The organism is Paenibacillus sp. GD4, from assembly GCF_030846225.1.
Classification (GTDB): domain Bacteria; phylum Bacillota; class Bacilli; order Paenibacillales; family NBRC-103111; genus Paenibacillus_G; species Paenibacillus_G silviterrae.
The window spans coordinates 3,817,233-3,932,575 of the sequence record NZ_JAVCYK010000001.1 but is presented as its reverse complement, the minus strand read 5'-3'; the positions used below and the strand labels follow the sequence as shown (position 1 = coordinate 3,932,575).

Below are 115,343 nucleotides of genomic sequence, written 5' to 3'. Positions count from 1 at the left end.
AACCGCATCTCCCGGACAACGAAAGTCGTACGGCACTCCCGTCGAATGGCACGGATGGTGCAGCTAACTTCCCCGGCAGGCATCTTTCTTCGGAACACCCTTCTTCGTCTTACGCCTTCAAGCATTACTGCACAACGATTACACTGGCTGCTCGGGTACGAGTCTTGAGACTTGGCCCGAGTCCTACCCTTCTATCCCTAGGAAGCACTTTGTAGAATCTTCTCCTCTAAATTCTCACGAATCATTTGTATACGCTGCCTTACGTAAAAGTCATATACCGCCCCTTGCAGCTCCTTGAGAGGTACACGCAGCTCGGTGTGGTTATCAACGATGGTCAGAGTACCGTTGCCATAGAACGTAAACGTCACATCCATAAAGCGGCTTGGCATTTGATCGAGCAACGCGTCCGCCTGGTCCTCAGTCATGCTCTCATTGCTCGTTAGCAGCAGCTTCCTGCGGTAATCCCGCTCAATAAATCGCACAATTTTAACTTTCATCGTCAACACCCCTCTCAAGTTATCGAACATTTGTTCTTGTTCTCATTATACAGAACGTGCGTTCCTTTTTCAAGCCGTTTATAGGAAATTTTTTGAAGCAGGCTAATGTACGAAATAAAAAAGACCCGTCACCGACAGAAACTGATCCTCTGCCGAACAACAGGTCTCCTTATTATATTATCGGCGTCTCCAGATGAAGCTCCAGCAGCTTACCGTCCGAACGAATAAACCCGTTCTGCAGCTGCACCTCCTGCGCCTGATCCTTCCCTACGAATGCCTCCAGCCGCTGCTCCAGCAAATTTTCCGGAGAGAAAGCATTGGCAAGCCTAAGCATCGTCTTCACAGTATCCGCATCGTTCGATTGGGAAGCGATATTCAGCACAAGCCGATTCCCCTCCACCGCCAGCAATCCGCTGAGCCCTCCGTCATTCTTAAAGGAAACGCCGTTCTCCTGATAGCCGATCTCCAGATTCAGCTCCTTCAGAAGGCCGATGACACCCGCGCCGCCCTTCACCAGCACCTCATTCACCTGTTCTATGGAGGATACGCTTTTCCCCGCCGCTTCCTTTAGCTCAACTACCGCCGTGCTGACCTGCTCCTTTACTTGATTCAACCGCTCGAGCCCTTCCGAACAGCCTGTCGCCGCAACCAGCAGCCAAACCGCCGCCGTACCGTACAGCAGCTTCCTCAAATTCTTCGCCGTCATCACACATCTCCTTTCCTTTTCCCCAAGATTCTCGTATCATACTATACGCACAGAAACGCGAACGGTTGTAAACCGCGCGATCTTCATAATTTTGTAAGGATTTTAAGCGTTAATTCGTCAGGACTATCCTTTACTATTAAACACGAGGTGAAAACGACTTGCATACATACAATGTTCTCGTTGTTGATGACGAGGCGGAAATTCAAGAGGCTATCGAAATTTATTTGAAAAATGAAAGCATGAACGTATTCCGCGCAAACCACGGGCTGGAAGCACTCGAGGTGCTTGAGCGGGAGGACATTCACCTGATCATTCTGGACATCATGATGCCCAGGCTGGACGGAATTAAGACCACGTTCAAAATCAGAGAAAGCCGCAATATTCCAATTCTCATGCTCTCCGCCAAAACGGAGGATGCCGACAAAGTACTCGGGTTGAACGTCGGAGCCGACGATTACCTGGCCAAGCCCTTCAACCCGCTTGAGCTCGTAGCCAGGGTAAAATCTCAGCTTCGCAGGTATACCCATTTCGGCAATTACAAGCAGGAGACGGACGAAATCCACGTCCGCGGCCTGACGTTGAACAAGCAAACGAAGACGGTGTTTATTCACGATGAAGAGATTCGGCTAACGGCAACGGAGTACAAAATTTTGGAGCTTCTGATGGAGAACCGGGGACGGGTGTTTTCCATTGACGAGATTTACGAGAAGGTTTGGAAGGAGCCGTATATCAATGCGGAGAATACCGTTGCCGTTCACGTGCGGCGCATACGGGAGAAGATTGAGATCAACCCGAAGGATCCGCAATATTTAAAGGTGGTGTGGGGCATTGGCTACAAAATCGAAAAATAACCGCTTCTCTTACGCAGCGTGGCTGTTGCTTACGAGCTGTTCTCTGCTTGCCGTCCTGACGGCATGGGATATTTTTCAGCATAGAGCTTTGTTTCATAAGGACTTTTATTTTCATAGTCAAGCTTTTCAGAATCAGCTTTCAACCCATTACAACTTGATCAAGTATATTCATGTTACGCACAAAAATTATTCGGAGTGGACCGCCGCGGACAAGATCGGGCAGGACCGCCTGACCCGGATGGAGCAGCATTACAGCAGTCTCCGAAAGCAGAAAGAGAATGAGCTTGCCGGCGAGTATCGTGAGAAGCGTACCGAAGCCCGCAGCAAAGGTGCCGCCGAGGAGCTAGCCCGCCTTGAGCAAGAGGAAACGCAGAAAGCGGTTGAGGCTCTCCGCCTCATTGATCAGCAGCTCGAGAAGGAGAAGCAGCGGATCGTTGACTACCAGGACGGTGAGTATCGGGATATCCGAAGAAGTCTGGAGCAGCGCAGCCAGAGCTTGCACTATTATTTGAAGGACCGTTTATCCGGCGAGGTCTACACCAATCTGCCTTCGGCGCCGAATGGAGCCCAATTGAAGGCTTCCTTGTACGCCATGTCCTTTCCGGGCAGCTATCCGCAGCAGCCGTTCCTCCAGGCAATCGGTAACGAACTGAAGCAGCGGCAATTGGAAGGCTGGCTGATCATTCCGAGTACGGATACAGGCTACAACCAGTTTCGGGTAGATATTGCTTACTACGATTCCGTTCGCGAGAGACTGATGAAGGAATTGATACTGCTGGCGGCAGCGGTCCTCATCGCCGTCTCGACCTACCTATATATGCGTAAAACTGGTTTAGGTCAGCAAAACGAAACGGAGCGGCTATCGCAGCGTCTCGAGCAGATCCCGATCGATTTGCGTTATGCCATTCCACTCGTTATGGCGGCACTAACCTTCGGACTTGCTTCCCCTTCGGCGATTTTCAGGCTTCCTGTATCGGGGATGCAGCTTGTATCTTTCTTGCTTCCGCTGTTGATGATCCTTTGCTTATTGCTGTACACGCGACATACCCGAGACCTCCTTCGCAACCGGGAAGAGCTTAACCGACAGTGCAAAGCTAGCTTGACCGGAAGAGCCTTTGAGCTGGTCCGCTCGAGCTTAGCCTACAAGAAAATTATGTATAAAGCGGCGCTCCTTTTCATTCTGACCGCCTTGCTCGGCTTCATCGCCGTTCTGCTTATCATTGCTTTGGATGACGGAGCCGGGGGACTGGCAGCGATTTGTTCCCTGTACTTCGGCTTTTATCTTCTTATCGTCGTGCCCTATGTGATGAAACGGATCGCGGCCCTGCATGCGATTTTTACAGGGGCGGAAGCTGTAGCGGCGGGTGATTTGCATCACACTGTAAAGTTCTCCGGCAGCGGCAACCTGCAGCAGCTTGCCCATCATTTGAACAGCATGCAGCACGGCTTCAGGAAAGCGCTGGACAGTCAGATGAGAAGCGAACGACTGAAGGCCGAGCTCATTACCAATGTCTCGCATGATCTTAAGACACCGTTAACCTCCATCATTAATTATATAAATTTGCTGAAAAACGAAGAGCTTACCCAAGAGCAGACCGTGCGCTATATCGAGGTGCTGGATCGGAAAACGGACCGGCTGAAGGTGCTCATTGAGGATTTGTTCGAAGCATCCAAAATGGCCAGCGGCGCCGTTGAGCTGCAGCTGGAAAAGGTCAACGTCAGCTCGCTGCTCAGCCAAGCTTTAGCCGAATTCAGCGACCGGATCGCCGCCTCAAACTTGACCTTCAAAGTACAGGTGCCCGATCACAAGATGTACGCTACTCTGGACGGCAAGAAGACATGGCGTGTATTCGAGAATTTGATCGGAAACGCTCTAAAGTATGCAATGCCGAATACCAGGGTGCACCTGACGTTAGAGGAAACCGATACCTCCGTACTGTTCACGATCAAAAATGTATCGGCTTATCCTATCGACTTCGAGGCGGAGGAGCTGTTCGAGCGCTTTAAACGCGGCGATCAATCAAGACATACGGAAGGCTCAGGGCTGGGACTGGCTATCGCCAAAAGCATCGTCGACTTGCAAGGCGGCCGGCTGACGATCGAATTGGATGGAGACTATTTTAAGGCGATTGTCCAATTTTTGAAATAATGTGACCTTGCTCGGGCACGGCGCACGAAAGTTTCCGACTCGAGCTTTTTTATGGAATGGAGGTTGGAGGTACATCCCTTTCAGCGTTCGGGTTCTGCTACGGTCACATTTCTGCAAATAAGCAACATTTTCCCACATTTGGCAACATAACAAAAGGATTTCTGCGTAATACAGCTTTCCTAGACCATTAGCTTCGATTCCAGCCGTTGCGCTCTCTCAAAGATGCTTATCCTCACAAATCCCCTTCCGAACTGTAATTGGAATCATGGATTTCTGCACTTTTGCAGCTTTGCCTCCCTTGTTGGAACGTTTATGCCAAGTACAAACGAAAGGACTCTTCCTTGTAACTCGGAAGAGTCCTTTTTCTCGCATTATTTACCCAGCTGATGAATCGGATGGCCCAAAGCGCCTTCCGCCGCATCCATCACCATCTCGCCAAGCGTCGGGTGCGCGTGGATGGTAAGCGCGATATCCTCAAGCGTAGCGCCCATTTCGATCCCGAGCGCGAGCTCGGCGATCAGGTTCGAGGCTTCCGCACCGACCACTTGCGCGCCTACCAGAATGCCGCTGTCCTTCTCCGCTACTAGCTTGACGAAGCCGTCGGTAGCGTTCATGGATTGCGCCCGGCCGTTAGCTCCGTAAGGGAATTTGCCGGTAACCACGTTCATACCCTTCGCCTTGGCTTCCGTCTCACTGTAGCCCACCCCGGCAATTTCCGGATCGGAGAAGACGACGGCAGGAATCGCTTTGTAATCCACTACGCTAGGCATGCCCGCAATGGATTCGGCCGCTACCTTCGCCTCATAGGAGGCCTTATGCGCAAGCGCAGGTCCCGCCACGATATCGCCGATCGCGTAAATATGCGGCACGCTGGTTTGGCACTTCTCGTTCACTTCGATCAGGCCGCGCTCGCCCACCTTCACTCCGGCGAGCTCCAGCGACAGATCTCCATCCGTGTTCGGACGGCGTCCGACGGTAACCAGCACGTACTGTGCCGTCACCTTCTTCTCTTCGCCCTTCACCGTGAACGTTACCGTAACGTCCTTATCCGTCTGCTCACAGCCTTGAGCCAGAGCTTCGGTAAACACCTCTACGTTCGTCTTCTTCAGGTTGCGCGCTACCAGCTGCGTAAGCTCCTTCTCGAAGCCAGGAAGGATCGAATCCGAGCCTTCCAGCACAGTTACCTTCGTACCGAACTTGGAGAACGTCTGCCCAAGCTCGATGCCGATATAACCGCCGCCGATCACGACCATGCTCTCAGGAAGCTCCTGAAGTTCCAACGCCTCGGTCGAGGAGAGAACGCGTCCGCCGTAAGGGAACGTCTTCAGCTCGATAGGACGGGAGCCCGTAGCAATGATGCAGTGATTGAAGCGGTAGCGGGCCGTTTCATTATCATTGAACACACGGGCTTCATGGTCATTGATGAACAGAGCTTCACCTTGGAACACTTGAATCTTGTTGCCCTTCATCAGTCCGCCGACGCCGCCGGTTTGCTTCTTGATAATACCGCTTTTCCATTCCTGCACCTTGCCGAAATCCACTTTCACGTTCTCTGCACTGATACCGATGGAGCCTGCATGGCTCATCATTTCGTATTGATGAGCGGCAGAGATCAGCGCCTTGGACGGGATACAGCCGCGGTTCAAGCATACGCCGCCGAGCTCCGCCTTATCTACGATCAATACGCTCTTCCCGAGCTGGGAGGCCCGGATGGCCGCTACATAGCCGCCCGGACCCGCACCGATAACCAGCACGTCAATTTCTACAGAAGCGTCTCCTACTACCATGGCCGGATTACACCTCCATAATGAGCAGCTCTGGATCTGCAAGCAGCTGCTTAATGTAATTCATAAAGTTTTGCGCCGTAGCACCGTCGATAATCCGGTGATCGAAGCTTAACGACAGGGCCATAACCGGTGCGATTACGATTTCTCCGTTTTTCACTACCGGCTTCTCGGTAATGCGTCCGGTTCCGAGGATGGCTACCTCAGGGAAGTTGATCACCGGAGTGAAGAACATGCCGCCTGCGGAGCCGATATTGGTAATTGTCAGCGTAGAGCCCTTCAGCTCTGCCGGACCGAGCTTGCCGTCACGGCCGCGGGTAGCGAGATCCTTGATCGCCGTAGCGATCGTCCAAATATTTTTGCGGTCGGCATCCTGGATCACCGGTACGATCAAACCGTTATCCGTATCGGTTGCAATCCCGATGTTGTAGTACTTCTTGTAGACGATCTCCTGCTTCTCTTCGTCGATCATAGCGTTCATTACCGGGAACTCCCGTGCCGCAGCTACGAGCGCCTTCACGATAAACGGCAGGTAAGTCAGCTTGATGCCCTTCTTCTCGGCCGTAGCTTTCGCGCGGCCGCGGAGTGCGACGAGCTGCGTGACGTCGACCTCGTCCATGAGCGTCACGTGCGGAGCCGTGTACACGCTCTTGACCATCGCATTCGCAATCGCCTTGCGAATGCCCTTCAACGGCACGCGCTCCTCAGCGCGCTCGCCGATCGCCACGGCAGCCGCCGATGCCGCTGCCGGAGCTGCTGCTGCCGGCGCTTCGCCCGCCGCAGCTGCCGCCGCCGGCGCTGCTGCTCCGCCGCCGGCCGCAAAGGCCAGAACATCTTCGCGCGTTACGCGACCGTTACGACCGGTCGCAGGCACGCTGGCGATGTTCACGCCCTTCTCGCGTGCGAGTCTGCGCACGCTCGGGGTCGCCAGCACCTGGCCGCCCGCCGGTGCTGGAGCTGCCGCCGGAGCCGCACCGGTGTTCGCCGCCGGATTGCCTCCGGAGTTCGGCACAGGCGCTTCGCTTGCCGCCGGAGCCGGGGTGGTCGCCGGAGCTGCTGCTGCTGCCGCCGGAGCCTCATGGCCGTGCGCCTGCTGAGGCACCTCGCCTTCGACCTCAAGCACAGCAATCACATCGCCGATCGTACAAACCGTTCCCTCGCCAACCTTCAGCTCAACGATTTTACCGGCAACCGGAGAAGGAACCTCCACCGTCGACTTATCATTTTGCACGTCCATCAGGATCGTTTCGTCGTTTACCGTATCGCCCGGCTTTACATGCCATTTGACGATCTCGCCTTCATGAATCCCTTCGCCAAGCTCCGGGAACCGATATTCAAACTTCGCCATACCCGCAAACCTCCTAGTCTCCGTCAGCTTAGAAATCCAATACTTTATTCAATCCCGCGATAATACGGGCAGGGTTCGGTAGCCATTGATCCTCAATCTGTGCGAAAGGATACACCGTATCCGGAGGTGCGACGCGCAGCACCGGCGCTTCCAGATGAAGAATAGCCTGCTCGTTGATTTGAGCGATCACTTCAGCCGCAATACCGGCTGTTTTTTGCGCTTCCTGCACGACGATCGCGCGGTTGGTCTTCTTGATCGATTCCACGATCGTTTCAATATCAAGCGGCATCAAGGTGCGCAGATCGATGACCTCTACCTTCGCGCCGCGGGTTTTCTCGATTTCTTCCGCTGCCTTCAAGGAAGTGTGAACCATAGCGCCGTAAGTAATGATTGTTGCATCCGTACCTTCGCGCACTACATTTGCCTTACCGATAGGCACGGTGTACTCGCCCTCAGGTACCTCGGCACGGAACGAACGGTACAGGTTCAAGTGCTCCATGAACACAACCGGATCGTTGTCACGGATAGCGGAGATGAGCAGCCCCTTCGCATCGTAAGGGTTGGACGGGACAACCACCTTCAGACCCGGTGTTTGAACGAACAAGCCTTCCAGCGGATCCGTGTGCAGCTCAGCTGCCTTTACCCCGCCGCCGAACGGCATACGAATGGTAATCGGCGCTTGATAGCGGCCGCCGGAACGGAAACGCATGCGGGCAGCCTGTACGGCGATCTGGTCGAACGCTTCGAACAGGAAGCCGACAAACTGAATTTCCATAATCGGACGGAAGCCCTGAATCGCCATACCTACAGCCATACCGCCGATCGCCGATTCGGCCAGCGGCGTGTCGTATACTCGCTCTTCGCCGAATTCGCCTTGAAGTCCCTCGGTAGCGCGGAATACCCCGCCGACCTTACCGACGTCTTCCCCGAAAATCACTACGTTCGGATCGCGCTGCAGCTCGACGCGCATTGCATCCTTTATCGCTTGAATCATTGTCATTTGAGCCATGATTGCTATTCCTCCCTCTCCTGTGCCCTTACGCTAGGTAGTCCGCTTTTTGTTGTTCCAGATGCTTAGGTGTCGTCTCGAACATGCTGTCGATAAGGCCCGGAACGGTCATCTTCTCGGTTTCTTCGGCCTTTTTGATCTGCTCGGCTACGGTGTTCTTAGCATCTTCAACAACAGCCGCTTCTTCTTCGTCCGTCCACAAGCCTTTGCTTTGCAGATACAAGCGGAAGCGATGCAGCGGATCCTTCTGCTCCCACTCAGCCGTTTCTTCCTTCGTACGATACTTGGAAGGGTCATCACCGGACATGGAATGCGGCAGGAACCGGTAGGTCAATGCTTCGATCAGTGTCGCGCCTTCGCCGTTGCGTCCGCGCTCTGCAGCGTCCTGAACGGCTTTGACTACAGCCAGAACGTCCATTCCGTCCACCTGCACACCGGCGATACCGGCAGCCAGCGCCTTATGCGCTACGGACTGGGCACCCGTTTGCTTCGCGAACGGCGTGGTGATGGCATAGCCGTTGTTTTGCACGACGAAAATGGCAGGCAGCTTGTAGGCGCCCGCGAAGTTCAAGCCTTCGTAGAAATCGCCCTCGGAGGAACCGCCGTCACCGGTATATGTGATGGCCACACGCTTCTCGCCGCGCTTCTTGAACGCCATCGCTACGCCCATGGCATGAAGGATCTGAGCGCCGATGATGATCTGCGGCATCAGAACGTGCACGCCCTCAGGAATTTGTCCGCCATGCTGGTGTCCGCGGGAATACAGGAACGCCTGGTACATCGGCAGCCCGTGCCATACGATCTGAGGCATATCGCGGTACCCCGGACAGACGAAATCATCTTGATTCAGGGCAAACTCACTGCCGATCATCGTTCCTTCCTGGCCGGATACCGGAGCATAGAAGCCGAGACGGCCTTGACGTGTCAGGTTCACCGCGCGCTGGTCCCAAGTTCGGGTAAACACCATGCGGCGCATCAGTTCTTTTAATTGATCATCCGAAAGGTTCGGCATCGCCTCTTGATTTACAACGGAGCCGTCCTCCCCCAGTATCTGCAGCGGGGTTACGTCCGGCGAAGTCACTACATATGGCTTGCTCATCGTATATTCACCTCTAGTTAGAATAGGTAACGAAAAACTTCTTTTTCTGTTATAGTAATATTATAAACCTGTTTTCGTGAATAACACAAGATAATACTTGTTTCATCCGCATTTATAACATAAATATGTATATAACAGTTTCCTAAAATATATAATACAGTTTGGACAACTTACTTAGACAGGAGCAAAGCTGGGAGCATCAGAATCCTTGAGCATCACTCAAAATATGTCGATTCTGCTGTTATAATACACAGGAGGTTTCTCTGATGGACGACAGCTTGTACTATAAAAGAACCATTGTCAAAGAACGGCTCGCCTCCGCCTTTTTGGGCGAGGAACGTTCGCTTCGCGTCTTCTTGCCGCCGGGTTATAACGAGCTTGTCTCGTATCCTGTCATCTATTGTCAGGATGGAGAAGACTTTTTTAATTTCGGCAGAATCGTCACCACAATGAACCGGCTTATCTACGACGAAGGCGTGGAACCGGCCATCATCGTCGGAGTGGACGTCGACAAAGCTGTGAGAACCTCCGAATACGCTCCGGAAGGCAGCCGCTTTTCGGCCTACTGCCGCTTTTTTGCCGAGGAGCTGATCCCTTTTCTGGAGAACAAATATCCCATCCGCCGGGAGCCTGCGAACCGTCTTCTTGCAGGTGATTCGCTGGGCGGTACCGTTTCCTTGCATCTTGCTCTAGATTATCCTAGCCTATTTCGGAAAGTAATATCCTTATCCGGCGCATTTTTACAAACAACGCAGGACCGGATTGCCATAGAAACCGATTTGTCAGACCTGCAGGTGGACATGGTTATCGGACTGGAGGAAATGGAGGTTCGCACCGAGCGAGGGAGCTTTGACTTCCTTGAGGCGAACCGAACGGCAAAAAAGCTCCTCGTATCGAGAAGCTGTCAGGTTCATTATGAAGAAAAGCCGGGGAAGCACCTATGGGGCTTCTGGCAAATTGAATTACCGGCGATGCTGATACGCATGCTTCGCTGATAGCCGGCTGCAACTACAGCCCACCATCCGCTTAAGTTACTCCATACCTTGCCCGGAGCATGTCCGCCATCTCGAGGACCTGCTCCCGGGTAGGCAGCAGCACGGTCTTGTGATCCGGAGGCTCCTCCTTCTGCCGCTCACGCACCACACGCTTTACCGCTTCGACGAACCGTTCTGCCGTCATGGTGCCGGCCGATTCCGTCAGCTCAGCCAAGCTTGCCATGCTGTTCTCCGTAACGCGTGGATAATCCAGCGCTTCCGAGCCCCCGGAGGCTCTTCGATAAAATTCCCGCACCCGTGAGGCCATCTCTTGCCCTTTCCCTTCCACAACGACGAAGGCTTGAATGACATAGGCCTTGGCCTGACGCCGCTGGGCGATGCCGCAAAACTTACGGCCTCCGATGCTTAAATCGTAATCTCCCGGGCAATACGCTCCCACAATCTCGCCCTTAGCCACGTCGGACTCCGATAAGGCCCTGGCAATTAGCCGATACATCCGCTCGAAATCATCGTGGAAATCAAGCTCGCCTTGCCGTTTGGGCAGCACAAGGGACACATTCACAACGCCCGGGTCCAGCGGCACTGCCGCCCCCCCGGAATTTCGGACAGCGGCCGAATAGCCCTCAGACTCCAGCCAGCGCATCGCTTCCGCCGCATAAGGCAGCCTGCTGTCCCTGAGTCCCACGACAAACGCCTTCGGATGCCTCCATAAATGCACCAAAGGAACTCCGCCCTCACCCACATGCCTGCATAGAAGCTCCTCCAGCGCGAACGGATACAGCACATCCGGCTCCTCCAGATGTGCTGTACGATCCCATAGTAACATGCTGCCCGGCAGCTGTAGCGCTGCCTCATCTTCCGCTTTCCTTGACGTATTCCCCTCGAGCTCCCTGCTCATGCGTAACTGCCGCCCCCTGTCCTCTTGTCTATTCCTTATTGTAAGGGGCAGGCCAGCGGCAAGCAAACACCCGATGTCTTACGATTGGAGACATCGCTTCACTTTCGCTCTTCGATGCCTTCGATCTTCGCTTGCCCCCAAGGAGCCACCTTCAGCTTCACGGTCAAGCGATCCGCCTTATCCTCAAGCACCTTGCCCGTATTCTCAGGCACGTAATAACGCTCGATGCCGTAATCGACACGGATCTCTTCGTCCCAGCTGTAATCGACGCGGCCCTTAATGACGACTTCGCCTTCAGCAACCGCCGGCTCCGACCGGTAAGCCCCAACAACCTCTGCCCATTCCATCGGCCCTTGTCTAACAACTACATAGATCGGCGTGCCCGGCTGCGGAAGCTCTCCCCCTTCCTTCCATAGCGAAGGAGAAAGCCTGCTGATATCATAGCTAAGCGTTACATAATCACCGTATAAAATATCTCGCGGATCCACAGGCACCGTCTTCAATCTTACATCTTGCCCGAACCAGCCGACCGCATAGTACGATATCGCAATGCCCGCGAGCACGAGCAGCTGCAGCATCGTCGAAACCGTCATCCACATCGGACGCCGCCTTACCGTCACGCTCTCCCTAGTCATGCTCTTTGTCCTCCTTTATCTGTTCGAAGAACTGTTTTTTCCTCCGGTTTAGGAACCAGCTAAGCAGCAGCAGAAGCAGCCCTCCCAGAATAAAAAACAGTGATTTGTCCATAAAATCCCAAGTAAGCTTCCCGTAGGCCACCATGGTGCTAATAATGAACAAGAAGGTGCCTATATTGATTTTGAAACGCCATTCCTCCAAATACCCCTGCCATAATACGTAGAGGGAGAAAAAGAACATCGCCAGTAAATACAGCACGCTCATTCCTTCCGGCAAATAAAAGAAAGGAGCAAGGAGAATCCATTCAAACGCACCTGCCGCCTGCTTTAGCCGAAGCTTGCCGAAGAAGGAGACGGCGAATAGGACGACCAGAAGCACCACATACCACGGCGAAATGAGTATTGTGTTACGCTCCATGCCATAACTGCCGCCGGTATACGCCTCCGGGAACAGCACCATCACCAGGGCGAAGCCAAAGGCCAGAGCCAAGGGTGCCGTTTGCAGGGCAAATGCCGGCCTGCGTTCCTTCCACCAGTCCCCAAGCACATACAGTGCCATCACAGGCAGGAAGGCCCACACGAACCTGAAATCCTCCGCGCCTACCCACATGATGGATTGAAGCACGAAGCTGATGCTGAAAGCCGACATCAGCAGCGAATCGGGCCTTTTCCACAGATAGCCGCCTAAGCTAAGCGCCATCAGTACGATCGAAGTATAGCTGAAGCCGTGAAGCTCGGTTGATGCATACCACTGAGCTATGGTAAAGAGCAACAGAGCAATCAAGTATAAATACCTGCTGCGATAAATCCACGCGAGACCGGCACCCGCACAAGCCCATAGGATGAACGTCCCCGCGTTATACGCGATCAGATGGAACATCTGGCCGATCAAGACCATGGAGGCTCCGAAGCTGACGAGACCTAAGCTTACCAACGCCAGGCCGAGCCGGTCCTGTCCATTCCGGATCAGCTTCTCCCCCGCTCCGTAGAAGCCGGCCATAACCGCCATCATCAAGGCAAGACGGAGCAGCTGCGGAATCTCCTGCCAATTCGCCGCGACAAAGCTTAAAATGCCTAACCCTACCAGCAGGCTTCCGAGAATCGGAAGCAGCCCGACAGCATGCTTTTTATCTTCATACAAACGTGTAATTTGCTCGACCTGTTCACGGGTGACGATTCCCTTTTCCACCCAACGCGGGCCTTCTTTCTCCACCCATTTTCTGCTCATCCTGCTCACCCCTTGTTCAACTTGCCTGTAGAGGCAACCTGTTATATCTTCAGTATACAGCTGTAGACATGGAAAAAAAGTACTATCTTTTTCTAGTACCTGTCAATTTGCCGCGTATTCGCGCAGAAGCTGAAAAACCGGCCTCATCCCTTCACGGATGGACCGGTCTTCTTCAGCCTTCTTCTCACACACGCTCGATTACTTTATCGATCAACCCATAAGCTACCGACTCCGCTGCGGTCATATAGTAATCCCGATCCGTATCACGTTCGATCTTCTCCAGCGGCTGTCCGGAACGTTCGGATAAGATCCGATTTAGGATCAGACGGGTTTTAAGAATGTGCTGTGCCCGAATGTGGATATCGGCCGCCTGCCCTTGCGCTCCTCCCCAGGGCTGATGAATCATCACCTCGGCATTGGGAAGCGCCAATCGCTTCCCCGGAGCCCCTGCGGCAAGAAGGACAGCTCCCATGGAAGCGGCACTGCCGACACATATGGTCGATACGTCCGGTTTTATGAACTGCATCGTATCGTATATGGCGAGCCCCGCCGAGGTCGATCCTCCGGGAGAGTTAATGTACAGGTGAATATCCTTCTCAGGATCCTCTGCCGCCAGGAACAGCAGCTGCGCAATGATCGCATTGGCCGAATGGTCATTTACCTCCGTACCCAGGAACACGATCCGATCCTTCAGCAATCTGGAATAAATATCATAGGAGCGCTCTCCGCGTCCCGTTTGCTCCACAACCATAGGCACAAATGTCATTTTTGGCACCTCCGTCACGATTCATTCAACTCCCTATGCTGCCATACTGCAGATATTGACGTTCTTTCCTCTGTTGCTTCCTCCGGTGCGCCCGAAGCCTGACGTGACGATCAGCAGCCGAACTGGCTCTCGGTCATCGTCTCCAGGGTGAAGCAGCCTGCTGGATATCAAATCTTCTTCTGACGGCATCGGCATCCCTCCGTCCCTCTTCCCTTTCTTCACGGCGGACCTTTTCAGCAATACATGATCTTTGTCGCTCATGTTCGATCTCCTCCTTCACCCGGCTTAGGATAGGCCGCCAGCAGCACCCGATAGGCCGCGGCTCCTTGCTTCCTTGCATGATACTTATTCACCAGCTGCTCCACCATAGCTGCATATTCCTCGATAAAGGCTTGCCGCTCCTCCCCATCCTTGAGATGCACTTGAAACTGGAGCGTGGCGCTTGGTGTTTCCGCAGCTGTCTCCGCCTCCTCCATCAGCATCACGGCATCCTTCTTCATCTGCTCCGCCGTTGTTACGAGCTGCAGCAGCGATCCATGCTCCTTCAACCGTTCCAAGGTCTCCGCCGGCAGGCTGAGCGACTCCGCAAGGATGAAGGTTTTGGCTACGGCTTGGTACAGCACCTCGACCAAATTACGCACCTGCCGAGTCCCGACTTTCCGGATCAAGCCCACCTTCTCCAATGCCTTAAGATGATAATTCATCCGCTGCGGGGCCTCGCCGAGCGCTCTTGCGATCTCTGCGGCGGAGGCAGGCTCCGCAAGTCTGGAAACGATATCCGCTCGAAGCGGATGCAGCAAAGCGATTGCCTGCTCCGGGGATTCGACCATTCGGCTCTCTTGAATCTCAAAGGTCACCACGACCAACCACCTAACACTTTTTCTGTACGTAAAAATATTTTATTACGTTATGCTTCGTTTGTCAAACAGTTCCAAGCGGACCCCGGAGGACAAACCGGTAATTCTCTCCCGTCCGAACGCATACATATGGGGAGTGTCCTGAAGAACGGAGGTGCAGATCCTTGCTCAAAAAAATGCTTGCCGTACTCCTCAGCTCCTTCTTGATCTCCACTGCGGTCCATCAGTTCCTTGTGCCCTTTCAAATTTTGGACGGCGGCATGATCGGTATCGGCCTCATCCTCAATTATGTTCTCGGCTGGAATATCGGAGCCGTTATCCTTGCTTGCAGTTTCCCGGTGTATGTGCTCGCCTGGTTCTACAATCGCTCCTTTTTTTATACCAATGTGATCGGTCTGCTGATCTCTGCCGTATTTCTTACGTTCTTCCAACCGGTTTCGTTCACCTTGCAGACCTCGCCGCTGTTCAGCGCAATTCTCGGTGGGATACTGATCGGTACCGGGATCGGCGTGATGCTTCTGAACGATATCACTTCGGAAGGATTGGACCTGTTTGCCCAGCTTCTGTCCAGAATATTCAAGATGAACGCAGGTATGCTGATCTACCTGTTCGACCTGGTCATCCTCACCACCGGGATGCTTGTTCTTCATCAGAAGGAAGTGGTATTATCACTTATAACTGTGACGGCAGCCGGACTGTTCTCCACCCTGATTACCTTTAAAAAATATGCAGCTCCTCCCGTCTCCTAATTCACTCAGCCAACGAGGGGTAGTACAGATGATCCGTGTATTAGCTGTGAATCAACGTCAAGAATTGCTCTCCGGGATCACCTTGGAGCAGATAGGGCAACGGGACGATATCGCCTGGTACTGGGTAGACTTATCGGATCCCACACCCGAGGAGACCTCGGTTTTGGAGCATCATTTTCATTTTCATCCGCTGGCGATTGAGGATTGCCTTCATCTGCTGCAGCGTCCGAAGCTGGAGCATTACGAGGAGGTCCATTTCTTCGTCCTGCATGCGCTGGAAACCCCTAGCCTAAAGGCCTCCGAGGTAAATTTGTTTCTGGGGCCTGCATATTTGGTTTCGTTCCACTACGACATATCTCTCGAAGTGGAGGAAGCCTGGAAGCGGATGAGCGAGCAATCCACTCTCCGTGCCAGAGGCCACATTCACGCGGCTTACCTGATTATGGACAAGATTGTGGATCACTACTTTCCTTGTGTCTATGAGGTGGAAGACCAGCTGAACGAGATCGAAACGAAGCAAGCCTCCATACATCTGCTGATGAAGGAGGTTTTCGAGGTTCGCTCCAGGCTGCTGAAGCTCCGGCGAACGATCGTTCCGATGAGGGAGCTGCTGTATCGGATCACGAATTCCGACCGGATCTCCGGCTTAAAGGACCAGCTGTTCTATTTCACGGATATCTATGATCACTTGCTGAAGCTGGGAGAAATCATCGAAACGAATCGCGAGGTTAGCTCGGACATGCGGGACAACTATATATCTCTCAATTCCAACCGGGCCAACACCATAATGAAAACCTTAACCGTCATTACGACGATTTTCATGCCGCTGACCTTTATTGCCGGCATTTATGGGATGAATTTTCAGTACATGCCGGAGCTGACATGGAAATGGGGATATTTTGTTGCGCTGAGCTTCATGTTCGGTATCGGCCTCGGAATGTTTTCGTGGTTTCGAAGAAAGGGCTGGTTTGATTAATTCTCATGTTTTCCCTTCTTGTCGTGCATGCTATAGCTAATACTGAACCTATACAGGTTGAGGAGGTTATAGCAGATGCTGAAGCTCTTTGCAATGATCATGACGGGTCTTCTCTGGTGCACGCCGGTTTGGGCGCAGCATCAGCAGCAACCGGCTGTGCCCGGCACTTATGCCGGTGCCGGACTGCCCTGGTCTACCGCGGCTCCCCCCCAGGTAATCCACGGACCGGGAATCAAGATCGAGGCGGACGGACGCCAGGTGGATATGCTCGGCATTTCCGGCGGGCGCTGGGGCGCTACCGGCACGGCCGACGAGATGTACCGGATGCACGCCGCCGGAACGGAAGATTCGACCGGCAGCAGGATTTCGATCGGATGGCTTGGTTTGCTCGGCCTTTTAGGAATGCTCGGGGCTCGGCTTCGACGCCGGGGGCGCTAAATTTAAAGCAATAAACGAGCCTGCACTGCGGGTACTCGTTTATTGCTTTTTCATTTTCATTTTTCCCCCCTTGATTTATAATCAAGGTAAAGATTGTAAGGGGTTGTCGAATGGTATGGTATCAAGACGCAGCTTTATCAAAAAAATGCTTGGACTCTTGGCCGTTGTTTCCGGAGGCGGAGCAGCTTTATGGGCAGCCGCCCGCAGAACGTCCGTAGAGGCGGCGGAGCCAGGCCCGTCACCTGTCAAGAGAGCAGGTGCCGTTGACGGAACGCCGAAAACTCCGCTGCTGTCCTTCTTTTTACTCAGCGATCTGCATATCTCGGTAAGCGAAGGCTCCATGACGGAGAGGCTTCATTATGCGCTCAAGGATATTTCGAGCTTCGAATCCGGCGTGGACACCCTTGTGCTCGGAGGGGATCTGACGGACTTTGCGCGCGATTCCGATTATCGCCTGCTGAAGAGCATTATGAGCCAATATACGCTTCCCCCTGTGTATGCGAATATGGGAAATCACGATTATTACGATATTTGGCTTACCCGTACCGGGGAGTTTTCAACGGAGACGGCCCCGAACGGCAAAACCGACGCGATGAGCCGCAAGCGGTTTATGGACTTCATCGGCTATCCCGATAAGCCGTATACTGACGTTTGGTTGAATGGCGTGCATTTGATTATGCTCTCTCAAGAGGCCTATTTCGAGGAAAAGCCGGAGGTCGGCGAAGGCGCATGGTACTCGGATGCCCAAATGGCGTGGTTTAAGGAAAAAATGCAGGAGCACGACAATAACCGGAAGCCGGCGATCGTCTTCATTCACCAGCCCCTGCCGGATCCCGGGACGGACGGAGGAACGCACCGGCTGGTTCGGGCGAAGGAATTCCGCGCGATCCTTGAGCCTTATAAGAACGTATTTGTGCTATCGGGGCATTCCCACCGTACCTTTTACGGGGAAGAGCATTACAACTGGCAAAATTCCTTCCATTGGTTCAATAACGCCTCCGTCGGCCGTACTCGAGCTGCATCGGGAACGACGGCGCAGGGCATGTACGTGCAGGTGTACCCTCACAAGGTGGTTATTCGCGGACGCGAATTTGTCGACCGCAGCTGGATCCAGGGAGCCCGCTGGGATATTCCGCTGCTATAGGCGGCTAATGCGCCTTGCTTCCGTAGCCTCCCGGCGCGTCCAAGTGAACAAAGCGCAGCTTTCTTGCCGACTTGCCGTTTCTTACATCCGAGGAGGAGGACACGGAGAAAACCTTCAGTCCCCTCCCTTGCTCTTGAAGCACCATCTCTACCCTGCTGCGGGTCCAGGCATCCTGCTCCCAGTCTGCCCTCCAGTCTTCCCACAATATCCCCTCAATGTAAGGCGCGGCGAGCTCCAGGCTGTTAAAGCCCCGGTTTTGAATCATCGGAATCGGCCCGAATCGCCCGGTGATCTGCTGCAATAACGTTCGGTAAGCTTCGCGCATCTCTTGCCTTACCCCCGCATGCTTCACATACTCGTCGATGTCACCGACCGTGTCCAAGAAAATCCCATCCAGCCCATGATCAATGACAGAGCGCTGTATTTCTTCAAGCAAAACATCACGGTATATCGGATCACGTAAATCCATCAAATAAGAATCCCACTCGGTAAAATGGACCTTTTGACCGTTCGGCTGATAATAATGCGCGGAGGCTAGCCGCTGCATTCGTCCGGTATTCCATACCGGCGACTCCATTACGCTGATATAACCGATCAGCATTGTACCGGCGGCTTGAAGCTCTTGTATTTGTTCCTTGGTGTATGCCGTCGGCTCAAGGATAGCCATATCCAGCTTCTTCATTCTATTCATTGCTTCGACGGTTGGAGAGCCGTAGTAGATCGTATAGCTGTCTACGGATGACAAGGGACCCTTGGCTGCGCCAAGCTGCGGCCGCACACCTAAGAACGAAAACCCGACCCATATGGTCATCGTCATTGCCAAAGCGAGCTTTCTTCGATTCATAATCGGCCCTTCCTAATTTTTTCATTGTTTATGTAGGAATTTTAAAGATATTGTCGAATAAGAAAAGCATGCAGTCGAACTACTTGACCTTAGGTGATACGTGTTGTGAATTTATGGAATCAATTATTTATTAATATGTGCCTTCTCATCACCCCATTGCTGCTTTATCAAGTGTTTTGGGTGGATCGTGCACCGAACCATACGCAAAGAACCAATCAGACGGCGTTGGCTGCCACCTGCGGGATCATGATGCTCCTTTGCATGTCATTCCCCTTCGAGCTGTCGTCGGGGTTCAAGTACGACTTGAGATTTATTCCCATCGCCACTTGCTTCCTATATGCGGGAATGCGCCATGCGCTTGCGCTCTCGGTCCTGCTGCTGCTGTACCGTGTAATGATCGGGGGAGCAGGGATGTATATGATGCCGATCACTATAGCGCTGGACCTCGTCATGCTCTCGTACTATAAACGGCATATCTCCACTCAGGCAACAAGACTGCAGCAAACCTTGGCCGGAGCAGTCCTGGGAATTCTAATCGCCCTTATATCCGCGGTCACCTCAGTCGGGTTGCGCATGTGGCAAGGGCCGGAGCTGGTTGCCGATGACCTGAAATACTTCAGCCTCTTCATAGTGCTGCACGGATTCACCATGGGCCTTGTGACGTATATCATGGAGCAGATAAAGCACAATTGGATGCAGCGCAGTCTCACGCAGCAAAGCGAAAAGATGAATGTGCTAAGCGAACTGGCCGCTTCCTTCGCCCACGAGATTCGCAATCCGATGACGGTAGCGCGCGGCTTTGTTCAAATGATGAACCAGCAGGAGCTTCAGGAGGAGAAGCGGCAGATTTATATGCAATTGGTGCTCGAAGAGCTGGAAAAGACCCAATCCATTGTTAACGATTATTTATCGTTCGCCAAGCCTCAACTGGAAGCCATCACCTTGGTGGATGCCGGGAAGGTGATCCTTCAGGCCGCGGAGTCGCTTCATGCTTTTGCGGAGCTCCGCAATGTTGAAGTCGAACTGCATCTGAGCGATAAGCTGATGATCAGCGCGAATCCCGAAAAATTCTTACAGTGTATCGTGAACCTGTGCAAGAACGGCATTGAAGCCATGCCCTCAGGAGGCAAGCTGCAAATTAACGGAGCACTGCAAAGCCAAACCGTATGCATTGATATTATCGATCAAGGCGTCGGCATGACGACAGAGGAGATCAGCCGCCTTGGGAATCCTTTCTATTCCACACGCGGCAAAGGAACCGGCCTTGGAATGATGGTTACCTACCGAGTCATTCAAAATATACAAGGCAGAATCGATGTCACCAGCGAGGTCGGACGCGGCACGTGCTTCTCCCTGCTGATTCCCTCTCTAAGCCATACCTCATATCACTGAACGGCTAACAAATCCATTACCTCTTTAAACAGGGTAGTGGATTTGTTGCTTACTCCCTCCGGCCGATTCTGAATCAGCACGGCAACGGCATACCTCGGCTTCTCGGCCGGACCGTACCCGATGAACCAGTGATTTTCCCCGGGCTTGCCGTTCGGAAGCACAATCTGGGCCGTACCGGATTTGCCGGCAACCTCCCATGACGCACTTTTCAGCGCACTGCCCGTACCGTATTCCACTACCTCCTCCATCCACTTCAGCAATTGCTTGGCCGTCGAGGCTTTAATCCGTTTCATCCCCGTATCCAGTGTTTGCTTCGCAAACGCTTCATAGAGCCTGTCATTTTGAAAACGGATTTCACTCACGATTCTTGGAGATTGTACGCGCCCCTCATGCTGCAATGTAACAACCAGATTGGCTGCCTGAAGCGGAGTCATTCTTACATCCCTCTGACCGATAGAGGTTTGCACGATCACGCCATGGTCCTGTTGATCGGTTGCTGCCGCGAACACTTGACCCTGATCCTCTGCGTCCCACTGACGGAAGGAGCCGACGCCCGCTGCGTCTCCTCTCCATCCCACAGGCTCCGTCACGCCAAGCCGCTTGGCATATTCCTCCAGCTTCGCTCCGCCCAATCGTTCGGCTACTTTGGCGAAGACGATGTTACAGGAATGGGCATACGCCTCCTCCAGTGTTAACGTACCATGACCTTCCTTCTTCCAGCACGTGAATCCATAACGGCCGAGCTCACCGTCGCAATGAAACGTTTCGTGTGCTCCCACTACCTTCTCCTCTATCGCCGCCGCTGCGGTAACCGTCTTGAAGATGGATCCGGGCACGGCGGATTTGGTCGCCCGGTTGCTCCATCCGCCTTGCGAGAGATCAATCCGCTCGGGGTTATAGACCGGCTTGCTGGCCATGGCCACCACGTCCGCCGTCGCCATGTCCAGAACGACAACAGCTCCTTCCTCGATCTTAAGCCGTTCCATTGCCTGCTCCACTTTTTGTTGGATCGGCAAATTCAGCGTGGTGACGACCTTCAGGGGGTAGTACCGGTTCTCCGGCTGATGGATACGCACATTTAATCCGGCCACCGGCCTCTTGGCGCTATCCGTAAATAGCGAAACGGAGGTCACCCCAATGCCGCGCAGCCAGGGCTCGAAGGTTTTCTCCAGACCGGCATTGCCGATCTTGCTGCTCAGCTGCAGCTCGCCGCTGTGCACCTGATTCGTGAACAGCCGGTTCATTCTCTCCGGATTTTGACTGATGAAGCCGATCACTTGAGACGCTGCCTGCGGAGTGTGGTAACGGACACGGTAGGGCATGACGCGAATGTGAGGAAGCCCAAGCGCAGTTAGCTGATCCGCCTGCTTTGGACTAAGCGCCGCAGGCTTTCCCGCTTCGGACCATATTTGCGGCGAGGCGACCTGCTCTAAGTAATGGGTCCAGCGTTCTGCCGGCACGCCAAGAATGGCGCCTGCCTTCTTGATCTTTGCCACAGTGGCCGGATCGGATCGTTCCTCCCGGTGTATGGGAAAGATCGTCAGCACCGAAAGCGTTTCGCCTGTTAACGAGCGGCCGTCCCGGTCATAGAAATCTCCTCTTCCGGTATCCAGTACAATGCCCTCTTCCCGTTGAATGACGGAATTTTCCACCAAATCGATATTGCGGTCGCTAAAGCTTCGGGAGGCGGCAATCTGAATCCAGAAGAGCCGGGCATTCCATGCGAGCAGGATGGATATGACGATGAGCAGCACGATAAACAACCGGTTTTTGGGTATCGTTTCATTGTCCACGCTTGTCTCGCCTCCTCCTGCTATCAGTTCCTTCATATTTCCAGTATGAGCAGAATCGTCTTCCTGCAAACCATGGCACAACAAAGAGAGGCTGCCTCCCTAAGCTGACCCTTTCAGCTTAGAGAAACAACCTCTTGTAACCATCATCGTTTCATTAGACTTGGAACTTGGATAACGAATCCTGAAGTGAGTTCGACAGCTCCTCCAGCTTGTCCGACAGCTTCACCAGTCCATTGCTGATGCTCATCTGCTCGGAGCTTAAGGAAGCTACCTCCTCCGATGTCGCAGACGATTGCTGCGCTACGGCACTGACATTGGCCATTGCATCGGAAAGCACGTTCTGCGATGCATCCAGCTGGCTGATCGATTCCGTCACTTCGGACAGCTGCTGAATGAAACCGCCCATATGCGTCTGTACCTCTTTGAAGATCGTATCCGCTTCTTTTACCGAAAGGATCTGCTCTTGGAAAATCGGATATGCCTGCGACAGCACATTGACCGTTTCATCAATTTCCCGCTGGATCGTTTCAATGATCTGCCCTACGATGGCAATCGATTGACGCGATTGATCCGCCAGCTTGCGGATCTCATCGGCAACTACCATAAAGCCTTTGCCTGCAGCTCCAGCCCTAGCTGCTTCAATCGTAGCATTCAGCGAGAGAATGTTCGTCTGCTTCGTAATATTACCGAGCACATCAAGAATTTTCACGATGGAGCGTGTGCTTTCCTTCAGGTTATCTACTTTCTCAACCATTGATCGGGTCATTGCTTCCGTTGCATTCGTCTTGTTGATCAGCTCGGACATATACTCGATCCCTTGCTCGGAAGACTTCTGCACCGTAGAAGCGGAGGTCCCCATCTCTACGTTGGACTGTACCACGTTTTTCATCTGAATCCCGATATGATGCGTCAGCTCATTGCCCCGCTCGGATTCCACAGCCAAGCTCGAAGCCCCGCTTGCAATCTCCTCGGTTGCTACGGCGATCTCTCTTGCGGAGGTCGCGGTCTTCTTGGAGGCATCGGAGAGCTCCCCGGCCGTTTCAAGCACTTCTCTGGCGGAACGGTTCGTTTGCTGGACCAGCTGCGTAATTTTCTCCATCATCTGGTTGAAGCTGTGACCCAGCTGTCCAATCTCGTCACGGGATTGCACGATCATGCGAACCCGCAGATTGCCCTGCTCGCCCTCTTTCATCAGGTCGCGAAGCGTGACGACCGGACGGCCGATCATGCGGGCAACAAAAAATCCGATCAACACAGCGATCACTGCGGCAATCCCCGCCATTACCCAAGTCATATTCGAGATGGCCTTTGCATCTTTGACGAGCTCTTTGACATGCATAGCCCCAAGCAGGTACCAGCCGGTTTTAGAGGACTTGTAATAAACCACTTGCGTATCCTTGGTTTTATCCAAGAACGCAGACGAATCATCGGCCAGCTGCTCCTTCTGGATTGCAAGCGAGGATTCCTTCGCAATTTCATCCTGCTTGTTGCTCCATACGTTGAACAGCTGGGGGGTTACCACAGCGGTAATTCCATCCTCGCCCATATCGATATCGATTTCCTTGGTAAGCGTATCAAGATTAATCTCCATCAAGAGGATGGCCTGCGTATTGTTCGTATTCGTGTTCTTGAGAACGCGACCGATGGCGAAGGTCGGAGCCCCGCTTCCTGCTGCCGAGTCGACAAAGCCCTTCGGTCGGGTTTCGAGCCAAACGGCACGGCCGTTGTTTTCCATAATCAGCTTAAACCAATCCGCCCCCGCCACAAGATCCTGGCTAACCGTGCCGCCTGCCGAGCTGACTGCCTCTCCGTTGGAACGGAACAGGTGCAGCGCCTTAAGGGTCTTATTCGAGTAGGAGTACACGTTCAGCTTCTCGCCGACCTTCTGGCGCAGCTGCAAATAATCGTAGCTCCCCTTGTTCACATTGTCCATTTCCGCGAGCTGCTTCTTCAATTCATCGTCCAGCAAAATTTGCATGGAAAGATCTTCATATTGACCATACATCAGATCGAGCTTCTGACCTGCCTGCTTAATCGTTTGGAGCGAGGCCTCCGAAACTTTCTTCTGAATGACCCCTTCCGAAATATTGTAGGACGTTAAGCCCACGGTCAGCACGAAAAACAAGATGCTGATAAAGAAGATAATGAAAAGCTTCATGCCCACCGACTGCGCAGGGTTTTTCAATAAGCTGTCCGCTCCTAGCGCCTGTCCCGACGCCTTTGTCCCCGCAGCTGCTGCTCCGTCTCTTTTTTGTCCGACTGCTGCGCTTACCGATGCTGCTGCTTTCTTAGTTCTCTGAAGCCACTCGCCCGTCACGGAACGCCAGTTCTTCACAGGAACCACCACCCTGATCTGTTAATTGATGTGTTTGCTCGATATGGAGGATTCAGCCTTTGCCACTTTACTATTCGACACATTCAGCTAAATCCCTTCAATAAATCGTTTTCATTTCAAAAATTTTACTGCTGACACCACCTATACAGGAAAATAGTCCTTGATATGTATACTTATTGATTTCGACATAATTCTTCTTTTTCCTTTATTTTCACGGCATCATTTTTTGAAAGCCTCACGGTAAATGCTTCCATAACTGTCATATAAGCGTCCTCGGCTTGAATGATTGCCGTCTTCCCGTCATACATATGGAACAGATTACGCTTTGTCTAAAAGGAGCGGAGCCGCCGTGAATGATATGCTGTGGGACCCAAACGAATGGAACGGATTCGAGCACCGGCTGATCGAGCGCCAGTCGCCCGACGGAGCCTGGCGCTTCTGCTTTGAATCAGGAACCTTAACGGAGGCCTTCCTGATTATTACCGTGCGCTGCCTGGGATTGAATAACCAAGACGGGAATATCGCCCGATGGTGCAGGAGGCTGCTCAGCTGTCAGCAAAGCAGCGGAGCGTGGAAGCTGTATGCCGACGAAGAGGAGGGAAACCTTGCCGCCTCGGTGGAATGCTATTATGCGCTGCTCTTTTCGGGGCTCTATAAGCCGACAGACGAACCCCTAACCCGTGCTCATGCCTATATATTATCCCGAGGCGGCTTGGCCTCCGTGAATAGTCTGCTGACCAAGGTGCTGCTTGCGGTAACCGGTTCGTATCCTTGGCCCCGTCTTCAGATACCGGTCGAGCTGCTGCTGATTCCCGACGAAGCGCCTGTCAGCTTTTACGATTTCGTCGGCTTCTCGCGTGTTCATATGGCTCCCGTCCTCGTCCTTGCCGATCGTCGCTTCGTGCTTTCCACTCCATGGACACCGGATATAAGCTCGCTTCATCCGAATCGGGAAGGGACGGTTTCCCCGCCCGAAGCACCCCAAATGCGTTCAGGCTCCTTCCTGCAGCAGGTTCAGGAGCAGCTGGCGAAGCTTGCTTCGTTCCCGGAGCAGCTGCATCGCAAGGCATTACACGAGGCCGAACGATTCATGCTCTCCCGGATCGAAAGCGACGGGACGCTGTACAGCTATGCCAGCGCTACCTTCCTTATGATCTATGCGCTTCGGGCATTGGATTACGCCCCCGATCATCCCGTGATCCTTCGAGCGGTTGAAGGACTCCTGTCGTTAGCCTGTCCTTGCGAGGACGATCCCCATATCCAGAACTCGACCTCCACGGTTTGGGACACCGCTCTCCTTAGCGGCGCACTGCAGGAAGCGGGAGTGTCTCCCGAGCACCCTTCTCTCGCCCGCGCTTCGGACTATCTATTGTCGCGGCAGCAGCATAAGCTGGGGGACTGGTATCTCCGTAATGCCAACGATTACTCCGGCGGATGGGGCTTTTCCGATATCAACACGATCAATCCCGATATCGACGATACGAGCGCCGCTCTGCGCGCTCTATCCCGGCTGAGGCATAAGGAGCCCTACCGGGAAGCTTGGAACCGCGGACTTCATTGGCTCATCTCCATGCAAAATGACGACGGAGGCTGGCCGGCCTTCGAGAAAAACACCGACCTCAGCCTGCTTACCTGGCTGCCGCTTCCCAACGCCGCAGACGCTACGATCGACCCTTCATCAGCCGATTTGACCGGAAGGACGCTGGAGTTTCTCGGCTCCTATGCAGATCTTACCATCAAGCTGCCATTCATTAGCAAAGCCGTAGACTGGCTCCTCAGTCACCAAGAGGGAAACGGCTCGTGGTACGGCCGCTGGGGCGTCTGTTATTTGTACGGTACTTGGGCGGCCGTAACCGGCATGTGCGCCGTCGGGGTACCGTCAGAGCAGAGAGCCGTCGGCAAAGCGGTATCCTGGCTCTTGGAGCAGCAGCTTCCCGACGGCAGCTGGGGCGAATCGTGCCGAAGCGATGCCGTGCGCAAGTACGTTCCTCTCGGCTTCGGCACGCCGAGCCAAACGGCTTGGGCGCTGGATGCCCTCGTCGCCGCCCATGAGAGGCCTACGCCGGAGCTGGTGAAGGGACTGAAGGCGCTGCTGCGGTTTATTAAAGAGGGGAAGGAAGCAAGCCCTGAGGCTTGGGCCTACCCTACCGGAGCAGGCTTGCCAGGCTTGTTCTATACGCGTTACCATAGCTACAATTACATTTGGCCGCTGCTTGCGGCTGCGCATTACCGCAGAAAGTTCGGGTAGTGCCGGAATGCCTAACCCGGCGCACACGAAAAAGCCGCTGAACACGGTGACCAAGTCCCCGGTGTCAGCGGCTTACTTTAGCTTATTTTTTGCCCATCCTCTTGCGCATGATGTCGTGCGGCTTTACCGGCTGCTCCACCTTCATGCGAATCAGCTGCAGCGGGTGGCGTGCCGCATCAAGCGAAGCACCCGCTTCGTCCGTAATGGCCGGCACCGACTGCTTGAAGAAGGTGCCCTTCGGTCCGAAAAACTCGACCTCCTGCCCCGGCTTGAAGTGGTTACGCTGCTGGATCAGCGCCATTCCCGTCTCGGCGTCGTAATCCATAACAACGCCGACGAAATCATAAGGCGCTGCCTTCTCCTCCGGTTCGAAGATGTGGTCCTCATGGCCCGGATCCTCGAAGAAAAAGCCCGTATTCAGCGGACGGTTGGCCGCCTTCTGAATTTCGTACAGCCATTCCGGCTTCAATTCATAGCCGACCGGATCCTCGAAGTAAGCGTCGATTGCTTGACGGTACGCATTCACGACGGTCGCCACATAGTGGACGCTCTTCATCCGGCCCTCAATCTTGAAGCTGTCGACACCGGAGCGGACCATCGCCGGAATATGCTCAATCATGCACAAATCCTTGGAGCTCATGGAGAAGGGGTTATCGCCCTCCTGGAAGAGCGGCAGCTCCTTGATCCGGGCAGCCTCCGCCTCCACAGCATCCTCCTCGGTCGTAAACAAATCATATTTCCAGCGGCACGACTGACAGCAGCCCCCGCGATTCGAATCGCGATCCGTAAAATGGTTTGACAACACGCAGCGGCCGGACCAGGAGCTGCACATGGCGCCATGGACGAATACTTCGATCTCGATATCGACGTTCTTCTTGATGTCGACGATCTCCTCCATGTTCGCTTCCCGCGCCAGCACGACCCGGTCTACGCCCTCTTCCTTCCAGAACTGCACCGCTTGCCAGTTCATCGTCGATTGCTGCGTGCTTAAATGGATTTCCAGACTTGGCGCTACCCTCCGGCACGTCTCAATGATGACAGGATCTGCTACAATGATGGCGGCGACACCCGCTTGTTCAATCCCGCGAAGATAATCCTCCAATCCCGCCAGATCCTCATTATGAGCATAAATGTTCGTTGCTACGAATACCTTGGCTCCATACTTCTTTGCGAATTCTACGCCTTCCCGCATTTCTTCGAAGGTGAAGTTATCCGCATTCGAACGTAATCCATACTGCTGACCGCCGATATACACTGCATCCGCACCATAGTGTACGGCAAACTTCAGCTTTTCCAAGCTCCCGGCTGGCGCCAGCAGCTCGGGCTTTTCCAAACGAACCCGCTTGCCAAGGAGCTCTTCTTTGACCAAAGTCATAATCAATCACCTCTCTCCCTATTGAATTAATAAACCTGTTCTTTATAGAAAAATCCGAACGACAGCTCCCGCCGCGGATCCTGCAGCTCACGGATCGCGTCAACCCATTCCTCTTGAAACACATAACCCTCCGGGTCCAGAACGTAAGCGTCAATAGCCTTGCGGTAGCTGCGAAGCACCGTTTCATTATATTCGACCGACTTCAGCAGCGATTCCACTTTAAAGCTGTCGATGCCGCCCTCCATCAGCTCATTCAAGCCTTCCAGCATACAAATATCATCCGAGCTCATCACATGCGTACCGCTGGCATCCTCGAAGATTGGGAAGCGCTCGTCTTTACGCTCCTGCTCGATCAGGAATAGTCCTTCATCCAGTCCCGTGCCGAGCTCCCTCAGCTCCGAGCGGCCCAGATGCTCACCGTAGTTGGTCAGCAGGCTGCGCTTGGAATGATAAATATTCGTAATTCCGTGAACCTGGGACTCCACTTCCATTTCATCGCCGAACTGCTTCTTGATCTCCAGCGTTTCCTCCAAGTTGAGCTCGCGGGCAAGCACCATCCGAGTCGCTCCTTTGCGTCCCCAGTAGCGTGCCGTCTCATAGTTCGTCGACGTCATTTCTGCATTCCAGTGCAGCGGTACGCCGTTTACTCCAGCCGAACGGAGAGCAATCAGCACCGCAGGGTCGCCGAATACAAATGCATCGACACCCAGCTCATGCATGCTTCTTACGTAATCGGTCAGCTCGGCCAGCAGCCCGTTCTCCATGATGCGGTTGACGGCCACATACACTTTTCCGCCGCGCTCCCGAACCCATGGCAGGATGCCAGCCAGCTCCTGAGCGCTTACCTCCCCTGGCAATCGCAAGCCGAAGGCATGCACGCCTACAAGCACAGCATCCGCCCCAGCTTCCATATATCTCCGAATCTCCTCTACGGAGCCGGCGTCAATCAATAATTCCGGTTTCTTCAATCCGATCACCCGCTTCACTTTTTACTCTCAGCTATATTCTTCAAGTGCTCCTCGTAGGTTTCTGCGAACAGATGCCCCTTGCTGCCGTCCTTTTTCGTTACATAAAACAGAAATTTCGTATCCTCGGGATAGAGCGCCGCTCGAATCGAGGCTAGGCTCGGGCTCGCAATCGGTCCCGGAGGAAGCCCTGTGTGCAAATACGTATTATAAGGACTTTCCACTTGCAGATCCTTCTCGAACAGCCTGTCCTTTTGTTTATCGAACAAATATTGAATGGTGGCGTCGATCTGCAGAGGCATGCGCTTGTTCAACCGATTGTGGATAACGCCTGCCACCAACGGCCGCTCCTCATCCAGAACCACCTCGCGTTCGATCAACGAGGCGATCGTCATCACTTCATGCAAATTCAGCTTCCGCTGCGCCATCACCTGCTGCCAGTCCGCAGGCAGCTGCTGCAGCCGCTTGTCCAGCTCTTGGGCCATGCGGCCCAGCATATCCTGCGGTGAAGCGCCCTTCTTCCATTCATACGTTTCAGGAAAAAGATACCCCTCCAACCGTTCACGAATCGCCGGGTTGGCCGGAATTTGCCGAACGGCTTGTCCCTCGCCGCCTTGATAGTCGCGTGCAGCCGTGACAAAGCTATCCGCATCCATGCCCAGCTCAGCCACTTTCTCTGCGATCTGACGGATCGTAAACCCTTCAGGAACCGTAAGGCGTACGGTTTCTTCCTTGATGGTCTCGCCGCGATTTAACTGGCTCACGATGGACTCCAGCTTCATGCCGGGATACATCATATATTCCCCTGCCTGAAAGCGGGTCCCTTCTCCCTTATATTTTACAAAAAGGATAAAGGCCTTGGCATTTCGAATAACATCTTTTTCTTCCAGCTGTGCAGCCAGCTCCTGTAATCCCGTTCCCTTAGGGTAGGAAATCCGCACCCCGGTTTCCGAGGCAGCCGTCGGATGCATAAGGGCACCCAAATACCAGACGAAGCCGCATAGGATACAAGCCAAGACCAGGACCGAGGAAAGAGCTGCTTTCCACCAATTTCTCGTTATATCAACCGCCCCTTTCGCGGCAAGCATTCCCAAACAAACGAAAAAGAGCGGATATCTCCGCTCAGGCTGTTCATTACATAAACAAGGTTAGCCTTACAACTTCTCGTCGTCCGGAAACGTCATTTCGTCATAGAGCTCGGAGACATTCTCCCATTCCTCGTCGTCCACAATCGATTCCAGCTCCGGTTCCCCCGCCGCATTACGGCCGACCCGAAAAATCTCGGGGCCCTCATCCTTCTGCGGGTTCTCCTTCTCCAGTACGGCATAGCCTTGATCGCCCACCAGAAACTCCGAAACGATGCGAAACACGACGGATTCTTCACGCTCGTCATACAAAATAATATCATCTCCGAACGCATCGCGCAACTGACGCGTCTCCTTCACACTTGCCGCATCCATGAAACTTCCTCCCCACAGCCGGGTGCTACTTGGACTCTTCCTCTTCGCCGTTAAATTCTTCCATCAGCGTATTGAAGGTCTCTTCCACGATGTTCCATTCTTCTTCGTTATCAATGGTGTACAGCTGCAGATCGTCGCCGTCTTCTTCATAACGGAAGGCATAGACTTCATCGGATTCCTCATCGGCATCGACAGGTACAACCATCATGTACTTGGCGTCAGAGCCGTCAACCTCGAATTTCATAATGACCTCGAACTCTTCTTCATTGCCCTCTTCGTCCGGGATAAAAATAATTTCCGGCTCTTCATCGTCCACCAGCTCTTGACTCAATACTTGATCCTTGTCGGACATTGTCCCTCACCTCTTCGATATAGAATCCATATAGCCTTGCAAAATCAGCCCCGCCGCCATCTTATCGATGACCTGCTTGCGCTTCTTTCGGCTGACATCCGCTTCAAGCAGTGTCCGCGTGGCCGCAACCGTCGTTAGACGTTCATCCCATAGATGCACCGGCAATTGTAGTATTTCTTGCAGCTTTTGGGCGAATGCCATGCAAATTTCACCACGGGGGCCGATGGTGTTGTTCATGTTCTTAGGGAGTCCGACCACCAGGTCGGTAACGCCGTATTGCCGCACCAGCTCCTGAATGCGGGCCAGATCCTTCTCCTCCGTAGTCCGGCGGATCACTTCAAGACCTTGGGCCGTAAATCCCAGCTCGTCGCTTACGGCAATCCCGATCGTCTTATCCCCATAGTCAATCCCGAGTAAACGCATAAAGCTCTCCTGCCACGAATGAAATAAAGCGGCGAACGCTTCCGCAGGTCATCCCTAGTCACGCTCGCCGCCGTTAACGCTTAAGCCTTGTAATGCTGAAGGTAGGATCGAACCAGCTCCTCGATCAATTCGTCCCGCTCCCGCTTGCGAATGATGCTCCGAGCATTGTTATGCCTAGGAATATAAGCCGGGTCTCCGGAAAGAAGGTATCCGACAATCTGGTTGATCGGATTATAACCTTTCTCCTGAAGTGCGTCGTACACCGCCAAAATAACTTCTTTGGGTGAGGTTTCGATCTCTTCCGCTTTTACGTTGAATTTCATCGTTTTATCCATCGAACTCATGTGTCGCACCCCCTCAAATACATCATACATTCTTATTCGCCGTTTGTCGAAAAATTCCTGTTGACAGGGAAAATTATTTTTGTTAAGCGCGGATCAGCTGCTCCACAGCTTGTAGTGCTTCCTGCAGCTTGGAGGCATCCTTACCGCCGGCTTGCGCCATATCCGGACGCCCGCCGCCGCTGCCGCCGACGCGTGCTGCCGTTTCCTTGATAAGCTTGCCCGCATGATAGCCCTTGGCTACTAAATCCTGCGTTACCGCAGCGACCAAGTTCACCTTGTCTTCGGAAACAGCGCCCAATACGATAATGCCGGAGCCGAGCTTATTTTTCATCTGGTCAACGATGTTTCGCAGACTTTCCATGTCAGCTGCGCTCACTTGGGCGGCCAGCAAGGAGATGCCGTCCACGCTCTTCACTTGATCAGAGAGAGAGCCTGCCTCGATCTGGCTCAGCTTGCCGCGCAGCGATTCGTTCTCGCGGGACATGTCCTTCAGCTGGGCATGCAGCGCCTCGATCCGTTTTGGAACGTCGGTAATGTTCGATTTCAGCAGGGCGGCGGCATCACGGAGCAGCTGGAGCTGGCCGTCCAGATACTGGTAAGCGTTACGACCCGTCACCGCTTCAATTCGGCGAATACCGGAGCCGATGCCGGACTCGCTGACGATTTTGAACAATCCGATCTGGCTTGTGTTCTGCACATGGCAGCCGCCGCAAAGCTCCAAGCTGTATTCGCCTACTCGAACCACCCGTACGATGTCGCCGTATTTTTCACCGAACAGCGCCATGGCGCCCATCGCCTTGGCTTCCGCAATCGGCTTCAGCGAAATGTCGACAGCGATGCTGTTCCACAGCTGACGGTTTACGCGCTCCTCGATGTCCTGCAGCTCTTCCGCTGTAATACTGCCGAAGTGAGAGAAGTCAAAGCGGAGACGTTCCGGGGCTACCAGAGAGCCTGCCTGGTTGACGTGATCGCCTAACACTTCCTTTAACGCTTTATGAAGCAAATGGGTTGCAGTGTGGTTCTTGATAATATCTTCACGAACATCGGATGCTACCGTCGCCTGTACCTTATCGCCCTTGCGAAGAACTCCCCCGGCCACGACGCATGTATGCACATGCTGGCCGTGCGGCGCCTTGTGCACGTCCTCCACGTTAAGAATCGTCGCACCGGACGTAATCGTACCGTGGTCGCTGACCTGACCGCCGCTCTCTGCATAGAACGGGGTCCGATCCAGAATCACTTGGCAGGTTTCGCCTGTACCGACAAGGTCTACCATTTGATTTTCATGGATAATGGCGAGGACAGTGGCATCCGTTACCAATTCATTATATCCAACAAACTCGCTTTTAACCGTAAAGTCAGCCAGCGGTCCGCCCTGCACCTTCATGCTGTCGGTTTCCTGACGAGCGGCACGTGCACGATCACGCTGCTCCTGCATAGCCTGGTCGAAGCCCTCGCGGTCCACCGTCATTTCCTTCTCGGCAGCGAAGTCCTCCGTCAAGTCAAACGGGAAGCCATACGTATCATACAGCTTGAAGGCATCCTGCCCGCTGATTTGGGAGCTGCCCTGCTTGCGGGCTTTGTCCGCCATTTCGGCGAGAATGTTCAAGCCGTCGGACAACGTCTCATGGAAACGTTCTTCCTCGGTGCGGATGACGCGTTCGATGAATTCGCGCTTCTGAACCACCTCAGGGTAGTAAACGCCCATAATCTCCCCGACAATCGGTGTCAGCTGATACAGGAACGGTTTATCCATACCCAGTACTTTTCCGTATCGAACCGCACGGCGGAGCAAACGACGGATGACATAGCCGCGGCCTTCGTTCGAAGGCAGCACCCCGTCGCCTACGGCAAACGTTACGGTCCGGATATGGTCGGCAATGACCTTAAGCGCTACGTCGTGCTCATCGTTTTCATGATACTTGACGCCTGTAATTTCACAGGTTTTCTGAATAATCGGCTGGAACAGGTCCGTATCGAAGTTCGAGTCAACGTCCTGCAGAATCGATGCGAAGCGCTCAAGACCCGCGCCGGTATCGATGTTTTTCTGAGGAAGCGGAGTGTAGCTGCCATCCTTATTGTGATTGAACTGGGAGAATACCAGGTTCCATACCTCAAGGAAGCGCTCGTTCTCGCCGCCGGGCCAGCATTCCGGATCGTTCAGATCTCCGTACTTTTCGCCGCGGTCGTAGAAAATTTCGGTACAAGGTCCGCAAGGGCCTTCGCCGATATCCCAGAAGTTGTCCTGCAGCTTGTAGATGCGCTCTTCCGGCACGCCAAGACGCTTCCAGTATTCCGCCGCTTCCATATCCTCCGGATACACCGTTACAGACAGGCGGTTCGGATCGAAGCCGATCCACTCCGGGGACGTGAGGAACTCCCATGCCCACTCGATGACTTCTTCCTTGAAATAATCGCCGATGGAGAAGTTGCCCAGCATTTCGAAGAACGTATGGTGACGGCGCGTTTTGCCTACGTTTTCAATGTCGTTGGTGCGGATACACTTCTGGGAGTTGGCGATTCTGGGATTTTCCGGAACGATGCGTCCGTCGAAGTAAGGCTTCAGCGGCGCCATCCCTGCATTGATCCAGAGCAAGGAAGGATCGTTATGAGGCACGAGCGGCGCGCTCGGCTCGATATTGTGACCCTTGCTTTCGAAAAATTTCAACCACTTGGAGCGAATTTCACTTGCTTTCATGAGAATAAACCTCCTGATATTTTAATTCTGTCCGGATGTACCCGACAGATCTGCATAACGCTATTTTTTCTTCTTAATGGAATACAAACTTACTGTCAACCAAGAGGTTAGGTGAATATATCACGTTACACCGCCGGGATTGACAACAGGATTCCTGATACGCATTCTGTAACGTTAAAAAATCATTTAATTACTCGCGTGATTAGGTCATCTCCACGCTGTAAAGTGAAAAAATAACTCAAACCCCGCAAGCCTGACGGCATAAAAAAATCGCCCCTATAATACAGGGACGATGTTAATCGCGGTACCACCCTGGTTACTGCACGTGTCTATCCTGCCCCACGCGCAATCTCCTTAGAACGGACGAATAACGGGTCCAACCGGCGGAGTTCATCCGCGCTCCGAAATGAGCGTTCGGTCATTCTTCTTCAGAAAGGCTTTCGCAGCGGTACGTCATCCATAAGGACTCCGTCCAAGCCTTCTCTCTGGCTAAAGGGCTCTGACCTACTATAATTTCATCAACGCTTTACGCTAGATGCTCAAATTATAAACGTCAGGGAGGGACACTGTCAACACGGCACGCCTTTTGACGGATTCGGCAAAAAAATTACTCATACATTCAGTTTTCAATTGACAATGATTCTCATTAGTAATACAATGAAAACATCAAATGAAAATCATTCTCACTCAAAGAAGAACCATTCCCTCAAACCTCAGCAAAAACCTCTCCACGCCATGGGAGAGGTTTTTGCTTTGGATCAGTCCGTCCAGCGAAGGGATGTAATCAGCTTATGCTTAAACAGCTGCATGAGAAAGTCCGCATAAAAGTCGTTGCGGACAACCCATTGATAGCCGTCGGAATGAGCGTAGAACAGCACATCCGTCATGACATCATTTGCCTCAAACTCATCGCGAATCCGTTTGACGGCTTTTTCCGCTTCCGCACTCGCCGACGGGAAACGCAGCCAGACATCCATGTCGTCCCCGTTCTTTTGCTCTTCTATACTTACTAGCTTCTCATTATATTCATAGCTAATCATCGGCTGCTCCCGCCTCTTTCCTGCACCTTTCAGGCATAATTTCTCTACTTCTATTATTTTACATCAAATAGCGCAAATAAACATAGGCGTGAGCGATAACGATGGACAGTATCATTAACGGAAAGGCCACCTTCAAATACGCCATGAAGGTAATCGGATGCCCTTCCCTTCCGGAAAGCCCGGCAACGATCAGGTTCGCGCTCGCACCGATCAGGGTTCCGTTACCCCCGAGACATGCACCCAAAGCCAAGCTCCACCAGAGCGGCTCTAAATCCGTTATCCCCATTACTCCCATTTCTTGAATCATCGGGATCATCGTCGCCACAAACGGAATGTTATCCAGGAAGGCGGAAGCAATCGCACTTAACCACAAAATCAAGGAGGAAGTCGCAACCAAATCGCCCCCGGTCACTTCCATAGCATATTTCGCCAGCTTGGCAATGACACCGGTCTCTACTAATCCTGATACGAGTACGAATAACCCGACGAAGAAAAAGATGGTTGTCCATTCCACTTTATGCAGCGCCTTCTCCATGGTGTGTTCTCCTGTCCAAAGCAGCAGCAGGAACGCGCCGGTCAAAGCGACGGTTGCCGATTCCAGATGAACGATCTGGTGAATAAAAAAGCCGAAGATCGTAAGCCCCATAATGGTGATGCTTTTCTTCATAAGGGCATGATCTCGAATCTCCGCCTTCTCGTCCAGCGTCATTAGGCTTTGGCGCAGCTGTTCGGTTGTTTGAATCTGTTTGCGGTAAAACAGCACGAAGAACGGAATCGTAACTAACAAGATCAGGAAGGAGATCAAGCTCAGGTTCTCGATAAATGCCATGAACGTCAGCTCAGGCACAGCACTGCCGATCATGATGTTCGGCGGATCCCCAATGAGCGTCGCGGTTCCTCCAATATTAGAGGCCATGATCTGTGAGATCAGGAACGGCACCGGGTTTACCTTCAACTGCCGCGTAATGCTGAAAGTCACGGGAACCATAAGCAGCACCGTCGTGACATTGTCCAAGAAGGCCGACCCTACCGCCGTTACGATGCTCAACACGATGAGGATCCGTACCGGATGACCCCCCACCTTCTTCGCGGCCCATACGGCAATATAACGAAACAAGCCCGTTTCGGCCGTAACCCCTACGATAATCATCATCCCGATGAGAAGTCCCAGCGTGTTAAAATCAATGTGATGCATGGCCGCCTCTTGACTGACGATCCCAAGCACCACCATGACCGCTCCACCGAGCATTGCGATGATGGTCCTATGAACCTTTTCCGAGATAATGAAGCCGTACGCCAATAAAAATAAGGCCGTTGCGATCCAAGCCTGCTGTTCCATCTTACTCCCTCTTTCCTTAAATCCGCCAAAAAAACACAGAAAGAGCCCTTGGTGACAGGCTCCTCCATGAAAAAAAGCTATGATTTTTGTATTTTGTCCAGAATTACTATAAAGGCTTATCCTTTTTTTTGTCAAGTCGGTTTGCGGTGTATGTAATACATAAACACGTGCTGGAGGATGACTTTCATTACGGCGAAGAAGGGAACGGCCAAGATGAGTCCCACTACCCCGGCAAACTCCCCGCCTACCAATAAAGCAAAAATGATGAGCAAGGGATGCATCTTGAGTGAGCGTCCGACCACTTGGGGAGAGATGACATTCCCTTCTAAGATTTGGCACGCTAAATTCACCAGCGCAACCAACATGACCATTTTGATCGAGATGGTGGAGGCCACAATTAGCGCGGGCGCGGCACCCAGGAACGGACCAAGGTAAGGCACGATGTTAAAGATGCCTACTACACACGCAAGGAGCAGCGCATACGGCATGCCACTCAGCCAATAACCGATGTAGGCCAACACGCCGATAATGACGCAAACAAGAAATTGGCCGCGGATATAATTCCCTAAAGCCGTATCGATATCCACCAGCATGGTCACGATCGACTTGCGATGCGCCTTGGGCACAATGGCAAGCGCCGTTTTCTCAATCAATTGAAAATCCTTCAGGATATAGAAGGCCACAAACGGGATGATGAAAATCAGAAACAGCGTATTGATCGTCGTTCCGATTTCCTTGATATAATCTGCAATGGCCAGTGAGATCCCGTCCTCCACCTTGGCAAGCGACGTATTAATGCCAAGCCGAACGCTGTCCGGCAGGAATTGAAGGTCATTCAAGTCGTCTACCAGGCTCTGCGCTTTAAACGCCAAATCCGGCATATGCTCGTTCAGCTCCTGCAGCTGCTTGAGAAAAATGGGTATCATATTCATCATGACCACCGTGAGCGATGTAAAAAATAATGCATAGATTAATAGTACGGCAATCGTGCGCGGCACCTTCCTGGCATTAAGCAGCGTAACCACCGGGTTCAGCACGTAGGAGATGATCATCGCAATCACGAAGGGCGTGAGCACCTCGCGCAGGAAGTCATAGACACTGACAATGATCGGATTGATTTGGAGGAGCATGAACAGGATAAAGAGTGCAAGCAGCGTATAGATCATTCCGGTAAACAAATGACTATTTTTGAAACGGTCCATAGGCACCTCCTACACACATGAGCGTTTGGCTCTAGTTCCGGGCTCATTACAGTATATGTACAACCCGCCCACTTTAACCCTTGGCCGCTTTTCCTGGAAAAGGGACATATCCCCCCATGTGCATGAATAAAATAATAACAAAAAACACCGCTGCTGCAGAAGGACTGCAGAGCGGTGTAAAGATTGATACAAGCGTTATGACTAAAAATAAGCGGGCTTCGCCTAGTTGGCGTGAACCTGCGGCATTTCCTCTTCAAAAAACAAATCGTCCAACGAGCTCAACGTGCCATCCTCTTCCACTTGGAATACGGACATCTTCTCGCCGTTGACCGTCAATTCAATAAAGCAGCCCCAGCAATAAAATTGATGCGAGCCGATTTTCCCAATATCTTTGGAATTACAATTTGGACAACGTAACATCCTCATCACCCTATTCTTCTTTTGGTACGAAGATTTCCTCTAACGCTTCGCTGCAGTGTACGGGGACGATGATCGCGTCCTCACCCACAGTAACCGATTCAGGGAGCGGCAGCCATTTGCGGCCATCCTTCAGATCAGAAATGAAACCCTCGGTTAATTCATATCCTATTACCTTTTTACCCCATTCCGGTTCCAAATAAACATCCTCGATAACACCGAGCTGTTGACCGTTCACCGTAAGAACGGGAAGACCTTTAATTTTGCGTGATCCGCTGAGCAGCGATGCGGCTGCTTCCGGCGCCTCTTCAACGGGCCGAATGACGTCGGCATTCTCGATCGTAACAGCGTCCTCGCCCAGGGCGATCACGTCTTTCCAATGAATGCACGTTGCTTCGGAGAACCAATGCTTGGTCTCAAGAAGCAGCGCTTCGATCTCCCAGCGGTCGCTGAGCAAGAAGTCTCGGGCATTGCCCACTTGTTTGCCTGTTTGAACGCATATGACCGGTAGTCCGATGACATCCCTTGCTCGTTTCACTGGCGGTTCTCTCCTGTGCGCAAATGTTAAGTTAAATACGTTGATCTGCTACACTAGCGTGAAAAGGGATGTGCCTGCGGCACGCTCTTGAAATCAAGTTCTTATTGAACAAATGATGCGGTTATAACTTGATTTCAAAGGCGGCACGTAAACTCTTCGGCACAAACCCTATTTCACTATCGTGCAGATCAAAAATTAATTAAACATTTGCTTAAACTGTATTACGCAGACGTCCCGTGATGGTTTCAATTTGCCGGGCAACGTACACAATTTGTTCAAAATCGTTGCTTCCGCCGAAGCTGAAACGAATGGCGGAACGGGTTACTTCATCCGGCAGCTGCATCGCCTTAAGCACGTGGGACACCTCTAGAGAGCCGGAAGTGCAAGCGGAGCCGCTGGAAGCCGCAATGCCCGCCAAATCCAGGTTCATCAGCATGGTTTCCGTTGAGATCCCAGGAAAGCTGATATTGACGATATGGGCCAGGCGCTCTTCCGGATGACCATTGACGACAAACCCCTCTTTGCCAAGCCGTTCCTCAAGCTGCTGTATGAATCCTTGACGTAGTTTTTCCAAGTTTTGTTGCAATTCATACTTGCTCCGGCTATAAATTTGTACAGCCTTCGCGAAGCCTGCGATGCCAGCCGTGTTCTCTGTTCCGGCACGGCGCTTGCGTTCTTGGGTTCCACCGTAAAGCAGCGGCTGGAACCGGACATGCTTGCTTATATATAACGCGCCGACCCCCTTGGGGCCACCCAGCTTATGCGCGGAAAAGCTCATCAAATCCACCGGCAGCCGCTGCAGATCGATATCCACATGACCTAAGGCTTGCACTGCGTCACTATGAAATACGATGCCCCGGCTGCGGGCCAGCTCGCCAATGGCTTCAATCGGCTGAAGCGTACCCACTTCATTGTTCCCATACATCACGCTGATCAGAATGGTATCGGGACGAATGGCCGCTTCCAAATCGGACAAACGAATTTGTCCTCTCTGGTCTACAGGCAGATAGGTTACCTCATAGCCCATTCGTTCCAAATGCTCGCATGCGTGTAAAACCGCATGATGCTCGATTTCCGTTGTGATGATATGCTTCCCCCGAGATTGATAGGCTTCAGCAACGGAGAATAAAGCGGAATTGTCGCTCTCCGTCCCCCCGGAGGTAAACACCAGCTCGGAGGGTTTACATCCGATGAAGCTTGCAATCGTGTCCCTTGACCGGTTCAAGGCTGCCCGGGCTTCCCGCCCTGCCTGATGTGTGCTGGAGGCATTGCCGAAATGACCTGTCATTAAAGGGAGCATGGCCTCGATGACTTCCGGATGCACCGGCGTCGTCGCGGCATGGTCGACATAGATAAGTTCCAAATGATTCACCACGAGTTCCGCTAAATATAGAACATATAATTATCGCTGTGACCGCTGTCCTTAAAGGAAATCAAGTCGGCCAGCGTCGTCGAATCCAGAACGGCTGCAATGCTGTCGCGAATTCTTACCCATAAATCCCGTTTGGCAGGGTCGTCCTCTTCCGTGAAGTCCACCGGACTGATAGGCCCTTCCAGAACGCGAATGATATCACCGGATGTAATTTCTTCCGGCGCTTTAGACAATATATAACCACCGTAAGCACCGCGTACGCTCTTAACTAAACCGACATTGCGAAGCGGAGCGACCAGCTGCTCCAAGTAGTGCTCGGAAAGCTGATGCTTTTCTGCAATACTTTTCAGTGAGGTGGGCCCTTCTCCGTATTTTGTCGCCAGTTCCATCATGATCGTCAATCCGTAGCGGCCTTTCGTTGAAATCTTCAAATCAGAGCACCTCATTTACTTTACATTTCATACATACTTGTATCATTATTATGTTATCATAAAACCCCCTGCAGTGGGTGAAAAACCTTGACATATTGTTGAAATATTTTATTCTTTGGGGAATCCTATGTATAATACAAGCTATACTTTATGAAGCAAAGAGAGGTATTGATATAGATGGCTACCAAACCGCGCGTTGTTTTAGGCATGTCCGGAGGTGTTGACTCCTCCGTTTCGGCCCTGCTGCTCAAGGAGCAAGGCTACGAAGTCATAGGCGTATTCATGAAAAACTGGGACGATACCGACGAATTCGGTCACTGCACCGCCGAAGAGGATGCGGAGGATGTCCGCCGCGTCTGCGACCAAATCGGCATTCCCTATTATACGGTAAATTTTGAGAAACAATACATGGACAAGGTGTTCAATTACTTTTTGGATGAATACCGTAAGGGCCGGACGCCCAACCCGGACGTCATGTGCAACCGGGAGATCAAGTTCGGCGAATTCCTGCAAAAGGCGCTGGAGCTGGGCGCAGATTATATCGCGACCGGCCACTATGCCCGCGTCGATCACAAGGATGGAAAGTATCGGCTGCTCCGCGGAGTGGATAACAACAAGGATCAAACGTACTTCCTGAATGCCCTGAATCAGTATCAGCTGTCCAAGGCGATGTTCCCGATCGGGCATCTTCCGAAGCCGGAGGTAAGAGCCCTTGCCGAGAAGGCCGGACTAGCTACGGCTAAGAAGAAGGACAGCACGGGGGTGTGCTTCATCGGCGAGCGCAACTTCAAGGAATTTCTCAGCGGCTACCTTCCTGCAAGGCCGGGAGAAATGCGCACCCTGGAGGGCGAAGTCAAGGGGCGCCACGATGGCCTGATGTATTATACCCTTGGTCAACGGCAAGGGCTGGGCATCGGCGGCTCGGGCAGCGGGGAGCCTTGGTTTGTGGCCGGCAAGGACCTTGAGCACAATATCCTTTACGTAGTACAGGGAGAGAAGCATCCGAGCCTGTACTCGAGCGGATTGCTTGCCACGGACGTGAATTGGATCAGCGGCGAAGCTCCTGCCGAGATCAAGTGCACGGCCAAGTTCCGTTATCGTCAGCCGGATCAAGGCGTCAGCGTTCGTTTCGGCCCCGGGGGCACGGCCGAGATTACCTTTGATCAGCCGCAAAAGGCGATCACTCCCGGCCAATCCGTAGTCTTCTACGACGGTGAGGTATGTCTCGGCGGAGCAACGATCGATAAGATGGTCAAGTAACTCGGTTTACTAAAAAAACGGCGCAGCAGGTCCATCCTGCTCGCCGTTTTTTCTATCCTTCAGCCGCTTCCGGAGCGGCATGGCTGCCCTGCTCCATTTTTCGAACCAGAATCCTTGCGATTCTTAGCTGATCCGTCTCATGAACGATAAATTCATAAGTGTCGTTATATCTTATGCTCTGGTGCTTCTTCGGGGGGATTTCCACCTGCGAGTAGACCCAGCCGCCTATCGTATCGTAATCGTCCGACTCGATCTCCAGTCCAAAGTAGCTGTTGACCTCTTCAATGAGCAGTCTTCCGTCGATCGTATGGGTTCCGTCCTCCAGCTTCTCGATATGAGGCCGTTCCTCATCGAATTCGTCCTGAATTTCGCCTACAATTTCCTCGATAATGTCCTCAAAGGTGACAAGTCCCGAAGTACCGCCGTATTCGTCGATCAGCAGCGCCATTTGCGTTTTTTTCTTCTGCATCAGCTTCAGCAGGGCACTGATCTGCATCGATTCCGGCACCTTGGTCAACGGCCGCACCAGACTCGTAATACCGCTTACAGGATTATCGGTTTTCAAGAGATCCTTGATATGCACGAAGCCGATAATATTGTCCTTATCGGGATCACACACCGGGTATCTTGTGTGCATCTCGCTGATGGCGATCTCCTTGTTGGCTTCATAGGACAGCTGGGAGTACAGACACACCATTTCCGTTCGGGGGATCATAATCTCCCGGGCGTTCGTTTCCGCAAAATCAAAGATGTTATCCATCAGCGCGAGCTCCGTGTTGTCAATCAAGCCGCTTTTGTTGCTTTCCTTCATCAGCACGCGAATTTCCTCTTCCGTATGGGCGGAATGCTGCTCCTCCGTAGGCTCGATACCGGCCCGGCGAAGCATCCAGGACGAGGTCCCGTTCAGAAACCAGATGAAGGGATACATCAGCTTATAAAACAAAACCAGCGGCAAAGAAGATAGCAGCGTGACTTGCTCGGATTTGCGAATCGCGTAGGTTTTGGGAAACTGCTCGCCTAAGGTAATATGCAGCACCGTGATGAGTGAAAAAGCGATGATAAAGGCAATCGTATGAATAACCGTCTGTGGCAAGTGCAGCGGTTCCAAAACCGGCTCCAGCAGTTTAGCGATCGCAGGCTCTCCGATCCAACCCAGTCCGAGCGATGCCAGCGTGATGCCCAGCTGACAAGCGGAAAGATAAGCGTCCAGGTTGTTGACAATCGAGCGAGCCAGCTTGGCGTTTCGATGGCCTTCCTCCGCTAAGGAGTGAATCCGGCTGTTTCGCACCTTCACCATGGCAAATTCCGCGGCGACGAAAAAGCCGTTCAAGAACACCAGCAGCAGCACTAAACTGACATTGATCAGCATCGGTAACGAATCACTGTCCAAACAGCTCCCTATTCCCCCCGACCTGCAGCCCTCGAGCAGCGTGCCTTACGGATCCGGGATGAATAGGACCACCTCCCTCAGCATTCAGATGTATTATTCATTTTATATATGAAATTGTCAGACTAGAACGAAAACTTCCGAAAATGTTACCGATGGCCCGTTCGTCTCCTCCGCTCTTGATTTTGCCTGATTTTGTCCTCCATCCCTTGCTCCGTCGCCTCATAGAAATGCGCGGTTTTGATCGGATCCGGCAAATATTGCTGCTCTACGTAATGCCCCGGGTAATTGTGGGGATATAAATAGCCCGTGTGGCCTAATTGAACGGATCCTTTGTAATGACCATCGCGCAAATGCAGGGGCACCTCAGCTGAGCGGATCCCTTCGAAGGCCTGCATCACCCGGTCGATCGCCATCGGGATCGCATTGGATTTGGGGCTTTCGACAGCAAACAGGATCGCTTGGGCAATCACATATTTCGATTCGGGCCAGCCGATCTTATGATAGGCGTCCATAGCCGTCACAGCTTGGACCATAGCCTGAGGGTTCGCTAATCCGATATCCTCGCTGCACATGACGATCAAACGGCGCAGGAACGTCATCGGATCCATCCCCAGCCGCTCCACCGCGTGGAGAAACCAGAAGAGCGCCGCATCGCTGGAGCCGCGGAGGCTTTTGTGAAAGGCGGACAGCACGTCGTACTGCGTCGATTCATCCGCCTTAATCGTCGGCTTGCGGATCGATTCCTCCGCTACCTCCGTAGTAATGACGATGGTACCGTCGTTGGACGGAGGGGTCGTCAAAGCGGCCAGCTCCAGCGCGTTCAAGGCGCGGCGAATGTCTCCGCCGGCCATGAAGGCCAGGTGCTCCAAGGCTTCCTCCTCTACCTGAAGCGGAAGAAAGCCAAGGCCTCGCTCTCGATCGGCTAACGCTCTTCTCATGGCGATAAGCGAATGCTCATGGGTTAACGACTCCAGCTGAAACAACGTAGAACGGGATAGCAAGGCCCCGTTCACATGATGGAACGGATTTTCCGTGGTGGCTCCGATGAAGATGATGGTCCCCTGCTCCACAGCCGGAAGCAAAGCATCCTGCCTGGAGGAATTAAAACGGTGTACCTCGTCGAGGAACAGGATCGTCTTCTTGCCGTATAGCGCCCGGTTCTGCTTCGCCTGGTCGATGACCTCCCGAACGTCCTTCACCGTAGCATCCACTGCGTTCAGCTTTACGAAGATGCCTGAGGTCCGATGCGAAATGATGTTGGCGAGGGTCGTCTTCCCGGTACCCGGCGGTCCGTACAGCAGAATGGAGGTCACCTGATCCGCCTCGATTGCGCGACGGAGCAGCTTGCCGGGACCGACGATGTGCTCCTGCCCGATATATTGCTCCAGGGTCAGCGGCCGCATCCGGTCGGCGAGCAGCTTGCCCTCCGGACTTTGCTCCGCTGCCATAGTAAATAAGTCCATGATGTTCTCACGTTCCTTTGCCGATATTTCAAATGGGTTGTGCTATACTTTCATTTCTTCGTGGTGAATGGCCGAGGTTTCGATTTGAATCGTCGTATGCTGAATGTGAAATTTCTCGGCAATCAGCCGGATCGCTTCCTGCAGAACACGCTGGTTATCTTGATTGTCATTAATCAAGAGATGACAGCTCAAGGAATCCAAGCCTGACGTAATGGTCCAAATATGGAGATCGTGAACGTCTTGAACTCCCTCGATGCTTTCCAATGCTTGTTTCACTTCGGAAGGGTTGACCGTGGTCGGCGTCCCCTCCATCAAGATATGAACGGTATGCTTGATCACAGCCCAAGCCCCTTTGAGAATGAGCAGCGCCACCAGTACGCTGATAATTGGGTCCGCAATATACCAGCCGAAAAGCAGCATCACCAAACCGGCCGCGATAGCGCCAACCGACCCTAGGGCATCGCCAAGCACATGAAGATAAGCGCTTCGCAAATTGATGTTGTTTTTCACATCGCCTTTGCTCATTAAAGCCCAAGCGCTAAGAATATTGGCCAAAAGTCCCACCGATGCGATCAGCATCATGGAGCCGCTGGCTACCGCCGGCGGCTGCAGGAAGCGTTCATAGGCCTCCCATATGATAAATCCTGCCACAACGAACAGTGTGATCCCATTAAAAAGGGCCGCCAAAATCTCAAACCGATAAAAGCCGTAGGTTTTGTTGGGAGAAGCCGGCTTAGCCGCAAACCATACGGCGACAAGGCTGAGCACCAGGGAGCTGGAATCGCTCAGCATATGTCCGCTATCGGATAAGAGCGCCAGACTGTTCGTAATCAAGCCGCCGAAAAACTCCAGGAACATAATGCCGACCGTAATACATAAAGCAATCGTGAGTCCTTTTTTATTTCCGTTCGGATCAAAATGATGATGATGTCCGTGGTGTCCGTGGCCGTGTCCATGATGATGCCCATGACCATGATCGTGTTGATGCGAGTGGTCGTGCTCGTGCTTGTGATCGCAATCGCCGTGGTCGTGCTTGTGATCATGCGTACTCATTGTGTTCCCTCCTAAGTATGCTCCGAGTGGCTAATCGCTTGATTCAACAGAGAAATAACGTGGCTGTCGTCGCAGGAATAAATCATTGTCGTACCTTCGCGGCGGCTTTTAACCAGCCTCATCGTTCTCAAGAAGCTTAATTGATGAGATACGGCGGATTGGGACATCTCCAACACCTCTGTCATGTGGTTCACCGAGCATTCCTCCTGCGACAGCATATGCAGGATACGAATGCGGGTCGGATCCGATAACGCCTTAAATATTTGCGATACTTGTTCTACCGTCTGAGGTTTTAGAAACGAGTGCTCTTTTGCTTCCATACGTAATCCCGCCTCTTCACTATATGTATAATATGAGCATATGTTCATATATAAGATTATCGACTCCAATCTAAATTTTGTCAAGAAAAAAGAGCACCCTCCCCCGATCCGCCGAGTGGCGGATCGGAAGGCATGCTCTATTCAAACTTTGGCTTTATTGAATTCCGGCTTTCTTCAACAAATCTCGAACGACGACGCTGACCATGATCAGCCCCGCTACCGGCGGTACAAAAGCATTGCTGGCGGGAGGCTGCTGCGCCTTGCGGATTTCCGGCGCATTCTCAGGCACGATGCGCTGTGTCACATCCACGCGAGGCTTCAATGGCTCCTCAGTAGAATAGACCACCTTCACGCCCTTCTTAATGCCTTCCTTCCGCAGCTTGTGGCGAATCACGCGCGCCAGCGGATCGATCTTCGTCTGCGAAATGTCGGCCACCTGGAATTTGGTCGGGTCCATCTTGTTGGCTGCGCCCATGCTGGAGATGATCGGAATTTTCCGCTCCAGGCACTGCTTGATCACGTGAATCTTGTAGGTCACCGTATCCGAAGCATCAAGCACGTAGTCGAGCGGGTATTCAAATAGCCGCTCGTACGTCTCTTCGGTATAAAACATCTTCAAGGCGACGGCATCGCATTCCGGATTGATCTGGGCGATACGTTCCTTCATAAGCTCGGCTTTCGGCTGGCCGACGGTGGACAGGAAGGCGATGACCTGGCGGTTGATATTGGTGATGTCCACGACATCCTTGTCGATCAAAATCACTCGCCCTATTCCGGTGCGGGCAAGCGCCTCGGCCGCGATCGAACCGACGCCGCCGATGCCAAGCACCGCTACCGAGCTATTTCTCAGAACCTCCAAGCCTTCCGGCCCGACTGCGAGCTCCGTACGGGAAAACTGATGGAGCATATCGTAACGACTCCTTATCGAGTAAAGGTTATTTCGAGGACGGCTGCTTGAGTGCCAAACGAATGGACAGCTGCTCAAGCTGCTTGTCTTCGACCGGCCCCGGAGCATCGGTCAGCAGATCCGTAGCGCTGGCCGTCTTCGGGAAGGCGATCGTCTCGCGCAGATTCGTGCGACCCGCGATCAGCATGACCAACCGGTCGAAGCCGAAGGCGATACCGCCGTGCGGAGGCGTGCCGTATTCGAACGCTTCCAGCAGGAAGCCGAATTTCTCTTGCGCTTCTTCCTTGGAGAAGCCGAGCGCTTGGAACATTTTCTCCTGAACCTCACGCTTGTAGATCCGCATGGAGCCGCCGCCCACTTCGTATCCGTTCAATACCAGGTCGTACGCTTGCGCACGAATGGCACCCGGATCGGAATCGAAGAGATGCAGATCCTCTTCCTTCGGACGAGTGAACGGATGGTGCTCCGCCACATAACGCTTCTCTTCCTCATCCCAGCCAAGCAGCGGAAAGTCGACAACCCAGGCGAACTTGAACTCGCTCTCGTTGATGAGACCGAGATCCTTACCGATCTTCAGACGCAGGTTGCCGAGAACATCCGCAACCACCTTCTTCTTATCGGCCGAGAACAACAGCAGGTCGCCCTCTTGTGCTTCCAGGCGTTCCTTCAGCGCTTCCAGCTCCTGCTCGCTGAAGAACTTCACGATCGGACCCTTCAGCTCGCCTTCCTTGTAAGTCATCCAAGCGAGACCCTTTGCTCCGTAGCGCGCCGCATAAACGCCGAGATCGTCGATCTCCTTGCGGCTCCAGCTTGCGCAGCCCTTTGCGTTCAGTGCTTTCACTTGGCCGCCGCTCTTAATGACATTCGCAAACACCTGCACGCCGGAAGCGGCTACGATGTCGGATACATCCTTCAGCTCGAGCCCGAAGCGCAGGTCCGGCTTGTCGGAGCCGTATTTGCCCATGGCGTCGGCATAGCTGATCCGTTGGAACGGACGAGGAATATCTGTTCCGGTAGTTTCCTTGAACAAACGCGCCACCAGCTCTTCCATCAGCTCGAGCAGCTGATCCTGCGACAGGAAGGACGTTTCAATGTCCACTTGCGTAAATTCCGGCTGGCGATCCGCACGAAGGTCCTCGTCGCGGAAGCAGCGGGCGATCTGATAATAGCGCTCCATCCCGCTGACCATCAGCAGCTGCTTGAAGATCTGCGGAGATTGCGGCAGTGCGAAAAATTCGCCCGGATGCACACGGCTTGGTACGAGATAGTCGCGTGCGCCCTCCGGCGTGCTCTTGGTCAAAATCGGAGTTTCGACTTCAACGAAGCCGTTGTCGTCCAAGAAGTCGCGGAACAGCTTTGCTGCCTTGGAACGGAGCATCAGCGTGCGCTGCATTTCCGGACGGCGAAGATCCAGGTAACGGTACTTAAGGCGCAGCTGCTCGTCGATTTCGATGCCGTCCTCGATGAAGAACGGAGGGTTCTTCGCTGCGTTCATGATTTCGATCTCGGTTACCTGAATTTCAATCTCGCCTGTAGGCAGGTTCGGGTTCACGGTTTCCGGGTCGCGGTTAATGACCTTTCCTTTTACGGCAAGCACATATTCGTTACGCGCACGGTCGGCGATTGCCAGAGCCTCTCCGGAAAACTCCGGGTTGAATACGATCTGAACCAATCCGCTGCGGTCGCGAAGGTCGATGAACAATACGCCGCCCAGGTCGCGCCGGCGCTGCACCCATCCGTTCAATACAACCGTTTCTCCTACATTTGCTTTGCTCAGCGCGCCGCAATGATGTGTTTTTAACAACATACCTGTTACCTCCAAGTGTAGTAAATTTATATAAGAATTATACGTGGATCCGCTGTTTAACTGTTTCGACGAAGGCTGTGAGCGGCAGTGTTTCCTGTTCCCCGGTCGCCATCGCCTTTAGGGTAATCTCGCCTCGGGCCAGCTCATCTTCCCCGAGAATCGCCACATAAGAAGCATGGTAGCGGTCCGCTGACTTCATCTTCGCTTTGATCTTCCGGTTGAGATAATCCTTCTCCGCCGTCAGCCCGGCAAGACGCAAGCCCTGCAGCAGCTTCACGGTTTCCTTCTCCGCCGCTTCGCCAAGCCCGATCAAGTACACGTCAAGCGGCTTCACGCCCGGAATCTCAACGCCTTGCGCCGCAAGCACAAGCAAAATGCGCTCCATGCCAAGACCGAGACCGACACCCGGCTGATCGTTGTTCCCGCCGGCGATTTGGCCTACGAGCCCGTTGTAACGTCCGCCGCCGCCGATCGTATCGATTGCACCGATACCGGCTGCCTTATACTCGAAGGCGGTGTGCGTATAGTAATCCAGTCCGCGAACCAAACGAGGGTTAAGCCGTACGGGAATCTCCATAGCTTTCAGATGCTCTTGAACGGCCTCGAAGTGTGTTTGGCACTCCTCATCGAGATGCTCCGTAATCGTCGGTGCGCCCTCGCAGTACTTCTGGTCGATCTTGCAATCGAGAATCCGCATCGGATTACGGTCATAGCGCGATTGACAATCCTTACACAGCTGCTCCTTCACCGGAGCGAAAAACTTCTGAATGTGCTCCCGGTAGGCTGCTCTTACGGCCGGCGTTCCGACGGAGTTAAGCTCCACCGTTACGTCTTTTAGTCCAAGCTCCTTGTAAAAGGTGTAACCCAGAGCAATGACCTCCGCGTCGATGCTCGGATCCACCGAGCCGAAGGCTTCGATCCCAATCTGATGAAATTGGCGATAACGTCCCGCTTGCGGCTGCTCATAACGGAACATCGGTCCGATGTAATACAGCTTGCTTACATCCGGCTCTCCGTACAGCTTATTCTCCACATAGGCGCGCACCACGCCCGCGGTTCCTTCAGGACGCAAGCTCATGCTCCGGTCGCCCTTATCGATGAAGGTGTACATCTCCTTCTCCACGATGTCCGTCGTCTCGCCAACGCCCCGCTGGAACAGCTCCGTGTTCTCGAACACCGGCGTGCGGATTTCGCGGTAATTAAAACGCTGGCAGATGTCTCTTGCTTTCGATTCGATATACTGCCACTTTTCGATTTCACCCGGCAGCAAATCCTGTGTGCCTTTCGGCTTTTGAATGCTCATTAGTAAACCGCTCCTTCCTTTGTGAAAATAAAAAATCTCCCGCCCCTGAACAAATGTCAGGGACGAGAGACTTGAACGCAACATTCGATAGCTCCCGCGGTACCACCCACGATTCGAAGAAGCGGCACGAAACCAAAGCTTCTTCACACTCATACGGTTAACGCCCGCGCACGCAAACGGCTACTGCAAAGCTTAAGACAAGCTCCGGTTCCCCGTTCGTCCTCCGGGAGGTCTGTTCGTCCGATTCGCTTAAGGAAGCTTACAGCCCAAGGCTTCCCTCTCTGGATAAGCGCCAACTCGAAGTACTTTGTCCCATCAACGGATCACATTGTGATAATTAGGTTCTATTCTACCGATACCCATTTCCAATGTCAAGAAAAAAGGTGTAATTTCGACTTCTTCCGGCACCTATTTTCGGATCTTTGCAAAAAGATCCTTCAGCACCATATAGGTATCGCCATTGGTCAGCTCCTGCTTGTTAGCAATCAGGTCGACGGTTGCTTGCGTCAAATATCCTTTGCTCAGCATAGCCTGAACGGCTGCGCCCTGCGGGGCCTCCTGCTTCGTAACCAGGGCGACCATCTGCGCCGCGGCCTCCAGCGTGACGGGCAGTGTCTTCGCATCGGTACCTTTGGCTACAGCCGCTGAAGGCGAGCCTGTCAGCACATCCGGCTTCGATTTCTTCGACCCCTCCAGCAGATTGATAAATCGCTGCTGGTTAGACTTCGCATCCAGCTGGAAATCATTAGAGTAACCGCCGCCGGCAAGACCTAGCGACATCGCCACCTTCAGACCCTCGTAAGACTTATGCTCCATAAACGTCTTCCAGCCCTTGTAGGCTTTATTCGTTTCCGGCAGATTCATTGCTTTAATATCAAACGGCTTAAGCACAACACCCTGTGCATTCAGTGTATCCTGCAGTTTAGCAATCGATTCCTTGGAGGCGGACAGCTGACGGAAAGTCATATTCTGCTCCTTCGCGATCTTTACGGAAGCGCCTGCCGCTTGAGCGGCGGCCATTCCGACCGGAATCACCCGAGCCGTGCCGTGCGGCAGCGTGTCATAGCTCGCAGCACGTCCGACAACCAGCAGCCCGTCCACCTTCAGCGGGACAATGCTGCGGTAAGGAATGGCGTACTGAAGCGGGACGCCTACGACCGAGCCCGTATCGGCAGGGGATAACCGCTGAATATCGATCGGATAGGAGCCGAACCCGATGCGGTCCCACTGATCGCGATTTTCCATCACGTCCAGAATGCTCAGGCGGTATTCCCCTTGGATATGGCGGGTTTCCCGTACATACAGCTCCGGCGCCGTAGCGTCCAGCTCAATGCCGGCAAGCTCAGGATACTTCTTCTTCATGTAGTCGACGATAAGCGGAAGCTCCTTCTTGCCCAGCTCGAAAGCTTCCGCCCGGGATTTCGGATCCGTGCCGTCAATCCCGAAGATTTGCAGCGCATTGATCAGCATCGTGTTGTTATTCTGTCTGCCGATGTTCAGTCCCCGCATGGCAACGCGATCCTTGTTCACCGGCGGGTAATCCTTCATGTCCTTATAGCCCCACACGCTCATCGCGTTCGCGCCGGTGCCCTCATCCCCATCGGCTTCCATCCGCTTCGACATCGCATCCCAAACCTCCGGCGTGATGTTCTTCAAGCGGAATACGAGCGTTACCGCCATCTTAGACTTCTTATCGCCGATATCCTCGCGGCCGTAGGTGTAAGGGACCCCGGCAGCAGCAGCGATATCCGCATCCTGCGTCGCATCGATCACAGCGCGTGATTGTACGGTTTTGACCGAGCCGTCCTGCTTCGTAATTTTTACGCCGGTCATGGCGGAGCCGTTCAGAACAGGCTCAATCGACTTGGCCAGCAAATGGACGTCAATGTTCTTCTGCTCGGCGACGAGCTGATTGAACACATTCGCCGCAGTAATTACGTCGAAGGAGTCGCCCTCCACCTTTTTGTACCACTCCGTAAAAATACCCTGGTTCAAAATCTCCTGCTTATGCAGCACGCCCCGGTCCGGCTCATAGTTATTGTCCAAGCTGTTCAGCCAACCAAGGGTCATCAGGCCCCCGAGAATTTCCCGGTCCCGGCCGTCGACCAGCAGCGTGCTGAGACCGTTCCTTGCGGCTGAAACCGCTGCGGCCACCCCCTCCGGGTCGGTGCCTACGACAATGACGTCGTAGCTGTCCTTCGGATCTTTAACCGTCTTGACTGCAGCGAGCTCCTGCGCCTGGCCCACCTGGCCCTTATTTTTGATATACCCCTTGCTTTTCAGAACATAAGCAGCCCCAACGGCTCCCACCAACAGGATCATAAAGATTAGGTATAATACGGCTATCGTCTTGGCTTTCCTTGCTTTGGAAGACATGATACACCTCGTATGGAATGGATAATTGCTTTATTGCAGGGCTTTAAGATGAATGAATCATCTTAAAGCCCCCTACTACGGTATCTTGTGGACAGTAAGGTGAAAAATTATGCTTACAGTGCCCGAATCCGAGCATGGTTCCTACTCAAGGCCAATGTAAGATGATGTTTTCACCTTACACGAAACATGCGCTCTTAATCAGACAGTTTAGCGTGAATTTATAGCGCTACCGCCTCAGCTCTGTGCCGAAGCCATATACGCATCGTTCAGCAGCTTGATTTTCTTATCGATGTATTCCTTGTACGATTGGTTGTACGCCGACGGCTCCTTCGGATTCGGGAATCGTTCGATGCGCTGTTCGTAGCCTTCTCCATCCTCATGCTCGACCTTCGGGTAGAGAATTTTGCTTACCGCGCCGCAGCCCATTCCGATTATTGTCTGGCGCTCCTCCATCATGAGGATGTTATACAAGCTTTCGTAGCCCTCCAGAGAATAACCGACGTTCTCCTGATTGCCGAGAATATTCTTCTGCCGGTACATGTAGTACGGCTGATATCCATGCTCCTCCGTCCACTCTGCGGTTGAGCGAATCATCTCCGTAATCTCGTCGCGCTCGGCAACTTCATAATCTTCCTTGTTCTTCGTCATTCTCGAAGCCCGCTTGAAAGACAGAGTATGCACCGTCAAGGACTCCGGAAGCAGCTCCGCCGTACGGTCCAGCGTCCGCTGAAGCTCGGTCATTCCTTCGTTCGGAAGGCCGATGATCAAGTCCATGTTGATGTTGTTCATGCCCATCTCGCGCGCCAGCTGGAATTTATCCAGCGTCTCCGTGACGGTGTGATGACGGCCGATGGTATCCAGCGTCGCCTGCGTGAAGCTCTGCGGATTGATGCTGATGCGGTCGACTTTCCATTTCTGCATGACGCGGATTTTATCCTCCGTGATCGTATCCGGACGGCCGGCTTCTACGGTCAGCTCCCGCACCTGATCCATCGCCGGGAACGACTCATGCATCGTGACGAAGAGTGCATCCATTTGCTCCGCCGTAATACTGGTTGGCGTCCCCCCGCCCCAATAGATCGTGGTAATCGTAAGACCCGCTTCCTTCATCCAATCGCCCATCGCGCGGATCTCGTAGTGCAGTCCTTCAAGGAAGGCTTCCACGGAGCCGTTGTTCCCACGAATATCGTAGGCAGGGAACGTACAATAGGCGCACTTGGTCGGGCAAAAAGGAATGCCGATATACACGCTGATCTCTCGATCCAGCCGGAACAAGTCCGGGATGACGCGCAGCTGTCTCTCCGCAATGCCGGCCAGCAGCTCCACCTTCGGCTCCGTAACCAAATACTCCTCGCGCAGCAGCTGCTTGCAGTACTCGAGATCGTGCTTCATCATGAGATTGTGCATCAGCTTGGTCGGCCGGACACCCGTTAGCGTTCCCCATGCCTGCTCCATGCCCGTGTACTGCTGAAACACCTGAAGCAGTCCGTAGCCGACAGCTCGCTTGACCGTCCGCTTCAGTCCTTCCTTCCGGGTGTCCAAGCTGCGCTGATGGCTGCTCTGCAGCACGCAGCCCGTCGACGTCTCCGTAAGCCGGAGGTCCGCACGAACGACTTGCTTCTCCAAGTCGGTAGTAATTTCAATCCTTGCGCTCAAGTCCGCATCATCCGCCGGATCGAACGTCAATTCGACCTCCTCAAAGAACAGCTTGCCTATATGAAAAATTTCGGTCGATTGCTCGGTAAAACCGATCCGTTCTATTTGTATTTTCAAATCCATGCACCTCCTGGAAGCCCAAAACAAAACTATGACTAGTTTAGCATAATTGCCGTCCCGAGGAAAATAAAGAACCGCAGCAGCCCTACTCAAGGCTATCCTGCGGTTCCAAAATACTGTATTCGGCTATCGAACGGTCTTGCGGGGCATCATCTTCAACCCTTCGCTTACCGAACTGTACATGCTGTTCATCTCAGCGGGGTCCCAGCCGGAGGTCTGGAGACTTAACGCCTCCTCCAGTCCACCCATGGACAGCTGCTGCTCCGGCTTTGTCATAAGCTGTTCTTTCGAGGAACGGTACATGGCGCTTAGCTCCTTCGGCCCAATAGGCATCATTTAAGTCCTATTTTCTCCAAAAGAAGCCGTTCCTATCCGTTACCTGCTTTCGAGAATCAGCGTTACGGGGCCGTCATTAACCAGTGAAACGTCCATCATGGCGCCGAAGCGTCCCGTCTCCACCAGCAAGCCCTGATCCCGCAGCAGCTCGTTAAACCGTTCATAGAGCGGCTCTGCCTGCTCCGGTCTTGCCGCCGCCATGAAGTTAGGCCGTTTGCCCTTGCGGGTATCTCCGTATAGGGTAAACTGCGAGACGGAAAGAATTTGCCCCCCTGTCTCCTTTACGGAAAGGTTCATTTTGCCCTCGCTGTCCTCGAAAATTCGCAAGCCTGCTATTTTATCCGCGAGATACGCGGCATCCTTGTCCGTATCCTCGTGCGTAACGCCGACCAGAAGGACAAGCCCGTGCTCAATCCGGCCTACCGTCTCACCCTCAACGATAACCTGTGCCGCTTTACTGCGCTGTATGACTACTCTCATTCCGCTAACGCTCCTAAGCTTCTACGATTGCATAATGCGTGTTACCGAATAAACGTCCTTCACCCGTTTGATCTTCTCCACCACAGAGTGCAGATGATCGATATTGCGGATCAGAATCGTCATGTGAATCATCGCCATCTTGTTCTTATCGGAACGCCCGGAAACGGCCGAAATGACGGTCTTGCTCTCGGAGACGGCCTGCAGCACCTCGTTCAGCAAGCCTCTCCGGTCGTGGCCGGTGATCTCGATCTCCACATTGTAGTTGGCTTCGATATCATCCGCCCATTCCACTTCAATGACACGGTTGCCCTCTTCGCCCATATCCGGGGCCGGAATGTTCGTGCAGTCAAGCCGATGCACCGATACCCCGCGGCCGCGAGTAATGTAACCGACGATCCGGTCACCCGGAACCGGATTGCAGCAGCGTGCGAAGCGAACGAGCAGGTTGTCCACACCCTTGACGCGAACGCCGTTCGTCGGCCTTCCGCGCCGCTCCGGGTTCGGCGCCTTCACTTCCTTGATCTCGTTCGTCAGCTGCAGCGCCTGCTGCTGGGCTTCCTCGGCCTCCTTGCGGGCCTTCTCGGTCAGCCTGGTGACGATCTGTGCCGCCGTAATTCCGCCGAAGCCGACCGCCGACATCATATCTTCGATTTCATTGAAATTAAATTTCTTCGCTACCTCCATCAGCTCATCATCTTTTATGATGACAGACGGCTCGAACCCAAGTCGCTTGACCTCGCGTTCGATCAGCTCCCTGCCCTTGAGTACGTTCTCTTCGCGCTTCTCCTTCTTAAACCATTGACGAATCTTGCTCTTCGCATGGGAGGATTGGGCAATCTTGATCCAATCCTGACTCGGGCCATAGGAATGCTTGGAGGTGAGGATCTCAATAATGTCCCCCGTCTTGAGCTTATGATCGAGAGGGACGATCCGCCCGTTCACCTTGGCACCGATTGTGCGGTTGCCGACCTCCGTATGAATCCGATAAGCAAAATCAAGCGGCACGGAGCCGGCCGGAAGCTCAATGACCTCACCCTTCGGCGTGAAGACGAAGACCAGGTCCGAGAAGAAATCCATTTTCAGCGATTCCACGAACTCCGACGCATCCTGAGCCTCATTCTGCAGCTCAATGATTTCCCGGATGAAGTTAAGATTATCTCCGAAAGCATCGGTTCCTGAAGTAGCCGTACCTTCCTTGTACGCCCAGTGGGCGGCTACCCCGTACTCGGAGGTCCGGTGCATATCGAAGGTGCGGATCTGCACCTCCAGCGGCTCGCCCTTCGGTCCGATCACCGTCGTGTGAAGGGATTGGTACATGTTCGGCTTCGGCATGGCGATATAGTCCTTGAACCGTCCCGGCATCGGCTTCCATAACGTATGAATGATCCCCAGCGTGGCATAGCAATCCTTGATGTTATCGACGATGATACGTAGGGCGAGCAGATCATAAATTTCATTGAACTGCTTGTTACGGACCGTCATCTTCTTATAGATGCTGTAAATGTGTTTGGGACGACCGGAAATGTCCCCCTCAATGCCCATTTCGTGAAGCTTATCCTTCACATTCATGATGACATCGTTGATATACTGCTCGCGCTCCGTCCGCTTCTTCTGCATCAGATTGACGATGCGGTAATACTGCTGCGGATTCAGATAGCGCAGGGCGATGTCCTCCATCTCCCACTTGATGGCCGAAATCCCGAGCCGGTGAGCGATCGGGCAGAAAATCTCCAGCGTCTCGTCCGCAATGCGGCGCTGCGCCTCTTCCGATTGATGCTTCAGCGTACGCATGTTATGAAGCCGGTCGGCAAGCTTGATTAATATGACACGGATGTCCTGGGCCATCGCCACGAACATTTTCCGATAGTTCTCGTTCTGATGCTCTTCCTTGCTTTTGAATTTGATCTTCTCCAGCTTGGTCAGGCCGTCGACAATCTTGGCGCACGCCGGACCGAACCGGTCCTGAACGCTCTCCAGCGAAACCGTAGTATCCTCCACTACGTCATGAAGCAGCGCAGCGATAATGGAGATTGTATCCATCTGCATGTTCACAAGAATTTCAGCGACGGCGAGCGGGTGCAGAATATACGGCTCCCCTGATTTACGGACTTGGCCATAGTGGGCTTGGTCCGCGAATTCATAAGCTTCCCGGATCCGAATCAGGTCGCTGTCCTTAATATATGTGGATGCCTTCTCAAGAAGCTGCTCTATCCCCATCGGCCCATCCATTCCCTTAGTTCGATTTTTATTCATTATGCCTGTGAACATGGTACTACGTCAAGGATTCGCTGCATATGGGAGCAGATTCCATCCCGCGGGGAGAGAACAGAAAAACCCGAAGCCGCCTCCCATGGCGCTCCGGGTCCATAAACCTTAGTATTGAACGAGAGAGTATACCTCTACGCCGTTCAGCTTTTCACGGCCTTGCAGCTCCAGCAGCTCGATCAAGAAGGCTGCCCCGATGACCTTGCCGCCGAGCTGCTCCACCAGGTTGATCGAGGTGGAGATCGTACCTCCTGTGGCAAGCAGATCGTCAGCGATCAGTACCTTTTGGCCGGGACGAATGGCATCATCGTGCATCGCCAGCTTATCCTTGCCGTATTCCAGCGCATAGTCCGCTTCAATCGTCTTGCCCGGCAGCTTGCCGCTCTTCCGGATCGGTACGAAGCCTACGCCGAGCGCAACCGCCAGCGGCGCACCGATAACGAAGCCGCGGGCCTCGGGACCTGCGATCACGTCAATCTCTATGCCCTCCAGACGGCGTACCATCTCGTTGATTACTTCTTTGTAAACCGGCCCATTACCAAGCAATGTCGTAATGTCCTTAAAGCTGATTCCAGGCTGCGGAAAATCCTCAATCACCCGGATGTGTTCCTTGAAATTCATACAATTCCCTCCAACATTTCTTTATCTTCGGCTTTATTTACAACCAACCAGGAGGCTAGATCGTTTGCAGAGCAATACAGCAGCGTGTGCTCCGTTTCGGACCGGCTCTGCCGGCGTCGGTAGGCTGCAGAGTCCGTCAAATCCTTCTTCGCTGGCGACGGTACAAGACGGTATCCGACTTCCGAGCGGTGAACAAAACCAAGTTCTTCAAACACGTCAAGTATAAACCCAATCGCGCCCGGTGACAATCCGGACCGCTTGGAAATTGCTTGCACGAAGGCGGAAGGCGGAAGCTTCCGTTCCGGATCCTTGCCCAAGGCACTGACAGCGGAATAAACCGCCTTGAAGCCATCTCGCCCCGGGACTACACCGGCCCCGCGCTCCGGCTCCGAGCCTCCGAATGCCGCATAATAGCGCTGCACGCCTTTTGCCTGCTGTCCCAAGGCTTTCAGCTGGCCCAGATCGTCAGGCAAAGCATAAAGCACAATATCAGATGCTTCATCGATATTCCGCTTCCCGGCCTCTGCATTGAGGGGAACTACGGCTCCGGCTGAATCCATCCCCCATAGGGAATAGGCACATTTACTGTTGGCCAACGCCGCAGGCTCCGGCTCGCTGAACAGGATCAAGGCCGGGATATCGAACGGCTCTCCCCATACCGGCGACTTAAGTCGCGCACAAAGCTCGCTTAGCTTGGATTCCGGCTTCGTCGTTCCTCGCCAGTCGAAGATTTGCACGGTAGGCACCCGAAGATCGGCTACCATGATTTGCGGTTTCCGCACCCCGTTCCATTCGTTGATCGACAGCTCGCCTAGCACCTCAATCGGTGCAGCCGAGCTTAACCATTCCGCCACCCCAGCTTTTCCAAAGGCCACCGCATCATACGACCCTGCCTCCGGACGCTGCTTGGAGCGAAGAGACAGCTTCAGATGCTGCTGCTCCTTTCCCATGGTCCGCATATCGCTGAGCAAAAGGTCCGTGAAGACAAATTTCGGAGAAGGGTTGCCCATCCCGTATGGAGCGAGCTGCTCGAGCTGCTGAACAACATCAACCGTTACGTCGCTAAGGTTACACGCCAAATCGGCTTGCAGCAAAGGAGACCAGTCCTCCGGCTCGAGCCATTCCTGTGCCAGCACCCCGAGCCTGCGCTCCAGCTCGGGAAGATGCTCCTGCGAAAGCGTCATTCCGGCAGCCATTTGATGGCCGCCGAAATGGTCCATCAGATCATGACAGCGGGACAGGCCCTGATACAGATCGAAGCCCGCAATGGATCGAGCGGACCCCTTGGCCATGCCGGTCGCCGGGTCAATGCCAAGCACAACCGTCGGCCGGTAAAACTTATCTACCAGCTTGGAAGCAACAATACCGATCACACCGACATTCCAGCCTTCTTGAGCGGCGACGATGACGGGCAGGAGCTCGCCGGTTTCCTGCTTTCTCCGCTCCACCAGTGCAACAGCTTCCTTCGTCATCTCTTCCACCAGCTTCTGCCGTTCCTTGTTCAGCAGGTCCAGGTCGAAGGCCAGCTGCTCAGCCTCCTGCTCCGACTCCGTCGTAAGCAGCCTGACGGCGGCATCCGCATTCTCCAGACGCCCGCTGGCATTAATCCGCGGCGCCAGAGCAAAGCCGATATGCGAGCTGTTTACTTCTCGTACGGGAACGTTGGCTACACCGAGCAGCGCTTTAATCCCATAATTCGTGGTTGCCCGCATTGCCTTCAAGCCCTGCTTCACGATGATGCGGTTTTCGCCTTGGAGAGTCATCAAATCCGCCACCGTGCCGATAGCGGCATATTCCGTAAGCTCCTCAGGCCATCTGCCCAGCAGCGCCTGAGCCAGCTTAAGCGCAACGCCGACGCCGGCAAGCTGCTTAAACGGGTACGGACAGCCCGGCTTCTTCGGATTGATCAATGCGTATGCCTCCGGCAGTATTTCCGGAGGTTCGTGGTGATCCGTAACAATCACATCGATGCCCAGCGTTTTCGCATACGCAATTTGCTGGACCGCGCTAATCCCTGTGTCTACCGTGATTATCAGCGTGACTCCCGCGGCATGCGCTTTGTCCAGAGCGCCTTCATTCAATCCGTAGCCTTCATGTACGCGGTGCGGTATGTAATAATCAAATTGGCAGTTCAGCTGGCGCAGCAAATGCACCATTAGCGTTGTGCTGCTAACGCCGTCTGCGTCATAATCGCCGTAGATGCGTATCCGCTCTCCCATCTGAATGGCCATCCGGATCCGCTCCACTGCTGCAGCCATGCCATCCAGCAGGAATGGATCGTGAGCCTGCTCCGTTCCTCCGTAAAGAAAGTCAGCGACATGCTCTGTCTGTGTCATCCCTCGAACCACGAGCAGCCGGGCGAGCAGCGGCGAAATGTTGAATTGCTCCACCCATTCCTGAACCCGCGCCTCATCCGCAGCCCCCATGTTCCATCTTGCCTTTGCTTTAAGCACGTCGTGTCTTCCTCCTTTCGCCTGTCAATGCAGCACGGTCGGCATATCGTCCTGTTCCGCCGCTTGACTCTTGTATGGATATCCTGGGTCGTAGGGGTTCACGTGGATCATTACATCGGATACATGGGTAAATCGCTTCATCAGCGCGTGTCTCACCGTGCGGGCAATGTCATGTCCCTCTTGTACGGTAATACGAGGGTTTACACTAATCTTCACGTCGACGAGGACGTAGTGCCCATGCTCTTTCGCCTTCAAATCATCTACCGCAATGACACCTTTGATCCGCTGTACGGTCTCTATCAGGTCCGCCGCATCCTCTTGCTGAAGCAGCCGATCTGATGAGCTATGTAACGTTGCCGCCATCAGCCCGTAATTTTTTTTCAAAAGGACGAACGAAATGAACAACCCTGCGGCTGGGTCCAAATAATACCAATGATTGCTTTCCAAATAGGTACCTAGGATGGCACCCCCAACGCCAATAAATGCGGCGGCCGAAGTGGCCACATCCGTACGGTGCTCCAAAGCATTCGTCACAAGCATGGCATTGCCGGTTTTTTTCCCGGTCCGATACTTATACTGGAACATGGCTTCCTTTACGACAATGGAAACACCTACCGCGATGAGAGCCAGAATGCCCGGGGCTTCCGTTACGCCGGAAACTATTGATTTCAATGACGACAAAGCGATCTCAAGACCGAGAACCATCAATAGAACCGGTGCTAAAAGATCCCATCTTTTGCCCGTCTTCCCGGACAAAGAGGTCGGATCCTCCGCCGATGGCTGGTTTACCGATTTGTTGCCGCTCCACTCCTTAAGCGAACGGGCCGCTTCAGAAACGGAATGAGCCGCATCCGCCAAGAGTGCCTTACTATTTGCCGCATAGCCGATGATCCCTTTCATAAGCGCCAGCGCCATATTGCCGATCAAGCCGACCCAGGCGCCTCTTGTCGCTTGCTTGAAACGTTCGTCCGTCACGAGGCACTCCTCCATGTTTATGTATCTTATCCCTAATAAAGCAGCGGAAAAGAAAAACCGCTGAAAACATGCCGTTTCCAGCGGCCAAGTAAGTGCTTTAAGCCACCGCTTTCGCCTTTTTGCTGCTGCTGAGCGATTTGTTTTTGAAGTAGTACCAAAGCGGACCTGCGATACAGATCGAAGAATAGGCACCGCTCGTCAATCCGACCAGCTTGGCAAGCGCAAACAGCTTAATGGACTCGCTGCCGAAGATGAGGAGACAAACAGCCGCGATCAATACCGTAATAACCGTATTGATGTTACGAGCCATCGTTTGCCAGATCGAATCGTTCAGAAGCTTAGCGAGGTCCTCGGAGGACTTCAGCTTCGCAAACCGCAGATTCTCGCGTACACGGTCAAAAATAACGATTTTATCATTGATGGAGTAACCGATCGTGGTCAACACGGCCGCCATGAACGGTAAATTCACCTCGAACCGGAAAATCGCAAAAAAGGCGATAACGACAAAAGCATCGTGCAGAATGGCAATAATTGAGGCAATAGCGAAACGCCATTCGAAACGGATGCTGACATAAATACAAATCGCGATGCTCGCAATACCGATCGCAAGGATCGCCTTATTGCGCTGCTCGATGGCCATATCCGGCGTAACGGCATTTACTTCTTGGGAAACCTGCGGTCCGAAAGCGGTCGAAAACGTATCCTTCACTTTCTTAACGGCATCCTCGGACAAGGTATCGCTGATTCTTACCGATACCCGATCGCTGTTCTCGCCGCCAACCGTGACAACGGCTTTCTCGATTCCCGCATCCATCAAGGTTTTCTCGGCTTGTTCTTTCGTTAACGTTTTGCCTACGGAAATGTCCATGGACGTACCGGAGCTGAAGTCAACGCCATAGTTCATACCGCTGACCAAAAGCATAACCAAGCCTATTATCGTAATCGCCAAGGAAATGGTGTAGAACAGCTTGCGGTTCTTGACGAAATCATAGCGAATCTTTGTTGTATTCTCGTTAGAGGGCACGAATTTCAGCCTCCTTCACACCAAAATAGCTTGGCTTTTTGAACAGGTTGCCGCGGATCAGCATTTGGATCAGGATCCGAGCCAAGAACACGTTGGTCAAAATACTGAGCACGATACTGAGCATGTTGATCAGGGCAAAGCCGCGAATCGCTCCGTTCCCGATGTAGTAAAGCACAACGGCAGCGATAATGTTCGTAATGTTGGCATCCATGATCGTACGGAACGAATGCTTGGAGCCGGAGCGCAGGGAAGAAAGAATGCTCTTGCCGCTGCGGATTTCTTCCTTGATCCGCTCATACGTGATGATATTGGCGTCTACCGCCATACCGATCCCCAGAATGAAGGCCGCGATACCCGGGAGCGTCAAGGTTGCGTTCATCAGGTCAAATACGAGCAGCAGCAGCCACGCATACGTAAGAATGGTAATCGATGCCACGATACCGGGGATTCTATAGAACACCAGCATAAAAATCAGGATCAGCACGGAGCCGATGAGCCCCGCTTCCACCGTTTGATGAAGAGACGCTTGTCCGAGAGATGCCCCAACGCTTTGGGTGTATTTCTCCGTCAGCTTGAGCGGCAGCGCGCCCAGGTTGATCGTATCGGCCAATTGCTTGGCTTGATCATAGGTATAGTTACCCGTAATGGTCGCCCGGCCGTCAGGCAATACTTGCTGTACCACAGGATCGGACAGCATGGCTTCATCCAAATAGATGGACAGCTTCTGACCGATAAGCTTCTGTGTCACATTCTTAAATTTCTCAGCGTCCTTCACCTGAATGGAGATGACCGGACGGTTGGCTTGATCGTACTCGACTTTCGCCGCGCCTTCAACGAAATCGCTTCCGAGCATTTCCTTGGTGCCGTCAGGACCGCGGAACGTCAGCTCGGCCGGCTTCTTGATAATCTTGCGTACCTCTTCCTCGTTCTCCACACCGGCCAGCTTAATCCGGATGCGGTCGGAGCCCTCTGTAGTTACCTCCGGCTCGGCGATCCCCAGCGCGTCAGCACGCTTCTCGAGACTGTGCGCCGTTTGATTCAGAGATTCGCGCGTCACCGGCTTTCCGGCCTCGATCGGCTCGGCAACGAATAAAATTTCAAAACCGCCCTTTAAATCCAGACCGAGCTTTATATTCTTAACCAGCTGCGGACTTGTCACCGTAATGGATACTAGCAGGATCAATACGATGGCGAAAAAAGAAAGTATTCTTTTGATGTCCATAACGTTCTCCTTCCTTAACTCAATAGTCCTATTATACTTTCCTACAAAAAACGAGTCAATTTGAAGAAAAGAGGGTGAATTCCCACCGATAACACAAAAAAATGCCCATTTTCAACAAATGGACATGTTGACGAACGCCTATCAGCCCTTCTTATACATCGAAATGGTCATCCAATTCATAAATTGCGTCACCTTAAGCGATAAAATATCGTTCACCACGCGGTGCAGCGGCGGCATGCCGGTCTTATGATATTTGTCGCTCACGCATTCCCAAATATCCATTCCCGAGACCTGCTCGTATCCCAGCATCCGAAATTCCTGAGCTTTACTAAGGCAAATCTCTTCAATGGTGCGATTGAGCTCTTCATCGGACATGGCGTCTGGTTCCTGCGTCCGTGCCAGCTCCAACGATTCCTCCTCCAGCATAGAGATCTCCGTGTGTTCCGACTCCGATGGAACAACCTCTGCTGTATCGTCCACTATTGCGCCGTTCTCATTTTCCATTGTCCGCTTCGCGGCATCTCCGACCGTTCCCCCAAAGAAGCGTTCCATATAAGGTACATCTCCTGGCAGTTCCGGCTGCCGGCCATTGTCCGATGTCCCTTCCGACTTACGCTCTGTCTCCGCACTTTCCTCGCTGTCGCGTTTTGCATCGTCGTCGCTCACATGAAACCCCTCCCCTGCGTAGCAGCTTGCTAGATGTTACATTCGCCCTCTTCCCGTGGAATTCCTGCCAGGGATAGGCGCTACCGCATAATAAAAATTGTAGCATGCGATGGGACAGGTCCAGCATATCCATTAGTAGTCCGGTCTCAAACCATCCATTGTCGTATAGAAATGAGGAATATTCGTGACCAAACAATCCTTTATTAAGGGAACGATGATCCTGCTGGCCGCGGGCATGATCAACCGCATATTGGGCTTCATCCCGCGAATCACCCTTCCCCGAGTCATCGGACCTGAGGGCGTCGGTTTGTATCAGATGGGGTACCCGTTTCTCATCCTCATTCTAACCTTCATCACAGGCGGGATTCCTATTGCAGTGGCCAAGCTGGTCGCAGAGGCGGAAGCGGAGGCGAATGAAGCGAGAGTGAGACGCATTTTTCGCACGGCTCTTTTGCTTTCGTGTGCTTTGGGGCTTTTCTTTACTGCCTTAAGCTATCTGGGAGCAGGCTGGATTACCCGGCACTTTTTTACGGATCAACGGGTATATTATACGTTCCTGTGCATGAATCCCATTATCTTCTTCGTCAGTATTTCCGCTGTGCTGCGGGGCTACTTCCAGGGACGCCAGAACATGATTCCCACAGCCATGTCCCAGGTAGTCGAGACACTTTTTCGGATCATCTTCGTTCTGATATTATCCTACCTAATGCTTCCATACGGGCTGGAGTTTGCCGCTGCCGGAGCCATGGTAGGCGTTCTGATAGGAGAGATTTGTGCACTTCTTGTCTTGGCTTACCACTATAAAACAGACCGGAAAATTCGTCCGACCCGGCCCAAGGCCAAGATAGGATCCAGCCTGGCTCCGGGAAGGCTCTACGGTCTGCGCCAGCTGCTTGGACTTGCCGTACCGGTTACCGGCAGCAAGCTGGTCGGCTCCGCCTCTTACCTGCTTGAGTCGATCCTAACCGTCCAGGCCCTGGCTGCAGCAGGCATCGTCACCGCCGTAGCAACCGCACAATACGGCGCATTGCAAGGGATGGTCATCCCCGTGCTTCTCCTACCGAGTGCGCTTACCTACTCTTTGTCCGTTTCCTTAGTCCCTTCGCTGTCCGATGCGAAAGCCCGGGGAGATATGGCGACCATTCACGCCAGACTGCATCAATCTCTCAAGCTGGCACTGGTTACCGGCGCGCCCTTCGCCGTCATCATGTTCGTGCTGGCCGAACCGCTATGCCTCTATATGTACGGACAGCAGCAGGTCGGCACGATGCTGAAGATGATGGCTCCTGTTGCCCTTTTCATTTACTTTCAGGCACCGCTGCAGGCGGCCCTGCAGGCATTGGAGCGTCCGGGAAGCGCACTCATCAACACGTTCATCGGCTCCAGTGCTAAGCTTCTGATCATTTACTTTGTCGCAAGCCGTCCGGAATATGGAATTCTCGGGGTCGTTATGGCCATAAACGTCAATATCGTGCTGGTTACGTTACTGCATTGGAACAGTCTTGTCAGGCTGTTAAGTTTCCGCATGAACAGCTCTGACTTTGTCAAGGTACTATTTGCCATGACACCGGCGGGTGCGCTTAGCTACTTGACTATGTATACCTCTTGGACGGACTACGCCTTTGTCCGATTTGTTACCGCCTCCGCAGCGGGCGTTACTCTTTATCTAATTTTTGCTTTGATTTTCGGATTGATCGATCGGAACGATCTGTCTCGATTTACTCGTTTGAGCAAGCGCATAGTCAAATAGATCTGCGCTATGCGCCGGCTTATCGTTTTTTATCGATATACCATCGTCCCCGGTAATCCAGCGAGCAGAAAAATACTTCCTTGAAATCCTTAATCCCTTTCGCTTGCAGCTCGCGTTTTAGCCAGAAACGAGTTTTTCCGAGCTTCTCCAAGCCTTCGTCCTGCACTTTCCCGTCCATAATCAACGGAACCGGCAAGCCCTCATACCGAAAGAGCGGTTTGCCTTCCTTATCCTCCTGTTTCGCTTCCCCCTCCGGCTGCCTTTGCTTCTCTATGACCGTCAGCTTTCCTGAAGGCTCCAGCAGCGCGAATTCCACATCGGCGATGTTTCTGATCCTGTTCTCTCTAAGCTGAAGCAGCAGATCGTCCAGGTTATACCGCTCCTTCTCCATTCTTTCCCGGTCCAGCTTCCCGTGCTTAATGACGGCGACCGGCGTTCCTTCGAACCATCGCCGAAGCTTTTCATTTTTGAGAGAAACTTGGGCAATGATGATTTGAATCAGCACAAGCGTTCCCATCGGGAGTAGACCGGCAATCATCGGCTTATGCCAGTCCTCCAGGACGAAGACGGCAATTTCAGCAATCATAATGGAAATCACCAAATCAAACATGGAAAGCTTGCCGATCTCCCGTTTACCCATAATGCGCATCGTCATAAAAACGATAAAATACATCAGTATCGTGCGTATGAGAAGAGTCATCATGGATTTAGCCTCCTTCGGACAGTTCCATGACTATTGTGACCCCCTCCGGCTTTGCACATCCGGGTGAATTGCTGGTAAATGCGCCGAAAGGTCGGAGAAATGCAGAGAACCTGTACTATTTTGTGGTACGGGCCCATACAATGGTACAAACCGCATGGAACGGAGGAAAAAGAGGATGAACCGGAGTCCTATGTTCTCAGGTCTTATGTATTCCATGATTTTCATGCTGGCCGGCACGATACTTGGATCTATGCTGCTGGTGTTTACGTCGATGAAGGAAGATTCCTGGGTAAGCTTAACACTAGGTATTCATGGACTGGCTATGCTGGCGGGAGGGTTTGTTTCCGGCAAACGCGCGGGAACGAAAGGCTGGTATCACGGGATGCTGCTCGGACTGCTCTACGCTCTCATCGTCTGGATCATCGGTTTTCTCGCTTATGATGCAGGGATGACGGAGCAGACCTTGTATGTGACCTTGATCTCAGTGGTCGGCGGTGCATTCGGCGGTATTGTCGGGGTAAATATGAAGAGGTAAGGCGATAGGGACTTCTGTCGGCAGCGGCGGAAGTTCTTTTTTTATGATGAGGGAAAAAAGAAAGCGAGGCTTACATCCCGAAGGATGCAGGCCTCGCTTGCGGCGCTGTCTTACTTCTCGGCTGCTGCCGAAGCACTGACCGAGTTGATCGCGGAACGGTCGAACGTCAGCTTCGTGACATCATTGACACGAAGGACGACCGTATCGTCCGTCAGCTCGAGGATCGTGCCGTGCAGACCGCCGATCGTAACCACCTTGTCCCCTTTTTTCAAAGAGTTCAGCATCATGGTCCTTGTCTTCTGACGCTTCTGTTGTGGGCGAATAAGTAAAAAGTATAGGACGACGAACATCAGGACGAGTGGTCCGTAAGTCACGAGGTAGCCCTCGATTCCCGGCGCTGCAGCCGGTTGACTGGCTAAAAACATCGCTCTGTACCCCCTTTCGCTCAAATCTGGTTCTATGTGGTATTACATTAAAACCCCTTGCTATTCTCATCAATGCCGTATTTGGCAAAAAACTCGTCGCGGAAATCCAGCAGCCTGTCCTCCCGAATCGCTTGGCGAACGCCTCTCATCAACTCTACCAAGAAGTGCAGATTGTGATACGTCGTCAGTCGAATGCCGAACGTTTCATCCGCTTTCAACAAATGGCGGATATAGGCACGGGAATAATTCTTACAGGTGTAACAGGAGCATTCCGGATCAAGCGGGCCGTAATCGTCGGCAAACTTAGCGTTGCGGATGATCATCCGCCCGGAGCTGGTCATCACTGTACCGTTACGGGCAATACGGGTAGGCAGCACGCAGTCGAACATATCGATCCCGCGAATCGAGCCCTCGACAAGGGCATCCGGCGAGCCGACGCCCATCAGATACCGCGGCTTGTTCTCCGGCATTAGCGGAACGGTATAGTCCAACACCTCGTACATTAAAGGTTTGGGTTCGCCTACACTTAATCCTCCAATAGCATACCCCGGGAAATCCATGGAAGTCAACTCGGCCGCACTCTGCTTGCGCAGATCCTCGTACATGCCTCCTTGAATGATAGCGAACAGGGCTTGCTCCTTAGGGCGTGCGTGCGCCTTCAAGCAGCGTTCCGCCCAGCGTGTAGTACGCTCCAGCGAGTTTTTCGCATACGCATGGTCCGCAGGGAAAGGTGGACATTCGTCGAACGCCATAATGATATCGGCGCCTAACGCGTTCTGGATCTCCATCGCTTTCTCCGGAGAAATAAACAGCTTGTCCCCGTTCAGGTGAGAGCGAAATTGTACGCCCTCCTCGCTGATCTTCCGCATTTCGCTCAAGCTGAATACCTGAAATCCGCCGCTGTCCGTCAATATCGGGCGATCCCAGTTCATGAACTTATGCAGCCCGCCCGCCCCTTTGACGATTTCATGACCGGGACGCAGGAACAGATGGTAGGTGTTGCTCAGAATGATATGCGCATCCATCGCCTTCAGTTCTTCAGGAGCCATCGTTTTGACGGTGGCTTGGGTCCCGACCGGCATGAAGGTGGGAGTATCGATGACGCCGTGAGGCGTATGGACTCGTCCAAGACGGGCACCGGATTGCTTGCACGTTTTAATATATTCATAGGTCACTGCCAATAGAATCACTCTTTCGGTTTAAGTCGGTCTGGTGCTAGTAAATGAACATGGCGTCCCCGAAGCTGAAGAACCGGTATTCTCGTTCTACGGCTTCATGATACGCTTTAAGAATTTGCTCCCTGCCGGCCAGAGCGCTGATCAGCATGAGCAGCGTAGATTTGGGCAAATGGAAATTGGTCAGCAGCGCATCGACGATACGGAACCGGTAGCCAGGGTAGATAAAAATACCTGTCCAGCCGCGGCCCGCTTGAAGGATTCCCTCCTCCGTCGCTGCCGTCTCGAGCGTGCGCGACGAGGTCGTGCCGACTGCAATGACGCGTCCGCCCTTACGCTTGGCTTCGTTCACCAGGTCAGCCGTTTCCTGCGACACCTCGTAATATTCCTCGTGCATCTCATGCTCCTCAATCTTTTCCGCTGAAACCGGACGAAACGTCCCCAATCCGACATGCAGGGTGACATAGGCTAATTGTACACCCTTTTGTTCCAGTCTATGCAAATATTGCTTGGTAAAATGGAGCCCTGCCGTCGGCGCCGCCGCCGAGCCCTCGTGCTTCGCATAGACCGTTTGGTAGCGCTCCTTCTCCGGGAGCTGCTCTTTGATGTAAGGCGGAAGCGGCATCGATCCGAGCCGGTCGAGCAGCTCGTTGAAGATCCCTTCATACTGAAAGTGCAGCGTGCGGCTGCCCATCTCCCCCTCAGCCTCTACCGTTGCCGTCAGAAGAGGCTTCGTCCCGGTTGCTTCCGCGGACTCCGGTTGTCCTCCGAAGTGGATCGTTGCCCCCGTCTTCACCTTCTTGCCGGGACGTACCAGCGCTTCCCAGCGGTCTCCCTCCAGCTGCTTCAGCAGCAAAATCTCCACCTTCGCACCCGTGTCCGCCTTCACGCCAAATAGCCGGGCTGGAATGACTCTCGTATCGTTCAATACGAGCACATCCCCGGCTTGCAGGTAGTTCTCCAGCTCTTCAAACATATGGTGGCCGATCTCGCCTGTTTGCTTGTTTAGCGTCAGAAGCCGCGAGGCCGTACGGTCGGCCAGCGGCGTCTGCGCGATCAACGATTCAGGTAAATGGTAATCAAACAAATCCACTTGCATCGTATCAAGTCATCCCTTGGTTATCGAGACTCCTACATAGTAGGTCTGCAATATTTTTTGGTAATTGAAGCCAAGCTCCGCGTATCCTTTGGCGCCCCACTGGGACATCCCGAGTCCGTGGCCAAAGCCCGTCCCCCTTATGATGAAGCCTGCCTTCTTCGTAGCCAGACGTACCTCTCCCTGCGCATTCAGCAAGAAAAGCTGATCCTGCGCTTGTTCGGCAGCGCTGCTGCCGGACGCTATGTAGATCGGACCTGACTCCGGAGATTGGGCCCTTACGGTACCGTTCGCTCCGAGTATAGTATATCGTCCCGTCTCTTCAATTTCAAACCGGGTGCTCGGCAAGCCGCCGAGTGCCGTCCGAAGCGCATCCGGATAAGCTACCTTAACCTGCTTGCCGTTGGCGGTTATCTCCATGACACGTCCTGAAGGGCCGCGTTTCGTAACCTCCAGACGGTGCAAGCTTCCAGCTACGGCGCCCGTGCTAGCTGCGTTCAGCTTGTCCTTCAGCTCGGAACCTTCGTAGACGCGAATCCATGCATAAGCATTGGATTCCTGCTCCTCGTCAATGACCACGAATTGGTCGCCGATATTCACCTGAAACAGAGCGGGGTTGTTCGTATTGTCTACAAAGGGTGCGGAGCGTACGTTCACGCCGGTTGTCGTCGATTCGTAATAAGGAAGTCCCGCCGGATTCGTCCGGCCTGTGTTGCGCGCATAGTCGGAATGAATATAGCCGGTTTGGCCGTTCGGCAGTACCATGCGGTACCATGTTTTCTTGCCGGCCGCCGCCCCGTCGTCCGGGCTCGCCGTGCTCTTGAGGTAGGCGGCAGGATTGCCCCAGACCTCTGTCGGGTCCGCCGTCATGCCTCCCGCATTGGAGTAGAACACCGGCGTGACGAGCCCGTTCTTGTCGGTCAGCACTTCCCCCTCCGTCGCCGTCACAGCCGCTACGGCTGCCGGGAATTCGGCGGTCAGTCCTTTATAAGCCTGATCCAGCGTCGTATCCGTCACGTTCGCAATCGTATATTTGACGCCCTGCTTGAGCGCGTAGGTTCGGGCGGCAACCGCCTGCGCCTTCAGCGCCTCGGCGGGCCATTCCTTGCTCAGCTCGGAGCCGAGCACCGAGTACAGGTACTGCTCGAAGGGAAGCTCGTTGATCACGGCCAGCTTCCCGTTCAGCTTCGAAAGCTCGATGCCGCCCCGATAGGTGCGGTTCGAGCGCTCGCGCACGTTCACGCCGGCGGCGGCTGCGCCTGCTGCGGGAGCCGCGGGAGCGGCCCACAGCTTGGCGCTTGTGCCGCCGAAGGCGAGCCCGCGCACGTCTTCGAGTGCGCCCGCGTTCAGCTGCTGCTCGGAGCGCAGCAGCACATAGGCTGCAGCAGCGTCCAGCGGCTGCAGCTTGACGTTCGGCGCAGCGGTGGCCAGCTGCGCCTTGAGCGCCTGCAGCGCCGCCTCATCGGTGGCACCACCGATGAGGACGGCGTAGGCAGGCGCCGCCGCCGCGCCGCTGCTTAGCAGCGCGGCGTCCGCTTCGAAGCCGGCCTGTGCCAGGGCGGCTGCAGCGGTTTGCGCCTCCGTCTCGGAGGCGTAGGTGCCGGCGTGCCAGCGCAGCGGCCCGCCGAGAACGGCGCCGGCCTGCCCCTTGGCGGCGGCGGTTGCGGCTTCCTTGGTCGCGTAAGGACCAAGGTAAACCTGCCAGGCCGCCTTCCCCTGCTTCGTGCGCTGCACGATCGCCACGTCGGCCCCGCCGGCCTCCAGCTTCTGCGCCAGCGTCTTCGCCTGCGCGGCGTCGCCCGTCTCCGGCAGCTTCACGGTGTAGCCGTCCGCGTATAGGCGGACCGGCTCCTTCGCCGCTGCCGAAGTCAACGGAAGCACGGCACCGCCTGCGCCGCGCAGCCCGATATGCAGGCCGGCCTCCGAAGCAAGCGTGACCGCCGAAGTTGCAGCGCTGTATTTGCCCGTGTCGATGAACAGCGCGACACGGATGACCTCCAGCTTGGGCACGGCTGCGGCCTGCACGACCGGGGCGCCGGTTATCAGCGCCCCGCTTCCCATACCCAGCAGCGCCATCAGCAGCGCCGCCTTCTTTATCGCTAACATGTCGTTATGACAGCTCCTCTCCCCTTAAACCTACGAACGGTTCGGCATCGGCAGCCCCAAATGGCTGTATGCCTGCGCCGTAACCATCCTCCCGCGCGGCGTACGCTGCAAAAACCCGATCTGCAGCAAATACGGCTCGTAGACATCCTCAATCGTTTGGCTTTCCTCCCCGATGGAGGCGGCGATCGTATCCAAGCCTACAGGACCGCCCTGGAAGCTCGTAATGATCGAGCGAAGCATCTTGTGGTCGATCTCATCCAGCCCGAGCGGGTCCACTTGGATGCTGCTCAGCGCGGTCCGCGCGATCTCCAGCGTAATGATGCCGTCGCCCTTCACCTGCGCGAAGTCCCGCACCCGCTTCAACAGCCGGTTCGCTATCCTCGGCGTGCCTCTGGAGCGGCGCCCGATCTCATGAGCGGCCTCTCCGACGATCGGCACCTGCAAAATTTCGGACGCCCGGCTAACGATATAGGACAGCTCATCCACCGTGTAATATTCCAGACGGCTTACGACACCGAAGCGGTCGCGCAGCGGCGCCGACAGTAGACCGACTCTCGTCGTGGCTCCAATCAAGGTGAACGGGGGCAAATCCAGCCGTACCGAACGGGCGCTTGGCCCCTTGCCGATTATGATATCGAGCGCGTAGTCCTCCATCGCCGGATACAGCACCTCTTCTACGGTCCGGTGAAGGCGGTGGATCTCATCGATGAACAGCACGTCGCCCTCCTGCAGATTGGTCAGAAGCGCGGCCAAATCTCCGGGGCGTTCAATTGCCGGACCGGAGGTGGTGCGCAGATTCACGCCCAGCTCGTTGGCGATAATGTTGGAGAGCGTCGTTTTCCCGAGACCCGGAGGCCCATACAGCAGAACGTGGTCAAGCGCTTCCTTTCTCATCTTGGCCGCTTCGATATAAATCTTCAGGTTTTCCTTCGCCTGCGCTTGCCCGATATACTCCGCCAAGTAGCGAGGCCGCAGGCTCAGCTCCACCGCTTGATCCTCCATCATCAGGTTGGCTGATATGATGCGGTCTTCCATGCTGCTTGCTCCCTTCCCTATCTAAGCGATTGCTGAAACAGCGCCTGGAGCGCCAGCTTCGTCACTACATCCGTCGTCTCGTCGCCTTTCAGCTTCGGCTTGATCGCCTGGCCGGCCCGGTCCGCCTCCGCCTCGGTATAACCGAGCGCCAAAAGCGCCGCCTTCGCCTCCGCCCAGGCTCCTCCACCGGCCGGTGCAGCCAGCACCGCTGCGCCGCCAAGGCCGAAGCCCTCGAGCTCGGAGCCTGCGCTCACCGCTCCCAGCTTGTCCTTCAGATCGAGGACCATCCGCTGGGCCGTCTTCTTCCCGATGCCCGGCAGCTTGGTCAGGAAGCTCAGGTTCTCCTGCTGGATGGCCGCCGCGATGACCTCCGGCTTGCCCCCGCTCATCACGCCAAGCGCAACCTTCGGCCCGATGCCGCTGACCTCGAGCAGCAGCCGAAACATCGACTGCTCCTCACGGGAGGTAAAGCCGAACAGCAGATGCGCGTCCTCCCGCACATGATAATGTATGTACATCGTAACCTCGTCCTGATCCTTGCCCGGCAGCACGGCATACGGATTCGCGCAGAACACGCGGTATCCCACACCCCGCACGTCGAGAACGACAAATTCCGTTTCCCGGTGCGCCACCGTTCCCCTTAGAAAATCGATCATCGCTTCGATACCTCATTTATCTTTTGTTGTAGCGCGGAGGAATGCGCATGGCAAATCGCAACCGCCAGGGCATCCGCCACATCGTCAGGCTTCGGCACGGCGGACAGATTCAAGTACATGCGCACCATCTCCTGCACCTGCTTCTTCTCCGCCTTCCCATAGCCGACGATCGCCTGCTTCACCTGAAGCGGCGTATATTCCCCGATGGGCAGCCCCTTCTGCTCAGCAGCCAGCATCAATACGCCGCGAGCCTGCCCAACCGTCAGCGCAGTGGTTACATTGCGGTTGAAAAACAGCTTCTCGATGCCTACCGTATCCGGCTTGTACTTGTCGATCAGCTGTACGATCGAATCGTACACCTGCCGCAGCCGAACGGCGTCATCCGTATGGGCCTCCGTCTGAATGGAGCCGTACTGCACCGGCACCAGCTTATGCCCGATTTTATCAATGAATCCGAAACCTACTATCGCGATCCCGGGATCGATCCCAAGTATTCTCAAAGCGTACACTCCCATTTCCTTGGCCGTTAACAATACGCCATACGCGTCATTTAAAAACTCTCTGCGTGGCAAACACATACTTTTGTTCCGTAGGCCCTTCCACTATAAACAATATAATTGTGCGAAAATACAACTTTTTACCACCGTTTCTCTCAAAATCAAGGAGATTTCTGCGAATATACAACATTCTGAGGCCATTCACCTCGGTATCAGTCATTACACTTCTTCAAAGATGCCTTTTCTCACAAATCTTGCTCTGAACTTCATTTGGAATCGCGGATTTCTGCACTACAGCAGCATCGTCTTCCTTACCCAGCATGTGACAGTCTTATGAAGAGGCTAAAAAAAAGAAAGCGAACATATGTGTTCACTTTCCCATTATAACAGATATTATACCTGATGAACACGGTAAGACAAGCAAAAAAGAACACCGGTCCAGACGGATCCAGTGTCCATGTTTGCTCTTACTGTAACGGCGCGACCTGCATGACCTTTTCCGTCTCCTCCACTGCGTAATCGCTGAAGGTGGAAAGCACGCTGTTGTATTCGTCCAGATCGCTGACTTGAATGCCTTGATACAGCTGCTTCAGCGTCTCCCTAGGCAAGCTGCTCTCCAAATACTCGATATTGAGCTGGAAAAAGGTACGAATGACGTTCCGGTCCGCCGAACCCGGCACCCCCTCAAATAAGGACAGATTGCCCTGCTCGTCCAGACCGAAGTATGCATTGTGCTTGCATTGCGGCGAAAGATCGCTGACCGATTCCGTGAAAACCACCTTGCCTCCGTCAGCCAGGCTCACCGTCATCGAAGGATGCTCCTTGTAATAGGCCAATATTTGGGCCGAATTCATCCGTCCGAGCAGCTGCAGCTCTTCTCCGCATACATATGCTTTTTTCGAGTAAACCTCCCGCTCTCCTTCAATGCCGCTTACCATGTTCCTTACCTCTTCCTCCGGCTGCGCCGGGCCTTGAATCGATCTTCCCAGCACCATGCGCTCCTGCTGTCCGTCAATTCCCTGCTCCGAATCCGGGCGCTCCTGCAGCATCCACCAAGCGGAGGCCGCACCTATCGCGAGCACGATGCCTGCCAGATGAATCCACCGGCGCTTCCATCGCAGCCTTTTTTTCAACTCTCTCTTGACTTGATTCCAGAAGCTGAGCACAGTCATAGCGATCCCCTTCTAGTCATGATTTGATAGTACAAGCTCATGTTTTATTAACTATATTTGCCATGACGGTTTCCATTTATTCAGTTCGTGGAAACAACCGGCCCTCCGTGGTATAATTGGTTCATATCTTTGAATGAAGGAAGGGACTCGCGACTCATGAAAAGCGTACTGAAGGAAGCCATGGCCTGGACACAGTCCATCGCAGCCGCCATTATCCTTACATTCCTTATCGGTGTCTTCGTCATTCAGCCAACCAAGGTATCCGGGCATTCTATGGATCCCACCTTACATGATGAACAACGCATCTACGTATCGAAGCTCGGACATACCTTTCGTACCGTACCCGATTATGGAGACATCGTCATTATCGACAGCCGGGTCGAACGGAAGCGTTCTTTGCTTGATGATTTTATGGAGCATCCTTTACTGGCTTTAGTCTATGGCCAAGAGGATGAGAGGATCATGTATGTGAAGCGAGTCATCGGCAAGCCGGGAGATGTGCTGGAGCTTCGCAACCAGCAGCTGCTCCGCAACGGAGTCGTACTCGAAGAGCCTTATATTCGCGAAGCGATGCGTCCGATGCCGGATATGAAATGGGTTGTCCCTGAAGATCATATCTTCGTGATGGGCGATAACCGCAACAACAGCCGAGATAGCCGCGATCTTGGGTTTATCCCTTTCGATCATGTACTCGGCGTCAAGCTGGGGGAGTAACCTTTCAAAGCACAATGACAAATAGGCCGGAGGCTCTCTTGGGAGCATCCGGCCTTTTCTTATTATCCTAGCCGATCCACGGCTTATTGCGCTTCGATCTTCTTGCCGACGCTTCGGCCTGACGCTTATGACGCGCGATCAGACTGCGGATGGCGGCTTTCGCTGTCTCCGGCTTCTTCCGCTTCTTCTGCTTGGGAGGGACTGCGGACTCAGCGGCCTTCGACGCTCCGGAAATGCTTGCTTCCTCAGCCGAGCGCCCCTGATCTTCCGCCTCTTTTTCCCTACCGTGGCAGCCGCAATCCTCCTTTTCCATCGGTGCATACGGGAATCCGTAAGGGACACCTGTAGGCATACCCAGCGTACCGGCCGGGTAAGTCATGCCGCCATGATAAGGCTGCATGATCCCTTGATAGCCAAACCCATGGTGATGAGGCTCGAACCCGTGGGTATAGCCCGGCAGCGGCATTGCCTGAACGCCATGGTGCGGCATACCGGCGCTCATGTCCGGTCCGTACGAGGTGAGGGCAGGATCTACCCACGGCATCGTTGAAAAATACGGGTCCTTGCCTCCGCAGCCGCAGTCTCCGCCGGCAGCGGGGTATGTCGGCATCATCGGGTAGTGAGGAGTCATCATGCCACCGTCTGTCGGCATCATCGGGTAATGAGGAGTCATCATCCCTGCGTCTGTCGGCATCTCAGGGAACTGCGGAGGCTCCGGCAACGGCCAAATGTTCGTTTCCATGACGGAAAACTCCACATTCATGCCTCCTACCTCCGTTGCCGGCACCTGGAATTGCTCGAACAGATTTTGATGCGGCAGCTGCGGCAGAGGCGGCACCTCGGACGGCATCCCCTGATCCTGTACCGGTACAGGAATGCTTGGAGGCTCTTGTGCATGCTCTATGTTTGGCATCGGAGGCATTTCCATCGGAATTTGCGGAAGCTCTGCTGCAGGGGGCCCTTCCGCTGCCTCCGGCATCGGGGCTAAAGGCGCTTCCATTGGCGGCACTTCACCTGCTGCAGGCTGCTGTTCGGCAGCAGCAGGGGCTGGCTCCGCCTTGATCTTAGGAACGTAAACGACTTCTCCTGTCATCAGGATATTCGGATTTTTCAGCTGCGGGTTGGCCGCAATCATTGCCGCGAGAGGAATCCCCCATGCCTTGCCGATTTTCCATAGGGAATCGCCTTGCACCACCGTGTGCTTATACAGAAATTCCGTCGGCGGGGTCACCGGCTTCGGTATGTTCGGGATTTTCACCTTCATCCCGACATCCAGCACATTCGGATCCGCAATTTGCGGGTTGGCGGCAATCAATACATTGAGATCAATATCATGCTTCTTCGCGATCTCATACATCGTGTCGCCCTTTTTGACCATATGGATTTTCACTGCACAAACCTCCTCTAAGTATTGCTAGTTCCCAGTCAAGCAACGAATCTGAAAATAACAATACAGTTTATGCAGCAAAGTGGGCATTTGACCATGAATTCCCTAAAAAAATTGTAACCGGCCGCCAGGATGGCGCACCGGTTACAGCAGGTCAAAGTGTAACTCCGTCTTTAAAGATAGCAATTTCGCGGTAGCCGCTGCGTTCGTTGCAGGTCCGGACCTCTCCCGAGGCAAGCATTGTAATATAGCTCATCATCTCGTCCGTTATTTCGGGGAAGCCCGCGCCGGTAAGCAGCCGGCCTGCGTCAAAGTCAATCCAGTGCTTTTTCCGTTCCGCCAGCTCACTGTTGGAGGATACCTTCACCGTAGGCACCGGCCCCCCAAGCGGGGTCCCCCTTCCAGTAGTAAACAGCACTAGATGGGCGCCGGCCGCTGTCAAGGCGGTTACGGCGACGATGTCGTTCCCCGGTCCCTCCAGCAGATGGAGTCCGTTTCCCTTCACGGCTCCGCCATAGGAGCTGACGCCCACCACCGGACTTGTGCCGCCCTTCTGTGTGCACCCAAGCGATTTCTCCTCCAGGGTTGTGATGCCCCCCTGTTTGTTGCCCGGAGACGGATTTTCATAAATAACTTGGCCGTGACGGGCGTAATATTCTTTAAAATCATTGATGAGCCGGACAGTATCCTCGAAAACCGATTCGTTCCGACAGCGGTTCATTAGTATCGTCTCGGCGCCGAACATCTCCGGAACCTCGGTAAGCACGGAGCTGCCTCCATAGCCGATCAACCGGTCCGAAACCTGCCCGAGCAGCGGGTTCGCGGTAATACCGGAGAAAGCATCGGAACCTCCGCACTTCAGTCCGATAACGAGCTTTGATACGGGACACGGCACCCTCTGAAAGGCTTCCGCGTATTCCACCAGCTCGCCGATCAGCTCAAGTCCCGCTTCCAGTTCATCCTCCGTCTCCTGGGCGGACAGGAATCGAACCTTCTTCGGATCAACGTCTTGCAGCAGCTTTCGGAACTCGCCGATATGGTTGTTTTCGCAGCCCAAACCGAGCACAAGCACTCCGGCTGCATTGGGATGCCTGACTAGGCCCGCTAATATCCGCTGGGTATCGAGCTGATCGTCCCCGAGCTGGGAGCAGCCGTACGGATGGGGAAATGTGAAGATGCCCTCCGTTCTCCCGGCATACCTTACATTCGCTGCTTGAGCTATTCTTTCGGCCGTTTTGTTGATGCAGCCGACGGTGCCCACAATCCAGATTTCATTACGGATCCCTACGTCCCCATTCTCGCGGACGTAGCCCATAAATTCGGGTATCTCCCCTACCGCCGAAATCGGATTGCCGGGAGCAGGCTCATAGCGGTAATCAAGCGTCCCTTCCAGATTGGTACGCACGTTGTGCGTGTGCACCCACATCCCTGGCTGAATGTCCTTCGTAGCATGACCGATAGGAAATCCGTATTTGATGACGGGAGCCCCGGCGGGAATCGGCTTGACCGCCACTTTATGGCCACGAGCTATCGTTTCCGTAAGCGTAACCTGTTGATTACCGATCCGAAAAGTATCCCCTGCCTCAAGGGCGGATAGAGCTACAACGACCTGATCGGATTCATGAATGCGCAAAATTTGATTGGTTTGGTCCATCGTTATCTCCTCCGTTTTAACGCTTGCTCCATCGCCTTTCTCATGCCGAGCCCCAGAATGGCTTCGACGGCGGCGGCCACCTCGGCTTGAAGCCCTTTGACCTCCAGCAGGCTTTGCCCCCAGAACGGTTCATGACGAAGCGCTTCTTCTACTAAACGGTCAATCGATGACGGGCTTCCGTCCGCTTCCGACCAGAGCTGTTTGAACTTCTCCAAATGAGGGGCGTCATCCTGCAGAGCAATGGCTTCACCCTGTCTTTCCCCACGGTAAAATACAAGCAGAGCCGCTAAGGAAAAGCATAACACGGACGGCAGCTCTTGTCTGCGCGAAACAAATTCAAGCAGGGACGGCAGTACTCTGGTCTTGTATTTGGACACGGAATTCAAGGCAATGCTGAGCAGGTAATGCTTGATAAAAGGGTTCGCGAATCGCTCCAGCACGCTGTTCGCATAGGATTTCAGCTCCTCCTCCGGCAGGTCCAGCGTCGGAATGATCTCCTCGAAAAGCCCCTTTTGCATGTATGCCGCAATCAGCTCGTCATCCATACATTCCTTAACGGTTTCTTTTCCGGCTAAATAGGCAGCCAGCACCGTCATAGTATGAGCGCCGTTCAAAATACGAACTTTTCGGGTACGGTAAGGAGTCATGTCCCGGGTCCACACGACGTTCAAGCCTGCCTCTGTCAACGGAAGCTCCTTCGCCAGCTCGGGATCGCCCTCGATGACCCAAAGATGGAAAGGCTCCGCCGTGTTGAACAAGCGATCGACGTAGCCGAACCGGGCGGAAAGCGCCTCAATCTCCTCTTTCGGATACCCTGTGACGATACGGTCGACAAGGGTGTTGAGGAAGTGACAGTGCTCCAGCCATTGCTGGAAATCCGCGCCCAGCTTCCACTTGCGGGCATATTGATAAACGATGGACTTCAGCTGGTCGCCGTTCCTGTCAATCAGCTCACAAGGAAGGATGACAAGCGCCTTTGCAGGATCTCCATGAAACGCTTTGAATCGTTTATGCAGCAATGCCGTCAGCTTGGCCGGGAAGGAGCTCGGAGGCGAGTCCGTAGGCAGATCCTCCGGTTGAAAGACGATCCCCGCTTCCGTCGTGTTGGAAACGATAAAACGCAGCTCGGGATTCAACGCACAGTTTAAGAACGCTTTGTAGTCTTTGTACGGATTGATTCCACGCCGAATGGAGGTAATAAGCTCCGCCTCGTCGACGGTTTCTCCATTCTGAATTCCGCGCAGAAGCAGCGTGTACATCCCGTTCTGTTCGTTAATTAGATCGGTTAGCCCCGCATCGATCGGCTGCACGACCACAGCCTGACCGTTAAATTGTCCCTGCTCGTTCATGCGATGCAGCATCCAGTCGACGAAACCGCGAAGAAAATTACCCTCCCCGAACTGCAGCACTTTTTCCGGACGCTGGGCTGCGGGCTTTTGCAATCGATTCATAGGAACATTCCTCCTGTGAGATATGGCTTATGTATTTCATTGTACTCCGATTCGGCAGCGTGCCTGTGATTTACATCGCAGCTTAGCGAAAAGAATTACATCTTTTTTGTGAAAGAGAAAAACCTTTGTCACTTGTGATTATTTTCACTTACTCATTCATGAACTTATCTTATACTGAAGGCATCCAAAGAGGCGCTAGAGTCTCTATCATCGGAGGGATGAGCTATGAAACCGCAAGTACCGTTAGAAGTGATGTATGCCCGCCAAGGATTTCCCATGCAGGAGCTGAACGATTCGATCCAGCGTCTTCAGGACGAGCATACCCTGCTGCAGCAGCAGCTGTTGGAGCTTTACGGAATGGCCGAGGCGATCGGCTGGGATGAGGACGTCATTAACTGGATCGGTTCGCTGAAGGATTTGAAGCTAAAGGTAACGCATTTCATGGAGACGCTGCATCAGCATTCGGTTTGGGAGGAGAATACCCTCTTCCCTATGATCGCTTGGTACTTTGGAGAAACCATGGATGAATTTACCCAAATGGAGCAGGAGCATGAAATTGCTGAGCAGTATATTGCGGCATTTTTGGATGCTGCGGAGCGAATGTTCCAAATCGTCCCCCGTTCGGAGGCGCGTTTGATGGCATCGTACTTGCTTCAGGCCTACGACGTCCTGTATCAGCATTTCTATAAAGAAGAAGAGCTTCTTGCCGCATTAGCCAATCGATCGAACGCCATCGGCTTCTAAACATGGCATAGGAGTGATGACTTATGAGCTTCATGAAGCCTGAACAGATCGCTTTGATTGCGGGAGAAACCGGTTGGAAAAAGGCATACTACCCCATTCTGTCTAAACAACTTCCGCTGGGCTTCGCCGCGGGCGCGTATATCGCCCTCGGCTTTCTTCTTGCCATCCGGGTTAGCGCAGGGCTGCCTCCGGCATGGAGCGGCCTTGCCGGAGCTGTTGGAGCTGCCGTATTCCCCCTTGGGCTTATCCTCACGCTAGCCGCAGGAGGAGAGCTGCTTACCGGCAATATGATGACGTTATCTATGGCCTGCTTTCAAGGGAAAATTCCCGCTTATCGTGTTGCTTTCAACTGGTTCTGGATTACTATCGGCAATTTCGCAGGGGCGCTCTTCGTCGCTTACGTATTCGGCCATCTTGTCGGCCTGACAGAGCAAGGCGAGTATCTGGCCCGTACATTGGCGTTAGCCCACGGAAAGCTGGAGGAGCCGTTCCTCGCTGCCTTCCTCTCGGGGGTCGGGTGCAACTGGCTTGTGGCGCTTGCGGTTTGGCTGGCATACGGCTCGAAGGACGGCACCGGGTATGTGCTCGGCATCTGGTTTCCTACGATGGCCTTTGTAGCGATCGGCTTTCAGCACGTGGTCGCGAATATGTTTCTGATCCCTGCTGCGATTTTCGCCGGACATGCGACTTGGGCGGAATATATCGCCAACTTTGTCCCCGTTTTTTTAGGCAATGCCGTGGGCGGTGCTCTGTTTGTAACGGTAGTGTACGGCATCGCCTACGCAAAAAAGCAGCCGACGGCCGCAGAGAAGCATGGCGGCACTGCGGACCGGGAGTGGGGTAAGGATAGCTCTACGGGGATAGAGCAGATTAGCGGGCTGCATTGACAAGAAGCGAAAGACCCTCGAAGGTCGCTCCTAAGCAGCGGCCATCGAGGGTCTTTCCCGTTTATTTATAAGCAAACGTAGGATAACAGCCGAGAATTCTCACCTGACACCCAATCGCCTCAATCTCCTGCAAAGCGGCCGGCAGCAGCACGGAATCCAAGGACGCGTTAATGTCGATATAGAAGTAGTAGCTGCCGAGCTTTTTCTTTGTCGGTCTCGACTCGATCTTCGAAAGATTAATCCGGCGCCACGCGAATGCGGACAGCACCTGATGCAGCGCACCCGGATAGTCCTCCGGCAAGGTGACGAGGATCGTCGTTTTCACCACGTCCGCTTGCTTTAGCCTAGGTACCTCAGGTCCAACCAGCACAAAACGCGTGTAATTATCCTGATGGTCCTGAACTCCGCTTGCAAGAGTCTGCAAATCATACAGCGTACCCGCCGTCATAGGCGCGAGTGCCGCTACCCCAGGCTCCCCAAGCTCCCGGACTAAGCGCGCGGCTTCCCCGTTGCTGCTTACCTGCTCCAGCTCCACGTGCGGCAGCTTCTCCTTCAGAAACAGGCGGCATTGCGATAAAGTCACGCCGTGAGAATACACCTTTTGAATTCGCGAGAAGTCCTTCGGCGCATCCTTCACAGCTAACAGGTTAATCGAGATCGGGTACACCCATTCCGCCCGAAAAGGCAAGTCCACCTGATGGACAATCCAATCCAAATGGAGACTAACGGAGCCGTCGAACGTATTCTCGATCGGGATCACACTATAATCGGTTTGTCCGTTCACCGTGGACAGGAAAACATCGTCGATGAGCTTGCACCCCACATACTCGTACGCTTCCTTGCCCAGAAAATAATGTGCCGACTCCTCCGTAAAGGTTCCCGGACCTAAGAGCGCGATTCGCTTCATATCCGGATCTCCCCTTTAATGTTGTCGAACAAGCTTGCCTCCCGCTCCGCAGGAGACACCTCGCTTACTTGCACACCCGCCCGGTCCGGCATCAGCCACATCGTAGTGGCTTCGATGCCTTCCTGCTTCAGTGTCTCCTTCATGAACGCTTCCAGCTCATCCTTCTGCGAGCTGCTCCGGTCCACTAGCGCCAGTATGGTTGGCCCCGCACCGCTTAGCGCGACACCCAGCGCCCCATGGTCCGTAGCCTCCGCCAAAATCCTGCCGAGCCCCGGCACCAGAGGCGCACGATACGGCTGATGCAGCGCATCCTTCATCGCATGCGAGATCATATCCAGTCTGCTTGTGCAGAACGCAGCTACGAGAACACTCGAGTGCCCGACGTTATACACTGCGTTAGCCAAGCTTTGCTCCCGGGGAAGCACATGGCGTGCTTTCTCCGTCGACAGCTGGAAATGCGGAATGGCGACCAGCACCTCCAGCCGCTCGTCCGGCTCGACCCGGATATGCTCCGCACGCTCCCCGTCCCAGAACGCAACTACCAAGCCTCCGAAAATCGATGCTCCGACATTGTCCGGATGCTTCTCGAGCTCGGTCGCCATTTGGAACAGGTCATCGTTCGTCAAAGGGCTGCCGATCAACGCGTTCGCCGCAGCGAGTGCACCTACGATGGCGGAGGCGCTGCTGCCGAGGCCCCGAGTCAGCGGAGCATCGCTGTACATGGCAATGTCCAGCTCAGGGCAGGAAACCCCTGCCCGCTGGAATACCATTTGCGCCACTTCATAGACCAGATTACTCTTATCCGTTGGGATCCCTTGCATTTGATCGCCGAACAACGTGATCTTCGTCTCATTGGCAAAGCCCATCTCGATCCACGCATATAAACCCAGCGCCATCCCCAGCGTATCGAAGCCCGGGCCCAAATTGGCCGTACTGGCCGGTATTTTCACACGTACCTTGCGGCTTTTATCTATCATCATGAGAGTTACGTTCTCCTTACGCTTCCAGCTTCTGCATAGCTCATTTCGTCTTAGTTAGCCCTCGACACGATATACGCTCTTAATCGAATGAACAACGTCCATCGATTCGAACTCCTTCAGTACATTTTTCATTGCCGCTTGATTCGCGTCATGCGTAATAATGATGATCTCAGCCGCCGGGTTCGACGCGTTCGGATGCTGAAGCACCGATTCCAAGCTCACCTCATGTTCAGCAAATACCTGCGTGATTTGAGCAAGTACTCCAGCCTTATCCGCAACGTGCAGCAGGATGAAGTTCTTGGAAACGATCTGCTCGTCGGTTTTCAGCTTCTTCTCTTTGTACGGAACGAAGCCGCGCTGCCCGTTGATGCCCAGCTTCAGGTTGCGGACAACCGCCACAAGATCCGCTACGACCGATGTTGCCGTAGGCAGCTCGCCTGCACCCGGACCGTAGAACATGGTCTCGCCAACCGCTTCCCCATATACATAAACCGCATTGAATACGCCGTTCACGGAAGCAAGCGGGTGGGTCATCTTCACCATGGTAGGCTGAACGCTGATGCTGATGCGATCATCCTGATGCTCCGCGATCCCCAGCAGCTTCACCTCGTACCCAAGCTTCTTTCCGTAAGCGATGTCCTCCTTGGATACCTTGGAGATACCTTTTACCGACACGTCAGCCAGAGCCATTTCAGTCCGGAAGCCGAGGGTGCCGAGGATGGTCATTTTGCGAGCCGCATCAAAGCCCTCTACATCGGAGGTCGGATCCGCTTCGGCATAGCCGAGCTGCTGCGCCTCTTTCAGCACGTCGTCGTATGCTGCGCCCTCTTGGCTCATCTTGGTCAAAATGTAGTTGGTCGTTCCGTTGACGATGCCCATGATTTTCGTAATCCGGTCGGACGTAAAGCCCTCGATCAGCGTACGGATGATCGGAATGCCGCCCGCCACGCTCGCTTCATAGAACACATCGCAGCGTTTCTCCGCCGCTTTCGCCAAGATTTCCGGCCCATGCAGCGCCATCAGGTCTTTATTGGCCGTAACAATGTGCTTACCTTGTTCCAACGCATCCAGAATGTATTTTTTTGAAAGCTCGATGCCGCCCATAACCTCAACAACAACATCGATCTCCGGGTTTTCAATAATATCGTTAGGATTGTCTGTCAGCTTATCGGCGGAAACGTTTATATTACGGGTTTTGCTTGTGTCCTGCACCAGAATTTTGGCGATTTCTATGGCGGAACCGGATTGGCTTGCCAGATCCTGTTGATGCCCTTCCACGATCCGTACCACACCGGTGCCGACCGTTCCTAGTCCTAGTAAGCCTACTTTGATTGGTTTCATATGGTTCCTCCTTGATTGATTTTCAAAATCAGGTCGGTCCCGGTAAAAAGCGCCTTCGGTCTATCTATACCCCACAAAGTGAAGTAATCAACTCGAAGCATAATCCGATTACTTTGCGGGGACCCCGGTGAAAATGAGTTTATTTTATCATATTTGATGGAAAAACTCATTTTCAAAGGCCGACACGTAAACTCTACGGCTGCTTTTTACCTATCCCGATTCATTTTGAAAATCAATGTTATATTTAATTTAGCCTTGCCCGACGAGGTGGGCGCGCGTAACGCCGTCTTGCGATCGGAGCTTGTTCAGCAGAAAAGCGACATTCTCGCTCATCAACGAGGTTTCCACGGAGATGACGACATTGGCTACCCCCTGCAGAGGAATGGTCTGGTGAATGGTAAGCACATTGCCTTCCAAGCCGGCAATCATGGCAAGCACACGAGACAGTATACCCGAGCGATGCTCCAAATCCATGGAGATCGTAACGATTCGCTCCCGCTCCAGCTTACTCAGAGGATAGATGCCGTCTTTGTACTTATAGAAAGCACTCCGGCTCAGCTCCACCTGCTCGACCGCGTCATGAATGGTCTTCACCTCTCCGCGGGCCAGCAGCTCCTTGGCTTGCACTGTCTTCACCAGCGCTTCCGGCAAAATATCTTCCCTCACCAAGTAGTAACGCTCCCGGCTGTCCGGGAGACCTTGCATCCCTGTATTATCCGGCACGTCAGCAGTCCTCTCTAGAAAGACGATTGTTTTCACCTAGTGGACATTATAGCGCACTTCTCATAAGACCTGCAATAGGCACAGCTCAAATTTTTGTGGTACAGTGGAAACGTACATCCCTATTTACCTACAGAACGGAAGGAGTTATTCTCTTTGTCTACTTTGCGAGCCCGGATGATGGCAACGGCCATTCTGTTTAACGGCAACGATATGCTGATGATGAAGCGTTCTCCGAAACGCACGTTAAGCCCCGGCATGTGGGCATCGGTAGGCGGTCACCTGGAGCCGGAGGAAATCAATGACCCAAAGACGGCCATGCTAAGAGAGATATACGAAGAAACGGGGCTGTCCCCGGAGGAGCTTGAGAATCTTCACCTGCAATACATTTTGATTCGTCAGAACCAGCAGGAAATAAGGCAGCAATTTATTTATACGGCAACCGCCAAACGGCGTGAGGTGATTCAGACGGAAGAAGGGGAGCTGCACTGGATTCCGAAGGAGAAGGTGCTGGACCGTGAAATTCCTTTTATTTTCCACAGTCTTCTGGAGCATTACTTTACTTACGGCCCTTCCCCTTCTATATGGGTGGGCACCGCCGGCTTCGATGCAGAGGGACAGCCCGCCGTACATTGGACCGAGCTGGTGGACCCGCAGAAGAGATAACCAAAAAAGCCACGCTTCTCTTGAAAGAGCGTGGCTTGTATGCTTATGCGTTTGCCTGAAGGCGAGTCTGCGCGTCTCCCGGACGGCTCATCTCAATCCAGCGGTTCAGCAGCTTCAGCGCCTCCCTGCGCTGCAGCAGCGAGGCGGCCAGCTGGAAGCCCTCCTCGTACGAGCCCACCTTGTCAAACCAATAAAGCCGCAGTCCTGCGTTGAAAATGACATGGTCGCGCTCGTTTTGCACTTCCTCGGAATCATCCCCGGATATGACCCGGTTCAATAACTCAAGCTGAACCTCCTTGGTGCACTTCTCGAGAGGAGCTCCGCGGAAACCGAACGTACTGGGATCGATTGTACTTGATTCATCTCCCCAAGGCGTCACCTTCCGAATGGAGCTGTTCTTATGAAGGGGGAGATCCTCTGACCCCTCCATCCCTTGGACAATATAAGCGGTCTCGAAGCCCGTTTTGGGCAGCAGATGAATCAAGTGCTCCATGGCCGTCTTATGGTTCACACCGATGACCATATTCAGCGAATGAACCGGATTGATCATCTTCTCCACTGTATTAAGGAAAGTGCGCAGCCCGATCTGCTCCCGAACGTGCCTCACCCTTCCGAACGGAGGACAAATCAGATCCGTCCAGATGAATCCGATATGGAGCGAAACGAAAATTTTTTCCCATAGCTTCGCCTCCAGCTCCACTTGGACACCGAGTCCCTCAAGCAGCTCCTTCACGGACTGCCCCAGCTTAGGCGGGAGCGCCACGCTGCCATGGAGCACCTGAGAAAATCCCACGGAGGCAAGCAGCAGACTTACGGGAATCGTAACCGGAAAATAGTGCCGACCATCATAGGGGCCGGCACAATTTAGAGAATGTGAGAATGACCGATACGGCAGCGAATACTTGCGAAATACATCAATAAAGCCCATCATTTCTTCGTCGGCTTCGCCCTTCATCCGCATCGCCATAAGGAACGCTGCCGTTTGGGCATCCGTTGACTCCCCCCTGGCGATGGCATGGGCAGCCGCTACCGCTTCATCATAGGACAAGCTTCTTGACCCTAGCTTCCCCGTTCCGACTGCCTTGATGTACTGTTTCATGATCAGAACCTCCAAGTATAGGCATGCTGCATCTCTTAACCGGCTATCCCGGCGCGATCTGAACGGCACAAACCTTGAACTCCGGCATCCGACAGGTTGGGTCAAGTGCCGGGTTCGTGAGACGATTGATGCACTGCTCCTCGCCCCAATGGAATGCGACGAAGACCGTGTCCGGGCGAATCTTCGCGGAAACCTTCACCTTCAGCCGGATCGAGCCGCGCCTTGAGGCTACCTTGGCGTGACCGCCGTTAACAAGACCAATGACTCCTGCCGTATCCGGATGGATTTCGAGTAAAGGCTCCGGATATTTGGAATTCAGCTCCGACGTATTCCGCGTCTGAACCCCGGATAAATAGTGCTGAAGCACCCTGCCTGTCGTTAGCAGATAAGGGTATTTCCTCGTGGCCACTTCCTTCGGATTCTGATGCTCGATCGGAACCAGCCTCGCACGGCCGTCGGCATGAGCGAACCGCTCTTCGAACATCCTAGGCGTGCCCGCATGGCCCTCTTCCGGACAAGGCCAGAACATCCCGTGCTCCTTCTCTATCCGTTCATAGCTCATGCCTGAGTAATCCGCAAGTCCTCCCTTGGAGGCAAGGCACAGCTCTTGAAAGATTTGTTCAGCATGGTTGTACTGAAAATACTGCCCTTTGCCCAGCACCTGCGCGATGTCGCAAAGTATCCTCCAATCCAGCTTGGCCCTCCCGGGCAGCGACTTCAGCGCTCTTCGCACCATGACGCGCCCTTCCAGCTGCGTGATCGTCCCCTCATCCTCCAAATAGGCGGAGCCGGGCAGCAGCATATGCGCCCACTTCGTCGTCTCCGATTCGAACAAATCGATAACAACCAAAAATTCCAGCTTTGCCATCGCTCTTTCGACCAGGTGACTGTTGGGGTTGGAAACAACGGGATTGGAGGCGAGGATGATCAAGCCCTTGATCTCCCCGCGGTCGATCGCCTCCATCATCTCATAAGCAGAGACGCCTTTGCGGGGCAGCTCCTCCTCCGGTACTCCCCAAACCTTGGCAATATAGGCCCGGTGCTCGGGATTCTCAATCAGCCGGTAGCCCGGCAGCTGGTCGGCCTTCTGTCCATGCTCCCGGCCGCCTTGGCCATTGGCCTGACCTGTGATGGCCCCATAGCCGCAGCCCGGCTTACCGATTTTACCGGTCAGCAGCACCATGTTGAGAAAATTTCTCACGTTTGCTACGCCGCTAGCGTGCTGCTCTACCCCGCGCGCCGTGAAAATCATACCGGTTTCCGCCGCTCCGTACCAGCGCGCCGCCTCGCGGATATGCTCGACGGGCACCCCCGTCAACGCAGCTACCTCGGCAAGCGATACCTGCTTCACATGCTCCTCCAGCTCCTGGTATCCATGGGTTCGCGCCTCAAGGAAATCCCTATTCACATAGCCCTCTTCGACAAGCACCTTCAGCATGCCGTTCACCAAAGCGGCATCATAGCCGGGCTTCACGCGCAGATGAAGATCGGCGATGGAGCAGGTAGCCGTTTCTCGGGGGTCGATCACAATGATTTTGCTTCCTTCCGAACGCGCTTTGCGAAAATACTGCATAATTGTCGGCTGGCACTCCGCGATGTTGGTCCCTGCGAGGATGATACATTTCGCCAGCGGCACCTCTTCCAGGGGGTTGGTCAAGCCACGATCTACCCCGAAGGTCAGGTTGGACGCGCCGGCCGCCGCCGACATGCAGAAGCGGCCGTTATAATCGATATATTTGGTCTGAAGCGCAATTCTGGCAAATTTACCGAGGAGATAACATTCTTCGTTCGTCAGTGACCCGCCCCCGTAAACACCGACGGTATCTTTCCCGTATCGTGCTTGAAGATCACGGATTCTGTCACCGATCTGCTGCAGCGCGGCCTCCCAGGAAACGGGCGTTAGCCTTCCGTCCACACGCAGCATCGGGTATTTCAGCCGCTTATCATGGGTAGCATGCACATGAGCATTGAGTCCTTTGACACACAGCCTGCCGTCTGTGACCGGATCCTCCTTGTTCGGGGACACAGCGTAGCGGCTCACCATGATCGACTTTTCCTCATGCAAATTCATTGTGCACTGTACACTGCAGTAGGGACATTCGGTTTGGGTCGTCTTTTCCCGGGGAGGCTGCTCTGCCTGACGCTTCTGAAACGCTTTAAGAAACTCGCTCATCTCTGCTCACTCACCTTACTCTCTAGCCTTTGATTAGAAATTCACTCCGGAATCCGCCGTCGCCCAAGCCTTACGCCAGCTTCGCGTTACCGCATAGAATACAAGCGTTACAATAAGTACAATCGATGCTACCACGAGAAAGCCCGTTACGTGGCTGCCTGTTGCCTGCTTCAGCGGTCCAAGCACGTTATTCGGAAGCAAGAATCCGCCCAGGCCCCCCGCCGCGCCGACAATTCCTGTAACAACGCCGATTTCTTTGGAAAAACGCTGGGGCACAATTTGAAAAATCGAGCCGTTCCCCATCCCCAGGCAAGCCATCATAATACTGGTGATGATCAGCATAACAACAAACGAGCTTGGCATCAGGGAAATTCCATAAGCGCAAATGGTAATGATGCTGTATAACAGCAGCATAAATCGCATGCCGCCAATTTTATCCGCAATATATCCGCCGATCGGACGGAAGAAGCTTCCAGCTATTACCGTAATCGTTACGAGGTACCCTACCTGTACCTTCGTCAAGCCGCCTTCCATCGCTTTATCCCCGTACACATCGTAGAAGAAGATATTAAAGTAGCTGGAGAATCCGACGAAACCGCCGAACGTAATAGCGTAGAAGATGCTGAACCACCAAGTATCCGGAACCTTCAATACGGAAAGATAATCCTTCAAGCTCTTAGGAGCCGGCTGATTCGGCGCATCCTTAGCCATAAGTGCATAAGCGATCATGACAAGCAGAAGTGGAATGATTGCCATACCGAATACGTTATTCCAGCCGTAGGCATTAGCCAGCTGCGGCCCGAAGAAGGTAGCAAGTGCGGTTCCGCTGTTCCCCGCCCCGGCGATCCCCATGGCCAGACCTTGATATTGCGGGGGGTACCAACGGCTCGCAAGCGACAGGGATACGGCGAAGCTTGCGCCGGCAATACCGAGAAGGAAGCCGAAGGCATATACCTGATTTAAGCTGACACCGCCCAGCCACCCCCATAGCAAAGGGAGGATGGTAAGCGACATCCCGATCATACCTGCCTTCTTGGAGCCGATCCGATCGGCGAGAATTCCCATAGGAATCCGGAAGATCGAGCCTCCCAGGGTCGGGATGGCAACCATGGTAGCCTTCTGAGCGTCCGTGAGTCCGAAATCCCTCGTGATGTAGAGTGACAACGCTCCACAAAGAACCCAAATCATAAAGCTTACATCAAAATAGAGGAATGCTGACATCAAACTCGGAAAATGACCTGCTTTTTTAAAATTTTTTACATCCATTCCACATTACCTCCCGAAATAAATAGCTTCTCTTTGTATTTGTGTTATGTTTATTTACATACACTATACATCCGCTATCGGAAAAGATCAATGGGGTTTTTCTAATTTGTTCATGTTTTTATGCAGTATTCTTCCCGTTATTCACCTTTGGCTTTTGGATTCACGACATTCACGAACATTGCCTGTACATAATAAAAGAAATGTACGTGTTTATCAAAATAAAAACCCGCCCCTCACATGTTACATTGATGTGAGAAACGGGTTTTTCATTATTCCTGTTCAACGAATTCAAATTCAAAATCACCGATGCGAATGGTTTGACCATCCTCCGCCCCGCGTTCGCGCAAAGCCTGGTCAATCCCTTTTTTCCGAAGGATCCTAGCAAAACGCATCACAGATTCGTGAGTGCTGAAATTCGTGCGTTTGATCAGCTTCTCGATGCTCGGACTCTCGATGACAAATACGTCGTTATCACGCTTGATCGTAAAGTCATCGTCCTCCTTCTTCTCCAGGCGGTACACCTTGCGCTCCTGCACCTCGGTGACTTCTTCCACGTGAGGCGTTTCGGGGATCGTCTCAAGGATGTCCGCGATCTTGTACATCAGCTCCTGAACACCCTTGCGCGCCACGGCAGAGATCGGGTACACCGTAATGTCGGGACGCTGCTCCGACAGCCTCCGCTGGAATTCCGCCAAATGCTCTTCAGCCTCCGGCATGTCCATCTTATTGGCCACCACCAGCTGCGGCCGGTCCTCCAGCTGCGCGTTGTAAAGCTTCAGCTCTTCGTTAATCTTCTGCCAGTCCTCGAACGGATCTCTGCCGTCGGTAGCTGCCATATCTACGACATGGACGATAATTCTCGTCCTCTCGACATGCCGCAGAAATTCATGTCCAAGCCCGACGCCTTCATGCGCGCCTTCGATCAAGCCGGGCAAATCGGCAAGCACAAAGCTTCGTCCGTCCCCTACATCAACAACTCCAAGGTTCGGGGTCAAAGTCGTAAAGTGATAGGCTCCGATCTTCGGACGAGCTCCGGATACGACGGAGAGCAGCGTCGATTTCCCGACAGACGGGAAACCGACCAACCCTGCGTCCGCCATGACCTTCAACTCGAGCACCACCCAGCGCTCCTGACCTTCCTCGCCATTCTCCGCAATTTCCGGAGCCGGGTTGTTCGCCGTAGCAAACCGGGTATTCCCCCGTCCGCCGCGGCCGCCCTTTGCAATAACTACCTCTTGCCCATGACGTGTTAAGTCCGCAATCGTTTCCTGTGTGTCATCATCAATGACTACCGTACCGGGCGGCACTCGAACGATCATATCGTCCGCATTCGCTCCATGCTGACTTTTATTGCGGCCCTTCTCGCCTCGCGTCGCCTTGAAATGCTTCTGGTACCGGAAGTCGACCAGCGTTCTCAGACCTTCATCCACGCGGAAGATCACATCACCGCCGTCGCCGCCGTCACCACCGGCAGGGCCTCCTTCAGGAACATACTTCTCGCGGCGAAACGCCACAAGACCGTCTCCGCCGTCTCCGCCCTTTACATAAATTTTCGCTTTATCAACAAACATCAGGTCACCTCTTTATGTATCCGTCACCGTTCGCCATGCGGCCGTCCAAACTACAAACCCTTCCCGTTTCTCGAAAACCGATTGAGCGCCGCTCGGACCGAGCCATTCCCGCTCAAGCTCCTGCACCGCGGTCTCCAGCTGTTCCTCGCGATATCCGCCTCGGTATTCCGACTTTACTTGGAGTAAGCCATCCGATAAAGAAAAGGTGAGCATAAGCTCGTGTTCTTCATCGGGCAGCAGGGACGCTTCCTCCTTAAAAGCTGCCAGCAGGCCCAAAATCCAGCCCTCCACCGAACGGGCAAAAGCCATATCGCCGATGGAAAATTCATGATCCATACTGACGTCCAGCTTTAACTCCTTCACTTCGCATTTAAATGACAGCAGCGCCATGATCAGCGAGGGAACGCCCAGCTTGGAGATATAGCTCTCCTGCTGCACTTTCTCTTTTATTTTTTCCATTAGATCGGTTAATTTATCATATTTCTTAAGCTTTACATAACCAAACAGAATCTGGATGTCATTCATCCAATCATGGCGGTAGTGATTGAATAGGCGCAGCATGCGCAGGTCCGTGTCGGAAGGCTCCATCAAGCCATCCTCCCTCGTAGCTTCATTCGTCTTCGACGTCATTTCCGCTTACCTCTCCGTTCATCTTTGGTTTCCAAAGTATACCACGGTGAGCGGCAAACTTCACCAAATTATATTATACCACGACATCGGGTTACTTTCCAAAGATGAGTTCGCCGGCCGACCGTCACAAGTACAAAAAACCCCGGCGACATAAGTATCGCCAGGGTTTATGCTTCGTGATGTTATTACGCTTCCACCGTCGCAGCTACCGGAGCAGCGGCTACAGGGTAGACGCTCACTTTCTTGCGGTCACGTCCAAGACGCTCGAACTTCACAACGCCTTCCACCAATGCGAACAGCGTGTCATCGGAACCGATGCCTACGTTGTTACCAGGATGGATCTTCGTTCCGCGTTGACGAACGAGGATGCTTCCAGCAGTTACGGCTTGGCCGTCTGCACGCTTCACGCCAAGACGCTTCGCGATGGAATCACGACCGTTCTTTGTGGAACCTACACCCTTCTTGGAAGCAAACAATTGAAGATTCAATTGTAACATGTCAGTCTACCTCCTTGCTTGATTAGTGTCTTTCAATGCTATATATGCACCATACGATTGTTCGATCGACTGCAGCATAACAACCATCGATTCCAGCAGCAGCTGCACCTGGTCACGAAGCGGCTCTTCCAGTTCAGGAATATCCACCTTCAGCAGCCCGTGCTTCATGTGTGTCTTCAGCTGAACCTTGAGCAACGCCTCTATGGCGTTCACGGTTCCCACGGTGACAGCAGATACGCCAGCACAGACAATGTCCTTGCCCGGCTCGTCATACTGAGCGTGGCCGTCCACCTGAAATCGCTGGATACGACCGCCCGATTCTCTGCGAATCGCAACTCGAATCATAATCTCACCTTACGCTTGGATCTTGTCGATCACAACTTTTGTGTAAGGCTGACGATGACCTTGCTTCTTGCGGTAGTTTTTCTTCGCTTTGTACTTGAAAACGATGATCTTCTCGCCTTTACCTTGCTTCTCAACCTTAGCAGTTACAGAAGCACCGGCAACGACCGGAGAACCTACGACCAGACCGCTCTCCTTGGAAACAACCAGAACACGGTCAAAAGTTACAGCATCGCCGGCAGCAGCCTCAAGCTTCTCGATGTAAAGAACATCACCTTCTTGAACCTTGTACTGCTTACCGCCTGTCTCGATAATAGCAAACATATTTGTTGCACCTCCTCATGTCTCAGACTCGCCTAATAGCAAGGTGGCTTGACCCAAAAGAGCCGGCTCTTAAAACCCGCTTCGTGCGGTTACAGCATGCGCCTTCGGCAACACACTCAAACATATTACCACAACCGCCTGACAAAAAGCAACGATTATTTGCAAAAGAAAACTACTTCAGCGGTTTGGCTTTTGCAATCCAGCCGTTGCCGCCGCAGTGCGCGCATGCTTCCAGCACGGTGGTCTCCTTGCTTTCCCGCACCTTCTTGCGCGTCAGCTCGACAAGCCCCAGCTTCGTCCAGCCTACCACGACAGTTTTCGTCCGGTCCTTGCTGGCCTCGCGCGCAAGCTCGTCCTGCACCTGCTGGCGATAATCCTCGGAGGCCATATCGATGAAGTCAATGACGATCAAGCCGCCGATATCGCGCAAGCGCAGCAATCTCGCAATCTCCCGTGCCGCCGCCATATTCGTATCGAAGGCCGTCCTTTCCAGATCGACGGACCCCGTATATTTACCGGTATTCACGTCGAATACGGTTAAGGCTTCGGTTCTATCAATGATGAGATAAGAGCCGTTATCGAGCCAGACCTTCCGCTTCAAGCCCTGCTCAAGCTGATCCATCACACCGTGCCGGTTGAGTAGATACGGCTCCGCTTCATAACGAATGCGCTTAGTTAGCATGGGGGTCCCCGGCATGACGTATGCTTCAATCTGCTGATACGCCGACTGCGAGTTAACGACTAATTCGGTGACGTCGTCACGGAACAAATCCCGCACAAGCCGCGGCAGCATCTCCAGGTCCGTATAGATTCTGCGAGGGACCGCGCCCGTCTGCAAGCCTGCCTGTTCGATCAACCTCCAGCGCAGGCGCAGCTCGGATAAATCCGCCGCCAGCGCCTCTTCGGCTTCTCCCATTGCTGCCGTACGTACGATAAAGCCCTCGCCCGGTTTCAGCTGGCGTTCCGCAATTTTCTTGAGCCGTTCGCGCTCTGCGGCACTTTCGATTTTACGGGAAACTCCGATATAATCGGCAAGCGGCATAAATACGCCAAAGCGGCCCGGGATGGAGAAATGCGTCGTAACCCGTGCTCCTTTACCGCCGACCGGCTCCTTGACCACCTGCACCATGATCGTCTGACCGACCTTTACCAAATCATGAATCGGAGGCTTTTCCTTCGGCTGTTTCTCAAGATGTGCAGGGAGGAGATCATCGATATACAAAAACACATTTTTGTCCAAGCCGACGTCCACGAATGCGGCCTGCATTCCCTGCAGCACCCTGACGACGCGGCCGATATAAATATTGCCGGCAAGCTGTCCGTTCTGCTCCCGGTCACCTTTATAAAATTCCACAAGCTTACCGTGCTCCAAAACGGCCACTTGGGTAATATCCTCATCGCATTGCACCAAAATGCGTTTCATGCCCGCAACACCTCGGCCTTATTGTACCATATTCCCGGGATGAATGCCCGTCAGTGCAACTAAAGAAACAGCTCCTCCATAGGGCTTCCTCGCTTGGTTTCGTCAAAATACGTCTCCAAAACCCGCTGTTCCGGAATGACCTTGCGTATCATTCCATACTCATCGAGCAAATAGATCAAGTGATATTTTTCCCTCATGAACATGCGGACAATGTCGCTGACCCTTCGTCTTCCCCCTACCACAATGGGCTGGGCAAGCGTTCCCTTGTGCAGCAATCGGCGGAATAATGCCTCCCGGTGCACCAGAAACCGCATAAAGTGAAACGGTGTTCCGCGCAAATCATACCAATTGGAGAAAAACAGGAATAATCCGATCATCAAAAAGTTCAATTGAATCCCTCCGCTGCCCCAAAGCAGATGAAGAAATGCAGCAACGATCATGCCTGAGCTAAATAAGAGACCGATCCAGGCTGCCGCGCGAATCGTACGCTGATACGGCAGCCAGGAGCTGAGCAGCGCCTGAAGAATTTTCCCTCCATCCAGCGGCATGACAGGGATCAGATTGAAGAGGGCAATTAAAATATTGGCTTCCATGAAATAAAGTCCCCACTCCGCCGGGATAACGCCATATACGGTGAGCGGATAAGCAAGGAGGGTCATCCAAACATTCTGCAAAGGGCCCGAAAGCGCGACGATAACATCCTCCCTTACCGGCACACTGGCCAGCTCATCCACGACAGCGACGCCTCCGAAGGGAAGCAGCTTCACTTCCTTAACTCGCCACCCGAACTGCTTGGCTGCGGCAACATGTCCCAATTCGTGTATGAACACGATGCCGAATAAGGTGGCCATTTCGACGAAATACCCTGTCAAAACGGAAATAAGCATCATGATGGAAAACAGCGGATGAAACCGGTATTTTACACCGAACCAATCCTGCCATATTTGTGCCGCCCGCTTAATCAAGCGCAACCACGTCCGCCGGGTTCACATACTTATCGTTTTTCGAAACCGCAAAAAACAGCCCTGCAGCAGCTCCGTTGGATTTCGCCATTACGCCTACGGTCTCCCCCCCTTTGATCCAGTCGCCTACCTGAACGGCTCCCGGCTCCAAGTTACCGTAAACGGACTTCATCTTGCCGCTGTGTTGAAGAATGACGGTATAACCTCTGCCCTCCCGTGTACCGGCAAAGATGACCCGGCCCGTATCCAGCGCCGACACCGGACTGCCTGCTTTGGCCTCCAGCATGACTCCCTCTCGATCCGGCTGAAACAAACCGGTTACTTTCCCTTGAACGGGCGGAAAGTAATGCTTGGCGGTGACCGCCACCTTCTCGGCTTCCTGATGCTTGAGCGGGTTCATTGCAGGCAGGAACGACGGGCTTCCTCCGAAGGTCTTGTCATACCAAGCAGCAACGCCATTCAAGTCCATCGAATGGGTCAGCGCCGCTCTGACATAGCTGCGCCCTTTCTCCGCCAACGGGTGGTCCACCTGAAATAGTCCCCAAACCATCGCGAACAGAACCCCACTGAGCACAAGATGGAGCCGGATGCGGCTTTTTCCGGGTACCCATCGGTCGTCTCTCGGAGGATCCTCCCCATATCGTCGATATTCCTGCCAGTCGCGTTCCCACTTGCGGTTCCATTCCACCTCGGGATCCAGCACCAGAGGTACCTCCTCCGGCCGTACGGACTTTGGTATCTCTCGGTGCGGAGGTAAAACATCTGCATGCCCTTCCATCACTTGGCGAATACGATCATAACGGCGTTCGCGAATTCTGCTATTTTTGCTGCTCATGGCCAGCGGCCCCTCCCCCGAACTACGATTCTTCTAAAGACAAGGCTTGTTTAGTTCATTTTATGAGCTTGTACGCCCATTTAGTCCTTGTCCTGCGAGTTTCGTATGGAAATCCGAGGTCTCTCTCCGCTTACAGCTGCTGCTCCTGTACCGCTAAGGTGTAGCTTCTATGGCAATGGCTGCATCGACCCAAATGAATGCATTGATGCGTACTGAGATCCTCATAGCCGTTCGTCTGCTTGATGTCGTCTATCGGCCGATAAGGAGAATAGGGATCATAAAAATCGGACAATCTGCCTTGGTCGTCCAAAGCTTGCCGGCATTGCTCGCACGGGAAGCTCAGCTCCTCCAGCCCGTTGCATACAGGACATCCGTAGGACATAGGCCTATCACCTCCATTACAGGTAGCGTACCCCAATTGTTCCGATTTACCGCACAACCAGCCCCGACAAACAAAAAAAGCCGGAATCCGCAGATTCCGACTGTAACATTACGCTTCCTCCAAAGGAACGTCATCGTGCATTCGAATGCTCATAACAAGTCCCATGGCCAGCATGTTGATTAAAAGTGATGTTCCGCCATAGCTGATGAACGGAAGGGTGATTCCGGTAAGCGGCATAATACCGATCATCATGCCGACATTTTCGAAAATCTGGAACACCAGCATAGACACAATCCCGATAATAATATACGAGCCGCTGTAGTTATTAGAGTAAATCGAGATGAGGATCATACGATAGATCAGCACGAAATACATCAAGAGCAGCAGCGAGGCGCCGACAAAACCAAATTCTTCACCCACTACGACAAAAATAGCATCCGTATAGGCCACCGGAATGAAGTTGCTGTGAATCGACGTCCCGGCAAGATATCCTTCGCCCGTCAAACCTCCGGAACCGATAGCTCTCATTGAGTTCATGACCTGCCATTTAGAGTCCATGGAAGCTTCATCCGGATTGACGAACGTATTAATCCGCTCCACCCAGTGTCCGAGCTTCTTCGATTCAAAGTAGGCCGTAATCGGGTCGTGATACGTTTGGAACAGGTAGAGGAACAAATACAGTCCGCCTACGACGATCACTATCCCGCCGAGAACGTAGATCAGCCTCACATTCCCGATCCAGTACATTCCTATAAGAATCGAAATGAAAATAATCGCGTTTCCGAGGTCGGGCTGAATGACAACGAGAAGGAAGGGGATCAGCACAATGACGCCGATCGGAATGACGTCCCTCAGCAGCTCAAGGGATTCGCCTTTCCTTCTTGCGATATAGGCAGCCAAGGTAATAATAAGAATCAGCTTAAACAGCTCTACCGGCTGAAAATCAAGTCCTCCGGGAAGGCTGAACCAGCCTCTGGCACCGTAGCGCTCAATCCCGAACTTCCACACGGCCACCAGCAGAATAACGCCGAGAATATAAAGATACGGCGAGGCTTTCACGAGCATCCGGTAATCAAACAGACAAGCCGCAAAAAACGCAATAAGCGAAAGGACGTAAATAATGATCGTCTTCTCGAGATTAAATTCGATTTTAGGATCGTGCAGGGTGGCGCTGTATACGAGAAACGTACTGAATACCATAAATAAAACGAGGATGACGAAGATCGAAAGGTCAAACTTTTTAAACTTGTGCAGCACCTTGCGTCATCCTATCCCGATGAACTTTTTGAGCTTATGCAGCATGCCCGCCTTCTCTTCCATCGGCAGGAGCGGCACCGAATCGCCCAAAATGCGTCGTGCGATATTGCGATAAGCGATCGCGGCGCGCGAATTCGGATTCATCACGGTCGGCTCACCGGTGTTAGCCGCCTTAATGACGTATTCGTCATCCGGAACGATTCCGAGCAAATCAATGGCCAGTACGCTGCAGATCTCATCGATATCGAGCATTTCACCCTTCTTCACCATGTTCGCGCGAATCCGGTTGATCACCAGCTTCGGTGATTCAATGCCCTCTTGCTTCTCCAGCAGCCCGATGATGCGGTCTGCATCCCGAACGGCCGCATTCTCCGGCGTCGTTACGACAATCGCTTTATCCGCACCCGAAATCGCATTCTTAAAGCCCTGTTCGATGCCTGCAGGACAGTCAATGATAACAAATTCGAAGTCCTTTTTCAGATCAAGAATAATTTGCCGAACGGCATCCGGCGATATGTCGTTCTTGTCCTTCGTCTGCGCCGCGGGCAGCATGTACAGCTCATCGAAGCGCTTATCCTTCACCAGCGCCTGACCGAGCCGGCATCTGCCCTCAGCTACGTCGATGAGATCATAGATGATTCGGTTCTCGAGTCCCATGACCACGTCAAGATTGCGCAAGCCGATATCCGTATCCACCATGACGACCTTCTTCCCTTGCAGAGCCAAGGCTGTTCCGATATTGGCCGACGTGGTCGTTTTCCCTACACCGCCCTTGCCTGAAGTGATTACTATTGCCTCTCCCATGGTTTCACTCCTCTATTGCTGTGTTTTGATTTATATGAGCCTGTGCAGCTGATGGATCTTGTCGATCTCCATCTTGCCTTCCTTGACATAGGCATACTCCATGTAAGCCTCATAAGCTTCGTCGGAGCCCCACTCATCCGGAGGCCGGCTGATGACGCCACCGATCCGCAGCTGGGTCGGCCGTAAGTGGGAGGCGGCAATGATCGAATGCTCGTCGCCGTCTACACCTGCATGGGCCATCCCGCGCAGGGAACCCATAATATATATGCTGCCTGTGCTGAGGATGGCCCCTCCCGGGTTCACATCGCCTAAGAAAAGAAGGTTCCCCTCATGCACAAGCGTTTGTCCTGATCTTACAATGCCGCGCACGATCTTAACATTGGTAAAATCCGGCTGCGCAACCGTATGCGCCGGATCCTGAGATTCGATCGATTGAATCAGCAGGTTGCCCTTCTGACTAATGATGCTGCGGATTTGTTCCTTCTGCTCCTCTGTGGCGGATCTATTGCCGAGCTTGACGTGCACATGGATAATGGGTCCGGTTAAAATCTGCTGATGCGTCTTCTCAAGCTTATGCTGAAGCTCCGAGATGATCTCCGCAAACTCACACGTATCGTCCAAAAGAAACACCAGGCCGTCCTTCACGCCCTTGATCGTCACATGATGCTTGACTGCCGACATAAACGCTCCTACCCCCTAAGCGTATACAATTCGGCTTTCTGTCGCCTTTCTCCTGCTTGAAAGCAAAAATTATTCGGTTTGCTCGGAGGACCGAAGCGGCAGGCTCTCGAAGTATTTGCGGATGGGTACGTAAATGGCGAGGGCAAACAGCAAATTGATCAGCATGCTTGGCAAAATCTGATGCAAAAACACCCACTGGAGGTCCACATGGGTAACCCGGAACAAACGGTACAGCATATAAATGATCGAATCATACGTCATATTGCCGAGAGCCATCACCATCATGCCTACCACGATGCTGGAATATACTCTGCCGTACATCAGACCGGCTAAATAGCCGGTTAAGCCCATACTGAACGAAATAGGTCCCAGCATGGGCGAGTAATAGATAAAGTCCTGGAGCAAGCCGATGACAAGTCCATATATCAGTGCCGTATGCCGGTTCATATAAAGTCCGATATACAAAATAAGTACTAGTAAAAAGTGCGGTGAAACATAAATCTGAGAGCGCCAAGCAGAAGGCACCAGCCACTGCAGCAAAGTGCCCTCCAGAAGAAAGGCGACGGCAAGACCAATATAAATCCATATCCGGCTCATCTGATCACCCCACCTCAGCCTTCCGGCACTTCAACGACAAACACTTCGCGAAGGCGATCCATTCTGGCGAACGGTTGAATGTAAGCCTCATGAGCGATACCGAATTTGCCTTCTTTTCGTTCTATTACCTTGCCGACTTCGATTCCTTGCGGGAACAGAAGTCCCCGTCCGGAAGTAATGATCGTATCCCCGACCGCGAGCTTATCATTCGGGTCAATCCGGGACATCACCAGTAGCTGCGTCTCATTCTTGTCAAAATATTCGATAACCCCGAACGATTCTTCCTTGCCCTTCACCGTAACGGAAATCGCCTTCGATTCGGAGGCAGCCGTGTCATCAATGCCCACAAGCAGCTGAACGTCCGAGGAGAACGCGGACACGCGAACGACGCGGCCGACAAGCCCTTCTACGGACATAACCGCCATATTCGGCTTGATGTTGTCAAGCTCGCCAAGATTGATCGTGATCGTATTGTTCAGCTGGTCCGGATTGTAGGACAACACCTCGGCAATACGGAAACGATAATTATTGGCCTGCTTCTGACGCTCCGTAAAGTTAAGCGCCTCCTGCAAACGTTTGTTCTGCTGTTCCAGATCGTTCAGCCGCGCCGTATCCCGAGCATACTTGGTCAGTGTCTGCTTGAGCGCTTTATTCTCTTCGTGAATCGTACCCAGCGTGCGGATATCCTCAAAGAAACCCGCTATATAACCAGCGGGTTTATACAGCAGACCTTGCGTCCAGGCTACCGTGTCCTTCAGAAACTTCTCCGGCCAGCTCATGTACTGCCGGTTGCCGAAGGTCAGCCCCATAATCGTTATAAATAAAATTAGGCCGAGCATCAATATGAGCAGCCTCTTGTTCCCCAGCAGTTTCAATCCTTACACCTTCCCGCGAAAAGAGGGAAGCAAACCTTGTTCGCTTGCTTCCCTGCATTCTGTTACCTTATCGTTTGGACTTGCTTGTAGGACCGGATCTTGTTCTGAACAGGTGAATATTCTCCAGGGCGCGTCCCGTGCCGATCGCAACGCAATCCAGCGGATTGTCCGCGACAAGCACCGGCATTCCCGTCTCGCGGGAAAGCAGCTTATCCAGATTGCGCAGCAGACCGCCGCCGCCGGTAAGCACAATGCCTCGATCCATAATATCCGCCGAAAGCTCGGGAGGACATTTCTCCAGCGTCACTTTAACCGCTTCGACGATGCTGTTGACCGTATCGGCCAACGCCTCGGTAATTTCGTCCGAGGTGATGGACATGGTCTTCGGCAAGCCGCTGACCAGATCACGTCCGCGAATCTCGAACTTGATCGCCGGATCCATCGTCAGTGCCGAACCGATCTCAAGCTTGATCTGCTCCGCCGTTCGCTCCCCGATCATCAGATTATATGTGCGCTTAATGTATTGAATGATCGCTTCGTCCATTTCATCTCCGGCCACACGAATGGAACGGCTGGTAACGATCCCGCCGAGGGAAATGACCGCCACCTCGGTGGTGCCCCCGCCGATGTCAACGACCATGCTGCCCGTCGGCTCCCATACGGGAAGATCTGCGCCGATTGCAGCCGCGAAGGGCTCTTCAATCGTGAACGCGTCACGCGCGCCCGCTTGTCTTGTAGCATCCTCGACGGCGCGCTTCTCTACAGCCGTAATGCCCGAAGGCACGCATACCATCACGCTGGGATGGCGCTGAAACATCCAACGCTGCTTTTGGGCCTGTCTGATGAAATATTTAATCATCGTAGCCGTCGTATCGAAATCGGCGATAACGCCGTCCTTCATCGGACGAACGGCGCGAATGTTGCCCGGCGTACGGCCGATCATTTTCTTCGCGTCGTCACCGACCGCTTCAATCGTCTTAGTATCCGTACGAATCGCAACAACGGACGGCTCCCGTACGACGATTCCTTTTCCTTTCACATAAACTAATGTATTCGCAGTTCCCAGGTCAATGCCCAGGTCTTTAGTAAACCCACCGAACATGAGGTAATTGCTCCCTTCTAACCGTTACCATTGTACTATTATATTACATCAAACCAAGTTCCTTCAAACTCACAAATTTGTGATCGCCGATGACGATATGATCCAGCACATCGATCCCGATGACCTCCCCGGCTTCTACAAGCCGCCTTGTCAGCTGAATGTCCTCCTGGCTTGGCGTAGGATCTCCGCTTGGGTGATTATGCGCGCATACGATGGAAGCGCTGCTTCGTTTAATCGCGGCGCGGAATACCTCACGAGGATGCACGATCGAAGCGTTCAGGCTTCCCATGGACAGCGTTTCCTGCCCGATGACGTGATTCTTCGTGTTCAAAAACAAGCAAACGAAATGCTCTTTGTTCAGATAACGAAGCTCCTCCATGAGAAGCTTGGCTACATCCTGCGGTGAACGAATCGTCACGGTTTCCTCCAGGGTCGTTCGCGCCATGCGCCGTCCCAGCTCAATGCCGGCCATAATCTGGAGCGCCTTGGTAGCTCCGATCCCTTTGATTTCCATCAGCTGTTGAAGACTCAAATCCGACAGGCTTCGCAAGCCTCCGGATTGGGCAAGCAGGCGCTGGCCCAGGTGAACGGCCGATTCCTGAATCGTACCCGTCCTCAGCAAAATGGCGAGTAATTCCGCATTGTTTAATGCCGCAGCCCCATACTGTATCATGCGTTCTCTAGGTCGTTCTTCGTTTGGGACATCGCGCAATGTCAAATTGTGCGATTCCATGCATTCCCCTCTTTCGTTAAAAATGGCTGAGCATCCATTATAGCATGCCGAGCCTTTAAATGACAGTAACGCCCAAACGGCCGAGCAAATCGCTCAACAGCGACATCGGGAGTCCTATGACATTGAAATAATCCCCTTCAATCCGTTCCACAATCGTGGCCCCAAGCCCTTGAATCGCATAGGAGCCGGCCTTGTCCTTCGGCTCACCCGTGCTTATGTATCTTCGGATCTGTTCTTCCGTCAACGGTTTCATATACACGTTCGTTCGCTGATGGGATACAAGCTGCTCTCCCGTAGCCAGGTCGATGCAGGCAACCCCGCTGAACACCTGGTGCGGTCGTCCTTGCAGTGATTGCAGCATGCGGAGAGAATCCTCCTCATCCGCCGGTTTGCCCAGCACTTCTCCGTCCAAAACGACAATCGTATCCGAGCCGATCACGATGCCTTGTCGAATGCTGTCCTTTTCCCTCTTACAACGTTCGTAGACCGCTTCCGCTTTGCGTCGGGACAATTGCTCGACAATTTGCTCCGGAGACAGACCCGGCTCCGTGTCCTCATTCACATCGCTTACGATAATTTCATGAGGCAAATGCAAAGACCGAATGAGCTCCTGCCGACGCGGCGAGGAGGATGCCAAAATTAACGTTTTTGTCGTCATAAAATGAAACCTCGTTTCGAATATTGTCGAATGATACCCGTTCTCTAGGGTTTATGTACAATCAAGCTCTACAGCTTCCGGTACAGCCAGAAGCCCGCCGCCAGCCCTGCAATGCTGATCAGGCTAAGACGGATATGCAAGGTCAAATCATACTTGATCACCAGCAGATCGGCCTTCGGCTCCCACGATAAATCCACTGTCTTGGTTAGGAAGGCTGCTCCCGGAACGGGGGCCAGCAATTGTCCAAGCAAGGTGCCGGCCACCAGACCGATAATCAGCAGGAAGAGAAGTGTAAAAGTATTCTTTTTCATGAATTAGGATACCTCTTTCTATGATGTTGCAAACGTCCCCGGCCATACGGTAGACGATTCTCTCATTTTAGCATATCGGCGGCGATGTTTGGGAGATTGTCTTGGACAATCTTACCTGCTTACAGGAGTCTTGCAAGCAAGTAAAATGAAACGGAAGGAGTGATGCCACACATGCGGAAATCATGGATGCTGAGCGCCTTGCTGTCGCTGAGCTTACTGACATCGCCCATGTCTGCGGACGCTGCGAAGATCGTAGTGGACGCCGGTCACGGGGGGTATGATCCGGGTGCGATTGGTGTGAACGGACTACAGGAAAAAACAGTAAATTACGATATATCAATGAAGCTGCGGGATCTGCTTGTCAGCCGGGGCTACGAGGTGGTCATGTCCCGCGATACGGATGTGTTTCTATCGCTTAAGGAACGGGTTGAATTCACGAATGCCCAGAACGCGGACCTGTTCGTGTCCATTCATGCGAATTCCTATCCCAGCTCGAATGTCCGCGGCACGATGGTGCTGTACTACGATGATGCTTATCCTCAAGAGAGTTACCCGGCCAGCGAGGAGATGAAACAGCTTACTCCTCAAAGCCGCGATGCCGCGCAGAAGGTGCTGGATGCGTTCGTCGAGTCCGTAGGGACGGAGAATCGCGGCTTGCTTCCAAGCGCCGTGTATGTTGTTCGTATGGGTACCATTCCCAGCATCCTGGTGGAGACGGCCTTCCTCTCCAATGCCTCCGATGCGGCGCTGCTGGCCACTCCGGAGGTACGTGACCAGATGGCGGAGGCGATTGCCAAGGGGATCGAGGCGTATTTGCCGCCCGATGATCCGAGCTATGTGTTCCCGGACACCAAGGGACATTGGGCCCGTGAAGCGATCCTGCGGCTGAAGGAGCAGGGTATCGTGGAAGGGGTCGGCAAGAAATACGAGCCGAACCGTGTGCTGACCCGCGCGGAATGGATGACGCTGCTGGGTCGGTTGTTCCCGCTGCCGGCCGGCTGCGGGACGGGCTCTTCGGCCGGCGCAACGGTAGCCGGCCAGGTGTACGGCGATGCCGCCTCGTGCAGCGCCGGAGCCTCCGCGTTCAAGGACGTGAACGCGGGGCATTGGGCCTTCGCCGCCTTGGACAAGGCGGTGAAGGCCGGCGTGCTGGAGGGCTACGCCGACGGCACGCTGCGACCCGACCGGCCCGTGACCCGGGCCGAGGTGGCCGCCATGCTCCAGCGGCTCGCGGGGGGTTCGGCTGCCGCGGGAGCGCAGCCGTTCGAGGATGTGCCGCGCGGGCACTGGGCGGCACAGGCTGTTGCCGGCCTGAAGGCGGCCGGCTGGGTCGACGGCGTAACCGCGACGCGGTTTATGCCGGAGAAGACCATGACGCGGGCCGAGGCCGCGGCGCTGCTCGACCGCTACGTTCAGAGCCGGAAGCAGGCCGGCGCGAAGTAGCGCCGCCGCAGCTTCATGAGCTGCTATTGTCACATGACGGAGTTCTAAAACCAAAAACCTCCAGGAACCAAGCCCTATAAGGCTCTGACTCCTGGAGGTTTTTTTGACTTACTGTACCGTGATGGATTTCAGCAGTTCCTTCTCCGCTACGATATACTGCATGAGCGAAGCTTGAGCTTGCCACATCATAGCATTCGACGGGTTCTTCTTGTACTCGTCTAACGAATTCACCGCCGTATTCAATGCGCTGTTCATCTTCGGCAGCGCGGTCTTTCCAGCCTCACCCAAGCCGTCGCTTACGGCTGAGACGGAACCGGACCATGCCTGATGCGCAGATTTAATGGATTGCAGGGCCTTCTCATCCAGAGGCGTCGGTTTAGCCTCGGTCGCATGTAGGAGCGTTTGGCCGAGAATCAGCTGCACCAGCTTATCCCCTTGGGACATGTAGTTTTGGAACACTTCCGTTTGCTTGCCGTTCCAACGGATTTTCGTCGCACCGGGGATCTCGTAGCTCTTTACGACGACCGGCACATCCTTTGTTTGCAGATGCGCGGTCAATCCTTTCGCTTCCTCTTTGTTCATCGCAACCCCTACATAGACCGGATATTTCTCCCCCGCTTCGCTAACGGCGTTTAAGCCCTTCTTCCGGAAGTCGGCCTGTGCGGTCTCCGCACTCTGCGCTGTGCTGAAGACGCCGCCCTGAAGCAGCGCATACGATTTGGCGGCCAAAATGACGCTCGCGGTAGCCGTCGAGCTTGACGCCGCAGCTACGGGCGCGGATGTCTGGGTTCCCGTTCCCTGCCCCGCCGCTGCCCCACCGGCCGCATCATTCGTCGTGCCCGCTCCTGCCGCCTTCGGATCCTTCTGCTGATTCACGACTACGCCGTCCAGCGGCTTCAGCGGATTTTGCCCTCCGTTCTCGGAGAACATGGAGAGCACGAAAAACCCAAAGGCCACTCCCGTCACGACCGCGCCGGCTACCGATGCCGTCACCTTCAGCCAAGAGCCGCCGGTACGTCTTGTATAAGGTGCCGGCTCCTCCGGCTCGTACCACCGGTGATCACGCAGCGGCTCATTCCCCAGAGGATGCTCACGGCGGTCCGTATGTGCGGGCTCTCGGGAGACGGCGCCCCCCGATTTGCGAATCATCTGCTCAATGCGCTGGGTTTCGGCATCGAACGAGCTTTGCCACCCGCCAAAATCACTCGTATATTGATTCAGCGTCTGTGCGTCGATAAAATCCCGATTCGCGGGCACAGAGCTTTTGTTCTCCGCATACTCAACTCGCTCTGCACGTTCTTCATGCACGTGATACTCCTCCACGTTGAGCGGAATAACCTTAGACTCCTGCGCCGTTTCCCTTCGCTTGTCCGGCTTGCCCTTCGGGTGATCGAATCGAAATGTCATCTTAGCGTTGTTCATTGCCTCAACTCTCCCTTGTCCGTTCTTGTGTTACTAGACTATGAGAGTTGTCCTACAAATAGAACTTCTCCCGGGAGAGAAAAAACAAAAAATGCCTTCCCCAGCAACCCCATGGGTTTGGCTGAAGAAGGCATTTCGACGCATATCAGTTGGGTGCGTTCCGTTCCTCCAACGCATGAGCAAGCCCATGCGCCGCTTTCCATATATCCCCGGCCCCCATGGTAATAACAAGGTCTCCGCTTTGCACATGACGAAGCAAATACGATTGAACCTCTTCCTTGGTCGGAATGTAGCTCACATTGGTGTTGCTGTTCTGCCGGATCAATTCGACCAGCTTCGCCGAGGTAATGCCCTCGATTTGCTTCTCTCCCGCCGGAGAGTAAATGTCCGTGATAATGACTTCATCCGCATCCGGGAACGCCCGGCTGAACTGCTCGAACAGGAAGTACGTCCGCGTATAGCGCTGAGGCTGGAACACGGCGATAATGCGCTTTCCTGTCGCCTTGGCCGCTTGAATGGTCGCTTCGATCTCCGTCGGATGGTGAGCGTAATCGTCGATGACCAGAATGTCATCCACCTCGCCAAGCACCTGAAAGCGGCGTTTGGCGCCGCGGAAATCCGTTATCGCATCCGCCACCTGCTGGAAGGTGAGTCCCGCTTCCATGCACGTGATCAAGGTAGCCATGGCATTATAAACATTGTGCCGGCCCGGCACCGACAATTGGATGGTACCCAGCGGCGTGCCGTTACGAACAACCTCGAAGGTAACCTTCCGGTCCCCCAGCTCAATATTACGGGCGATGACGTCGGCATCGGTATCGATTCCGTACGTTATCACTTCGCTTTTGATTTGAGGAATCATCTCCTGCAAAAACGCATCGTCCTTGCAGACAACGGCTTTGCCGTCTTCCTTAACCTGGCTTAAAAACTGAGCGTACGCTTTTTTCAAATTTTCAAAGCTTCCGTCATAGTTTTCCAGATGATCCGCTTCAATATTATTCACTAGAGCGATCAAAGGCTGATACTGCAGGAAGGAACCGTCGCTTTCATCGGCCTCCGCTACGACCCAATCACCTTTACCCGCTTTGGCATTGCTTCCGACATTCATAATTTCGCCGCCGATAATGAAGGTCGGGTCCGTCCCCGTTTTCTCCAGCACCAAGGCGATCATCGAGGATGTCGTAGTTTTCCCGTGCGCTCCCGCAACGGCGATTCCCTTCTTCGCATTCATCAGCCTGGCGAGCATCTGTGAACGGTGCAGAATCGGGATATTCAGCTCCTCCGCCGCGACCATCTCTACATTGTCCTTAGACAATGCGGTTGAATAAACGACCACGTCGGCTCCTTTCACATTTTGCGCCTCGTGTCCGATGAACACTTGCGCCCCCTTGGCGACCAGCTTTTCCGTCAGCTCCTGCTGCGCCAAATCGGATCCCGAAACTTGGTAGCCCATTTCCAGCATGACCTTGGCAATGGCACTCATGCCATAGCCGCCGATGCCGATAAAATGGATGTGCTCTGCTGTATTCACGCCGCTCTCACCAGCCTTTTTCAGAATCGGTTTGATGGTTGATCCAGGATCGAACATCCCCTATCAAATATAACGTGCCGGAAACGACAGCCAGGTCGTCCTGTGCCGTACGACGTTTCAGAAGCTCAAGCGCCGTTTTCCAGTCGGGTTCCACGATCACTTCCACGTCGGTGCGACCGATCTCCGCAAGCAGCGTCCTGGCCAGCCCGGCGAGTTCGGCAGCCTGTGCCTTCTTATGCCAATCCGGCTCGGTAAGGATAAGTGTATCCACTATTGGTAGTATATGCCGGAAATAGCCTGTATGATTCTTATTCCCCAGCATGCCCATCATAAAATGGAGTTTTGTGTAGGAAAACGTGTCCTTCAACGCGCCGGCCAGCACCTCGGCCCCTTCGGGATTATGAGCCCCGTCGATTAGGATGCGCGGCTCCCTCGACACCAGCTCCAGTCGCCCCGGCCAGAAAGCCTCTTTCATCGCCTTCTGCAAATCCTCATCTTCCACAATCAATGCGTAATACTGCCGTAGCACCTCGATGGTCATTAATGCTACGGAAGCGTTCTTCAGCTGATGCGCCCCATTCATGGAAATGCTTAATTCCGGTACATTCCGGAATGTTCCTTGGAACCGGAAGCGTTGATCGTTCTCTTGCGAACTCAGCGTCTCGAAATGGAATTCGCGTCCTAGGAGGTACAGCGTACTTTTCTTCGCCTTCGCCGTCTCCTCAATGACCCGAATGACTTCCGGCTGCTCCACAGCACTGACGACCGGCACGCCCGATTTAATAATGCCCGCCTTCTCCGCAGCAATCTGCTCCAAAGAATCTCCGAGCACATCCATGTGATCGTGACCGATATTAGTGATGACGGAGATGACCGGTGTTACGATATTCGTAGAGTCCAGACGTCCGCCCAGCCCGGTCTCCCAGACGACGTAATCAGGACACGCCTCACGGGCAAAATATTCAATGGCGATTACCGTCGAAATTTCAAACATGGACGGCTGACCAAGCTCGGTCGCGGCAACGGCATCGATAGCCGGCTTGATTTTGTTAATGGTAGCAAGCAAATCTTCATCCGAAATGTTCTCGCCGTTGATGCGGATACGCTCGTTATATTTCTCGATATACGGGGACGTGAACGTCCCCACATGATAACCGCACGTCTTCATAATCTCAGTCAAATATGCGCATACCGAGCCCTTCCCGTTCGTACCTGCTACATGAATGAATTTAAGCCTCCGTTCCGGATGCTCCAGCAGCTCCATGATACGCTCCATCCGCTTTAGCCCCGGCTTAATGCCTACTGTAGGAATAAAGCGAGTTACCCAATCAACGGCTTCCCTCGCCGATTCAAACTGACTCATGGCCGGTTCACCCTTTCAGCTCAGCGATCCGCGCGATGACCTTGTCGCGCTTGTCGGCATAGTCGGCCAGCTTCGCTTTTTCCTCTTCAATGACCTTGGCAGGCGCCTTAGCTACGAAGCCCGCATTCGCAAGCTTTTTCTCAATCCGCTCCACTTCTCCGTGAAGGGTTTGAAGCTCCTTCTCCAGCCGTGCCACCTCTTGTGAAATGTCGATCAAGCCGGCAAGCGGCAGGAACAATTCAGCACCTGTCACAATACCGGTCATTGCCTTTTCCGGCGAAGCGACGTTCGTGCCGATTTCCAGCAAAGAGGTGTTGCAGAAGCGCTGTACATAGTCCTCATTCCGCTTCAGGATGGCTTCGACATCCTCACCGGACGGCTTCACGAGCAGCTCGATCTTTTTGCTCATCGGTACATTCACTTCGGCACGGATGTTACGCACATTCCGAATAATGTCCATCAGCAGCTCCATCTCGCGAACCGCCTCAGGCGCTTCAAATGCCGACTCGTACACCGGCCACGATGCCAGTGTGATGGTTTCGCCATCATGCGGCAAATGCTGCCATATTTCCTCGGAAATAAACGGCATAAACGGGTGGATCAAGCGCTGCGTTCTGTCGAGAACATAAGCCAGTACAGATTTCGTAGTCTTCTTGGCCGCTTCGTCCGTACCGTACAAGCTAAGTTTGCTGAACTCGATATACCAGTCGCAAAGATCATCCCAGATGAAGTTGTAAAGTAAACGCCCTGTCTCGCCAAACTCATAAGAATCGATCAAACGGGTAACGTCTCGAACCGTTTCATTCAAGCGGTGCAAAATCCAGCGGTCCGCCGTGCCGAGCTGTCCGCTTAGATCGATATCCGATGCTTTGAAATCACCCAGATTCATCAGGGCAAAGCGGGAAGCGTTCCAAATTTTATTGGCAAAGTTTCTCGCCTGCTCAACCTTCTCCCAACGGAAGCGGAGATCCTGACCCGGAGTGGAGCCCGTCGATAGCATGAAACGCATTGCGTCCGCACCATACTTCTCGATAACATCGAACGGATCCACGCCATTCCCAAGAGATTTCGACATTTTGCGTCCTTCGCTGTCACGAACCAGACCATGAATCAGTGTATCCTTGAACGGAATTTGGTCTGTAAACTCCAGACCGCTGAAGATCATCCGGGATACCCAGAAGGGGATGATGTCATAACCGGTAACCAGAAGGCTTGTCGGGTAGAACCGCTTCAGATCTTCTGTTTCTTCAGGCCAGCCGAGTGTGGAAAACGGCCACAGCGCCGAGCTGAACCAGGTATCCAGCACATCCTCATCCTGGCGCAGATGGGTTCCGCCGCAATGGGAGCACGCTGTTGCGTCCTCACGGGAAACTGTCGTCTCTCCGCAATCCGAGCAATACCATGCCGGAATCCGATGACCCCACCAGAGCTGTCGGGAAATACACCAGTCACGTACATTTTCCATCCAATGCAGGTAAGTTCTCTCGAAACGCTCCGGTACGAAATTGACCCCGTTGCCGGACTTTTGAGCTTCTACCGCTCTTTCTGCGAGAGGCTTCATCTTTACGAACCATTGCGTCGATAAATACGGCTCAACGACAGCGCCGCTCCGCTCGCTATGGCCTACCTGATGCACGTGCTCCTCAATTTTGATCAGTACGCCGGATTCCTGCATATCGGCAACAATCTGCTTGCGGCAGACGAAGCGGTCCATCCCTTGGTATTTACCCGCATTCGCGTTCATTGTACCGGATTCGTCCATTACGAGCACCTGAGGCAGGTCGTGGCGCTTGCCCACCTCGAAATCGTTCGGGTCGTGCGCCGGCGTAATTTTGACCGCGCCGCTGCCGAACTCCTTCTCCACGTACTCGTCTCCGATAATCGGAATTTCCCGGCCGATAATCGGCAGCACCAGTGTTTTGCCGATCAGGTGCTTGTAGCGCTCATCCTCAGGATGCACAGCCACGGCCGTATCCCCCAGCATCGTCTCCGGACGCGTCGTAGCCACTACGATGAATTCATTGCTGTCCTTCACCGGGTACTTCAAATGGTAGAGGGCGCCCTGAACCTCTTTGTATTCGACCTCGATATCCGATAGCGCCGTCCGTGCCGCCGGATCCCAGTTGATTATATAGTTGCCGCGATAAATGAGGCCTTTCTCGTATTGACGGACAAATACCTCGCGAACGGCCTTCGACAGTCCCTCATCCAATGTAAACCGCTCACGCGAATAATCCAGCGAGAAGCCCATCTTCGCCCATTGGGCATGAATGGCATCCGCATAGTGCTCCTTCCATTCCCATACCTTTTCCAGAAATTTCTCGCGACCGAGGTCATATCGGGTTACGCCTTCCTCACGGAGCTTCTGTTCCACTCTCGTCTGCGTTGCGATTCCCGCGTGGTCCGAGCCAGGAAGCCACAAGGCATCGTATCCTTGCATCCGCTTGGTGCGAATCATAATGTCTTGAAGCGTACAATCCAGCGCATGTCCGATATGCAGCATCCCCGTTACGTTCGGCGGCGGAATAACAATCGTGTACGGCTTCGCATCCTTACGCTGGCCTGCCTTGAAGTATTCACCCTTCAACCAGTAATCGTACCATTTCTGCTCCGCTTCCTTCGGGTCATAGGTCGTGGGCATCGTCGTGCCAACGGTTGTTGTTTTTTCTTCCATTGCTAGCTACCTCCATACGAATCGTTCTAAAAAACAAAAAAAGCCTTCGCCGCAAAGGACGAAAGCTGATCTTCCGTGGTACCACCTTTATTCCGTACAATGAACTAACGCTACCCGCATTAGCGGTCATCCTACGGCACTTAAGCAGATAACGGCTGCAGCCGGCCTGATTCTAATCAGCATCATGCCATGCATGAATCTGAATTCGATAGGGCAACTCCGGGGCGACTTGGGCAGGTGCCTGATCCTGCGGAAACTCTCAGCGTAACATTTCCGCTCTCTGAAGGGGCAACGGCTTACTATTCCCTTTCGACGTTTTTAAGCAAATATTTCATTCTTGTAGATATGATAAACAACATTACCTGTAGAGTCAATATTCGTACACTGATATTATTGCCAAAAAAATCCCCGGCCAAGCCTGTTTTCGGCCAGCCGGGGATTTTTTTTACGATTTGGGTATGTAGACGATTTGTCCGGCGGACACCTCGCTGTCCCCTAAACGGTTAAACAGCGCGATCTCCCTCGGGTTAAGCTCATATCGTTTGGCAATCGTCTCCAGCGTATCATCCTTCTGAACGATATACATCCGTACGCGGCGGAACTCCTGATTTTCATTCATGGAGCTTAGGAGCAGCTTCTTCCATTCCACCTTCTCTACAGGCGCTTCAGGTGCGGCGACGGCGCTTTCCTGCTGGCGCGGCTCAAAATTGCCGCTTGTTGCTTTTTTCAGCAGCGTAGTGAGACCGAAGCTGCCGGAGGTTACAGGCGCTGAGGCAGGCACATCCAGCGGAACCGTGCCGTTCTTGCTGCCGAAGGCGATCTTCATCTCCTTCTTCTCATCCTGTGCAGGAGCAGCCGCAACCGTTATGGCCTCCTCCTCTTCCAGCTCCTCCGCCTCCGCGTCCACGTCGATGACATCGTCCGCTGCAATTTCTTCCGGTGCCTCCGCACCAACCGGTGCTTCCTCCTGCACGAATTCTTCGCGAACCTCGGCAGGTGTTGTCCAAGCGGAGAACGCCGATTCCTGCTCTCTGGCCGCAGGCTCCGCAGGAGCGACGATCTCCTGCTGAGGCTTCGCAGGGGCAGCCGCTTCGTGAATGAAAACGACCTCTTCTTCCTGCTCCCTCCATTCGCTCTCCTCGGGAGCCGACGCCAGCTCAACGCCATTCAGTGAAAGCACGCCGGTAATATTCAGGCTTCGGGATGACAACAGGTCTACATCGAAATTTTCGATTTCTACGGAAATATCCTCTACTCGCTGCACGCGGCTAAGCGGCAATGTAATTTCCACAGGAATCAAATGCTCCAGTGTTTGGTCACCGCGCTCCTGATCGTCCACGTAGGTGCCGGAAAGCAATAAATTGCCCCTTAGCAGAGCTTGTTCCCCCTGTGG

General features: G+C 53.6%; 108 protein-coding genes and 1 other annotated feature (2 of these 109 cut by a window edge). Of the genes, 18 read left to right on the top strand and 90 right to left on the bottom strand.

The window, feature by feature from the left end:
* Nucleotides 1–168, top strand: the final stretch of a protein-coding gene (locus RAC89_RS19035; RefSeq protein WP_306615285.1) for an FAD-dependent oxidoreductase. The gene continues 1,011 nt to the left of window position 1, outside the view; the window shows 168 of its 1,179 coding nt (coding positions 1,012–1,179); its start codon lies beyond the left edge, outside the window; its stop codon occupies nucleotides 166–168.
* 29 nt (nucleotides 169–197) lie between these two features.
* On the opposite strand, the gene RAC89_RS19030 is transcribed toward RAC89_RS19035, so the two are convergent.
* Complete coding sequence (locus tag RAC89_RS19030; RefSeq protein WP_284638047.1) at nucleotides 198–497, bottom strand: hypothetical protein; 300 nt, start codon at nucleotides 495–497, stop codon at nucleotides 198–200.
* A gap of 172 nt (nucleotides 498–669) precedes the next feature.
* Nucleotides 670–1,203 carry a hypothetical protein gene (locus tag RAC89_RS19025; RefSeq protein ID WP_306615284.1) on the bottom strand — a complete coding sequence of 178 codons (534 nt, stop codon included), beginning with the start codon at nucleotides 1,201–1,203 and terminating at the stop codon, nucleotides 670–672.
* Between the two features lie 158 nt (nucleotides 1,204–1,361).
* On the opposite strand from RAC89_RS19025, the gene RAC89_RS19020 reads away from it, so the two are divergent.
* The gene (locus RAC89_RS19020) at nucleotides 1,362–2,054 is read left to right on the top strand and encodes a response regulator transcription factor (protein ID WP_306615283.1); all 693 of its coding nucleotides are present in this window, start codon (nucleotides 1,362–1,364) and stop codon (nucleotides 2,052–2,054) included.
* Nucleotides 2,032–4,203 (top strand): sensor histidine kinase, encoded by a 2,172-nt coding sequence (locus RAC89_RS19015; protein WP_306615282.1) that lies wholly within the window; start codon nucleotides 2,032–2,034, stop codon nucleotides 4,201–4,203. Before RAC89_RS19020 ends, RAC89_RS19015 begins: the two co-directional genes overlap by 23 nt.
* Nucleotides 4,204–4,574: 371 nt before the next feature.
* Here the strand turns inward: RAC89_RS19015 and lpdA are convergent, their stop codons facing one another.
* Genes lpdA through pdhA form a run of 4 tightly spaced genes read right to left on the bottom strand, consistent with a single transcriptional unit; the run spans nucleotide 4,575 to nucleotide 9,443 of the window.
* Nucleotides 4,575–5,990, bottom strand: coding sequence for a dihydrolipoyl dehydrogenase (gene lpdA / locus RAC89_RS19010; RefSeq protein ID WP_306615281.1), 1,416 nt, complete (start codon nucleotides 5,988–5,990; stop codon nucleotides 4,575–4,577).
* 7 nt (nucleotides 5,991–5,997) lie between these two features.
* Nucleotides 5,998–7,335: a dihydrolipoamide acetyltransferase family protein gene (locus RAC89_RS19005; RefSeq protein ID WP_306615280.1), complete on the bottom strand. Its 1,338-nt coding sequence runs from the start codon at nucleotides 7,333–7,335 to the stop codon at nucleotides 5,998–6,000.
* A 28-nt stretch (nucleotides 7,336–7,363) separates the two neighbouring features.
* On the bottom strand, nucleotides 7,364–8,344 hold the full coding sequence (locus RAC89_RS19000) for an alpha-ketoacid dehydrogenase subunit beta (protein WP_284638035.1): 981 nt from the start codon (nucleotides 8,342–8,344) through the stop codon (nucleotides 7,364–7,366).
* 28 nt (nucleotides 8,345–8,372) lie between these two features.
* A complete protein-coding gene (gene pdhA / locus RAC89_RS18995) occupies nucleotides 8,373–9,443 on the bottom strand; it encodes a pyruvate dehydrogenase (acetyl-transferring) E1 component subunit alpha (RefSeq protein WP_284638033.1) in 1,071 nt (356 codons plus the stop codon).
* A gap of 266 nt (nucleotides 9,444–9,709) precedes the next feature.
* Between pdhA and RAC89_RS18990 the strand changes: the two genes are divergently transcribed.
* Entirely contained in the window at nucleotides 9,710–10,438 is a 729-nt protein-coding gene (locus RAC89_RS18990; protein ID WP_306615279.1) for an alpha/beta hydrolase, read from the top strand.
* A gap of 31 nt (nucleotides 10,439–10,469) precedes the next feature.
* On the opposite strand, the gene RAC89_RS18985 is transcribed toward RAC89_RS18990, so the two are convergent.
* The 6 genes from RAC89_RS18985 to RAC89_RS18960 form a co-directional block, all read right to left on the bottom strand.
* A complete protein-coding gene (locus tag RAC89_RS18985) occupies nucleotides 10,470–11,336 on the bottom strand; it encodes a lipoate--protein ligase family protein (RefSeq protein ID WP_306615278.1) in 867 nt (288 codons plus the stop codon).
* A gap of 98 nt (nucleotides 11,337–11,434) precedes the next feature.
* The gene (locus RAC89_RS18980; protein WP_306615277.1) at nucleotides 11,435–11,971 is read right to left on the bottom strand and encodes a GDYXXLXY domain-containing protein; all 537 of its coding nucleotides are present in this window, start codon (nucleotides 11,969–11,971) and stop codon (nucleotides 11,435–11,437) included.
* Nucleotides 11,964–13,199 (bottom strand): DUF2157 domain-containing protein, encoded by a 1,236-nt coding sequence (locus tag RAC89_RS18975; RefSeq protein ID WP_306615276.1) that lies wholly within the window; start codon nucleotides 13,197–13,199, stop codon nucleotides 11,964–11,966. Before RAC89_RS18975 ends, RAC89_RS18980 begins: the two co-directional genes overlap by 8 nt.
* A 184-nt stretch (nucleotides 13,200–13,383) precedes the next feature.
* Nucleotides 13,384–13,965: an ATP-dependent Clp endopeptidase proteolytic subunit ClpP gene (gene clpP / locus RAC89_RS18970; protein WP_306615275.1), complete on the bottom strand. Its 582-nt coding sequence runs from the start codon at nucleotides 13,963–13,965 to the stop codon at nucleotides 13,384–13,386.
* Between the two features lie 33 nt (nucleotides 13,966–13,998).
* Complete coding sequence (locus RAC89_RS18965) at nucleotides 13,999–14,226, bottom strand: hypothetical protein (RefSeq protein WP_306615274.1); 228 nt, start codon at nucleotides 14,224–14,226, stop codon at nucleotides 13,999–14,001.
* Complete coding sequence (locus RAC89_RS18960; RefSeq protein WP_306615273.1) at nucleotides 14,223–14,825, bottom strand: winged helix-turn-helix domain-containing protein; 603 nt, start codon at nucleotides 14,823–14,825, stop codon at nucleotides 14,223–14,225. Before RAC89_RS18960 ends, RAC89_RS18965 begins: the two co-directional genes overlap by 4 nt.
* Nucleotides 14,826–14,986: 161 nt before the next feature.
* Between RAC89_RS18960 and RAC89_RS18955 the strand changes: the two genes are divergently transcribed.
* From RAC89_RS18955 to RAC89_RS18940, 4 genes are all read left to right on the top strand, one after another.
* On the top strand, nucleotides 14,987–15,571 hold the full coding sequence (locus RAC89_RS18955) for a YitT family protein (protein ID WP_306615272.1): 585 nt from the start codon (nucleotides 14,987–14,989) through the stop codon (nucleotides 15,569–15,571).
* A gap of 28 nt (nucleotides 15,572–15,599) precedes the next feature.
* The gene (corA, locus tag RAC89_RS18950) at nucleotides 15,600–16,547 is read left to right on the top strand and encodes a magnesium/cobalt transporter CorA (protein ID WP_306615271.1); all 948 of its coding nucleotides are present in this window, start codon (nucleotides 15,600–15,602) and stop codon (nucleotides 16,545–16,547) included.
* Nucleotides 16,548–16,646: 99 nt separating this feature from the next.
* Nucleotides 16,647–16,985 carry a hypothetical protein gene (locus tag RAC89_RS18945; protein ID WP_306615270.1) on the top strand — a complete coding sequence of 113 codons (339 nt, stop codon included), beginning with the start codon at nucleotides 16,647–16,649 and terminating at the stop codon, nucleotides 16,983–16,985.
* 115 nt (nucleotides 16,986–17,100) lie between these two features.
* On the top strand, nucleotides 17,101–18,129 hold the full coding sequence (locus RAC89_RS18940) for a metallophosphoesterase family protein (protein WP_306615269.1): 1,029 nt from the start codon (nucleotides 17,101–17,103) through the stop codon (nucleotides 18,127–18,129).
* 4 nt (nucleotides 18,130–18,133) lie between these two features.
* Here RAC89_RS18940 and RAC89_RS18935 read toward each other — a convergent pair whose 3' ends face one another.
* Complete coding sequence (locus RAC89_RS18935; protein WP_306615268.1) at nucleotides 18,134–18,973, bottom strand: endo alpha-1,4 polygalactosaminidase; 840 nt, start codon at nucleotides 18,971–18,973, stop codon at nucleotides 18,134–18,136.
* A gap of 105 nt (nucleotides 18,974–19,078) precedes the next feature.
* Here RAC89_RS18935 and RAC89_RS18930 point away from each other — a divergent pair, with 105 nt between their 5' ends.
* Nucleotides 19,079–20,365 carry an ATP-binding protein gene (locus RAC89_RS18930; RefSeq protein WP_306615267.1) on the top strand — a complete coding sequence of 429 codons (1,287 nt, stop codon included), beginning with the start codon at nucleotides 19,079–19,081 and terminating at the stop codon, nucleotides 20,363–20,365.
* Here RAC89_RS18930 and RAC89_RS18925 read toward each other — a convergent pair.
* The gene (locus RAC89_RS18925; RefSeq protein ID WP_306615266.1) at nucleotides 20,359–22,194 is read right to left on the bottom strand and encodes a peptidoglycan D,D-transpeptidase FtsI family protein; all 1,836 of its coding nucleotides are present in this window, start codon (nucleotides 22,192–22,194) and stop codon (nucleotides 20,359–20,361) included. The two genes, RAC89_RS18930 and RAC89_RS18925, sit on opposite strands and share 7 nt — an antisense overlap.
* A gap of 118 nt (nucleotides 22,195–22,312) precedes the next feature.
* Nucleotides 22,313–24,316 carry a methyl-accepting chemotaxis protein gene (locus RAC89_RS18920; RefSeq protein WP_373430030.1) on the bottom strand — a complete coding sequence of 668 codons (2,004 nt, stop codon included), beginning with the start codon at nucleotides 24,314–24,316 and terminating at the stop codon, nucleotides 22,313–22,315.
* A 535-nt stretch (nucleotides 24,317–24,851) separates the two neighbouring features.
* On the opposite strand from RAC89_RS18920, the gene RAC89_RS18915 reads away from it, so the two are divergent.
* The gene (locus RAC89_RS18915) at nucleotides 24,852–26,741 is read left to right on the top strand and encodes a terpene cyclase/mutase family protein (RefSeq protein WP_306616136.1); all 1,890 of its coding nucleotides are present in this window, start codon (nucleotides 24,852–24,854) and stop codon (nucleotides 26,739–26,741) included.
* Between the two features lie 82 nt (nucleotides 26,742–26,823).
* On the opposite strand, the gene RAC89_RS18910 is transcribed toward RAC89_RS18915, so the two are convergent.
* From RAC89_RS18910 to cymR, 15 genes are all read right to left on the bottom strand, one after another.
* Complete coding sequence (locus RAC89_RS18910) at nucleotides 26,824–28,116, bottom strand: peptidase U32 family protein (protein ID WP_306615264.1); 1,293 nt, start codon at nucleotides 28,114–28,116, stop codon at nucleotides 26,824–26,826.
* A 26-nt stretch (nucleotides 28,117–28,142) separates the two neighbouring features.
* On the bottom strand, nucleotides 28,143–29,084 hold the full coding sequence (locus RAC89_RS18905) for a peptidase U32 family protein (protein WP_306615263.1): 942 nt from the start codon (nucleotides 29,082–29,084) through the stop codon (nucleotides 28,143–28,145).
* A gap of 14 nt (nucleotides 29,085–29,098) precedes the next feature.
* Entirely contained in the window at nucleotides 29,099–30,169 is a 1,071-nt protein-coding gene (mltG, locus tag RAC89_RS18900; protein WP_306615262.1) for an endolytic transglycosylase MltG, read from the bottom strand.
* 66 nt (nucleotides 30,170–30,235) lie between these two features.
* Entirely contained in the window at nucleotides 30,236–30,541 is a 306-nt protein-coding gene (locus tag RAC89_RS18895) for a DUF1292 domain-containing protein (protein WP_284637998.1), read from the bottom strand.
* A 25-nt stretch (nucleotides 30,542–30,566) separates the two neighbouring features.
* Nucleotides 30,567–30,893 carry a DUF1292 domain-containing protein gene (locus RAC89_RS18890; RefSeq protein WP_306615261.1) on the bottom strand — a complete coding sequence of 109 codons (327 nt, stop codon included), beginning with the start codon at nucleotides 30,891–30,893 and terminating at the stop codon, nucleotides 30,567–30,569.
* 6 nt (nucleotides 30,894–30,899) lie between these two features.
* Nucleotides 30,900–31,316 carry a Holliday junction resolvase RuvX gene (gene ruvX, locus RAC89_RS18885; RefSeq protein WP_306615260.1) on the bottom strand — a complete coding sequence of 139 codons (417 nt, stop codon included), beginning with the start codon at nucleotides 31,314–31,316 and terminating at the stop codon, nucleotides 30,900–30,902.
* Nucleotides 31,317–31,396: 80 nt separating this feature from the next.
* Entirely contained in the window at nucleotides 31,397–31,660 is a 264-nt protein-coding gene (locus RAC89_RS18880; RefSeq protein WP_284637993.1) for an IreB family regulatory phosphoprotein, read from the bottom strand.
* 82 nt (nucleotides 31,661–31,742) lie between these two features.
* Entirely contained in the window at nucleotides 31,743–34,358 is a 2,616-nt protein-coding gene (gene alaS, locus RAC89_RS18875; RefSeq protein WP_306615259.1) for an alanine--tRNA ligase, read from the bottom strand.
* A gap of 758 nt (nucleotides 34,359–35,116) precedes the next feature.
* Nucleotides 35,117–35,398: a hypothetical protein gene (locus tag RAC89_RS18870; RefSeq protein WP_306615258.1), complete on the bottom strand. Its 282-nt coding sequence runs from the start codon at nucleotides 35,396–35,398 to the stop codon at nucleotides 35,117–35,119.
* 58 nt (nucleotides 35,399–35,456) lie between these two features.
* On the bottom strand, nucleotides 35,457–36,737 hold the full coding sequence (locus RAC89_RS18865) for an ArsB/NhaD family transporter (protein ID WP_306615257.1): 1,281 nt from the start codon (nucleotides 36,735–36,737) through the stop codon (nucleotides 35,457–35,459).
* A 131-nt stretch (nucleotides 36,738–36,868) separates the two neighbouring features.
* Nucleotides 36,869–37,939, bottom strand: a complete 1,071-nt coding sequence (locus tag RAC89_RS18860) for an AI-2E family transporter (protein ID WP_306615256.1) — start codon at nucleotides 37,937–37,939, stop codon at nucleotides 36,869–36,871.
* 222 nt (nucleotides 37,940–38,161) lie between these two features.
* Entirely contained in the window at nucleotides 38,162–38,359 is a 198-nt protein-coding gene (locus tag RAC89_RS18855; RefSeq protein ID WP_014371928.1) for a hypothetical protein, read from the bottom strand.
* Between the two features lie 10 nt (nucleotides 38,360–38,369).
* Complete coding sequence (locus RAC89_RS18850) at nucleotides 38,370–38,894, bottom strand: PRC-barrel domain-containing protein (RefSeq protein ID WP_284637979.1); 525 nt, start codon at nucleotides 38,892–38,894, stop codon at nucleotides 38,370–38,372.
* 211 nt (nucleotides 38,895–39,105) lie between these two features.
* Nucleotides 39,106–40,257, bottom strand: a complete 1,152-nt coding sequence (locus RAC89_RS18845) for a cysteine desulfurase family protein (RefSeq protein ID WP_306616135.1) — start codon at nucleotides 40,255–40,257, stop codon at nucleotides 39,106–39,108.
* 20 nt (nucleotides 40,258–40,277) lie between these two features.
* A complete protein-coding gene (gene cymR, locus RAC89_RS18840) occupies nucleotides 40,278–40,697 on the bottom strand; it encodes a cysteine metabolism transcriptional regulator CymR (RefSeq protein WP_284637978.1) in 420 nt (139 codons plus the stop codon).
* 177 nt (nucleotides 40,698–40,874) lie between these two features.
* On the opposite strand from cymR, the gene mnmA reads away from it, so the two are divergent.
* The gene (gene mnmA / locus RAC89_RS18835) at nucleotides 40,875–41,957 is read left to right on the top strand and encodes a tRNA 2-thiouridine(34) synthase MnmA (RefSeq protein WP_284637976.1); all 1,083 of its coding nucleotides are present in this window, start codon (nucleotides 40,875–40,877) and stop codon (nucleotides 41,955–41,957) included.
* A 52-nt stretch (nucleotides 41,958–42,009) separates the two neighbouring features.
* On the opposite strand, the gene RAC89_RS18830 is transcribed toward mnmA, so the two are convergent.
* The 18 genes from RAC89_RS18830 to RAC89_RS18745 form a co-directional block, all read right to left on the bottom strand.
* Nucleotides 42,010–43,326, bottom strand: coding sequence for a hemolysin family protein (locus RAC89_RS18830; RefSeq protein WP_306616134.1), 1,317 nt, complete (start codon nucleotides 43,324–43,326; stop codon nucleotides 42,010–42,012).
* Between the two features lie 167 nt (nucleotides 43,327–43,493).
* Entirely contained in the window at nucleotides 43,494–44,810 is a 1,317-nt protein-coding gene (locus RAC89_RS18825; RefSeq protein WP_306615255.1) for a replication-associated recombination protein A, read from the bottom strand.
* Between the two features lie 42 nt (nucleotides 44,811–44,852).
* Nucleotides 44,853–45,863 carry a cation diffusion facilitator family transporter gene (locus RAC89_RS18820; protein ID WP_306615254.1) on the bottom strand — a complete coding sequence of 337 codons (1,011 nt, stop codon included), beginning with the start codon at nucleotides 45,861–45,863 and terminating at the stop codon, nucleotides 44,853–44,855.
* An 11-nt stretch (nucleotides 45,864–45,874) separates the two neighbouring features.
* Nucleotides 45,875–46,183 (bottom strand): ArsR/SmtB family transcription factor, encoded by a 309-nt coding sequence (locus RAC89_RS18815; protein WP_284637968.1) that lies wholly within the window; start codon nucleotides 46,181–46,183, stop codon nucleotides 45,875–45,877.
* A 154-nt stretch (nucleotides 46,184–46,337) separates the two neighbouring features.
* Nucleotides 46,338–47,090, bottom strand: coding sequence for a tRNA threonylcarbamoyladenosine dehydratase (locus tag RAC89_RS18810; RefSeq protein ID WP_306615253.1), 753 nt, complete (start codon nucleotides 47,088–47,090; stop codon nucleotides 46,338–46,340).
* A 28-nt stretch (nucleotides 47,091–47,118) separates the two neighbouring features.
* A complete protein-coding gene (aspS, locus tag RAC89_RS18805; RefSeq protein ID WP_306615252.1) occupies nucleotides 47,119–48,897 on the bottom strand; it encodes an aspartate--tRNA ligase in 1,779 nt (592 codons plus the stop codon).
* Nucleotides 48,898–48,934: 37 nt separating this feature from the next.
* On the bottom strand, nucleotides 48,935–50,200 hold the full coding sequence (gene hisS, locus RAC89_RS18800; protein WP_306615251.1) for a histidine--tRNA ligase: 1,266 nt from the start codon (nucleotides 50,198–50,200) through the stop codon (nucleotides 48,935–48,937).
* A 408-nt stretch (nucleotides 50,201–50,608) separates the two neighbouring features.
* Entirely contained in the window at nucleotides 50,609–52,576 is a 1,968-nt protein-coding gene (locus RAC89_RS18795) for an FAD-dependent oxidoreductase (RefSeq protein WP_306615250.1), read from the bottom strand.
* Nucleotides 52,577–52,810: 234 nt separating this feature from the next.
* Entirely contained in the window at nucleotides 52,811–54,355 is a 1,545-nt protein-coding gene (locus tag RAC89_RS18790) for a coproporphyrinogen III oxidase (RefSeq protein ID WP_306615249.1), read from the bottom strand.
* Between the two features lie 123 nt (nucleotides 54,356–54,478).
* Complete coding sequence (locus RAC89_RS18785; RefSeq protein WP_284637957.1) at nucleotides 54,479–54,688, bottom strand: hypothetical protein; 210 nt, start codon at nucleotides 54,686–54,688, stop codon at nucleotides 54,479–54,481.
* 39 nt (nucleotides 54,689–54,727) lie between these two features.
* Nucleotides 54,728–55,168, bottom strand: a complete 441-nt coding sequence (gene dtd, locus RAC89_RS18780; protein WP_306615248.1) for a D-aminoacyl-tRNA deacylase — start codon at nucleotides 55,166–55,168, stop codon at nucleotides 54,728–54,730.
* 21 nt (nucleotides 55,169–55,189) lie between these two features.
* The gene (locus RAC89_RS18775; RefSeq protein ID WP_306616133.1) at nucleotides 55,190–57,385 is read right to left on the bottom strand and encodes a RelA/SpoT family protein; all 2,196 of its coding nucleotides are present in this window, start codon (nucleotides 57,383–57,385) and stop codon (nucleotides 55,190–55,192) included.
* A 156-nt stretch (nucleotides 57,386–57,541) separates the two neighbouring features.
* Nucleotides 57,542–58,054: an adenine phosphoribosyltransferase gene (locus RAC89_RS18770; RefSeq protein ID WP_284637953.1), complete on the bottom strand. Its 513-nt coding sequence runs from the start codon at nucleotides 58,052–58,054 to the stop codon at nucleotides 57,542–57,544.
* Nucleotides 58,051–60,507: a single-stranded-DNA-specific exonuclease RecJ gene (gene recJ / locus RAC89_RS18765; protein ID WP_306615247.1), complete on the bottom strand. Its 2,457-nt coding sequence runs from the start codon at nucleotides 60,505–60,507 to the stop codon at nucleotides 58,051–58,053. Before recJ ends, RAC89_RS18770 begins: the two co-directional genes overlap by 4 nt.
* 24 nt (nucleotides 60,508–60,531) lie before the next feature.
* Nucleotides 60,532–61,482, bottom strand: coding sequence for a cation diffusion facilitator family transporter (locus tag RAC89_RS18760; protein ID WP_306615246.1), 951 nt, complete (start codon nucleotides 61,480–61,482; stop codon nucleotides 60,532–60,534).
* Between the two features lie 97 nt (nucleotides 61,483–61,579).
* Entirely contained in the window at nucleotides 61,580–62,506 is a 927-nt protein-coding gene (gene secF / locus RAC89_RS18755) for a protein translocase subunit SecF (protein WP_306615245.1), read from the bottom strand.
* Nucleotides 62,496–63,728, bottom strand: a complete 1,233-nt coding sequence (gene secD, locus RAC89_RS18750) for a protein translocase subunit SecD (RefSeq protein ID WP_284637946.1) — start codon at nucleotides 63,726–63,728, stop codon at nucleotides 62,496–62,498. The genes secF and secD overlap by 11 nt, the downstream gene beginning before the upstream one ends.
* Before the next feature lie 141 nt (nucleotides 63,729–63,869).
* The gene (locus tag RAC89_RS18745) at nucleotides 63,870–64,394 is read right to left on the bottom strand and encodes a post-transcriptional regulator (protein ID WP_306615244.1); all 525 of its coding nucleotides are present in this window, start codon (nucleotides 64,392–64,394) and stop codon (nucleotides 63,870–63,872) included.
* A gap of 184 nt (nucleotides 64,395–64,578) precedes the next feature.
* On the opposite strand from RAC89_RS18745, the gene spoVB reads away from it, so the two are divergent.
* Entirely contained in the window at nucleotides 64,579–66,144 is a 1,566-nt protein-coding gene (gene spoVB / locus RAC89_RS18740) for a stage V sporulation protein B (protein WP_306615243.1), read from the top strand.
* Nucleotides 66,145–66,163: 19 nt separating this feature from the next.
* Here spoVB and RAC89_RS18735 read toward each other — a convergent pair whose 3' ends face one another.
* A complete protein-coding gene (locus RAC89_RS18735) occupies nucleotides 66,164–66,847 on the bottom strand; it encodes a DUF421 domain-containing protein (protein WP_306615242.1) in 684 nt (227 codons plus the stop codon).
* Nucleotides 66,848–67,022: 175 nt separating this feature from the next.
* Here RAC89_RS18735 and RAC89_RS18730 point away from each other — a divergent pair, with 175 nt between their 5' ends.
* A complete protein-coding gene (locus RAC89_RS18730; protein WP_306615241.1) occupies nucleotides 67,023–67,382 on the top strand; it encodes a TIGR04086 family membrane protein in 360 nt (119 codons plus the stop codon).
* A gap of 110 nt (nucleotides 67,383–67,492) precedes the next feature.
* Here RAC89_RS18730 and yajC read toward each other — a convergent pair whose 3' ends face one another.
* The 8 genes from yajC to RAC89_RS18690 form a co-directional block, all read right to left on the bottom strand.
* Complete coding sequence (gene yajC / locus RAC89_RS18725) at nucleotides 67,493–67,807, bottom strand: preprotein translocase subunit YajC (RefSeq protein ID WP_284637942.1); 315 nt, start codon at nucleotides 67,805–67,807, stop codon at nucleotides 67,493–67,495.
* A gap of 47 nt (nucleotides 67,808–67,854) precedes the next feature.
* Nucleotides 67,855–68,994: a tRNA guanosine(34) transglycosylase Tgt gene (gene tgt, locus RAC89_RS18720; RefSeq protein ID WP_284644816.1), complete on the bottom strand. Its 1,140-nt coding sequence runs from the start codon at nucleotides 68,992–68,994 to the stop codon at nucleotides 67,855–67,857.
* Between the two features lie 28 nt (nucleotides 68,995–69,022).
* Nucleotides 69,023–70,081 (bottom strand): tRNA preQ1(34) S-adenosylmethionine ribosyltransferase-isomerase QueA, encoded by a 1,059-nt coding sequence (gene queA, locus RAC89_RS18715; protein WP_306615240.1) that lies wholly within the window; start codon nucleotides 70,079–70,081, stop codon nucleotides 69,023–69,025.
* A 9-nt stretch (nucleotides 70,082–70,090) separates the two neighbouring features.
* Complete coding sequence (locus tag RAC89_RS18710) at nucleotides 70,091–72,184, bottom strand: SpoIID/LytB domain-containing protein (RefSeq protein ID WP_306615239.1); 2,094 nt, start codon at nucleotides 72,182–72,184, stop codon at nucleotides 70,091–70,093.
* A 30-nt stretch (nucleotides 72,185–72,214) separates the two neighbouring features.
* Nucleotides 72,215–73,219: a Holliday junction branch migration DNA helicase RuvB gene (gene ruvB / locus RAC89_RS18705; protein ID WP_284637939.1), complete on the bottom strand. Its 1,005-nt coding sequence runs from the start codon at nucleotides 73,217–73,219 to the stop codon at nucleotides 72,215–72,217.
* Nucleotides 73,220–73,236: 17 nt separating this feature from the next.
* Nucleotides 73,237–73,875 carry a Holliday junction branch migration protein RuvA gene (gene ruvA, locus RAC89_RS18700; RefSeq protein WP_306615238.1) on the bottom strand — a complete coding sequence of 213 codons (639 nt, stop codon included), beginning with the start codon at nucleotides 73,873–73,875 and terminating at the stop codon, nucleotides 73,237–73,239.
* Nucleotides 73,872–74,375, bottom strand: coding sequence for a crossover junction endodeoxyribonuclease RuvC (ruvC, locus tag RAC89_RS18695; RefSeq protein ID WP_306615237.1), 504 nt, complete (start codon nucleotides 74,373–74,375; stop codon nucleotides 73,872–73,874). Before ruvC ends, ruvA begins: the two co-directional genes overlap by 4 nt.
* Nucleotides 74,376–74,839: 464 nt before the next feature.
* The gene (locus RAC89_RS18690) at nucleotides 74,840–75,544 is read right to left on the bottom strand and encodes a BofC C-terminal domain-containing protein (RefSeq protein WP_306615235.1); all 705 of its coding nucleotides are present in this window, start codon (nucleotides 75,542–75,544) and stop codon (nucleotides 74,840–74,842) included.
* Nucleotides 75,545–75,700: 156 nt separating this feature from the next.
* Here RAC89_RS18690 and lepB point away from each other — a divergent pair, with 156 nt between their 5' ends.
* Complete coding sequence (gene lepB / locus RAC89_RS18685) at nucleotides 75,701–76,258, top strand: signal peptidase I (RefSeq protein ID WP_306615234.1); 558 nt, start codon at nucleotides 75,701–75,703, stop codon at nucleotides 76,256–76,258.
* 67 nt (nucleotides 76,259–76,325) lie between these two features.
* Here the strand turns inward: lepB and RAC89_RS18680 are convergent, their stop codons facing one another.
* From RAC89_RS18680 to RAC89_RS18670, 3 genes are all read right to left on the bottom strand, one after another.
* Nucleotides 76,326–77,648 carry a LysM peptidoglycan-binding domain-containing protein gene (locus tag RAC89_RS18680; protein WP_306615233.1) on the bottom strand — a complete coding sequence of 441 codons (1,323 nt, stop codon included), beginning with the start codon at nucleotides 77,646–77,648 and terminating at the stop codon, nucleotides 76,326–76,328.
* A gap of 151 nt (nucleotides 77,649–77,799) precedes the next feature.
* Nucleotides 77,800–79,299 carry a UxaA family hydrolase gene (locus tag RAC89_RS18675; protein ID WP_306615232.1) on the bottom strand — a complete coding sequence of 500 codons (1,500 nt, stop codon included), beginning with the start codon at nucleotides 79,297–79,299 and terminating at the stop codon, nucleotides 77,800–77,802.
* 2 nt (nucleotides 79,300–79,301) lie between these two features.
* Nucleotides 79,302–80,750: a tagaturonate reductase gene (locus tag RAC89_RS18670; protein ID WP_306615231.1), complete on the bottom strand. Its 1,449-nt coding sequence runs from the start codon at nucleotides 80,748–80,750 to the stop codon at nucleotides 79,302–79,304.
* A 225-nt stretch (nucleotides 80,751–80,975) separates the two neighbouring features.
* On the opposite strand from RAC89_RS18670, the gene RAC89_RS18665 reads away from it, so the two are divergent.
* Nucleotides 80,976–81,494, top strand: a complete 519-nt coding sequence (locus RAC89_RS18665) for a hemerythrin domain-containing protein (RefSeq protein ID WP_306615230.1) — start codon at nucleotides 80,976–80,978, stop codon at nucleotides 81,492–81,494.
* Between the two features lie 23 nt (nucleotides 81,495–81,517).
* Nucleotides 81,518–82,381, top strand: coding sequence for a formate/nitrite transporter family protein (locus RAC89_RS18660; protein WP_306615229.1), 864 nt, complete (start codon nucleotides 81,518–81,520; stop codon nucleotides 82,379–82,381).
* 61 nt (nucleotides 82,382–82,442) lie between these two features.
* Here RAC89_RS18660 and pheA read toward each other — a convergent pair whose 3' ends face one another.
* From pheA to RAC89_RS18640, 4 genes are all read right to left on the bottom strand, one after another.
* A complete protein-coding gene (gene pheA, locus RAC89_RS18655) occupies nucleotides 82,443–83,288 on the bottom strand; it encodes a prephenate dehydratase (RefSeq protein WP_306615228.1) in 846 nt (281 codons plus the stop codon).
* A complete protein-coding gene (thrB, locus tag RAC89_RS18650; protein WP_306616132.1) occupies nucleotides 83,285–84,265 on the bottom strand; it encodes a homoserine kinase in 981 nt (326 codons plus the stop codon). The genes pheA and thrB overlap by 4 nt, the downstream gene beginning before the upstream one ends.
* 57 nt (nucleotides 84,266–84,322) lie before the next feature.
* Entirely contained in the window at nucleotides 84,323–85,609 is a 1,287-nt protein-coding gene (locus RAC89_RS18645) for a homoserine dehydrogenase (protein ID WP_306615227.1), read from the bottom strand.
* A 249-nt stretch (nucleotides 85,610–85,858) separates the two neighbouring features.
* Complete coding sequence (locus RAC89_RS18640; protein ID WP_284644814.1) at nucleotides 85,859–86,314, bottom strand: ACT domain-containing protein; 456 nt, start codon at nucleotides 86,312–86,314, stop codon at nucleotides 85,859–85,861.
* Between the two features lie 171 nt (nucleotides 86,315–86,485).
* Here RAC89_RS18640 and RAC89_RS18635 point away from each other — a divergent pair, with 171 nt between their 5' ends.
* Nucleotides 86,486–86,995 carry an NUDIX domain-containing protein gene (locus RAC89_RS18635; protein WP_306615226.1) on the top strand — a complete coding sequence of 170 codons (510 nt, stop codon included), beginning with the start codon at nucleotides 86,486–86,488 and terminating at the stop codon, nucleotides 86,993–86,995.
* A gap of 43 nt (nucleotides 86,996–87,038) precedes the next feature.
* Here the strand turns inward: RAC89_RS18635 and RAC89_RS18630 are convergent, their stop codons facing one another.
* From RAC89_RS18630 to RAC89_RS18530, 21 genes are all read right to left on the bottom strand, one after another.
* Nucleotides 87,039–88,094 (bottom strand): anthranilate phosphoribosyltransferase, encoded by a 1,056-nt coding sequence (locus RAC89_RS18630; protein WP_306615225.1) that lies wholly within the window; start codon nucleotides 88,092–88,094, stop codon nucleotides 87,039–87,041.
* A gap of 43 nt (nucleotides 88,095–88,137) precedes the next feature.
* Nucleotides 88,138–90,267 (bottom strand): assimilatory nitrate reductase catalytic subunit NasC, encoded by a 2,130-nt coding sequence (gene nasC, locus RAC89_RS18625; RefSeq protein WP_306615224.1) that lies wholly within the window; start codon nucleotides 90,265–90,267, stop codon nucleotides 88,138–88,140.
* 33 nt (nucleotides 90,268–90,300) lie between these two features.
* The gene (locus RAC89_RS18620) at nucleotides 90,301–91,533 is read right to left on the bottom strand and encodes an MFS transporter (protein ID WP_306615223.1); all 1,233 of its coding nucleotides are present in this window, start codon (nucleotides 91,531–91,533) and stop codon (nucleotides 90,301–90,303) included.
* A 269-nt stretch (nucleotides 91,534–91,802) separates the two neighbouring features.
* Complete coding sequence (obgE, locus tag RAC89_RS18615; protein ID WP_306615222.1) at nucleotides 91,803–93,104, bottom strand: GTPase ObgE; 1,302 nt, start codon at nucleotides 93,102–93,104, stop codon at nucleotides 91,803–91,805.
* Nucleotides 93,105–93,116: 12 nt separating this feature from the next.
* Nucleotides 93,117–93,734 (bottom strand): Spo0B domain-containing protein, encoded by a 618-nt coding sequence (locus RAC89_RS18610; protein WP_306615221.1) that lies wholly within the window; start codon nucleotides 93,732–93,734, stop codon nucleotides 93,117–93,119.
* Nucleotides 93,735–93,919: 185 nt separating this feature from the next.
* Nucleotides 93,920–94,231 (bottom strand): 50S ribosomal protein L27, encoded by a 312-nt coding sequence (gene rpmA, locus RAC89_RS18605; protein WP_306615220.1) that lies wholly within the window; start codon nucleotides 94,229–94,231, stop codon nucleotides 93,920–93,922.
* 6 nt (nucleotides 94,232–94,237) lie between these two features.
* On the bottom strand, nucleotides 94,238–94,576 hold the full coding sequence (locus RAC89_RS18600; RefSeq protein WP_284637906.1) for a ribosomal-processing cysteine protease Prp: 339 nt from the start codon (nucleotides 94,574–94,576) through the stop codon (nucleotides 94,238–94,240).
* A gap of 9 nt (nucleotides 94,577–94,585) precedes the next feature.
* Nucleotides 94,586–94,897 (bottom strand): 50S ribosomal protein L21, encoded by a 312-nt coding sequence (gene rplU / locus RAC89_RS18595; RefSeq protein WP_306615219.1) that lies wholly within the window; start codon nucleotides 94,895–94,897, stop codon nucleotides 94,586–94,588.
* A gap of 14 nt (nucleotides 94,898–94,911) precedes the next feature.
* Nucleotides 94,912–94,998 (bottom strand) — a sequence feature (ribosomal protein L21 leader region).
* 71 nt (nucleotides 94,999–95,069) lie between these two features.
* On the bottom strand, nucleotides 95,070–96,320 hold the full coding sequence (locus RAC89_RS18590; protein WP_306615218.1) for an Rne/Rng family ribonuclease: 1,251 nt from the start codon (nucleotides 96,318–96,320) through the stop codon (nucleotides 95,070–95,072).
* Between the two features lie 59 nt (nucleotides 96,321–96,379).
* Complete coding sequence (locus tag RAC89_RS18585; protein WP_306615217.1) at nucleotides 96,380–97,291, bottom strand: M50 family metallopeptidase; 912 nt, start codon at nucleotides 97,289–97,291, stop codon at nucleotides 96,380–96,382.
* Complete coding sequence (locus tag RAC89_RS18580) at nucleotides 97,278–98,117, bottom strand: M23 family metallopeptidase (RefSeq protein WP_306615216.1); 840 nt, start codon at nucleotides 98,115–98,117, stop codon at nucleotides 97,278–97,280. Before RAC89_RS18580 ends, RAC89_RS18585 begins: the two co-directional genes overlap by 14 nt.
* Nucleotides 98,118–98,247: 130 nt before the next feature.
* Nucleotides 98,248–98,499, bottom strand: a complete 252-nt coding sequence (locus RAC89_RS18575) for a hypothetical protein (protein ID WP_306615215.1) — start codon at nucleotides 98,497–98,499, stop codon at nucleotides 98,248–98,250.
* 108 nt (nucleotides 98,500–98,607) lie between these two features.
* Nucleotides 98,608–99,756, bottom strand: a complete 1,149-nt coding sequence (locus RAC89_RS18570; protein ID WP_306615214.1) for an FtsW/RodA/SpoVE family cell cycle protein — start codon at nucleotides 99,754–99,756, stop codon at nucleotides 98,608–98,610.
* Between the two features lie 6 nt (nucleotides 99,757–99,762).
* Entirely contained in the window at nucleotides 99,763–100,560 is a 798-nt protein-coding gene (gene minD / locus RAC89_RS18565; protein ID WP_284637895.1) for a septum site-determining protein MinD, read from the bottom strand.
* 30 nt (nucleotides 100,561–100,590) lie between these two features.
* Nucleotides 100,591–101,241 carry a septum site-determining protein MinC gene (gene minC / locus RAC89_RS18560; RefSeq protein WP_306615213.1) on the bottom strand — a complete coding sequence of 217 codons (651 nt, stop codon included), beginning with the start codon at nucleotides 101,239–101,241 and terminating at the stop codon, nucleotides 100,591–100,593.
* 69 nt (nucleotides 101,242–101,310) lie between these two features.
* On the bottom strand, nucleotides 101,311–101,838 hold the full coding sequence (mreD, locus tag RAC89_RS18555; protein WP_306615212.1) for a rod shape-determining protein MreD: 528 nt from the start codon (nucleotides 101,836–101,838) through the stop codon (nucleotides 101,311–101,313).
* Between the two features lie 14 nt (nucleotides 101,839–101,852).
* Entirely contained in the window at nucleotides 101,853–102,713 is an 861-nt protein-coding gene (gene mreC / locus RAC89_RS18550; RefSeq protein ID WP_306615211.1) for a rod shape-determining protein MreC, read from the bottom strand.
* Between the two features lie 67 nt (nucleotides 102,714–102,780).
* A complete protein-coding gene (locus RAC89_RS18545; protein WP_306615210.1) occupies nucleotides 102,781–103,815 on the bottom strand; it encodes a rod shape-determining protein in 1,035 nt (344 codons plus the stop codon).
* A gap of 43 nt (nucleotides 103,816–103,858) precedes the next feature.
* Nucleotides 103,859–104,548: a RadC family protein gene (gene radC, locus RAC89_RS18540; protein ID WP_306615209.1), complete on the bottom strand. Its 690-nt coding sequence runs from the start codon at nucleotides 104,546–104,548 to the stop codon at nucleotides 103,859–103,861.
* A 55-nt stretch (nucleotides 104,549–104,603) separates the two neighbouring features.
* Entirely contained in the window at nucleotides 104,604–105,206 is a 603-nt protein-coding gene (locus RAC89_RS18535; protein WP_306615208.1) for a Maf family protein, read from the bottom strand.
* Nucleotides 105,207–105,274: 68 nt separating this feature from the next.
* Complete coding sequence (locus tag RAC89_RS18530; protein ID WP_306615207.1) at nucleotides 105,275–105,517, bottom strand: DUF4321 domain-containing protein; 243 nt, start codon at nucleotides 105,515–105,517, stop codon at nucleotides 105,275–105,277.
* 171 nt (nucleotides 105,518–105,688) lie between these two features.
* On the opposite strand from RAC89_RS18530, the gene RAC89_RS18525 reads away from it, so the two are divergent.
* The gene (locus tag RAC89_RS18525) at nucleotides 105,689–106,960 is read left to right on the top strand and encodes an N-acetylmuramoyl-L-alanine amidase (RefSeq protein WP_306615206.1); all 1,272 of its coding nucleotides are present in this window, start codon (nucleotides 105,689–105,691) and stop codon (nucleotides 106,958–106,960) included.
* Between the two features lie 108 nt (nucleotides 106,961–107,068).
* Here the strand turns inward: RAC89_RS18525 and RAC89_RS18520 are convergent, their stop codons facing one another.
* From RAC89_RS18520 to RAC89_RS18500, 5 genes are all read right to left on the bottom strand, one after another.
* Nucleotides 107,069–108,382, bottom strand: a complete 1,314-nt coding sequence (locus RAC89_RS18520) for an SPOR domain-containing protein (protein WP_306615205.1) — start codon at nucleotides 108,380–108,382, stop codon at nucleotides 107,069–107,071.
* 145 nt (nucleotides 108,383–108,527) lie between these two features.
* Nucleotides 108,528–109,913 carry a UDP-N-acetylmuramate--L-alanine ligase gene (gene murC / locus RAC89_RS18515; RefSeq protein WP_306615204.1) on the bottom strand — a complete coding sequence of 462 codons (1,386 nt, stop codon included), beginning with the start codon at nucleotides 109,911–109,913 and terminating at the stop codon, nucleotides 108,528–108,530.
* A 7-nt stretch (nucleotides 109,914–109,920) separates the two neighbouring features.
* Complete coding sequence (locus RAC89_RS18510) at nucleotides 109,921–111,276, bottom strand: bifunctional folylpolyglutamate synthase/dihydrofolate synthase (RefSeq protein WP_306615203.1); 1,356 nt, start codon at nucleotides 111,274–111,276, stop codon at nucleotides 109,921–109,923.
* A 7-nt stretch (nucleotides 111,277–111,283) separates the two neighbouring features.
* On the bottom strand, nucleotides 111,284–113,950 hold the full coding sequence (locus RAC89_RS18505) for a valine--tRNA ligase (RefSeq protein ID WP_306615202.1): 2,667 nt from the start codon (nucleotides 113,948–113,950) through the stop codon (nucleotides 111,284–111,286).
* 445 nt (nucleotides 113,951–114,395) lie between these two features.
* On the bottom strand, nucleotides 114,396–115,343 hold the 3' portion of the coding sequence (locus tag RAC89_RS18500) for a LysM peptidoglycan-binding domain-containing protein (protein WP_306615201.1). It continues 120 nt past the right edge of the window; the window shows 948 of its 1,068 coding nt (coding positions 121–1,068); its start codon lies off the right edge, out of view; the stop codon is at nucleotides 114,396–114,398.

Bases quoted from the DNA above. Each gene is read 5' to 3' on its own strand.
- RAC89_RS19030 (WP_284638047.1), bottom strand. From the start codon at position 497: ATGAAAGTTAAAATTGTGCGATTTATTGAGCGGGATTACCGCAGGAAG.
- RAC89_RS19025 (WP_306615284.1), bottom strand. From the start codon at position 1,203: ATGACGGCGAAGAATTTGAGGAAGCTGCTGTACGGTACGGCGGCGGTT.
- lpdA (WP_306615281.1), bottom strand. From the start codon at position 5,990: ATGGTAGTAGGAGACGCTTCTGTAGAAATTGACGTGCTGGTTATCGGT.
- RAC89_RS19005 (WP_306615280.1), bottom strand. From the start codon at position 7,335: ATGGCGAAGTTTGAATATCGGTTCCCGGAGCTTGGCGAAGGGATTCAT.
- RAC89_RS19000 (WP_284638035.1), bottom strand. From the start codon at position 8,344: ATGGCTCAAATGACAATGATTCAAGCGATAAAGGATGCAATGCGCGTC.
- pdhA (WP_284638033.1), bottom strand. From the start codon at position 9,443: ATGAGCAAGCCATATGTAGTGACTTCGCCGGACGTAACCCCGCTGCAG.
- RAC89_RS18990 (WP_306615279.1), top strand. From the start codon at position 9,710: ATGGACGACAGCTTGTACTATAAAAGAACCATTGTCAAAGAACGGCTC.
- RAC89_RS18985 (WP_306615278.1), bottom strand. From the start codon at position 11,336: ATGAGCAGGGAGCTCGAGGGGAATACGTCAAGGAAAGCGGAAGATGAG.
- RAC89_RS18980 (WP_306615277.1), bottom strand. From the start codon at position 11,971: ATGACTAGGGAGAGCGTGACGGTAAGGCGGCGTCCGATGTGGATGACG.
- RAC89_RS18975 (WP_306615276.1), bottom strand. From the start codon at position 13,199: ATGAGCAGAAAATGGGTGGAGAAAGAAGGCCCGCGTTGGGTGGAAAAG.
- clpP (WP_306615275.1), bottom strand. From the start codon at position 13,965: ATGACATTTGTGCCTATGGTTGTGGAGCAAACGGGACGCGGAGAGCGC.
- RAC89_RS18965 (WP_306615274.1), bottom strand. From the start codon at position 14,226: ATGAGCGACAAAGATCATGTATTGCTGAAAAGGTCCGCCGTGAAGAAA.
- corA (WP_306615271.1), top strand. From the start codon at position 15,600: ATGATCCGTGTATTAGCTGTGAATCAACGTCAAGAATTGCTCTCCGGG.
- RAC89_RS18945 (WP_306615270.1), top strand. From the start codon at position 16,647: ATGACGGGTCTTCTCTGGTGCACGCCGGTTTGGGCGCAGCATCAGCAG.
- RAC89_RS18940 (WP_306615269.1), top strand. From the start codon at position 17,101: ATGGTATCAAGACGCAGCTTTATCAAAAAAATGCTTGGACTCTTGGCC.
- RAC89_RS18935 (WP_306615268.1), bottom strand. From the start codon at position 18,973: ATGAATCGAAGAAAGCTCGCTTTGGCAATGACGATGACCATATGGGTC.
- RAC89_RS18925 (WP_306615266.1), bottom strand. From the start codon at position 22,194: ATGAAGGAACTGATAGCAGGAGGAGGCGAGACAAGCGTGGACAATGAA.
- RAC89_RS18920 (WP_373430030.1), bottom strand. From the start codon at position 24,316: ATGAAGCTTTTCATTATCTTCTTTATCAGCATCTTGTTTTTCGTGCTG.
- RAC89_RS18915 (WP_306616136.1), top strand. From the start codon at position 24,852: ATGCTGTGGGACCCAAACGAATGGAACGGATTCGAGCACCGGCTGATC.
- RAC89_RS18910 (WP_306615264.1), bottom strand. From the start codon at position 28,116: ATGACTTTGGTCAAAGAAGAGCTCCTTGGCAAGCGGGTTCGTTTGGAA.
- mltG (WP_306615262.1), bottom strand. From the start codon at position 30,169: ATGCTTGCCGCGAAAGGGGCGGTTGATATAACGAGAAATTGGTGGAAA.
- RAC89_RS18895 (WP_284637998.1), bottom strand. From the start codon at position 30,541: ATGGATGCGGCAAGTGTGAAGGAGACGCGTCAGTTGCGCGATGCGTTC.
- RAC89_RS18890 (WP_306615261.1), bottom strand. From the start codon at position 30,893: ATGTCCGACAAGGATCAAGTATTGAGTCAAGAGCTGGTGGACGATGAA.
- ruvX (WP_306615260.1), bottom strand. From the start codon at position 31,316: ATGCGTTTACTCGGGATTGACTATGGGGATAAGACGATCGGGATTGCC.
- RAC89_RS18880 (WP_284637993.1), bottom strand. From the start codon at position 31,660: ATGAGTTCGATGGATAAAACGATGAAATTCAACGTAAAAGCGGAAGAG.
- alaS (WP_306615259.1), bottom strand. From the start codon at position 34,358: ATGAAAGCAAGTGAAATTCGCTCCAAGTGGTTGAAATTTTTCGAAAGC.
- RAC89_RS18870 (WP_306615258.1), bottom strand. From the start codon at position 35,398: ATGATTAGCTATGAATATAATGAGAAGCTAGTAAGTATAGAAGAGCAA.
- RAC89_RS18865 (WP_306615257.1), bottom strand. From the start codon at position 36,737: ATGGAACAGCAGGCTTGGATCGCAACGGCCTTATTTTTATTGGCGTAC.
- RAC89_RS18860 (WP_306615256.1), bottom strand. From the start codon at position 37,939: ATGGACCGTTTCAAAAATAGTCATTTGTTTACCGGAATGATCTATACG.
- RAC89_RS18855 (WP_014371928.1), bottom strand. From the start codon at position 38,359: ATGTTACGTTGTCCAAATTGTAATTCCAAAGATATTGGGAAAATCGGC.
- mnmA (WP_284637976.1), top strand. From the start codon at position 40,875: ATGGCTACCAAACCGCGCGTTGTTTTAGGCATGTCCGGAGGTGTTGAC.
- RAC89_RS18830 (WP_306616134.1), bottom strand. From the start codon at position 43,326: ATGCTGATCAATGTCAGTTTAGTGCTGCTGCTGGTGTTCTTGAACGGC.
- RAC89_RS18825 (WP_306615255.1), bottom strand. From the start codon at position 44,810: ATGGACTTATTTACTATGGCAGCGGAGCAAAGTCCGGAGGGCAAGCTG.
- RAC89_RS18820 (WP_306615254.1), bottom strand. From the start codon at position 45,863: ATGAGTACGCATGATCACAAGCACGACCACGGCGATTGCGATCACAAG.
- RAC89_RS18815 (WP_284637968.1), bottom strand. From the start codon at position 46,183: ATGGAAGCAAAAGAGCACTCGTTTCTAAAACCTCAGACGGTAGAACAA.
- RAC89_RS18810 (WP_306615253.1), bottom strand. From the start codon at position 47,090: ATGCTCCATCAGTTTTCCCGTACGGAGCTCGCAGTCGGGCCGGAAGGC.
- aspS (WP_306615252.1), bottom strand. From the start codon at position 48,897: ATGTTGTTAAAAACACATCATTGCGGCGCGCTGAGCAAAGCAAATGTA.
- hisS (WP_306615251.1), bottom strand. From the start codon at position 50,200: ATGAGCATTCAAAAGCCGAAAGGCACACAGGATTTGCTGCCGGGTGAA.
- RAC89_RS18795 (WP_306615250.1), bottom strand. From the start codon at position 52,576: ATGTCTTCCAAAGCAAGGAAAGCCAAGACGATAGCCGTATTATACCTA.
- RAC89_RS18790 (WP_306615249.1), bottom strand. From the start codon at position 54,355: ATGGATTTGAAAATACAAATAGAACGGATCGGTTTTACCGAGCAATCG.
- RAC89_RS18785 (WP_284637957.1), bottom strand. From the start codon at position 54,688: ATGATGCCTATTGGGCCGAAGGAGCTAAGCGCCATGTACCGTTCCTCG.
- dtd (WP_306615248.1), bottom strand. From the start codon at position 55,168: ATGAGAGTAGTCATACAGCGCAGTAAAGCGGCACAGGTTATCGTTGAG.
- RAC89_RS18775 (WP_306616133.1), bottom strand. From the start codon at position 57,385: ATGGGGATAGAGCAGCTTCTTGAGAAGGCATCCACATATATTAAGGAC.
- RAC89_RS18770 (WP_284637953.1), bottom strand. From the start codon at position 58,054: ATGAATTTCAAGGAACACATCCGGGTGATTGAGGATTTTCCGCAGCCT.
- secD (WP_284637946.1), bottom strand. From the start codon at position 63,728: ATGGACATCAAAAGAATACTTTCTTTTTTCGCCATCGTATTGATCCTG.
- RAC89_RS18735 (WP_306615242.1), bottom strand. From the start codon at position 66,847: ATGATGACTCTTCTCATACGCACGATACTGATGTATTTTATCGTTTTT.
- RAC89_RS18730 (WP_306615241.1), top strand. From the start codon at position 67,023: ATGAACCGGAGTCCTATGTTCTCAGGTCTTATGTATTCCATGATTTTC.
- yajC (WP_284637942.1), bottom strand. From the start codon at position 67,807: ATGTTTTTAGCCAGTCAACCGGCTGCAGCGCCGGGAATCGAGGGCTAC.
- queA (WP_306615240.1), bottom strand. From the start codon at position 70,081: ATGCAAGTGGATTTGTTTGATTACCATTTACCTGAATCGTTGATCGCG.
- RAC89_RS18710 (WP_306615239.1), bottom strand. From the start codon at position 72,184: ATGTTAGCGATAAAGAAGGCGGCGCTGCTGATGGCGCTGCTGGGTATG.
- ruvB (WP_284637939.1), bottom strand. From the start codon at position 73,219: ATGGAAGACCGCATCATATCAGCCAACCTGATGATGGAGGATCAAGCG.
- ruvA (WP_306615238.1), bottom strand. From the start codon at position 73,875: ATGATCGATTTTCTAAGGGGAACGGTGGCGCACCGGGAAACGGAATTT.
- RAC89_RS18690 (WP_306615235.1), bottom strand. From the start codon at position 75,544: ATGACTGTGCTCAGCTTCTGGAATCAAGTCAAGAGAGAGTTGAAAAAA.
- lepB (WP_306615234.1), top strand. From the start codon at position 75,701: ATGAAAAGCGTACTGAAGGAAGCCATGGCCTGGACACAGTCCATCGCA.
- RAC89_RS18675 (WP_306615232.1), bottom strand. From the start codon at position 79,299: ATGGACCAAACCAATCAAATTTTGCGCATTCATGAATCCGATCAGGTC.
- RAC89_RS18670 (WP_306615231.1), bottom strand. From the start codon at position 80,750: ATGAATCGATTGCAAAAGCCCGCAGCCCAGCGTCCGGAAAAAGTGCTG.
- RAC89_RS18665 (WP_306615230.1), top strand. From the start codon at position 80,976: ATGAAACCGCAAGTACCGTTAGAAGTGATGTATGCCCGCCAAGGATTT.
- RAC89_RS18660 (WP_306615229.1), top strand. From the start codon at position 81,518: ATGAGCTTCATGAAGCCTGAACAGATCGCTTTGATTGCGGGAGAAACC.
- pheA (WP_306615228.1), bottom strand. From the start codon at position 83,288: ATGAAGCGAATCGCGCTCTTAGGTCCGGGAACCTTTACGGAGGAGTCG.
- thrB (WP_306616132.1), bottom strand. From the start codon at position 84,265: ATGATAGATAAAAGCCGCAAGGTACGTGTGAAAATACCGGCCAGTACG.
- RAC89_RS18645 (WP_306615227.1), bottom strand. From the start codon at position 85,609: ATGAAACCAATCAAAGTAGGCTTACTAGGACTAGGAACGGTCGGCACC.
- RAC89_RS18640 (WP_284644814.1), bottom strand. From the start codon at position 86,314: ATGCAAGGTCTCCCGGACAGCCGGGAGCGTTACTACTTGGTGAGGGAA.
- RAC89_RS18630 (WP_306615225.1), bottom strand. From the start codon at position 88,094: ATGAAACAGTACATCAAGGCAGTCGGAACGGGGAAGCTAGGGTCAAGA.
- nasC (WP_306615224.1), bottom strand. From the start codon at position 90,267: ATGAGCGAGTTTCTTAAAGCGTTTCAGAAGCGTCAGGCAGAGCAGCCT.
- RAC89_RS18620 (WP_306615223.1), bottom strand. From the start codon at position 91,533: ATGGATGTAAAAAATTTTAAAAAAGCAGGTCATTTTCCGAGTTTGATG.
- obgE (WP_306615222.1), bottom strand. From the start codon at position 93,104: ATGTTTGTTGATAAAGCGAAAATTTATGTAAAGGGCGGAGACGGCGGA.
- RAC89_RS18610 (WP_306615221.1), bottom strand. From the start codon at position 93,734: ATGACGTCGAAGACGAATGAAGCTACGAGGGAGGATGGCTTGATGGAG.
- rpmA (WP_306615220.1), bottom strand. From the start codon at position 94,231: ATGTTACAATTGAATCTTCAATTGTTTGCTTCCAAGAAGGGTGTAGGT.
- RAC89_RS18600 (WP_284637906.1), bottom strand. From the start codon at position 94,576: ATGATTCGAGTTGCGATTCGCAGAGAATCGGGCGGTCGTATCCAGCGA.
- rplU (WP_306615219.1), bottom strand. From the start codon at position 94,897: ATGTTTGCTATTATCGAGACAGGCGGTAAGCAGTACAAGGTTCAAGAA.
- RAC89_RS18590 (WP_306615218.1), bottom strand. From the start codon at position 96,320: ATGAAACGCATTTTGGTGCAATGCGATGAGGATATTACCCAAGTGGCC.
- RAC89_RS18580 (WP_306615216.1), bottom strand. From the start codon at position 98,117: ATGAGCAGCAAAAATAGCAGAATTCGCGAACGCCGTTATGATCGTATT.
- RAC89_RS18575 (WP_306615215.1), bottom strand. From the start codon at position 98,499: ATGTCCTACGGATGTCCTGTATGCAACGGGCTGGAGGAGCTGAGCTTC.
- minD (WP_284637895.1), bottom strand. From the start codon at position 100,560: ATGGGAGAGGCAATAGTAATCACTTCAGGCAAGGGCGGTGTAGGGAAA.
- minC (WP_306615213.1), bottom strand. From the start codon at position 101,241: ATGTCGGCAGTCAAGCATCATGTGACGATCAAGGGCGTGAAGGACGGC.
- mreD (WP_306615212.1), bottom strand. From the start codon at position 101,838: ATGAGCCGGATATGGATTTATATTGGTCTTGCCGTCGCCTTTCTTCTG.
- RAC89_RS18545 (WP_306615210.1), bottom strand. From the start codon at position 103,815: ATGTTCGGTGGGTTTACTAAAGACCTGGGCATTGACCTGGGAACTGCG.
- radC (WP_306615209.1), bottom strand. From the start codon at position 104,548: ATGGAATCGCACAATTTGACATTGCGCGATGTCCCAAACGAAGAACGA.
- RAC89_RS18535 (WP_306615208.1), bottom strand. From the start codon at position 105,206: ATGACGACAAAAACGTTAATTTTGGCATCCTCCTCGCCGCGTCGGCAG.
- RAC89_RS18530 (WP_306615207.1), bottom strand. From the start codon at position 105,517: ATGAAAAAGAATACTTTTACACTTCTCTTCCTGCTGATTATCGGTCTG.
- RAC89_RS18525 (WP_306615206.1), top strand. From the start codon at position 105,689: ATGCGGAAATCATGGATGCTGAGCGCCTTGCTGTCGCTGAGCTTACTG.
- RAC89_RS18520 (WP_306615205.1), bottom strand. From the start codon at position 108,382: ATGAACAACGCTAAGATGACATTTCGATTCGATCACCCGAAGGGCAAG.
- RAC89_RS18510 (WP_306615203.1), bottom strand. From the start codon at position 111,276: ATGAGTCAGTTTGAATCGGCGAGGGAAGCCGTTGATTGGGTAACTCGC.
- RAC89_RS18505 (WP_306615202.1), bottom strand. From the start codon at position 113,950: ATGGAAGAAAAAACAACAACCGTTGGCACGACGATGCCCACGACCTAT.